The 113,202-nt window shown below is 72.9% G+C and carries 106 protein-coding genes, 1 tRNA gene and 9 pseudogenes (1 of these 116 only partly in view); 57 read left to right on the top strand and 59 right to left on the bottom strand.

Annotation, left to right across the window (positions count from 1 at the left end):
- Positions 1-34, bottom strand: the 5' portion of a protein-coding gene (locus ABD990_RS23605; protein ID WP_345382911.1) for a class I SAM-dependent methyltransferase. The gene continues 980 nt to the left of window position 1, outside the view; 34 of the gene's 1,014 nt are visible here — the first part of the coding sequence; it begins with the start codon at positions 32-34; its stop codon lies off the left edge, out of view.
- Positions 35-493: 459 nt separating this feature from the next.
- Here ABD990_RS23605 and ABD990_RS23600 point away from each other — a divergent pair, with 459 nt between their 5' ends.
- Positions 494-1,432, top strand: a complete 939-nt coding sequence (locus ABD990_RS23600; protein ID WP_345382910.1) for a cyclase family protein — start codon at positions 494-496, stop codon at positions 1,430-1,432.
- 52 nt (positions 1,433-1,484) lie between these two features.
- Here ABD990_RS23600 and ABD990_RS23595 read toward each other — a convergent pair whose 3' ends face one another.
- On the bottom strand, positions 1,485-6,047 hold the full coding sequence (locus ABD990_RS23595; protein ID WP_345382909.1) for an HAD-IC family P-type ATPase: 4,563 nt from the start codon (positions 6,045-6,047) through the stop codon (positions 1,485-1,487).
- 629 nt (positions 6,048-6,676) lie between these two features.
- On the opposite strand from ABD990_RS23595, the gene ABD990_RS23590 reads away from it, so the two are divergent.
- Both ABD990_RS23590 and ABD990_RS23585 read left to right on the top strand, forming a co-directional pair.
- Complete coding sequence (locus ABD990_RS23590) at positions 6,677-7,525, top strand: phosphoribosyltransferase family protein (protein WP_345382908.1); 849 nt, start codon at positions 6,677-6,679, stop codon at positions 7,523-7,525.
- Complete coding sequence (locus ABD990_RS23585; RefSeq protein ID WP_345382907.1) at positions 7,518-8,174, top strand: HAD family hydrolase; 657 nt, start codon at positions 7,518-7,520, stop codon at positions 8,172-8,174. Before ABD990_RS23590 ends, ABD990_RS23585 begins: the two co-directional genes overlap by 8 nt.
- Positions 8,175-8,265: 91 nt before the next feature.
- On the opposite strand, the gene ABD990_RS23580 is transcribed toward ABD990_RS23585, so the two are convergent.
- Together ABD990_RS23580 and ABD990_RS23575 are read right to left on the bottom strand one after the other, a co-directional pair.
- A complete protein-coding gene (locus ABD990_RS23580) occupies positions 8,266-8,544 on the bottom strand; it encodes a hypothetical protein (RefSeq protein ID WP_345382906.1) in 279 nt (92 codons plus the stop codon).
- Positions 8,545-8,648: 104 nt separating this feature from the next.
- Positions 8,649-9,707 (bottom strand): class I SAM-dependent methyltransferase, encoded by a 1,059-nt coding sequence (locus tag ABD990_RS23575; RefSeq protein ID WP_345382905.1) that lies wholly within the window; start codon positions 9,705-9,707, stop codon positions 8,649-8,651.
- A 63-nt stretch (positions 9,708-9,770) separates the two neighbouring features.
- Between ABD990_RS23575 and ABD990_RS23570 the strand changes: the two genes are divergently transcribed.
- The 5 genes from ABD990_RS23570 (at position 9,771) to ABD990_RS23550 (ending at position 16,410) form a co-directional block, all read left to right on the top strand.
- Entirely contained in the window at positions 9,771-13,298 is a 3,528-nt protein-coding gene (locus ABD990_RS23570) for an ATP-binding protein (protein WP_345382904.1), read from the top strand.
- 3 nt (positions 13,299-13,301) lie between these two features.
- Positions 13,302-13,739, top strand: coding sequence for an SRPBCC family protein (locus ABD990_RS23565; protein WP_345382903.1), 438 nt, complete (start codon positions 13,302-13,304; stop codon positions 13,737-13,739).
- Between the two features lie 472 nt (positions 13,740-14,211).
- Positions 14,212-14,934 carry a hypothetical protein gene (locus ABD990_RS23560; RefSeq protein WP_345382902.1) on the top strand — a complete coding sequence of 241 codons (723 nt, stop codon included), beginning with the start codon at positions 14,212-14,214 and terminating at the stop codon, positions 14,932-14,934.
- 504 nt (positions 14,935-15,438) lie between these two features.
- Positions 15,439-15,642: a cold-shock protein gene (locus ABD990_RS23555; RefSeq protein WP_345382901.1), complete on the top strand. Its 204-nt coding sequence runs from the start codon at positions 15,439-15,441 to the stop codon at positions 15,640-15,642.
- A 216-nt stretch (positions 15,643-15,858) separates the two neighbouring features.
- Positions 15,859-16,410 carry a DinB family protein gene (locus tag ABD990_RS23550; protein ID WP_345382900.1) on the top strand — a complete coding sequence of 184 codons (552 nt, stop codon included), beginning with the start codon at positions 15,859-15,861 and terminating at the stop codon, positions 16,408-16,410.
- Between the two features lie 55 nt (positions 16,411-16,465).
- Here ABD990_RS23550 and ABD990_RS23545 read toward each other — a convergent pair.
- A pseudogene (locus ABD990_RS23545) lies at positions 16,466-16,576 on the bottom strand (FAD-dependent oxidoreductase); the annotation flags it as partial.
- Positions 16,577-16,645: 69 nt separating this feature from the next.
- Positions 16,646-17,506 (bottom strand): helix-turn-helix domain-containing GNAT family N-acetyltransferase, encoded by an 861-nt coding sequence (locus ABD990_RS23540; protein ID WP_345382947.1) that lies wholly within the window; start codon positions 17,504-17,506, stop codon positions 16,646-16,648.
- A 175-nt stretch (positions 17,507-17,681) separates the two neighbouring features.
- On the opposite strand from ABD990_RS23540, the gene ABD990_RS23535 reads away from it, so the two are divergent.
- The 9 genes and pseudogenes from ABD990_RS23535 to ABD990_RS23500 all read left to right on the top strand — a co-directional run bounded on the left by ABD990_RS23535 (position 17,682) and on the right by ABD990_RS23500 (position 24,275).
- The gene (locus tag ABD990_RS23535) at positions 17,682-19,061 is read left to right on the top strand and encodes an NAD(P)-binding domain-containing protein (protein ID WP_345382899.1); all 1,380 of its coding nucleotides are present in this window, start codon (positions 17,682-17,684) and stop codon (positions 19,059-19,061) included.
- A gap of 101 nt (positions 19,062-19,162) precedes the next feature.
- Positions 19,163-20,464: an MFS transporter gene (locus tag ABD990_RS23530; RefSeq protein ID WP_345382898.1), complete on the top strand. Its 1,302-nt coding sequence runs from the start codon at positions 19,163-19,165 to the stop codon at positions 20,462-20,464.
- 219 nt (positions 20,465-20,683) lie between these two features.
- Positions 20,684-20,866: a hypothetical protein gene (locus ABD990_RS23525; protein ID WP_345382897.1), complete on the top strand. Its 183-nt coding sequence runs from the start codon at positions 20,684-20,686 to the stop codon at positions 20,864-20,866.
- Positions 20,867-20,967: 101 nt separating this feature from the next.
- The gene (locus ABD990_RS23520; RefSeq protein ID WP_425569646.1) at positions 20,968-21,351 is read left to right on the top strand and encodes an ArsR/SmtB family transcription factor; all 384 of its coding nucleotides are present in this window, start codon (positions 20,968-20,970) and stop codon (positions 21,349-21,351) included.
- Positions 21,348-22,454, top strand: coding sequence for an ACR3 family arsenite efflux transporter (gene arsB, locus ABD990_RS23515; protein WP_345382896.1), 1,107 nt, complete (start codon positions 21,348-21,350; stop codon positions 22,452-22,454). Before ABD990_RS23520 ends, arsB begins: the two co-directional genes overlap by 4 nt.
- Before the next feature lie 42 nt (positions 22,455-22,496).
- Positions 22,497-22,721: pseudogene (locus ABD990_RS34520) on the top strand (three-helix bundle dimerization domain-containing protein); the annotation flags it as partial.
- A gap of 30 nt (positions 22,722-22,751) precedes the next feature.
- Positions 22,752-23,168, top strand: a complete 417-nt coding sequence (locus tag ABD990_RS34515; protein WP_425569649.1) for an arsenate reductase ArsC — start codon at positions 22,752-22,754, stop codon at positions 23,166-23,168.
- A complete protein-coding gene (locus ABD990_RS23505) occupies positions 23,165-23,593 on the top strand; it encodes an arsenate-mycothiol transferase ArsC (RefSeq protein ID WP_345382894.1) in 429 nt (142 codons plus the stop codon). The genes ABD990_RS34515 and ABD990_RS23505 overlap by 4 nt, the downstream gene beginning before the upstream one ends.
- 76 nt (positions 23,594-23,669) lie before the next feature.
- The gene (locus tag ABD990_RS23500; RefSeq protein ID WP_345382893.1) at positions 23,670-24,275 is read left to right on the top strand and encodes a sigma-70 family RNA polymerase sigma factor; all 606 of its coding nucleotides are present in this window, start codon (positions 23,670-23,672) and stop codon (positions 24,273-24,275) included.
- A 51-nt stretch (positions 24,276-24,326) separates the two neighbouring features.
- Here ABD990_RS23500 and ABD990_RS23495 read toward each other — a convergent pair whose 3' ends face one another.
- Both ABD990_RS23495 and ABD990_RS23490 read right to left on the bottom strand, forming a co-directional pair.
- A complete protein-coding gene (locus ABD990_RS23495; protein WP_345382892.1) occupies positions 24,327-24,788 on the bottom strand; it encodes an ArsI/CadI family heavy metal resistance metalloenzyme in 462 nt (153 codons plus the stop codon).
- Between the two features lie 98 nt (positions 24,789-24,886).
- The gene (locus tag ABD990_RS23490; protein ID WP_345382891.1) at positions 24,887-26,089 is read right to left on the bottom strand and encodes an MFS transporter; all 1,203 of its coding nucleotides are present in this window, start codon (positions 26,087-26,089) and stop codon (positions 24,887-24,889) included.
- Positions 26,090-26,502: 413 nt separating this feature from the next.
- Between ABD990_RS23490 and ABD990_RS23485 the strand changes: the two genes are divergently transcribed.
- From ABD990_RS23485 to ABD990_RS23475, 3 genes are all read left to right on the top strand, one after another.
- The gene (locus ABD990_RS23485) at positions 26,503-27,243 is read left to right on the top strand and encodes a PIG-L deacetylase family protein (protein WP_345382890.1); all 741 of its coding nucleotides are present in this window, start codon (positions 26,503-26,505) and stop codon (positions 27,241-27,243) included.
- Positions 27,244-27,354: 111 nt separating this feature from the next.
- Positions 27,355-27,816, top strand: a complete 462-nt coding sequence (locus ABD990_RS23480) for a hypothetical protein (RefSeq protein ID WP_345382889.1) — start codon at positions 27,355-27,357, stop codon at positions 27,814-27,816.
- Positions 27,817-28,015: 199 nt separating this feature from the next.
- Positions 28,016-28,621 carry a sigma-70 family RNA polymerase sigma factor gene (locus ABD990_RS23475; RefSeq protein WP_345382888.1) on the top strand — a complete coding sequence of 202 codons (606 nt, stop codon included), beginning with the start codon at positions 28,016-28,018 and terminating at the stop codon, positions 28,619-28,621.
- A 918-nt stretch (positions 28,622-29,539) separates the two neighbouring features.
- Here ABD990_RS23475 and ABD990_RS23470 read toward each other — a convergent pair.
- The 4 genes from ABD990_RS23470 to ABD990_RS23455 form a co-directional block, all read right to left on the bottom strand.
- On the bottom strand, positions 29,540-30,637 hold the full coding sequence (locus ABD990_RS23470; protein WP_345382887.1) for a YeiH family protein: 1,098 nt from the start codon (positions 30,635-30,637) through the stop codon (positions 29,540-29,542).
- A 150-nt stretch (positions 30,638-30,787) separates the two neighbouring features.
- Positions 30,788-31,297: a flavin reductase family protein gene (locus ABD990_RS23465; RefSeq protein ID WP_345382886.1), complete on the bottom strand. Its 510-nt coding sequence runs from the start codon at positions 31,295-31,297 to the stop codon at positions 30,788-30,790.
- Positions 31,298-31,407: 110 nt separating this feature from the next.
- Positions 31,408-32,646: a bifunctional 3,4-dihydroxy-2-butanone-4-phosphate synthase/GTP cyclohydrolase II gene (locus ABD990_RS23460; RefSeq protein ID WP_345382885.1), complete on the bottom strand. Its 1,239-nt coding sequence runs from the start codon at positions 32,644-32,646 to the stop codon at positions 31,408-31,410.
- A gap of 47 nt (positions 32,647-32,693) precedes the next feature.
- Positions 32,694-33,776: an LLM class flavin-dependent oxidoreductase gene (locus ABD990_RS23455; RefSeq protein WP_345382884.1), complete on the bottom strand. Its 1,083-nt coding sequence runs from the start codon at positions 33,774-33,776 to the stop codon at positions 32,694-32,696.
- 204 nt (positions 33,777-33,980) lie between these two features.
- Here ABD990_RS23455 and ABD990_RS23450 point away from each other — a divergent pair, with 204 nt between their 5' ends.
- Both ABD990_RS23450 and ABD990_RS23445 read left to right on the top strand, forming a co-directional pair.
- A complete protein-coding gene (locus ABD990_RS23450) occupies positions 33,981-34,880 on the top strand; it encodes a LysR family transcriptional regulator (RefSeq protein WP_345382883.1) in 900 nt (299 codons plus the stop codon).
- A 180-nt stretch (positions 34,881-35,060) separates the two neighbouring features.
- Positions 35,061-36,404 (top strand): MFS transporter, encoded by a 1,344-nt coding sequence (locus tag ABD990_RS23445; RefSeq protein WP_345382882.1) that lies wholly within the window; start codon positions 35,061-35,063, stop codon positions 36,402-36,404.
- 891 nt (positions 36,405-37,295) lie between these two features.
- Here the strand turns inward: ABD990_RS23445 and ABD990_RS23440 are convergent.
- Both ABD990_RS23440 and ABD990_RS23435 read right to left on the bottom strand, forming a co-directional pair.
- Complete coding sequence (locus ABD990_RS23440) at positions 37,296-38,366, bottom strand: alpha/beta fold hydrolase (RefSeq protein ID WP_345382881.1); 1,071 nt, start codon at positions 38,364-38,366, stop codon at positions 37,296-37,298.
- A 33-nt stretch (positions 38,367-38,399) separates the two neighbouring features.
- Positions 38,400-38,759: a hypothetical protein gene (locus tag ABD990_RS23435; RefSeq protein WP_345382880.1), complete on the bottom strand. Its 360-nt coding sequence runs from the start codon at positions 38,757-38,759 to the stop codon at positions 38,400-38,402.
- An 835-nt stretch (positions 38,760-39,594) separates the two neighbouring features.
- Here ABD990_RS23435 and ABD990_RS23430 point away from each other — a divergent pair.
- Positions 39,595-41,220: a flavin-containing monooxygenase gene (locus ABD990_RS23430; RefSeq protein WP_345382879.1), complete on the top strand. Its 1,626-nt coding sequence runs from the start codon at positions 39,595-39,597 to the stop codon at positions 41,218-41,220.
- 412 nt (positions 41,221-41,632) lie between these two features.
- Here ABD990_RS23430 and ABD990_RS23425 read toward each other — a convergent pair.
- From ABD990_RS23425 to ABD990_RS23410, 4 genes and pseudogenes are all read right to left on the bottom strand, one after another.
- Positions 41,633-41,752, bottom strand: a pseudogene (locus tag ABD990_RS23425) (IS5/IS1182 family transposase); the annotation flags it as partial.
- A 79-nt stretch (positions 41,753-41,831) separates the two neighbouring features.
- The gene (locus ABD990_RS23420) at positions 41,832-42,794 is read right to left on the bottom strand and encodes an alpha/beta hydrolase (protein ID WP_345382878.1); all 963 of its coding nucleotides are present in this window, start codon (positions 42,792-42,794) and stop codon (positions 41,832-41,834) included.
- A gap of 35 nt (positions 42,795-42,829) precedes the next feature.
- Complete coding sequence (locus ABD990_RS23415; protein WP_345382877.1) at positions 42,830-44,470, bottom strand: flavin-containing monooxygenase; 1,641 nt, start codon at positions 44,468-44,470, stop codon at positions 42,830-42,832.
- 375 nt (positions 44,471-44,845) lie between these two features.
- Complete coding sequence (locus ABD990_RS23410; protein WP_345382876.1) at positions 44,846-45,061, bottom strand: hypothetical protein; 216 nt, start codon at positions 45,059-45,061, stop codon at positions 44,846-44,848.
- 68 nt (positions 45,062-45,129) lie between these two features.
- Here ABD990_RS23410 and ABD990_RS23405 point away from each other — a divergent pair.
- The 3 genes and pseudogenes from ABD990_RS23405 to ABD990_RS23395 all read left to right on the top strand — a co-directional run bounded on the left by ABD990_RS23405 (position 45,130) and on the right by ABD990_RS23395 (position 47,187).
- Positions 45,130-45,842: pseudogene (locus ABD990_RS23405) on the top strand (xanthine dehydrogenase family protein molybdopterin-binding subunit).
- Entirely contained in the window at positions 45,839-46,714 is an 876-nt protein-coding gene (locus ABD990_RS23400; protein ID WP_345382875.1) for an FAD binding domain-containing protein, read from the top strand. The pseudogene ABD990_RS23405 and the gene ABD990_RS23400 overlap by 4 nt, the downstream one beginning before the upstream one ends.
- Positions 46,711-47,187, top strand: coding sequence for a (2Fe-2S)-binding protein (locus ABD990_RS23395; protein WP_345382874.1), 477 nt, complete (start codon positions 46,711-46,713; stop codon positions 47,185-47,187). The genes ABD990_RS23400 and ABD990_RS23395 overlap by 4 nt, the downstream gene beginning before the upstream one ends.
- Before the next feature lie 242 nt (positions 47,188-47,429).
- On the opposite strand, the pseudogene ABD990_RS23390 reads toward ABD990_RS23395, so the two are convergent.
- Together ABD990_RS23390 and ABD990_RS23385 are read right to left on the bottom strand one after the other, a co-directional pair.
- Positions 47,430-47,651 (bottom strand): annotated as a pseudogene (locus tag ABD990_RS23390) (alpha/beta fold hydrolase); the annotation flags it as partial.
- Positions 47,652-47,829: 178 nt separating this feature from the next.
- Positions 47,830-48,039, bottom strand: a complete 210-nt coding sequence (locus tag ABD990_RS23385; protein WP_345382873.1) for a hypothetical protein — start codon at positions 48,037-48,039, stop codon at positions 47,830-47,832.
- Between the two features lie 196 nt (positions 48,040-48,235).
- Between ABD990_RS23385 and ABD990_RS23380 the strand changes: the two are divergent.
- Positions 48,236-48,475, top strand: a pseudogene (locus ABD990_RS23380) (transposase); the annotation flags it as partial.
- Between the two features lie 1,223 nt (positions 48,476-49,698).
- Here the strand turns inward: ABD990_RS23380 and ABD990_RS23375 are convergent.
- Positions 49,699-50,223 carry a hypothetical protein gene (locus ABD990_RS23375; protein WP_345382872.1) on the bottom strand — a complete coding sequence of 175 codons (525 nt, stop codon included), beginning with the start codon at positions 50,221-50,223 and terminating at the stop codon, positions 49,699-49,701.
- 746 nt (positions 50,224-50,969) lie between these two features.
- On the opposite strand from ABD990_RS23375, the pseudogene ABD990_RS23370 reads away from it, so the two are divergent.
- A pseudogene (locus tag ABD990_RS23370) lies at positions 50,970-51,485 on the top strand (transposase); the annotation flags it as partial.
- Between the two features lie 124 nt (positions 51,486-51,609).
- Here ABD990_RS23370 and ABD990_RS23365 read toward each other — a convergent pair.
- The gene (locus ABD990_RS23365; RefSeq protein WP_345382871.1) at positions 51,610-51,876 is read right to left on the bottom strand and encodes a hypothetical protein; all 267 of its coding nucleotides are present in this window, start codon (positions 51,874-51,876) and stop codon (positions 51,610-51,612) included.
- A 35-nt stretch (positions 51,877-51,911) separates the two neighbouring features.
- On the opposite strand from ABD990_RS23365, the gene ABD990_RS23360 reads away from it, so the two are divergent.
- From ABD990_RS23360 to ABD990_RS34505, 4 genes and pseudogenes are all read left to right on the top strand, one after another.
- Positions 51,912-52,496, top strand: a complete 585-nt coding sequence (locus ABD990_RS23360; protein ID WP_345382869.1) for a hypothetical protein — start codon at positions 51,912-51,914, stop codon at positions 52,494-52,496.
- Positions 52,493-53,698, top strand: a complete 1,206-nt coding sequence (locus ABD990_RS23355) for a serine/threonine-protein kinase (RefSeq protein WP_345382868.1) — start codon at positions 52,493-52,495, stop codon at positions 53,696-53,698. The genes ABD990_RS23360 and ABD990_RS23355 overlap by 4 nt, the downstream gene beginning before the upstream one ends.
- A gap of 112 nt (positions 53,699-53,810) precedes the next feature.
- A pseudogene (locus ABD990_RS34510) lies at positions 53,811-53,975 on the top strand (hypothetical protein); the annotation flags it as partial.
- A gap of 133 nt (positions 53,976-54,108) precedes the next feature.
- Positions 54,109-54,270 (top strand): annotated as a pseudogene (locus ABD990_RS34505) (transposase); the annotation flags it as partial.
- Between the two features lie 395 nt (positions 54,271-54,665).
- On the opposite strand, the gene ABD990_RS23345 reads toward ABD990_RS34505, so the two are convergent.
- Together ABD990_RS23345 and ABD990_RS23340 are read right to left on the bottom strand one after the other, a co-directional pair.
- Positions 54,666-54,738, bottom strand: a tRNA-Lys gene (locus ABD990_RS23345).
- A gap of 81 nt (positions 54,739-54,819) precedes the next feature.
- The gene (locus tag ABD990_RS23340) at positions 54,820-55,233 is read right to left on the bottom strand and encodes a hypothetical protein (protein ID WP_345382867.1); all 414 of its coding nucleotides are present in this window, start codon (positions 55,231-55,233) and stop codon (positions 54,820-54,822) included.
- A gap of 58 nt (positions 55,234-55,291) precedes the next feature.
- Here ABD990_RS23340 and dusB point away from each other — a divergent pair, with 58 nt between their 5' ends.
- The 6 genes from dusB (at position 55,292) to phoU (ABD990_RS23310) (ending at position 62,144) form a co-directional block, all read left to right on the top strand.
- Positions 55,292-56,452, top strand: a complete 1,161-nt coding sequence (gene dusB / locus ABD990_RS23335; RefSeq protein ID WP_345382866.1) for a tRNA dihydrouridine synthase DusB — start codon at positions 55,292-55,294, stop codon at positions 56,450-56,452.
- Between the two features lie 135 nt (positions 56,453-56,587).
- A complete protein-coding gene (locus ABD990_RS23330; RefSeq protein WP_345382865.1) occupies positions 56,588-57,433 on the top strand; it encodes a GGDEF domain-containing protein in 846 nt (281 codons plus the stop codon).
- Positions 57,434-58,524: 1,091 nt separating this feature from the next.
- Positions 58,525-60,318, top strand: a complete 1,794-nt coding sequence (locus tag ABD990_RS23325; protein ID WP_345382864.1) for an LCP family protein — start codon at positions 58,525-58,527, stop codon at positions 60,316-60,318.
- A gap of 74 nt (positions 60,319-60,392) precedes the next feature.
- Positions 60,393-61,049 carry a phosphate signaling complex protein PhoU gene (gene phoU / locus ABD990_RS23320; protein ID WP_345382863.1) on the top strand — a complete coding sequence of 219 codons (657 nt, stop codon included), beginning with the start codon at positions 60,393-60,395 and terminating at the stop codon, positions 61,047-61,049.
- 139 nt (positions 61,050-61,188) lie between these two features.
- Entirely contained in the window at positions 61,189-61,398 is a 210-nt protein-coding gene (locus ABD990_RS23315) for a dodecin (RefSeq protein WP_345382862.1), read from the top strand.
- A gap of 86 nt (positions 61,399-61,484) precedes the next feature.
- Positions 61,485-62,144: a phosphate signaling complex protein PhoU gene (gene phoU, locus ABD990_RS23310; RefSeq protein ID WP_345382861.1), complete on the top strand. Its 660-nt coding sequence runs from the start codon at positions 61,485-61,487 to the stop codon at positions 62,142-62,144.
- A 63-nt stretch (positions 62,145-62,207) separates the two neighbouring features.
- On the opposite strand, the gene pstB is transcribed toward phoU (ABD990_RS23310), so the two are convergent.
- The 6 genes from pstB to ABD990_RS23280 form a co-directional block, all read right to left on the bottom strand.
- Positions 62,208-62,987, bottom strand: a complete 780-nt coding sequence (gene pstB / locus ABD990_RS23305; protein WP_345382860.1) for a phosphate ABC transporter ATP-binding protein PstB — start codon at positions 62,985-62,987, stop codon at positions 62,208-62,210.
- 8 nt (positions 62,988-62,995) lie between these two features.
- Entirely contained in the window at positions 62,996-64,093 is a 1,098-nt protein-coding gene (gene pstA / locus ABD990_RS23300) for a phosphate ABC transporter permease PstA (RefSeq protein ID WP_345382859.1), read from the bottom strand.
- Positions 64,093-65,046, bottom strand: coding sequence for a phosphate ABC transporter permease subunit PstC (gene pstC / locus ABD990_RS23295; protein ID WP_345382858.1), 954 nt, complete (start codon positions 65,044-65,046; stop codon positions 64,093-64,095). Before pstC ends, pstA begins: the two co-directional genes overlap by 1 nt.
- A 98-nt stretch (positions 65,047-65,144) precedes the next feature.
- Entirely contained in the window at positions 65,145-66,260 is a 1,116-nt protein-coding gene (pstS, locus tag ABD990_RS23290) for a phosphate ABC transporter substrate-binding protein PstS (RefSeq protein WP_345382857.1), read from the bottom strand.
- A 241-nt stretch (positions 66,261-66,501) separates the two neighbouring features.
- Positions 66,502-67,392 (bottom strand): mycothiol synthase, encoded by an 891-nt coding sequence (gene mshD / locus ABD990_RS23285; protein WP_345382856.1) that lies wholly within the window; start codon positions 67,390-67,392, stop codon positions 66,502-66,504.
- A gap of 184 nt (positions 67,393-67,576) precedes the next feature.
- Entirely contained in the window at positions 67,577-68,347 is a 771-nt protein-coding gene (locus ABD990_RS23280; RefSeq protein WP_345382855.1) for a winged helix-turn-helix transcriptional regulator, read from the bottom strand.
- A gap of 378 nt (positions 68,348-68,725) precedes the next feature.
- Between ABD990_RS23280 and ABD990_RS23275 the strand changes: the two genes are divergently transcribed.
- From ABD990_RS23275 to ABD990_RS23255, 6 genes are read left to right on the top strand one after another with little or no spacing between them, the layout of a single operon-like run.
- Entirely contained in the window at positions 68,726-69,514 is a 789-nt protein-coding gene (locus ABD990_RS23275) for an LmeA family phospholipid-binding protein (protein ID WP_345382854.1), read from the top strand.
- Between the two features lie 40 nt (positions 69,515-69,554).
- Entirely contained in the window at positions 69,555-69,992 is a 438-nt protein-coding gene (locus ABD990_RS23270) for a thioredoxin family protein (protein WP_345382853.1), read from the top strand.
- On the top strand, positions 69,989-70,129 hold the full coding sequence (locus ABD990_RS34500) for a putative leader peptide (RefSeq protein ID WP_425569645.1): 141 nt from the start codon (positions 69,989-69,991) through the stop codon (positions 70,127-70,129). The genes ABD990_RS23270 and ABD990_RS34500 overlap by 4 nt, the downstream gene beginning before the upstream one ends.
- A 39-nt stretch (positions 70,130-70,168) precedes the next feature.
- Entirely contained in the window at positions 70,169-70,630 is a 462-nt protein-coding gene (locus ABD990_RS23265; RefSeq protein WP_345382852.1) for a DUF4395 domain-containing protein, read from the top strand.
- 47 nt (positions 70,631-70,677) lie between these two features.
- Complete coding sequence (locus ABD990_RS23260) at positions 70,678-71,514, top strand: sulfurtransferase (protein WP_345382851.1); 837 nt, start codon at positions 70,678-70,680, stop codon at positions 71,512-71,514.
- Between the two features lie 3 nt (positions 71,515-71,517).
- Positions 71,518-71,817, top strand: a complete 300-nt coding sequence (locus ABD990_RS23255) for a DUF1416 domain-containing protein (RefSeq protein WP_345382850.1) — start codon at positions 71,518-71,520, stop codon at positions 71,815-71,817.
- Positions 71,818-72,020: 203 nt separating this feature from the next.
- Here the strand turns inward: ABD990_RS23255 and ABD990_RS23250 are convergent, their stop codons facing one another.
- Both ABD990_RS23250 and ABD990_RS23245 read right to left on the bottom strand, forming a co-directional pair.
- A complete protein-coding gene (locus ABD990_RS23250) occupies positions 72,021-73,358 on the bottom strand; it encodes a chloride channel protein (protein ID WP_345382849.1) in 1,338 nt (445 codons plus the stop codon).
- A gap of 76 nt (positions 73,359-73,434) precedes the next feature.
- Entirely contained in the window at positions 73,435-73,887 is a 453-nt protein-coding gene (locus ABD990_RS23245) for a DUF1622 domain-containing protein (protein WP_345382848.1), read from the bottom strand.
- A 96-nt stretch (positions 73,888-73,983) separates the two neighbouring features.
- Between ABD990_RS23245 and ABD990_RS23240 the strand changes: the two genes are divergently transcribed.
- Together ABD990_RS23240 and ABD990_RS23235 are read left to right on the top strand one after the other, a co-directional pair.
- Positions 73,984-74,142, top strand: coding sequence for a hypothetical protein (locus ABD990_RS23240; RefSeq protein WP_156067801.1), 159 nt, complete (start codon positions 73,984-73,986; stop codon positions 74,140-74,142).
- Complete coding sequence (locus ABD990_RS23235; protein ID WP_345382847.1) at positions 74,139-74,768, top strand: heme-binding beta-barrel domain-containing protein; 630 nt, start codon at positions 74,139-74,141, stop codon at positions 74,766-74,768. The genes ABD990_RS23240 and ABD990_RS23235 overlap by 4 nt, the downstream gene beginning before the upstream one ends.
- Before the next feature lie 492 nt (positions 74,769-75,260).
- Here ABD990_RS23235 and ABD990_RS23230 read toward each other — a convergent pair whose 3' ends face one another.
- Together ABD990_RS23230 and ABD990_RS23225 are read right to left on the bottom strand one after the other, a co-directional pair.
- A complete protein-coding gene (locus ABD990_RS23230; protein WP_345382846.1) occupies positions 75,261-77,459 on the bottom strand; it encodes a hypothetical protein in 2,199 nt (732 codons plus the stop codon).
- A 44-nt stretch (positions 77,460-77,503) separates the two neighbouring features.
- Positions 77,504-78,913 carry a hypothetical protein gene (locus ABD990_RS23225; RefSeq protein WP_345382845.1) on the bottom strand — a complete coding sequence of 470 codons (1,410 nt, stop codon included), beginning with the start codon at positions 78,911-78,913 and terminating at the stop codon, positions 77,504-77,506.
- A 188-nt stretch (positions 78,914-79,101) separates the two neighbouring features.
- On the opposite strand from ABD990_RS23225, the gene ABD990_RS23220 reads away from it, so the two are divergent.
- A complete protein-coding gene (locus ABD990_RS23220; RefSeq protein ID WP_425569644.1) occupies positions 79,102-79,560 on the top strand; it encodes a Fur family transcriptional regulator in 459 nt (152 codons plus the stop codon).
- The gene (gene ygfZ, locus ABD990_RS23215; protein WP_345382844.1) at positions 79,557-80,642 is read left to right on the top strand and encodes a CAF17-like 4Fe-4S cluster assembly/insertion protein YgfZ; all 1,086 of its coding nucleotides are present in this window, start codon (positions 79,557-79,559) and stop codon (positions 80,640-80,642) included. Before ABD990_RS23220 ends, ygfZ begins: the two co-directional genes overlap by 4 nt.
- Here the strand turns inward: ygfZ and ABD990_RS23210 are convergent.
- Positions 80,639-81,475 carry a DUF8083 family protein gene (locus ABD990_RS23210; RefSeq protein WP_345382843.1) on the bottom strand — a complete coding sequence of 279 codons (837 nt, stop codon included), beginning with the start codon at positions 81,473-81,475 and terminating at the stop codon, positions 80,639-80,641. The two genes, ygfZ and ABD990_RS23210, sit on opposite strands and share 4 nt — an antisense overlap.
- 221 nt (positions 81,476-81,696) lie before the next feature.
- Here ABD990_RS23210 and ABD990_RS23205 point away from each other — a divergent pair, with 221 nt between their 5' ends.
- Both ABD990_RS23205 and ABD990_RS23200 read left to right on the top strand, forming a co-directional pair.
- The gene (locus tag ABD990_RS23205; protein ID WP_037049508.1) at positions 81,697-81,894 is read left to right on the top strand and encodes a DUF3073 domain-containing protein; all 198 of its coding nucleotides are present in this window, start codon (positions 81,697-81,699) and stop codon (positions 81,892-81,894) included.
- A gap of 337 nt (positions 81,895-82,231) precedes the next feature.
- On the top strand, positions 82,232-82,936 hold the full coding sequence (locus tag ABD990_RS23200; RefSeq protein WP_345382842.1) for an NUDIX hydrolase: 705 nt from the start codon (positions 82,232-82,234) through the stop codon (positions 82,934-82,936).
- A gap of 34 nt (positions 82,937-82,970) precedes the next feature.
- On the opposite strand, the gene purM is transcribed toward ABD990_RS23200, so the two are convergent.
- The 5 genes from purM to purL all read right to left on the bottom strand — a co-directional run bounded on the left by purM (position 82,971) and on the right by purL (position 90,866).
- Positions 82,971-84,074: a phosphoribosylformylglycinamidine cyclo-ligase gene (gene purM, locus ABD990_RS23195; RefSeq protein ID WP_345382841.1), complete on the bottom strand. Its 1,104-nt coding sequence runs from the start codon at positions 84,072-84,074 to the stop codon at positions 82,971-82,973.
- A 122-nt stretch (positions 84,075-84,196) separates the two neighbouring features.
- Positions 84,197-85,789 (bottom strand): amidophosphoribosyltransferase, encoded by a 1,593-nt coding sequence (purF, locus tag ABD990_RS23190; RefSeq protein WP_345382840.1) that lies wholly within the window; start codon positions 85,787-85,789, stop codon positions 84,197-84,199.
- Positions 85,790-85,823: 34 nt separating this feature from the next.
- Positions 85,824-88,037, bottom strand: coding sequence for a putative bifunctional diguanylate cyclase/phosphodiesterase (locus ABD990_RS23185; RefSeq protein ID WP_345382839.1), 2,214 nt, complete (start codon positions 88,035-88,037; stop codon positions 85,824-85,826).
- Between the two features lie 139 nt (positions 88,038-88,176).
- Positions 88,177-88,527, bottom strand: a complete 351-nt coding sequence (locus ABD990_RS23180) for a sterol carrier family protein (protein WP_345382838.1) — start codon at positions 88,525-88,527, stop codon at positions 88,177-88,179.
- Positions 88,524-90,866: a phosphoribosylformylglycinamidine synthase subunit PurL gene (purL, locus tag ABD990_RS23175; protein WP_425569643.1), complete on the bottom strand. Its 2,343-nt coding sequence runs from the start codon at positions 90,864-90,866 to the stop codon at positions 88,524-88,526. Before purL ends, ABD990_RS23180 begins: the two co-directional genes overlap by 4 nt.
- A gap of 173 nt (positions 90,867-91,039) precedes the next feature.
- Here purL and ABD990_RS23170 point away from each other — a divergent pair, with 173 nt between their 5' ends.
- Entirely contained in the window at positions 91,040-91,465 is a 426-nt protein-coding gene (locus ABD990_RS23170; protein WP_345382837.1) for a hypothetical protein, read from the top strand.
- 22 nt (positions 91,466-91,487) lie between these two features.
- Here the strand turns inward: ABD990_RS23170 and ABD990_RS23165 are convergent, their stop codons facing one another.
- Genes ABD990_RS23165 through purS form a run of 5 tightly spaced genes read right to left on the bottom strand, consistent with a single transcriptional unit; the run spans position 91,488 to position 95,733 of the window.
- Entirely contained in the window at positions 91,488-91,937 is a 450-nt protein-coding gene (locus ABD990_RS23165) for a response regulator (protein WP_345382836.1), read from the bottom strand.
- Entirely contained in the window at positions 91,934-93,586 is a 1,653-nt protein-coding gene (locus ABD990_RS23160; RefSeq protein ID WP_345382835.1) for a sensor histidine kinase, read from the bottom strand. Before ABD990_RS23160 ends, ABD990_RS23165 begins: the two co-directional genes overlap by 4 nt.
- Positions 93,583-94,764: a PP2C family protein-serine/threonine phosphatase gene (locus ABD990_RS23155; protein WP_345382834.1), complete on the bottom strand. Its 1,182-nt coding sequence runs from the start codon at positions 94,762-94,764 to the stop codon at positions 93,583-93,585. Before ABD990_RS23155 ends, ABD990_RS23160 begins: the two co-directional genes overlap by 4 nt.
- 55 nt (positions 94,765-94,819) lie before the next feature.
- The gene (gene purQ / locus ABD990_RS23150; RefSeq protein ID WP_345382833.1) at positions 94,820-95,506 is read right to left on the bottom strand and encodes a phosphoribosylformylglycinamidine synthase subunit PurQ; all 687 of its coding nucleotides are present in this window, start codon (positions 95,504-95,506) and stop codon (positions 94,820-94,822) included.
- Positions 95,503-95,733, bottom strand: coding sequence for a phosphoribosylformylglycinamidine synthase subunit PurS (gene purS, locus ABD990_RS23145; RefSeq protein WP_345382832.1), 231 nt, complete (start codon positions 95,731-95,733; stop codon positions 95,503-95,505). Before purS ends, purQ begins: the two co-directional genes overlap by 4 nt.
- A gap of 25 nt (positions 95,734-95,758) precedes the next feature.
- Here purS and ABD990_RS23140 point away from each other — a divergent pair, with 25 nt between their 5' ends.
- From ABD990_RS23140 to ABD990_RS23125, 4 genes are all read left to right on the top strand, one after another.
- Positions 95,759-96,766 carry an NAD-dependent epimerase/dehydratase family protein gene (locus tag ABD990_RS23140; RefSeq protein ID WP_345382831.1) on the top strand — a complete coding sequence of 336 codons (1,008 nt, stop codon included), beginning with the start codon at positions 95,759-95,761 and terminating at the stop codon, positions 96,764-96,766.
- Positions 96,767-96,832: 66 nt separating this feature from the next.
- Positions 96,833-97,474: an MBL fold metallo-hydrolase gene (locus ABD990_RS23135; protein ID WP_345382830.1), complete on the top strand. Its 642-nt coding sequence runs from the start codon at positions 96,833-96,835 to the stop codon at positions 97,472-97,474.
- The gene (locus ABD990_RS23130) at positions 97,471-97,932 is read left to right on the top strand and encodes a VOC family protein (protein WP_345382829.1); all 462 of its coding nucleotides are present in this window, start codon (positions 97,471-97,473) and stop codon (positions 97,930-97,932) included. Before ABD990_RS23135 ends, ABD990_RS23130 begins: the two co-directional genes overlap by 4 nt.
- A 77-nt stretch (positions 97,933-98,009) precedes the next feature.
- The gene (locus ABD990_RS23125; protein WP_345382828.1) at positions 98,010-98,972 is read left to right on the top strand and encodes a zinc-binding dehydrogenase; all 963 of its coding nucleotides are present in this window, start codon (positions 98,010-98,012) and stop codon (positions 98,970-98,972) included.
- 95 nt (positions 98,973-99,067) lie between these two features.
- Here the strand turns inward: ABD990_RS23125 and ABD990_RS23120 are convergent, their stop codons facing one another.
- From ABD990_RS23120 to ABD990_RS23090, 7 genes are all read right to left on the bottom strand, one after another.
- Entirely contained in the window at positions 99,068-99,355 is a 288-nt protein-coding gene (locus ABD990_RS23120; RefSeq protein WP_345382827.1) for a hypothetical protein, read from the bottom strand.
- Between the two features lie 80 nt (positions 99,356-99,435).
- A complete protein-coding gene (locus ABD990_RS23115) occupies positions 99,436-100,176 on the bottom strand; it encodes a DUF2334 domain-containing protein (protein ID WP_345382826.1) in 741 nt (246 codons plus the stop codon).
- 127 nt (positions 100,177-100,303) lie between these two features.
- The gene (locus tag ABD990_RS23110) at positions 100,304-101,137 is read right to left on the bottom strand and encodes a phosphoribosylaminoimidazolesuccinocarboxamide synthase (RefSeq protein WP_345382825.1); all 834 of its coding nucleotides are present in this window, start codon (positions 101,135-101,137) and stop codon (positions 100,304-100,306) included.
- Positions 101,134-102,564, bottom strand: a complete 1,431-nt coding sequence (gene purB, locus ABD990_RS23105; RefSeq protein WP_345382824.1) for an adenylosuccinate lyase — start codon at positions 102,562-102,564, stop codon at positions 101,134-101,136. Before purB ends, ABD990_RS23110 begins: the two co-directional genes overlap by 4 nt.
- Positions 102,565-102,583: 19 nt before the next feature.
- A complete protein-coding gene (locus ABD990_RS23100) occupies positions 102,584-103,141 on the bottom strand; it encodes a TetR/AcrR family transcriptional regulator (RefSeq protein ID WP_345382823.1) in 558 nt (185 codons plus the stop codon).
- Positions 103,142-103,169: 28 nt separating this feature from the next.
- Entirely contained in the window at positions 103,170-103,892 is a 723-nt protein-coding gene (locus ABD990_RS23095; RefSeq protein WP_345382822.1) for a hypothetical protein, read from the bottom strand.
- Between the two features lie 22 nt (positions 103,893-103,914).
- Positions 103,915-104,430, bottom strand: a complete 516-nt coding sequence (locus ABD990_RS23090; protein ID WP_345382821.1) for a SigE family RNA polymerase sigma factor — start codon at positions 104,428-104,430, stop codon at positions 103,915-103,917.
- A 287-nt stretch (positions 104,431-104,717) separates the two neighbouring features.
- Here ABD990_RS23090 and ABD990_RS23085 point away from each other — a divergent pair, with 287 nt between their 5' ends.
- Complete coding sequence (locus tag ABD990_RS23085) at positions 104,718-105,722, top strand: threonine aldolase family protein (RefSeq protein WP_345382943.1); 1,005 nt, start codon at positions 104,718-104,720, stop codon at positions 105,720-105,722.
- Here ABD990_RS23085 and ABD990_RS23080 read toward each other — a convergent pair.
- From ABD990_RS23080 to purD, 4 genes are all read right to left on the bottom strand, one after another.
- Positions 105,640-106,458, bottom strand: a complete 819-nt coding sequence (locus ABD990_RS23080; protein WP_345382820.1) for an ion channel — start codon at positions 106,456-106,458, stop codon at positions 105,640-105,642. The two genes, ABD990_RS23085 and ABD990_RS23080, sit on opposite strands and share 83 nt — an antisense overlap.
- A 7-nt stretch (positions 106,459-106,465) precedes the next feature.
- On the bottom strand, positions 106,466-107,587 hold the full coding sequence (locus ABD990_RS23075) for a pyridoxal phosphate-dependent aminotransferase (protein ID WP_345382942.1): 1,122 nt from the start codon (positions 107,585-107,587) through the stop codon (positions 106,466-106,468).
- Positions 107,588-107,848: 261 nt separating this feature from the next.
- Positions 107,849-108,115, bottom strand: a complete 267-nt coding sequence (locus ABD990_RS23070; RefSeq protein WP_345382819.1) for a hypothetical protein — start codon at positions 108,113-108,115, stop codon at positions 107,849-107,851.
- A 294-nt stretch (positions 108,116-108,409) separates the two neighbouring features.
- Entirely contained in the window at positions 108,410-109,672 is a 1,263-nt protein-coding gene (gene purD, locus ABD990_RS23065; protein WP_345382818.1) for a phosphoribosylamine--glycine ligase, read from the bottom strand.
- 207 nt (positions 109,673-109,879) lie between these two features.
- Between purD and ABD990_RS23060 the strand changes: the two genes are divergently transcribed.
- Positions 109,880-110,890 carry a glycerophosphodiester phosphodiesterase gene (locus ABD990_RS23060; protein ID WP_345382817.1) on the top strand — a complete coding sequence of 337 codons (1,011 nt, stop codon included), beginning with the start codon at positions 109,880-109,882 and terminating at the stop codon, positions 110,888-110,890.
- On the opposite strand, the gene ABD990_RS23055 is transcribed toward ABD990_RS23060, so the two are convergent.
- From ABD990_RS23055 to arfB, 3 genes are all read right to left on the bottom strand, one after another.
- Positions 110,880-111,815, bottom strand: coding sequence for an alpha/beta fold hydrolase (locus tag ABD990_RS23055; protein WP_345382816.1), 936 nt, complete (start codon positions 111,813-111,815; stop codon positions 110,880-110,882). The genes ABD990_RS23060 and ABD990_RS23055 overlap by 11 nt on opposite strands.
- Before the next feature lie 17 nt (positions 111,816-111,832).
- The gene (locus ABD990_RS23050; protein WP_345382815.1) at positions 111,833-112,336 is read right to left on the bottom strand and encodes a phage holin family protein; all 504 of its coding nucleotides are present in this window, start codon (positions 112,334-112,336) and stop codon (positions 111,833-111,835) included.
- 149 nt (positions 112,337-112,485) lie between these two features.
- Positions 112,486-112,929 (bottom strand): alternative ribosome rescue aminoacyl-tRNA hydrolase ArfB, encoded by a 444-nt coding sequence (arfB, locus tag ABD990_RS23045; protein WP_345382814.1) that lies wholly within the window; start codon positions 112,927-112,929, stop codon positions 112,486-112,488.
- Between the last annotated feature and the right edge of the window lie 273 nt (positions 112,930-113,202).

The raw sequence follows: 113,202 nt of genomic DNA, 5'->3' as shown, positions 1-113,202 counted from the left end.
AGAGGCCCAGCCGGTCGCCCACGTAGACGTGCATGATTTCCAGCGCGCCGATCGCCCCGAGGAAGAGCCGCTCGAGGACGGCCTCCCGGCGATCCGCACCAGGTGTTGTGGATGTGGTGCCCCCGGACATCCGGCTGCCCCCCTCGGCCCGGCCGGTGAAGGAGGCGACCCAGCGTCCTCGCCGCCCTGACGGCCGTCAAGACACCGTCGCCGCCGCAGTGTCGATGCTCCCCGGTTCCACGACACGCCGTGACTTGCCGTTGCAGTACTGACCGAGAGCTGCACGGCGCATTTACCGAGGGGGCACGACGCAGCCGGTATCCCTCGAACACCGGCGACGAGCAGTGTGCTCTGATCCAGCCGCTGCTGCCGGAGGTGAAAAGCCACCCGGACTGCCGGCCCCGTGATCTAGTGTCATGCCGGTTCAGCGGGCCTGGGTGCCTCGAACCGCGTGACCGGAGGAGTCGATGCCGGGATGACGGCAGGGCGACCGATGCCCACACAGGACGACGTGCTCGAGTACTTCACCGCGCTGTCGAACTGGGGACGGTGGGGCGACGACGACGAGCTCGGCACTCTGAACCACATCACCGACGACGTCCGGTTGGCGGCGGCGCGGGCCGTGCGCCACGGCCGGAGCGTGTCGTGCGCATGGGAGGTCGCCGTACCGGAAGACATGGAGCGGTCGACGACGACGTGCCCGTGCGCCGCCGACATGCCGGGTGCCGAGAACATGCCGGCGCCCGGCTTCCGCAACGACCGGCGCTGGGGCTTCTCGTCCGAGCGGCTCGGCATCACGTTCCACGGCAACACCCTCACCCACCTCGACTCGCCGTGCCACATCTTCTGGGACGGCACGATGTACAACGGGCGGTCGCACTCGTTGGTCGACGCCGCGACGGGATCGGCGTGGGCGGCCGTCACGGCGGCGGCGAACGGGATCATCACCCGTGGTGTCCTGCTGGACATCGCGAGGGTCCGCGATGTGCCGTGGTTGGAACCGGGGCAGGGTGTGTTTCCCGACGATCTCGAGGAGGCCGAGCGTCGCCAGGGTGTGCAGGTGCGATCCGGTGATGCGGTACTCCTGCGGACCGGCTACGGCCGCGTCCGGCACGAGACTGGTGAGGCCGGCGGTTTCACGCAGGCCGGCTGGCACGCGTCCTGCCTGCCGTGGCTGCACGAACGGGAGGTCGCGCTGATCGGCGCCGACACCCCCCAGGACGTGCAGCCGTCGGGGTACGACGACGTGTTGATGCCGGTTCACGCCGTGAGCCTCGTGGCGATGGGTCTGTGGCTGCTCGACAACTGCGACCTGGAGGGGTGCGCGACGACGGCTGCCGAGCTCGGCCAGTGGGACTTCCACCTCGCAGTCGCGCCGGTCCGCTTCGCCGGTACGTCCGGCAGCCCGGTCAACCCGATCGCCACGTTCTGACCGCGGGACTCGCGCCCGACGGTGTCGGCACCCGTCCCCGTCCGGGAGTCGATCAGCCTCGCGCCGGGCTGCGGGTCAGGCGATCCGCACCTGTTCGCGCGGGTTCGTCGGAGCCGATCTCCCTGTTCGTGCTGCCCGAACTCGTCAGCGGTGCGCCGACCGGCCGCGCGCCCCGCTCCCGCCACTGCCTCACCAGGCGCGGCACGAGCTCGGCGCCGACGGTGGCGACCGCGGCCCAGCCCAGGACGACCAGCCAGGCCAGGGGGTCCAGGGGCGTGCAGCCGAAGAACCGGCTCACTCCCGGCGTCTGCACGACCGCCGCGAGCACGACCAGGGAACCGGCGGCCGTCGCCAGCACCAGCGGGCTCCGCCGCCCGGCCCAGGCCGTCTGGCCGAGCTGGCTGGCGATCAGCGCGGCCAGCCCCATCGTGCTCGCCCTGCCCCGGAACCCGGTGAGCGAGCCCACCGCCCACGCGCCCGCGGCCCCGGCCGCGGTCGCGGCGCCGCGCACCAGCACCATCTGGCGCACCGATCGCGTGAAGCCGCGGTGCGGGCCGGCCAGCAGCACGTCCTGGAGCGGGTGCGCGGCCAGCGGCCCGCCGTCACCGTCGCCGCCGGTGCGGCGCGGCGACGCCACCGCGATGGCCAACGCCGGGAACATGTCGGTGAGCATGTTGACCAGCAGCAGCTGCCGGGTCCCCAGGGGCGACCGGCCGCCGAACGCAGTGCCGAGGACGGTGAAGGCGACCTCCCCGGCGTTGCCGCCCACGAGGACGGACACCGCGTCGCGCACCCTCGACCACATGGCCCGGCCCTCGGCGACCGCATCGACCAGCCGGGTCAGGTCGGCGTCGGTGAGCACCACGTCCGCGGACCTGCGCGCTGCCGGCGACTCGGTGCCCGTCACCGCGATCCCCACGTCGGCCAGGCGGATCGCGGCGGCGTCGTTGATCCCGTCACCGGTCATCGCGAGAGTGGCGCCGGCCCGCCGCAGTGCCGACACCAACGTCACCTTCTGTTCCGGGGACAGCCGGGCGAAGACGGCCGCCTCGCGCACGAGCGCGGTCCGCTCGGCTTCGGACGCCCGGGCGAGCTGCGCGCCGGTCACGACGCGGTCGGCGTCCGGGACACCGGCCCGTGCCGCGATCGCGCTCGCCGTCTCCGGGTGGTCGCCGGTCGCGACGACGACCCGGACCCCGGCGGCGCGCAGCTGCTCCACCGCCGTGGCCGTCGACCCTCGGACCGTGTCGGCGAGGGCGACGAACCCGCGCAGCGTCAGCTCCCGCGCCGTCTCGTCGAGGTCGTCCGGGCAGCCGTCGACCTGCCGGTCGGCCACGGCCAGGACGCGTAGCCCCTCGGCCGCGAGTGCGTGCGCGCGCTCCCGTGCGGCCCCCGCGCCGGTGCAGCGCCCCAGCACGACCTCGGGGGCGCCCTTCACGACGACCCGCCCGTCGCGCAGGGCGGCGGAGAACGCGCGCCCGGTGGCGAACGGCAGGCTCGTGTCCGGCTCCTGCGCGGCGGCCACGCCCCGCTCGGCGGCGGCGTCCAGGACCGCGCGGTCCGTCTCGTGAGCCTGACCGTCCCCGTTGCCCACGGCGGACGCGGCGAGCTGCAGCAGCTCGTCCTCGCCGATCCCATCGGCACCGTCCACCGGCACGAGCCGCACCACCCGCAACGTGTTCTCGGTCAGGGTTCCGGTCTTGTCGAAGCAGACGGTGTCGACCCGGCCGAGCGCCTCCAGCACCCGCGCGCTGCGCACGACCGTCCCGCGCCGGGAGAGCCGACGGGCGGCCGCCAGCTGTGCCACGGTCGCGACCAGGGGCAACCCCTCCGGGACCGCCGCGACCGCCACCGCGACGCCCGCCCGGACGGCCTCCCGCAGCGGGCGCCGCCAGAGCACCCCGAGCCCGGCGACCACGGCGCCGCCGGCCAGGGTCATCGGCAGGACCGCGCGGGTGAGTTCGCCGAGCCGGGCCTGCACCCCGACCGTGGGTGGCGCGGTTCCGGCCGCGGTGGCGGCCCGACCCGCCTGGGTCGCGTCACCGGTCGCCACGACCACCGCCCGCCCGCGGCCGGCCACCACGATCGTGCCGTCGAAGAGCATGCAGGTCCGGTCGGCGACGTCCGCCCCGGGGGTCGCCGTGGGCGACTTCGCGACTGCGAGCGACTCGCCGGTGAGGCTGGACTCGTCGACCTCCAGATCGCAGGCCTCGAGCAGGCGGAGGTCCGCCGGCACCACGTCCCCGGCCTCGACGAGCAGGACGTCCCCGAGACGCAGGGCGTCGGCCGGCACGTCCTCGCGGCCGCCGTCGACCTCGCGATGTGCGACCACCTCCTGCTGCATCAGCAGTGACTCGAGGGCCGTCTCCGCGCGCATCCGCTGGAAGCCGCTGATCACCGCGTTGACCACGGTGACCGCGCCGACGAGCACAGCGTCGGTGACCTCGCCGAGGATGGCGGTGGCCACCGCCCCGGTGCCCAGGACGGGCGTGAGCGGGTCCGACAGCTCGGCCACGACCGTGCGGGCGAAGCGCGCGGGCCGGCGGGTCCCGGGCCGTTCGGCTCGAGGCCGTCGGGGGTGCTCCTCGCCGCCCTGCGCGGATTGATCGGCCAGCCGGCGCAGGACCTGCTCGGGCTCGAGGGCGTGCCAGGGTGTCTGCACGGTCGGCGGGGGCGCCGGCTCGGCGTCGAGCCGCAGCGCGGCCCACGCCCCCCGCACCATCATCACCCCGGTCGCCGTCTTGCCGGGTGTCGTCGCCTTCCGCTGCCCGCGCCGCGGGTCGCCGACGGCGGCGAGCAGGGTTCCGAGCACGTTGCCGATGACCGCGCCGCCGACGGCCTGCGCGCTCACCTCCCGGGCCCGGCGGGTCGCGGCGACGACCCGGCAGGCGTCGGCCAGCCCGGGCCCGGTCACCAGGTCCGCACCCCACGCGGGAGCGCACCCGGGGCGGACCGGGGCGACGGCGACGTCCGCCGCCTGCAGCGCGGTACCGTCCACCGCGGACACGACGAGCACGCCGCGCCCCTGCTCCTGGAGCCGTCGCACGGTCTGGGCCAGCGGTTCGCCCGCGGGCGCGATCTCGTCCGCGAGGCCGGCGAGCTCGCGCGTCCCGGCGTGCTCGGTGAGCACCAACCGGTGACCGGCCGCGGCCACCGCCTTGAGCAGCGCCTCGGCGTGGCGGTCGAGCTCCGCCGCGACGGTCACCGTCCCGACCCGCAGGTCGCCGTCGAGCATTGACCGGACCACTCCACCGGGCCGGTCCGGTGACTCCTCGGGCGGGCCCAGCCACGCACCGGCCTTCCCGTCGGGGTCGGCGAGCAGGCGCGCCGCCGTCGCCCAGATCGCCCGCTCGTCCCAGTCGTCGGCCTCGGCGGTGGCCTGGAGCACGACCGGCGGACCGGTGCACAGCGCGTCCGAGTCCAGGACGACGGTGTCCACGCGGTCCAGCCTCCGATACGCGGAGCCGTCCATGGGCAGCACCCCGCGCCGACACATCAGCAGGTCGAGCAGGGTGGCGAACGCCTCCCGGCCCATGGTCGCCGTCCGGGGCGTCAGGGCCTTGAGCAGGTCCGCCGAGCGTCCGGGTTCGCGGGTCAGCCCGAGCAGGCCCAGGGCCGCCGGCAGCGAGGCGGGGTTCAGCCGGGACCGGTAGGACTCGATCGGCCCCGGCGGCAGCGGAACCGGTCGCTCCCCCGGTGGCGCGAGCGGCTCGCCCGGCCCCTCCGCCTCGTCGCGGCGGCACAACTCCGGCTCCCGCAGGCGCCAGACCTGCCGGCGCGCGTAGACCTCGAGCGCGCGCTCGACGGCGGCAACCGCGTTCAGCGCGGGAATGGCGGGGCTCTGTGTCAGGGCGTGCAGCAGCGCGCTCGTGCCACTGAACACCAGGTCGGTGCCGATCCGACCGATGCGCCGGGACAGTCGCTCGGTGATCCAGCCCTGCGAGTCGAGCAGGGCGAGCGCGAGCGTTGCGTGCCGGGGCAACGCGGGAATCGGGAGCAACTTCCCGGCCACGGCCACCCCGATCCCCGCCGTGTCGACGGCCGCCATGACGAGCGCGGCCAGCAGGGGTTCGAGATCGGCGGGGTGCTCGTCGTGACGGGGGAAGACCTGCCGTCCGCCGCGGGCCCGCTCGATCGCGGTCACCGCCGCGACGACGTCCTCGACCCCGACGCGCCGCTGGTCGAATGCGACGAGGACCCGGCCGGCGACGTCGTTCACCGTCGCCCACTCCACGCCCTCCAGACGCTCGAGCTGCCGGCGCAGGGCGCGCCGGCGCTCCGCACTGCCCTCGACGGCCGGCTCGGCGAGCTCGACGTGCGCGTGACCCCCGGAGACCCAGACACGGCGGTGGTGCCGCTCGTCCGCCGGCTCGAACATGCTCCGGGCTGCGTCCGCGGCCCGCGCCAATCGCCCGTCGGTGAACGGGTCGGACCCCGTCACCTCGGTGGCGACCCGCCTGACACCGGCTTCTGCGACGCTCCGCGCGAGCCCCAACGAGCCGCCGGCAACGGTGGCGGTGGCACCGGCGACCGCGCGGGTGGCCTTGGCCCCCACCGCCGCGGACCCCACGACCAGACCCGCGGTCAACCCGACCCCGGTCGCGGAGGCGGTCAAGGCCGCTCCTGCCGTCACGCGAGCGGCAGCAGCGAGGCGGGACAGCACCACCGGCCCTCCTTACCCGCGACGACGCACACAGGCCGATTACCCGCCCACACGGCCGACACTCTGGTCTCGACCCGACAAAGTCCCCCGGCACCCCCCATAACGCGCCCGATCGTCGACGACCGACCCCGCCACTCCGCCCCGCCGCGCGTCCCCGCGCACGGCTGCTCGGACACCCGCCCGACACCGAGCTCGACGCCAGGGCCGCGGCGGCTGCAGAAGTGGTGCGCCTGAACGAATTCGAACCCCCCGTTTTCGGTGAGTAGCCGGGCCGCGTCGGGCAGTGTCGCTCGCGCCTGTTGCTCACGAGCGAGGGCCGGAGGCTTCCCGTCGCGCGGGCTCGGCCGACCGGTCCGATTACCTCCGGGGCGTAGCGGGAAGACTCCTCCTAAAGCGCCAGTTCAAGGCGCGGTTTCTCGGCCGTCCGCAGGCCGCCCCCGACAGGGCAGCCGTAGGCATGCCCGCATTTCGGTGTCGGACACGCGAGGGAAGGAACTCGTTGTCGGGGCGATCCTGTGATCCCATTCGAAGCCGCGTCCGAGCCGGACCGTGAGCGATTCGCTGGATGTGGGAGGTGGGACATGCGGTTGTCGCTGCACCGGGTGAAGCCCGTCGACGACAGGCTGGTCACCGAGACGGGGGCCGATTTCGACGAACTGAGCTACAGCCGGTTCAAGCACGGCGGCGGCACGCAGGCCGAGCGCTATGGCCGGCAACTCGCCAGTGTCCTCCTTGCCACGCCCGCGGGAATCGCCGGGCGCGGCGAGCCGATCGTCATCGCGTCCGCCCCGTACAAGTACCTGCCGACCGCGTCGCACGAGTTGGCGCTCCAGATTCTCCGGGTCCTGAACACCGTCTCGGTCGAGTCGGGGCACCCGCCGGCCGAGATCGGAAAGCTGAGCATGTCGCGGGTGGACCGTGACAACTACGCCGAGCACGGCGTGTCCCGCCGCCGCGAACTGCTGGGGAAGGCCGGCCTCACCGCGGACGCCGTCGCCTTCGCCGGGCGCCACGTCCTGCTCGTCGACGACGCCCGCATCACCGGGCTGGCGGAGGAGACGGCCACCGACCTGCTCATGGCGGCCGGGGCGCGTACGGTCACTGCCCTCTACGTCCTCGAGATCGCCGACGGATGGGGTGCACGCCGCCCGGATCTGGAACACCGTGTCAACCACGCCTTCGTCCGCAACCTCACGTCGCTGCTCGAGGTCTACCGCTCGGAACGGTTCGTGCTCAACATCCGCACCTTGAAGTACGTGCTCGGCTGGCCGGATCACGGGGAGCTGACTGCCTTCTTCGGCCGCCTCACCCACGCCGAGCTGAACGCGATCCACGAGGCGGCGCTGCACACCGGCCCGCAATTCCGGCGCCACTACACGGAAGGGCTCAAACGGTTGCGGGCGGCGCTGGAGCAGGCCGCGCATGCCTGAAACGGCCGCTCTTCGCTGGCTACTACTGGACCTCGACGACACGTTGGTCGACACCCGAGGAGCGTGCCGGCGCGCCGGCATCGCAGCGGCGCAGGAACTCGGCCTTGTGGTCCCCACCGAGCGCGAGTTCCACGCCGTCTACGGGCGACGGCACTTCCCCGATTGCGTGGCGGCCTGGCACGGCCCCGGCCACTTCTCCCAATTCAACCGAATTTATCTGCGCGAGGTCCGCTACGCGCCGATCGGGGACGTGAGCGGCCTCCTCCGGCTGGCCAGGCGCCAGGGCTTGCGTACCGGGCTCATCACGAACAGCTCGACGGAGGAGGCCGGCCGCAAGCTGCGCGACGCCGCCGTCCCCGTTGCCGGCCTGGAGTTCATCTCCACCCCCGCGGACCAACCCGCCCGCAAGCCGGACAGCGTCGCCTTCAGCGCTGTGATGGAGCGGCACCGGATCGACCCCGCGGAGGCGCTCTACGTCAGCGACGATCCCGCCGACGGGCAGGGTGCCCGGGGTGCCGGCATGGCGTTCCGGGCCGTACTCACCGGAATCGCCACGGCGGCGGACTTCCGCTCCGCCGGCACGGCCGGACACGACGTGTTCGGCGACGTCCACCATGCCGTCGGTCCGCTGCTCGACGGGCGAAGGTGATCCGGGCCGCTGGACCGGTGCTACCCATGGCTGTCATGTGAGGCGTTTCTCGGACGGCGCTGCGTACAGATGCAGCCAGTCGCCGCTGCGGCTAAGAACTCGTTGAGGTGCCGTGGCCGGCATTGTTCCCAGGACGAGAGGAGTCGTGCAGTACGACGGCGGCGAGGCGCGGAATCAATCCATCGGTGCTGAAGCGGTACCCGAAGTCGGCGTACGCGGTCAGCTCCCGGTGAGCCAGCTCGCCGATCGGGCCGGGGAAGAGACGTCGGGCTAGCCGAGCCGCCGCACGATACCGGGATTTCTCGGGGAACGGGAGCTCGCTCGCATCGCCGGTGATCTCCGGTGGTGCGAGGAACAGCTTCATCGTCATCGTGCTCAACTCCTCGTCATGATGTCCTCGCCCGCAAGGCGACCCGCCCGGTGCGGAGGGGGCCGGGGGTGGCTCGGCGGCGCGATGGTTCTGCTGGGGACGACTCACGGTCGGGCCTCGAGGACCACATTGAACGGCGTGACAGCGACTTCCCGAACGGCCGTGAACCCGGCCGTCCGGATGACCTCCTCGAGGCGTGCACGTCCGGCTTGCGCGCCGAGCGCCGTTCCGCCGTCCTGCGCGAGCGCTGCGGGAGTGCAGATCATGGTGGAGGCGGCGTAGTAGAGGCGGCCGACGGGATGGAGGTTGTCCTCGATCCGGTCGCCCGCGCGCGGTTCGACGATCATCCACGCGCCGTCCGGCGCGAGGCTCTCGAGCACGTGTCGGGCCGCGGCGACCGGGTCGCCCATGTCGTGCAGGCAGTCGAAGCACGCCACGAGGTCGTACGTCCCGGCGTAGTCGACCGCGCTGGCGACCTCGAAGCGGACCCGGTCCGACACGTGGGCCTCGGCGGCCCGTCGTCGCGCGGCCTCGACGGAAGCGGGGTGGTAGTCGACGCCGACGAACGTCGAGTTCGGGTAGGCCGCGGCCATGATGATCGTGGAGGCGCCGTACCCGCAGCCGACGTCCGCGACCTGCGCGCCGGCCCGCAGTTTCGCCTCGATGCCGTCGAGGGCGGGGATCCAGGCCGGGACGAGGTTTGCCCGGTATCCGGCGCGGAAGAACCGCTCGGTTCCCTCGAACAGTCCTCGGCCGTGCTCGTGCCAGCCGACGCCCTTCCCGGTGCGGAACCCGTCGGCGATGCGCGGCGCGATCGCGAACACCGCCTTCGCGGCTTGGAACAGTCCGGGCAGGTAGACGGGGCTCGTTCGATCGGCGAGGACGTGCGCCTGCTCGGGCGGCAGCTCGAAGGTCTGTGCCGTCGTGTCGTACCTGACGAATCCGCTCGCGGCCTGCGCGCTGAGCCATTCCCTGATGTAGCGCTCGGCCGTGCCGGTCCGGCAGGCCAGCTCCTGCGGGGTCAGCGGCCCGGCGGCCAGCGCGTCGTAGAGCCCGAGCTCGTCGCCGATCGCGGTGAGGACGGCGTTGTACGCCGCCCCGACCTCCTGGACCACGAGACCCAGGAACTCCTCGAGCCGCGCTCCGTCGATCGTCCGTTCCATCGTCATCTCCTCGGCGTGGGGCGACAGTGCGCCAACCGGCCCGAGAGACGGTAGGGACGGCCCGTGCGCGGAGCGTCAAGCGAGCGTCAAGGCGGGTTCCCAGCCGCAAAGTGTGCGAGGACGATGTCGTGCATGCTCCGGGCCGGCCTGTTCGGGCCCCTGACGGTCGAGGTCGACGGCCACCCGGTGCCCCGGATCGCCGGGCTGAAGCCGCGCGCGCTGCTCGCGTGGCTGCTCCTCCACCCCGGCCCACACGCCCGCGGACGAGTGGCTGCCCAGTTCTGGCCGGATGTGCTGGACACCAGCGCACGTGCCTCGCTGCGCAGCGCGCTCTGGGTCGTTCGCGCCGCGTTGGAGGCGGCCGGCGGGTCGAACTACCTCGAGGCTGACCGAACAGGCGTCGGCATCACTGGTCACCTGCCCCGAACGGTGGATGCCGAGGCCTTCGACCGGCTCGGCCGCAGCGACAACCCGGCCGAGCTCGAGGAGGCCTACGTCCTCGCCCGAGAACCCCTGCTCGCCGACCTCGCGGACGACTGGGTGCTCGACGCTCGCGACGACTACCGGGAGCAGCTCGCCGGAGTGGCGCTCCGGCTGGCCGACGCCAAGGAGCAACGAGCCGAGCTGGGGGCGGCCGTGCACTGGACGCGGCGGGCGCTCGTTCACGTGCCGCTGCGGGAGTCGGTGCACCGAACCCTGATGCGGCGGCTCGCCGAGTCCGGAGAGCGTGCGGAGGCGCTGGCCGTTTACGAACGCTGCCGCGCCGTACTCGCGGCGGAGCTCGACACGCCGCCGTCCGCCGAGACGGAGCACCTCGCAGGTCTGCTTCGGAATGCTGCGCGAGCCGACGGCGCGCCACCGGTCGGCCCCCCGACGGGGAAGGGTGCCGGCCTGGCGATGGAGCAGCCTCACCCGCGCAGGCGAGTGACAGCTGGCGCCCTGCGTCAGACCGCTGCGGCCGGGTTCCCGCCACCCCCCGATCCCGGCGCCCATGCGGCGCTGTCCGTGCGGCCACCACGGGCAGGGCTCCCGCTCGCCGGCCGGGATCAGGAGCTCGACACGCTCGTCGCCTCCTGGGACGAGGCACGCCGAGGCAGGGGAGGTGTCGTGCTCATCAGCGGTGCTGCTGGGCTGGGAAAGACCCGACTGGCCACCGAACTCGCCACGCGTGCGGTTGCCGACGGGGCGCGGGTCGGAGCAGGGGCGGCGTACGAGCTGGCCGGAGCACCGCCGTTCGCCCTGTGGTCCGAGGCGCTACACGAGCTGATCGCACACGCCCCGGTCCCTCCGCCCGACGCCGCCTGGCCGTCCGACCTGGCACGCCTCTGTCGCGCCGTCGAACGGCAGTGGGGCCGACCCGCATCGCCCTCGGCGCCCGATCCGGAGCAGGAGCGGACCTGGCTGTTCGAGTCGGTCGCAGAGGCGTTCACCTGGTGCGCACGGGACCGGCCTCTGCTCGTCGTCCTCGACGATCTCCACCTCGCCGACCGGGCGAGCACCGCGCTGCTCGCCTACGTGGGTCGACGGCTGGCCCGCCGTCGCGCACTGCTCGTCATCACACGCCGACCCGCCACGACCGGTCAGCACCTCACTCTCGCGCTCGACGCGCTCGCCCGGGGTGCGGCACTCACCGTCGACCTCGCACTCGTCCCGCTCCGCTCGGCGGAGACGGCGCTCGTCGTCGACGCCGCCGCACCGGCGCTGCCCGTCGAGGTTCGGCGGCGAGTCGTCACCGCCGCCGAGGGCAATCCGCTGCTCGCACACGAGGCGGCTCGGGCCGCGGCGGCCGGACACGACCCGGCTTCCGGGTTGCGCGCTTGGGTGCGGGCGCCGCTGACCAGGCTTCCCGGATCGGCACGGCTGCTGGTCGACATCGCCGCCGCGGCCGGACGGCCCCTGGAGCCCGGGGCGGCGGGCGCCCTCGTGGGCGCCGAGCATCTCGCCGTGGCGTTGGACGCCGCCTGTCGGGAGGATCTGCTGGACGCCAGTGACGGCCGTGTTCGCTTCACCCACACGTTGATCCGCGATGCCTGCTACGCCGAGCTGACGCCCGCCCGGCGGGTGTGGCTCCACGGCCGGCTTGCCGACGTCCTCCAGGCCCGGCCGATGCGGGCCGTCGCGGAGGTCGCCCGTCACCTCGTCCTCGCCGAGCGCCCGGACGAGGCCCGCAGCTACCTCGTCGCCGCCGCCACGCAGGCGCGTGCGCTGGGCGCTCTCGACGAGGCCGCCGGCTTCCTCCGCGAGGCCGTGTCGATCGCCCCGGAGGCACCGGCCTCGGCCGCCGAGTTGTGGCTGGCGCTCGCCGAGACGGAGGCATGGCGTGGCAGCCGCGACGAGCACGACGCCGCGTTCGACCGGGCGGTGTCCGAGCTCGACGGGTCCCGCGAGCCGGCAGCGCTCGTCGGCGCGTACGTGAGCCGGGGGCGGTGCCTGCGGACCACCCTCTGCTACCCCCGCGACGCGCGCGCGGCCTACACCCGTGCCCTCGATCTGATCGAGACCGGCGAACTCGATCTGCCGGAACTACGGGCGCTCGCCCTCGCCGGCACGGCCTGGGTGGAGTCCGCGAGCGGCGACGTGACGCGCGGCCAGCAGCTGATCGCGACCGCGGAGACGCTGCCCGAGGTCGCCACCGACCCCACGCTGCGCGCGGAGCTCGTCCTCGCCCGCGGCATGGCGCTGCTGCGCTCCCGCCGATACGCCGAGGCCGAGCGCGAGAGCGAGAAAGCCGCGCAGCTCGCGAGCACCACCGGACGCGCCGACCTCGCCGATACCGCACTGATCCAAGCCGCCGTCGCCGCCGCGGCACGCGGGTCCGCGTCTCGTTCCCTCGAGCTCGCCGGCCGGGCAGTGCGCGGTCGGCGGAGCACGACGCTGGCCGCCACGGGACTAGCGATTCGCGCCTTCGTGCTGTCTCGGGCGGGGCGCCACGCGGAGGCCGGCCGGGCGGCCCGCGAGGAGGTCACCCTCCTGAAAGGCCTCGGCGACGCGACTCACGAGGCCACCGGCCAGTACGACATGGGCTGCGTCGCGCTGGCTGCCGGACACCACGACGAGGCGGTGGAGCGACTCTCCGCAGCGCTGCGGACCACCCCGAGCCGGTTCCCCCGCGCGCTCGCCCGACTCCGCCTCGCGGAGGCTCGCCTGCATACGGGCGACCCGGACGGGGCGGACGCCGAGCTCGCCCGGGTCCCGCTCGAGCCAGTCAGCCCAGCGGATCTCCCCGAGACCCTCGTCCCCCAGCTCGAGCGCCTCGAAGGGCTCGTCGCGGCCGCACGGGGTCGGCTCGGCCTGGCACTGCACCGACTGTCCTCGGCGGAAAGGGGTTGGCGGCGTCTGTTCACCGCGGCCGCACCCGACGACCCGTTCGCGACCAGCCTCGTCGCGCTCGGCCCCTCGAGGCTCGAGGTCCCCGTCGAGCCGGGCGTCGAACTGGGCCGTGTCCTCGCCGACCGGGCCCGAGTCCTCGTCGAGCGCGGACGATCTGGGGAGGCACGTGCCGCCGTCGACGAGGCATCCGCGCTCGCCGCTCGACTCGCCTACGACGGTTATCGCGACAGCTTGCAGCGAGTCGCGGAGATGGAGGTGTGAGCAGTGCAGATCATCGAGGAGCGCAGGCAATGCCGCGCACCAGCGGTCGAGGTGTGGAAACTGCTGCACGACCCGCTGCGCTTCACCGAGTGGTGGGCGGGTATCACCGGCGTCGAGGCGACCTCAGACGGAGCGATCCTCTACGCAGAGGCGCTGATGCCCGGAGTGGCCATTCCGGTTCGGGTGACCGCCGGACTCGATGGTGAACAGATGAGATTCGGCTGCATGATCACGGACGACGTGTACATCTGGACCCTGGAGCCACTTCCGGACGGCTGCAGCGTCAGCGTGCACGTGGATGTGGCGAGCGACGAGGACGAACGGGTGCATGCTCGGCGGGCCGAGATCGCCGCGTCATTGCCACGCCTCGTCGCCGCTGCCGAACACGCGGCGGAACGGGCGACCCGCTGCAACGACGACATGGACAACGTCACCACATAGGTGATCGCATGTCCCACCAGCTGGCGGGCAGCAGCAGGGAATGAGGTCCCGCTCGTACCGGCTGGGCCTTGGTCCAGCCCCAGGCCGTTCAGCTACTGCAAGTCACTGTCCCGGGCTCCGCTCGTGCACCCCGACGCGCAGCCCGAGGTCGTCCTGACGGGGTCCCCCGTGGGCCACGGCCTATGACGGTCATCCTCTGCGGGACGTGCGACAACTGGCTGGCCTCCGACTACGGACCCGTCAACTATGCCGATCAGCACGGAGCGACCCGGCTGGTCTGCGGCCAGTGCCCGTCGGTGAACGACCCTGCTCGGGCCGCGCAGGTGAGCAATGGCGGGTTCAGCAGGGGTTCCTGAGCGCGAGAACAGAGAGACGACGACGGTCGCCCAGGCCTCCACGCACCGCCAGCGTCATCGTCGGGTTACCGTGGTCGAGCCTGGTTCTCCGAAGTCGTCGGAGAGGAGCTGTCACCATGGGCGGAGCGGACGAGCTGCGGGATCCGCGACGGGCGGCGGACCGGCGCGACGCCGCGGCGACGGCTCGCGACGAGGCCGCCGAGCAGCGGGACACAGCCTCGCTGACCCGCGACGTTGAAGCCGGGGCCCGTGATCGGAACGCCCGGAGGCGGGACTCCGAGACCGCCTTCCGGCTGCACGACCTGGTCGAGCGGCTACGGCTGCTCCGCGGGGAGATTCTCGATCGACTCGACCGGCTCGACGCGGCTCCGCCTGGACGGGCGCCGCAAGAGCCGCACTCGGGCTTCCCGACGACGAGCGACGACGCGATGAACAGCGTCGAGGACCGGGCAGCGCTGGAAGCGCTGTTGGACGAGGTCGTCGCCGTGGTCAACCGGGAGGCGGCGGTCCAGGGTGCGGCGGCCGGGGACCGACGCAGGTCCGCTCGCGATCGACAGGCGGCGGCAGAGGACCGGCGGGCCTCGGCGGCAGACCGGGACCGGTCGGGCGCGGACCGCGAGGAGGCGGCCATCGACCGTGAGCAGGTCGACTACCGCACGAAACTCGGGCTTACCCAACGCGACCTGCACGCCAGCCGGGCGGGTGCCGCGCAAGCCGCCGAGGCCGTCGAACGTCTGCTGGCAGAGACCCGCGAACGCGTCGTGAAGAGCAAACGCCTTCTCACGCGCCTACCGGATCCGCCGTCAAGCCCGAAACGACGCGACGACCAGACCGGATGAGCCGGCGCGAGCGCCACTCGCGTCCGCAGACGCTCAGGCTCGCGTCAGCGCCGCCGCTACCGCCTCGCCATACCCGGCTCCGCGCGCCCCAGCTGCGACGTACTCATCGGGCGACGGGGCGACACGCCTCGAAAGGCTGTTCACCTGACACTACGCGCACCACCCGACGGTGCGGTCCTCCCCGCGAAGCGTGGTGACCGGGTCAGCGCGCCCGGCCGTCACCAGCGCCGAGACCGAGCATGTCGAGCAGCTCGCGACAGTCGACTGCGTCCGTGGCCCCGTCGGCGAGTTCCGGAGCAGATCGGACGGATCGGGAACACACGGGCCGGGTGCGCCGTTGAGCAGAGAGGTCGTTCGGTTTTCGAGGTTCGTGTCCTGCACGCTCGCGAGAACAAGCGGTGGATCGGTGGGACGACGTCACGAGGACGTCGTCGACCCCGTTCACCAGGGTCGGCCGGGCCCCCGCACCGTGCGGAAGGACCCAGGACCTGCGAGGAGCAGCACATGGCACAGGGAACCGTGAAGTGGTTCAACGGCGAGAAGGGCTTCGGCTTCATCCAGCAGGACGGCGGGGGAGCCGACGTCTTCGTCCACTACTCTGCGATCGAGGCCAGCGGCTTCCGCAGCCTCGACGAGGGTGCACGCGTGGAGTTCGAGGTCGGCCAGGGTCAGAAGGGCCCCCAGGCCACCGGCGTGCGCGTGCTCTGACGCACGAGCACGTCCCCGTCTTCGGCAGGAGCCCGCGTCCCGTCTGGGAGGCGGGCTCTCGTCGTCTCCACAGCCCCTGGCAGGAGCCTTCTGGTGTGGCGTCCCAGTCGGCCGGAGCTGTCCGCTGCGCATCGGAGCGTGCAGCAAACCTGCTCACGGTTGGCCACGGATCGTTCGCCCCTGGCCGGCAACGGCGTTGGCGCGCATGTTCGGGGTGTGGAGCGGCAGACCCTGCACGACGAGATGGAGGCAGCGCGGCTCACCTTCGTCCGGCTGGCAGCCGGCGCGGGACACGCGGAGCTTCGTCGACGTTCGTCAGGCACGCGGTGGACGAACCGGCAACTGCTGTTCCACATGGTGCTCGGCTACCTGATCATCCGAGCGCTCGGCAATCTGGTCCGGCTGTTCAGCCGGCTCCCTCGCAGCGCAAGTCGCCGATTCGCAGCCGTGCTGAACGCCGCGACCCCGCTGTTCGACCAGATCAACTACGTGGGCTCGTGGGCGGGTGGTCAGGCGCTGACGCCAGCTCGAATGTGTCGCCTGCTCGATCGGACCGTGGCGGCACTGCACCGACGGCTCGACGTCGAGTCGGAGAGGGACCTCGCTCGTGGAATGCACTACCCGACGCGCTGGGACCCGTTCTTCCACGACTTCATGACCCTCGCCGAGGTCTACCACTTCCCCACCCAGCACTTCGACTTCCACCGGCGCCAGCTCACGCTTGGTGTGGCCTCTGCTCCCGAACAGGGGCCAGAGTCAGGATCGTGAGGCGGTCGGGGTCGGCTGCCGCTCGCAGCATCGGGCGGCGCGCAGGACCCCGGTCGCGCAGTAGAGCGGTGACGACATAGCTCGCGTCGCGCCCGACCCCGCGCAGGGTCGCGGAGGCGAGGCTGCGCTGCCACTCGAGACCGACGTAACCGAGCCCGGGATGTGTGGGTGCGGCGGGCAGGGGTCAGCGGCCCGGCGGCCTGGCGGCGGCGGGCTCGGTTGCGGCAGTGGTTGGTCAGGCGGGGTCGGTGGCGCGGCGGCGCTCGAGGAAGACGGTGTCGCGCCACACGCCGTGGTGTCGGCCGATGCGTTCGCGTAGGCCGAGGGTGCGGTAACCGGCGGACTGATGCAGGGCGATCGAGGCACGGTTCTCGGGGAAGATCGCGGTCTGCAGGGTCCACAGCCCGGCGGCGTCGGCGGCGGTGACCTGCTTGTGGATCAGCGCCGTGCCGACGCCGCGCCCGCGCATGCCCTCGGCGACGTAGATCGAGCTCTCGGCGACCCCGGCGTAGACCGGGCGGGCGGAGACCGGAGCGAGGGCGGTCCAGCCGACGACCTGGCCGTCGAGTTCGGCGACCCAGCGGTGCTCGGGCAGCCACCTGCGGTCGAGCTCGCGCCGCTCGGGGACCTCGGTCTCGAAGGTGGCGTCGCCGGTGGCGATGCCCTCGGCGTAGATGCGCCGTACCGCGGACCAGTCCCCGGCCTGCATCGGGCGGACGGTGACGTCGACGGGGAGGTCGGTGGGGCAGCACGGGCGCGGTCCGAGCATGCCCATCACCGCGTCCGCGGCGTGCGGCAGGCCCGTGCAGCAGGCCGGGTTGACCGAGACCAGGGTGGCGGTCTTCTCCTTGCGCAGGGCCACGAATCCGACGTCGGCGAGCTTGCGCAGGTGGTGGGAGCAGGTGGACTGGGAGATCCCGAGCTGCTCGGTCAGCTCCCCCACCGTGACCTCCCGCCCGGCCACGGCGATCGCGTGCAGCAGCCGCACCCGGGTCGGCTCGGCGAGGCAGGCGAACCAGTCGGCATAGGTCGCCGCGTCGTGTGGAGACAGCTGCGTCGCGGCCGGGTTCGAGACGTCCGACAGCGGCAGCACCATGCCCGGGGTCGCCGGGGCCGTGGAGGACACGCTCGCACTCATGGCACCAGATTATCGACCCACATCGATGGTTGCGTCAATCGAGCGTCGTCGATACAGTCCTGGCCGACGCATCGACAGCCGTCGATGAAACAGCCGTCGAGGGACGACGCTGGAGCTGCTGTGGGAGGTCGTGATGAGCGAGAACACGCTGCCGGTAGTGGTAGTGGGGGCCGGGCCGGTCGGGCTCGCGGCCGCCGCGCATCTGCTCGACCGGGGACTGGAGCCGCTGGTCCTGGAGGCCGGGGAACAGGCCGGGGCGCATGTGCGGGAGTGGCACAGCGTGCGGCTGTTCTCCCGCTGGGGTGAAGTGGTCGACCCGGTGGCGGAGAAGCTGCTCGCGCCAACCGGCTGGACGCACCCGAACCCGGACAGTTATCCGACCGGGCAGGAGTGGGCGCAGCAGTATCTGCAGCCGCTGGCCGAGGTCCTCGGGGAGCGGGTGCGGTTCGGCGCCCGGGTGGTCGGGGTGGCCCGGCGCGGGCGGGACCGGGTGGTCGACGCCGGGCGTGAGTCCGAGCCGCTGTCCGTGCACGTGCAGACCACGGCGGGAGAAGAGCGGATCCTCGCCCGCGCGGTGGTGGACGCGTCCGGGACCTGGGCGTCGCCGAACCCGCTGGGCGCGGACGGGCTCCCGGCGCTCGGGGAGCGTGCCGCGGCCGCCCGGATCGCCTACCAGGTGCCGGACCTGGCCGACCCGGACGTGCGGGCCCGCTACGCCGGCAAGCGGGTCGCGGTGGCCGGCAGCGGGCACTCCGCGCTGACCGCGCTGGTCGCCTTCGCCGAGCTGGCCGAGGCCGTGCCGGGCACCCACGTGGACTGGCTGCTGCGCCGCGGCGAGGTCGGGAACACCTTCGGCGGCGGTGACGCCGACCAGCTGCCCGCCCGCGGAGCCCTCGGCCGGCGCGCCGCCACGGCGGTCGAGGCCGGGCACATCACCACCGTGACCGGGTTCCGCACCACCGCGGTCGAGCAGACCGACGCCGGGCTGGTGCTCGAGTCCCTCGACGGGCGCCGGCTCGCCCCCGTCGACGAGGTCGTGGTGCTGACCGGGTTCCGGCCGGACCTGTCCTGGCTGTCCGAGGTCCGCCTGGACCTGGACCCGACGCTGCAGGCCGCCCGCGCGCTTGCCCCGTTGATCGACCCGAACGTGCACTCCTGCGGCACCGTCTACCCGCACGGCGCCCGCGAGCTCGCCCAACCCGAGCCCGGGGTGTTCCTGGTCGGGATGAAGTCCTACGGCCGCGCCCCGACGTTCCTGGCGATGACCGGCTACGAGCAGGTCCGCTCCGTCGCCGCCGCGATCGCCGGCGACCACGAGGCCGCCGAGCGGGTCGAGCTCGTCCTGCCCGAGACCGGGGTGTGCGGCGGGGCGGGGCTGTTCGACGACCCCGGGGCCGCCACCGCGACCGCCACCGCGACGACCGCCACCGCGGCCTCGGAGGGCGGGTGCTGCGGGCCGGCCGAGCCGGTCGGGGTGACGATCAGCCCGACCCAGGTCACCCTGAACGACTGACCGCTGTCCGTCCCGGCGCGGCCACAGCCACACCTCGCCCGTCATCCCTCGCCAGTCAGCGGGCGATCTGGCCGCGCCGGGCCTGCCGAAAGGCCACCGCGATGCCGACCGAGGAGACCACCACCGCACCCACCTCGTTGAGCACGGGCGGGCTGCGCCGGGTGCTGGTCGTGCTGTGCGTGACCGAGATCGTCAGCTGGGGCGTGCTCTACTACGCCTTCCCCGTGCTGGCCCCGTCCATCTCCGCCGACACCGGCTGGTCGGTCTCCACGATCACCGCCGGGTTCTCCACCGGGCTGGTCGTCTCGGCGCTGGTCGGGATCCCGGCCGGGCGCTGGCTGGACCGGATCGGGCCTCGCCCGCTCATGACCGTCGGCTCGATCCTGGGCGTGCCCGCGGTGGTGGGGATCGCGCTGGCGCCGAACCTGCCGTTGTTCTTCGCCGCCTGGGTGCTGGCCGGGGTCGCGATGGCCGGCACCCTCTACCCGCCCGCGTTCGCCGCGCTGACCCGCTGGTGGGGACCCCGGCGAGTCCGGGCGCTCACCGCCCTGACCCTGCTCGCCGGGCTGGCCAGCACGATCTTCGCGCCGCTGACCGCGGCCCTGCTCGGCGGCCTGGGCTGGCGGCACACCTACCTCGCCCTCGCGGTCATCCTCGCCGCGATCACGATCCCCGCGCACCTGTTCGGGCTGCGCGGCCCGTGGCCCGCCCCCGACCACACCGAGCACCACGGCACCGAGCACGCCCCGCGCGACGTGGTGCGCAGCCGGGCATTCCTGCTGCTGGTGCCGGCGATCGCGCTGGGCACGTTCGCCGCGTTCGCGGTCGTGGTCAACCAGGTCCCGCTGCTGATCGAGCGCGGCCTGTCGACCTCCGACGCCGCCTGGGCGCTCGGGCTCGGCGGGCTCGGCCAGGTCCTCGGCCGACTCGGCTACGGCCGGCTCACCACCGCGCTGTCGGTGCGGGCCCGGGCCGTGGTCATCCTCGCCCTGTCCGCCGCGGCGACCCTGCTGCTCGGGCTGCTGCCCGGCCCCGAGGTGCTGCTCATCGCCGCGGCGATGCTCGCCGGCGCCGCCCGCGGGGTGTTCACCCTGCTACAGGCCACCGCGGTCAGCGACCGCTGGGGCGCCGCCCACTACGGCCGGCTCAACGGGCTGGTTTCAGCCCCCTCGATGATCGCCACCGCCCTCGCCCCCTGGGCGGGTGCCGCGATCGCCGTCGCCCTCGGCGGCTACCCCGGCGTGTTCGTCCTGCTCGCCGGGATCGCCGGCCTGGCCGCGCTTCTCGCCGTCGGCACCGTCCCCCGCCGCAGGGGCTCCGACCCATCCGTGCCCCGACACCTCGACGTCTCGTCCACGAGGCCGCACTCTGCGGCCGGCCCGGACGAGGTGGATCAACGCTGATCCGACCAGGAGGTGCAGCCATGTTCCAGAACACCACCACACCCAGTGGCACGCCGGGCGTCGCAACCGACCCGGCCCTCCGTGCCCGCGTCCGCACTCCCGATGCGGCCCGATGAACACCCGGCCGCCGGTCCCGGCCTTCAGCACGGCCGGGCTTCCGGAGCCTGAAGACGTCGGAGCCCCGGTCACGACCCTGGGGACTGTGCCGCCTGCTGCATCGTGCGGTTCCTCGGGCCCCTGGTCCTGCTCACCGCGGCCGCCGGCGTCGCCGCCACGACCGGGCTGCTCGTCCTGACCGCGATCCTGTCGGCAGCCGCGGCGGTGCTCTGGCTGGTCTTGAACTGGCGCACCCGGCACGATGCCCCGCACCGCTGCACCGGCCGGGCCTGCTTCTGCGACTGACCGAAGCGGGTTGAGCTAGCCTCGGACCGCGAGTTCGACGAGCGTCGAAGTTCACACGCTGTTCGCTTGGCCACCGATTCGACGCTCGTGAAGATAGACGGGTGTCGAAACCGCTCCCGCTGCTGGTGTCCTCCCCGGCCAGCAACCAGGCACTCAACGCCGAGGAGGCCGTCGAGCTGGCGGCCGCGTTCAAGGCCCTCGGCGACCCGGTCCGGCTGCGCCTGCTCTCGCTGATCGCCGCCCACGAGGGCGGGGAAGCCTGCGTGTGCGACATCAGCGGCGCGTTCGAGCTGACCGGGCCGACGATCAGCCACCACCTCAAGGTGCTGCGCACCGCCGGCCTGGTGACCAGTGAACGCCGCGGTACCTGGGTCTACTACCGCGCCCGCCCCGAGGTCATCGGCCAACTCGCCGACGTCCTGGTCCCCCTCGGCACGCCCCTGGCCAGCACCTGCGCCCCCGACGAAAGTGAACTCCCCGCATGAGCGCCACCCCCGACACCGAGACCGGGCAGCCCGGTCCGGCCGACCAGCCGGTCGTCAAGAAGCTCTCCACCCTCGACCGGTTCCTGGCCGTCTGGATCCTCGCCGCGATGGCCGTCGGCCTGCTCGCCGGCCGGCTCATTCCCGGACTCGGCGAGGCACTGAACGCCATCGCCGTCGACGGGATCTCCCTGCCGATCGCCCTCGGCCTGCTGATCATGATGTACCCGGTGCTGGCGAAGGTCCGCTACGACCGCCTCGACACCGTCACCGGCGACCGCCGCCTGCTGACCACCTCGCTGATCCTGAACTGGGTCCTCGGGCCCGCGCTGATGTTCGCCCTGGCCTGGCTGCTGCTGCCGGACCTGCCCGAGTACCGCACCGGACTGATCATCGTCGGGCTCGCCCGCTGCATCGCCATGGTCATCATCTGGAACGACCTGGCCTGCGGCGACCGCGAAGCCGGCGCCGTCCTGGTCGCGATCAACTCGATCTTCCAGGTCGTCGCCTTCGCCGGGCTCGGCTGGTTCTACCTGTCCGTGCTGCCCGGCTGGCTCGGCCTGCCGCAGGCCGACCTGAACATCTCCGCCTGGCAGATCGCCAAGTCCGTGCTGATCTTCCTCGGGATCCCGCTGGTCGCCGGCTACCTCACCCGTCGCTTCGGGGAGAAGGCCAAGGGCCGCGCCTGGTACGAGGAGAAGCTCATCCCGCGGATCGGGCCGTTCGCGCTCTACGGGCTGCTGTTCACCATCGTCGTCCTGTTCGCGCTGCAGGGCGACGCAATCACCTCGCAGCCGCTGGACGTCGCCCGGATCGCGCTGCCGCTGCTGGCCTACTTCGCGATCATGTGGCTGGGTTCCCTGGCCCTGGGCAGGGCCGTCGGGCTGGGCTACGAGCGCTCGGCGACCCTGGCGTTCACCGCGGCCGGCAACAACTTCGAGCTCGCCATCGCCGTGGCCATCGCGACGTTCGGGGTCACCTCCGGGCAGGCCCTCGCCGGCGTGGTCGGCCCGCTGATCGAGGTCCCCGTGCTCGTGGCGCTGGTCTACGTCTCCCTCGCCCTGCGCAAGCGCTGGTGGGGCGCCCGCGCGGCCGCAGACCACTGACCGCCCTGGTGCTACGGACACCGTCCTGATCAGAGCCTGCCGATGACGCCACTCGAGGTCCGTCGCCACGACCGTCGGCCACCCCTGCTGTCCGACGTCGCCGTCTTGGAACGGATGGCGACGGACCTCGCCGCAAGGTTCTCCGGCTACTTCTCGGAGCAGACCATCTACCGCTACGTCTTCGAGTCCTACACCGCGTTGCGTCGCACGGCGAAGGTCACCACGCACCTGGTGTCGCTGACCCACCATTTCGCCACCGACCGACTCACCGCGCTCGCCCAGTCCGAAGGAGTCCTCATGTCCGACGTCCCCGAGGTTCTGTTCGTCTGCGTGCACAACGCCGGCCGCTCCCAGATGGCCGCCGCGCTGCTCGACCACCACGCCCAGGGCCGCGTCCACGTCCGCTCCGCCGGGTCGACCCCGGCCGACGAGGTCAACCCCGCCGTCCGCGAGGTCATGGCCGAGATCGGGCTCGACCTGTCCAAGGAGTTCCCCAAGCCGCTGACCGACGACGTGGTGCGTGCCGCCGACGTCGTGATCAGCATGGGCTGCGGCGACGCCTGCCCGGTCTACCCCGGCAAGCGCTACCTCGACTGGGACCTCACCGACCCGGCCGGCAAGAGCCCCGAGGAGATCCGCCCCATCCGCGACGACATCGACAACCGGGTCCGCGCGCTGCTCACCGAGCTGACCGCGCCCACAGCAACCCGATGACCAGCCCACGCCCGTCGGTGCTGTTCGTCTGCGTCCGCAACGGCGGCAAGTCCCAGATGGCCGCCGGGCTCATGCGCAAGGCCGCCGGAGACCAGGTCGAGGTCCACTCGGCCGGCACCAACCCCGGCGAGAAGATCAACACCTTGTCCGCCGAGTCGCTCGCCGAGGTCGGGGCGGACATGTCGGGAGAGAACCCCAAGCCCATCGACCCTGACCTGCTCGCCCGCGTCGACCTGGTCGTCACCCTCGGGCGCGAGGCCACCGTCGACGCGCCCGACGGGGTCGAGGTGCGCAACTGGGACACCGACGAGCCCTCCGAACGCGGTATCGACGGCCCCGAGCGCATGCGGCTGATCCGCGACGACATCGACCGCCGCGTCCGCGGCCTGCTCGACGAGCTCCTTCCGGTCGACGCGGAAGTCTGAGAAGCTGCGTCCTCGCCGCGCTGTCGTCGTCGGTTCCGGCAGGGGGCGCGGTACAGGCGCCAGGAGCGGCGGAGACATGACCACGACCAGCGGTGCGCGGAGGGCCGAACCCGTCACCGAGCAGCAGTGGCGCGAGGTCATCGCGCAACTGCGTGCGTTCGTCGGGCGGCGGATCGCGAACCCGGACCGGGCCGAGGACCTCGTCGGCGAGATCCTGCTGCGGATCCATCAGAACCTGGGGTCGGTCGACGACCGGGAGCGGCTGGCGCACTGGGTGTCGGGAGTCGCGCGCAACGCGGTCATCGACGAGTACCGGCGCGCCGGTCGGGCCCGTGAGCAGCTCGTGGCGGCGGCCGAGGACGGCGTCGTCGAGGAGCCCGACGACCCCGCGGGCGTGCTCGATGAGCTCGCCCCCTGCCTGCGGCCGCTGCTCGACGGGCTCCCGGGCGAGCAGCGCCGAGCCGTGATGATGATCGACCTCGACGGTGTGGGACAGGCCGAGGCCGCCCGCCGCGAGGGGGTGTCGCTGTCGGGGATGAAGTCGCGCGTGCAGCGCGGCCGGCGCCGGCTCGCCGAGCTGCTCGGGCAGTGCTGCACGCTGACGCTCGACGCCCGGGGCGTCCCGATGGACTACGAGCCTGCGCCGGGCCCGGATCGCGGCTGCGGCTGCGGTTGCCGCTGAGCGTGCCGCGGGGCCGGCGCCGGCTCGTGCCCACCGGCCTCACGCCTGGGGTCAGCCGCAGCAGCTGGCCTGCTCGTCGGCGTTCCCCGTGCAGCTCAGCTCGCAGACCGAGGTGGACGCACCGTCGGGGTTGACCGGGTTGTCGTCGGTGACGGCGTAGAACTCCCAGAAGCCCAGCGGCACGTCCGGCGCAGTGACGAACACCTTGTGCTGCTCGGCGTGGCAGCACACATCCTGCTCGGCGACCCGCGTCTGCAGCCCGGCCTCGACGAACCGCGCCAGCGCCGCGTCGACCTGCGCGGAGGTCTGCGCCTCGACGCCGAGGTGGTTGAGCCCGCCGCCGGCGCCGGGCTTCTCGATCAGCACCAGCTTGAGCGGCGGCTCGGCGATCACGAAGTTGGTGTAACCGTCGCGCCGCTTGTGCGGGTCGACCCCGAACAGCTGGGTGTAGAACGCCGTCGCCTCGTCGATGTCGTCGACGTTGAGGGCGAGTTGGAGCCGCGTGCTGGCCATCGTGACTTCCTCCCGTGAAGGGCCTGGTGTGTCGCCCTCTCTGACGTCGGCCCTGACGAACGGACGCAGCACGGTGCATCCGAGCCCACTGCGTCCGGTCACGTGGACCCGCCGCGATGCCGGTGAGGCCGCGCGTTTCGGGCGACGGCCACGACGAGGACGAGCACCGGCAGCGTCAGGACCGCCACGGTGCCGCCGAGCGCGGCGTAGGAGGTCACGGTGAGGATCAGCCCGGCGGCGACGCCTCCCGCAGCGCCGCTGAGGCTCATGATCGCGTCGACGACGCCCTGCACGGCCGGCCGCTGCTCCGGCGGGGCCGCCTCGGTGACCAACGACGAGCCGGCCACCAGCGCGGCCGACCAGCCCAGGCCGAGCAGTGCCAGAGCCCCTGCCAGCGGGACACTCGTACCGTGAGCTGCAGCGGTCGCCGTGCCGCCGGCGACGGCGATCAGCAACAGCCCGGCCGCGAGAACCAGTAGCGGGCCGGTCCGGTCGGCGAGCCAGCCGAAGGCGGGGGCCATCGCGAACATCCCCGCCATGTGCACGCTGACGACCAGGCCGATCAGCGTGAACGACGCCCCGTCGTGGTGCAGATGGACCGGCGTCATCGACATCAACCCGACCATCAGCAGCTGGGCAAGCGCGAGTCCGATCATGCCGACGCGAGCGCGCGGCGTGGTCCACAGCATCCGCCAGGACGGCGACCGTCGGACGGCCGCGACGACGCCTGCCCCGGGAAGCTGCTTGCGGGCGAGCAGCAGGGGGTCGGGCCGAAGGCCCGCGCCGACGACCAGCGCGGCGAGCCCGAACGTGACCGCGCCGAGCAGGAGCACGCCGGCCGCCGGCGCCCACGGCGATCCGTGTGCGGCCGGAACGGCAAGGGCCGGTCCGGCTACCGCTCCCAAGGTCGTCGCCCACATGACGACGCCGACCGCGTGGGCCCTCCGGTGAGGCGCGGCGAGGTCGGTCGCGGCGAACCGTGCTGCGAGGCCGGCGGCGTTGCCGGCGCCGAAGGCGAGGAAAGCGAACAGCATCAGGGGCCAGCTCCCCGTCGCGTTGCCGATCGCCGCGAGGCCGGCTCCGGCCGCCCCCGTGAGATAGCCCAGCATCAGGGCCGGGCGCCGGCCCGCCCGGTCCGCGATCCGGGCGATCACGAGCGCGGACGCGGCGGTGCCGAGTACCAGCGATGTGGTCGAGGCACCGCCGAGCGCGGCGGACCCGGACACGGCCGCCACCGCCACGGGCCCGACCGCGGCGGCAGTCGCGACAGCGATGCCCGCGACCCCCTGCGCGATGGTCAAGACCAGCAGCACACGCCGTTGGACATTCGGTGCGGTGTCGAGCCACGTGCTGCCCGCCGACCCGGCCGCATCCGGATGCGGGCCGCTGGCTCGGGGCGGAGGAGTCGTCCTCATCTCAGAGTGCTCCCTCTCAACGTCAGGACAGGGCGGACGCAGATGCAGACGCGAGCGGGAAGGCCTGGACGCACCGCACTGAGGCGGCGAGGTCGGCCAAGGCGCCTGTATGGTGATCACCCCTCGCCTCACGGGCTGGGCAGGGGGCCTCGCATGGCAGCGCTGGGTGCGGGAACCGGCGCACGCGAGCGCGGGTAGCAGCCTCGACGCCCCTTGCGCGCAGACACGGCGCGGCGGCCCCTTTCCCGCACCGACGCGTCCGGCTGCGTCCTTCGCCGTGGATCGCCGTACGTACGGGCATGACACGACAGTTGGAGATCCTGCCCGAGGACTTCGGCCGCGCACTGGCCGTCGTCGCCCACCCCGACGACCTGGAGTACGGCGCGGCGAGCGCGATCGCCCGCTGGACCCGCAACGGCACCTCCGTCGGCTACACCATGGTCACGGACGGCGAGGCCGGCATCGACGGTCTCGACCCTGCCGAGGCGGGGCCGCTGCGGCAGAAGGAACAGATCGCGAGCGCGGCGATCGTCGGGGTGGACGACGTGACCTTCCTCGGCCACCGCGACGGCGTCGTCGAGACCGGGCTGGACCTGCGCCGCGACATCGCCCGCCAGATCCGCCGCTACCGGCCCGAGGTGCTGGTGACGGCAACCTACGAGCCGACCTACGACATGGCCGGGAAGCGGATCATCAACCAGGCCGACCACCGCGCGGTCGGCGTCGCCGTGCTCGACGCCGCCCGCGACGCCGGCAACCGGTGGATCTTCCCCGAGCTCCTCGACGAGGGCCACGAGCCGTGGGCCGGCGTGCGTCACGTCTACGTCATGGGCGCCAACCCGCCCACACATGCCGTCGACGTGATCGATCACCTCGACGCCGGGGTCGCCTCGCTGCGAGCGCACGAGGCCTACCTGCGCGGGCTCGGCCGGGACTTCGACCCGGAGACCTTCGTCCACGCCGTGACCGCCATGGCCGGCCCGACCATCGGCGTGCGCCACGCCGTCGCCTTCGGGCAGATCCACCTGCAGGGCGTGTGAACCGAACCACGCCCGCACCCCGGAACTACAGCGTCCGGCGGAACGGCCCGCGCAGACCCAAGCAACAGAGAACGAGATCGTCCGAGGAGCCTGTCGAAGGAGAGGGACGTCATGACCAGCACGATCGACCAGGCCGCTGACCAGCAGCTCACGGCACGGCATCGTGCCCTGTGGGCCCCCGGCGACCACCCGGCCGTGGCCGCCGAGGAGATCCCGACGCACCGAGCGACACTCGTCGAGGCGGCCGGGGTTCGAGCCGGCCAGCGCGCCCTGGACGTGGACGCCGGGGCCGGCCGCACGGCGATCCCGAGCGACACCGGAGCCGGCACCCTGACCGGATCGGCGCTCAGCGGTCGGGACCGGGCGATCCTGCGAGCCGTCGGGAGCGGGACCGCGGAGGTCGTCGTCGGCGCCGAGCTCGACCTGTACCTCGAAGGACGCTGGTGCGCCGACCAGTTCGCCGCACACCGCCTCGCACACGCGGGGCTGATCGCGCAACAGGCGCCGGGCGCGATCGGCCAGCGCGTCCCCGCTCGTCTCACCGCTGCCGGTCATGCGCGGCTCGCGGCGTGATCGGGAGACAGACCACGAGAAGAGCAGTGGCGAACCCTGGCAGCTACACGCGCGTGGCCGGGCCGCGAACCCGCGTCAGCAGCCGGACGCTGACTCTTCCCAGAAGAACTCGTCTTCCTTGACGGTTCGGCTGCGTCCTTCCGCCGGGTCCGTCGTCAGTCGGAGTAGCCATGCGCCGACCTCCGACCAGGGGACCGAGATGACCGCGACCGCGATCGACACCCGCTCCAGCACCGGCGACGCCACGACCGAGCAGGTCTGGCGGGAGTTCGGCACTACGCTGCAGGCGTTCGTCAGGCGCCGCATCGACGACCCGGATCGCGCGGAGGACGTCCTCGGGGAGATCATGCTGCGGATCCACCGCAACCTCGACCGGGTCGAGGATCGCGAACACCTCACCCGCTGGGTCTACCGGATCACCCGCAACGCCGTCGTCGACGAGTACCGCCGCGCCGAGCGCGACCGTGCGCGCCGGGGCGTCCCGCTCGAGGACGCGCCCGGGGCCGCCGTCAGCATCGAGGACGAGCCACCGTCCGCGCTCGACGAACTGGCTGTCTGTATGCGTCCGCTGCTCGATCGCCTGCCGCCCGAGCAGCGCCGGGCCCTGGAGCTGTCCGATCTCGACGGGCTGACCCAGACCGATGCGGCCCGGCGCGAGGGTGTGTCGGTGTCCGGGATGAAGTCGCGGGTGCAGCGCGGCCGCCGTCGGCTCGCTGAGCTGCTCAACCAGTGCTGCCAGCTCACCCTCGACGCGCGCGGCGTGCCGATGGACTACGACCAGCCGGCGGACTGTCGCTGCGCCTGACGCGAACCGGGAGTCGGGTCACCGCCCACCCGGCGCCCCTATCCGACGTCGAGCCGGCCGCCATACGGCTCTCCACACCTTCCTGCTTCGCCACGCGACCAGACTCTGCTCGATCACGCTCTCGTCGTAGAGCGAGCCCAGCGGGAACCGGTGTTCTTCGGGAGTAGCGGCACCAGCCTGGGTGCAACACGCTTGTCCACTCACTCCGGTCGCGCTGCGTGTCACCCCTGCACGTCGAACATCAGAAGTGCGGCGCGAGCCGGAGGTCTCGCGCCGCACCACCACCGAGGCGGTCAGCTGCAGGCGGACGCGCCCCCACGAGGCAACGCCCGTCCGCCGCTCGTCGTGCTCACTGGCAGCCGCAGCCACCACCAGCGGTGGCCTCACTACCGCAGCAGGCGGACTTCTGACTGCTGTCGCAACAGGTGGTCTGCTTCTGCACGCTGCAACAGCCGACCGCCTCGGTCGCCGAGACTGTGGCACTCGTGCTCTGCGAACCCGCGGAACGGAACTCCTCGTTGGACATCTGAACTCCTTGCTCGGTGACTCGGACACCACCACAGACGCGAAAGGCAGCGAAAGGACGCACTTCGCCGCGCGGCTCGACGGGCAGTCCGAAACCGCGATCGCTGAGCCGCAGACCGCCCCGGGGCGTCGTGCTCCCGACGCTGTGAAGTTCGGTGTGCCATCCAACGCCAGCGAACTCGGCCCTCGACTTCGTCCCGCTCACCTGGGAGCACTCGGACGTAGCCCCGCGTCCGCCCTCGGCTCCAGCTCAGCCGTTGATCCTGGTCCTCCGCGACGCCGAGGTCGCCAGGCCGTCACCGCACTCGGCGGCGACGACCTCACCGACACCGGCCAGGTCATCGACGCCGACCATCTTCGGGACCGGCCTAGCGAACCAATGAGATGTTCGGGTCACAACAGGCCAAACACGGCCTGCATGCCGAGCCCTGTGGCGGCCACTGCGACCCAAAGCAGCCCTCCGAATAGCAGCGGGCGGACTCCTGCGGCGCGCATCTCAGAGAATCGTAGATTGAGTCCGATTCCGGCTAGGGCGGTGGTGAGGAGGAAGGTGCCGATCAGGGACAGGGGTTCATGCCAGCCCGAAGGGATCAGACCGAGGCTCTGCATCGCGGCGGCGGCGAGGAATCCCAGCAGGAACAGAGGAACCACCTTCCTCCAGGGGATACTGCGCAGTCCTTGTCCTTCGATCCGTCGCCGGGCCTTCAGGGCACCGAGCGCTATCACGATTGGAATCAGTGTAAGCGTGCGGGTGAGCTTCACTACGATGCCGTGTTGTCCTGCCTCGTTGCCGTAGGCGACCGACGCAGCGACTACGGACGAGGTGTCGTTGATAGCCGTTCCGGCCCAGAGCCCGAAAGCCTGCTGGTCCAGACCGAGCAGGTGGCCGAGAGGAGGGAAGAGCAGAACGGCGACGATATTGAATGTGAAGATGACACCGACGGAGTAGGCGATGTCTGCGCGCTTCGGTTGGATGACTGCCGAGGTAGCGGCGATTGCCGAGGCCCCGCATATCCCAGTGCCGACGGCGATGAGGGTCTGGCCGTCGCCGCGCACACCAAGGAGCCGCCCGATCAACCAGCCACCGCCCAGGGCCACGGCCAGCGTGCTGAGCATGACCGGTAGCGAGCCCAGTCCGACGTCGGCGACTTGGGCCAACGAGAGCCCGGTGCCATAGACGACGATCGACAGCTGGAGGACGGGGCGGGAGGCGACGGCCAGGCCCGGGTCGAGCCGGGCGCCGGGTTTCACGAGCGCGCCCACAGCGGCACCGAGGACGATCGCGACGACTGGTCCTCCGACAAGGGGAACCGCGCGGCCGACGAGCGTAGCCACGCCGGCCACGGCCATGGCCAGGAGCAGCCCGGGGCCGAGACGGCGCAGGATCGAACCGGCCCGTCTCGCAAGGACGGCGGAAACCGCGTGCTGTCTGGGACCGAGCTCGGGTCGCGTGTAGCGGATGCCGCCTGCTGACTCAGCGGGCACGATCATCGGGGCTCCACAAGGCAACGAGGGTGGCGAGGCGAGCGGTAACGGTGGGCGGCAGCGCACACCGCCCCCAGGACCGCTCACGCGGCAACTGCTTGGCCACATGCACGTCCAGGGGGCAGCAGGCATCGGTAGCGCTGGTCGTTGGGACGGTCAGGCCGACAGCAACCCGGAGTGGGTGCCAAAAGTCCGCCGGCTGTACACCAGCGGCCTCCGCCCGGCCGTGTCGACGGCGGTGACGAGGCAGAACAAGACCACGTGATCTCCGCCGTCGACGAAGTCCACCACCTCGCCGGCGATCCAGCCGGCGTTCCCGTCAAGCCGTGGCAGGCCGGCATCGAGGGCCCACGCCGTTCCGGCGAACTTGTCATCGCCCTTGCTGGCGAATCGCATCGCCAGGGCGTCATGGCCCTCGGCGAGCAGATTGATCCCGACGCGGCGGGTGTCGTGCACCGCCGCCAGCAGTCGGGATCCGCGGTCGAGGGCCACGCAGACCATCGGCGGGTCCAAGGACAGTGAGCAGAACGCGGTCACTGTTGTTCCGTGCGGACCGGCCTCGGTCGTGGTGGTCACCACGGCGACCTGTGCGCACACCTCGCCCATGATCGACCTGAACCGTTCCCCGGACACGGGAACAGCGGCTTCGTTGGTGGTGATGGTCATCGGGCCTCCTCTGCGGTGGTAGTGGTGGGAAGAGACGGGGGCGGTCGCGCAGACAGCACGCCTGCTGCTGCGGTCAGTCCCGAGGTCCAGCGGCCGGGGACCGGCACCGGTCAGCCTGCGCTCTCCTCGAGTGGCAGCGCGTGCCCCATTCGCTCTCGCTTGGTGCGGAGGTAGCGGAGATTGTGCGTGGTGGGCGCGGTCGGCAGGGCGACGCGCGCGACGATCTCGATATCGTGGCCACCGAGCCCGGCGTACTTGGCGGGGTTTCCGGTGATCAGCCGGACGCGCGGCACGCCGAGATCACCGAGGATCTGGGCTCCGGCGTCGTAGGAGCGGGAGTCGACGGGTAGGCCTTGCGCGATGTTGGCGTCGACGGTGTCGAGGCCGCGCTCCTGCAGCGCGTAAGCGCGGATCTTGTGCGCGAGACCGATCCCGCGGCCCTCCTGCCCGCGCAGGTACACGACTACGCCGGCGCCCTCGGCCACGATCGCCTCCAGTGAGCGCTCCAGCTGGGCACCGCAGTCGCAGCGCAAGGAGCCGACGATGTCGCCGGTGAGGCACTCGCTGTGTACCCGGACGAGGGCGCCTCGGGCGCTGCGGCCTGCTGCGGCCGCATCCCCATACACGAGAGCGAGGTGCTCGGTGCCGTCCACGCAGGAGCGGTAGGCCTCAGCTCGGAACTCGCCGAACACCGTCGGCATGGCCGCGCTCGCGACGTGCTCGACAAGACGCTCGGTTCCGCGTCGGTGACGGACCAGATCGGCGATGGCAAGCATCGGGATGCCATGCTCGGTGGCCAGAGCGCGCAGGTCCGCGCCGCGGGCCATCGACCCGTCGGGGGCGACGATCTCGCCGATCACACCGACGGGTTCACGGCCGGCCAGCCGTAGCAGGTCCACCGCAGCCTCGGTGTGCCCGGCCCGGGCCAGCACGCCGCCCTCACGGGCACGCAGGGGGAAGACGTGACCGGGCCGGCGCAGCTCGGCGGGGGTCGTCGCCGGATGGGCCAGAGCTCGTAGCGTCGTGGCGCGATCGGCAGCGGACACCCCGGTTCCGGCACTGACGTGGTCCACGGTCACGGTGAAGGCTGTCCCGTGGGTGTCCTCGTTGTTCAGGACCATCGGAGGTAGCCGCAGCGCGTCGGCTCGGACGCCGGGCATGGGGGCGCACAGAATTCCGGTGGTGTGCCGAACCAGGAACGCGACCTGCTCAGGTGTGGCGGTGGCGGCGGGCAGGACGAGGTCGCCCTCGTCCTCCCGGTCGGGATCGTCGGTGACGATCACCATGCCGCCCGCGGCCAGCGTCGAGACCGCGCGCTGCACGGCTCCGGTGGCCGGCAGCGCGGCCACCGGTCGCGGGTTGGTGCTGATGTGCCTCATCGCGGTCGCTCCTGGGTCTAGACGTACTCGAGCTCACGCTGCCCGGGGAGGCGCTCCTCCGCGAACAGGGGCATGACGAGCTGCCCGAACCGCTCCGCCTCGCGGGCGTGCGGGTAGCCGCTCAGGCAGAAGCTGGTGCAGCCGGCGTCGATGAACCGGCGCAGGGTCGCTGCGACCTGCTGCGGGTCACCGACCACCGCGACGCCCGCGCCCTCGCGGACGGTGGCGATCCCGCTCCACAGGTGATCGTCGATCATGTGGTTCTCTGCGCGGGCCAGTTCTTTCATCCGGTCGTTGGCCCGGGACTGGTCCCCGGAGGCCTGGCGCGCCGCGCGCAGCTCGGGCGTGGCGTCGGCAATGAGTTCGTGCGCCGCCGCCCACGCCTCCTCCTCCGTCTCGCGGACGATCACTTGCAGGCGCATGCCGTAACGAAGGGTCCGGCCCTGCGCGGCTGCACGGCTGTCCATCTCCTGCACCCGCTCGGCGATCGCATCCGGGGTGTCGCCCCAGAACAGCTGCACGTCGGCGTGCGCGGCGCAGAGCTGCTTCGCCGCTTCCGACAGGCCGCCCAGGTAGAGGGGCGGGTAGGGCTTCTGCAGCGGCTTGGGCTTGACGAGGATCCCGTTGGCGCGGAAGAACTTCCCCGCGAAGTCGAAGGGCTCGTCCTCGGTCCAGGCGCGCTTCATGACGTCCAGGGCCTCGCCGAACAACTCGTAGCGCTCGTCATGGCCATAGAAGGAGCCGTCGGCCTCCAGCTCGGAGGAGGTGCCGCCGGCGATCAGATTGACCCGGACGCGGCCCCCGGAGAGCTGGTCGAAGGTCGACAACATCTTCGCCATCACCGTCGGGGCGATGAACCCGGGGCGGGCGGCGACGAGCGGCGCGATCCGCGTGGTCCGAGCGGCGATCATCGCGCAGGTGATGTAGGCGTCCCAGCAGTTGGTCTGCACGGGTACGAGGAGGTACTCGAACCCGGCGTCCTCAGCCTTCTGCGCGACGTCGGCGAACAGCTCCATGCCGGGCTCGATCTCGGCGCCGGGGCGCCCGAACGCCGTCGTGTCGCCCCAAGTCGGAATGAACCAGCCGAATTCGATGGTCACGTCCACCCTCCGCGGTGTGCACCGGTGCTCACGTCGCCGACGACGACGGATCGGACTGGCAGCGCCGCACCCCGGGTCCGGGGCCGCTCCGCCCTCGGGATCGACGCTAACTACGGGTCGGCAGACGGGTCCAAGCCGAGCTACTTGTGCGGGGCATACGGACGGCTTATCGTCACGAACGCGGACGTCGGAACGGGGGCGGACGTGGAGGTCCGGCAGGCGCGGCACTTCCTGGCCGTCGTCGACCATGGGACGACCGGGCGGGCGGCGGCGGAGCTGCACATGACGCAGCCCGCCCTGTCGCAGTCGATCGTGGCGCTGGAGCGCGAACTGCGGGTACGGCTGTTCCTGCGCTCGACCCGGGGGATGGCGCTCACGCCAGCGGGGGAGGCGCTCATCGGGCCGGCGCGTCGGCTCGTCGAGTCGTCCGTGCGGGCTGTCGCGGCGGTCGAGCAGAGCATTGACGTCCCGCACGGGACGCTCAACGTGTCGGTCATGCCGGCGCTCGCGGCGACTCCCGTGTCGACCTGGATCGCGTGGTTCCGCGACGCCTACCCGCAGGTCTCCGTCCGCCTCTCGCCCTACTTCGGTGACGAGACCGTGACCAGGGTCTTCGACCGCGACCATGCTGAGGTCCTGGTGTCGTTCGTCGGCGAACCCGGACCCGGCCGGGTCCAGCGAGTGGAGGTCGGCTCCCAGGAGATGGTCGTCGCCCTGCCGCCCGGGACCCCGGTGCCCGACGGGCCGACGGTGCAGCTGGAGGACATCGCACACCTGCCGTTCGTCGTCGCGCCACCCCACACTTCGATGCAGCGGATCTTGCAGGATGCCTTCGACAAGATCGGCTCCACGCTGTCGGTGGCCGTCGAAACGCCCTTCATGGACACCATGCCGGCGCTGGTCGCCGCCGGGGCGGGATGCGCCATCTTCCCGGCACGCGGAGCGGAGACGCTGCGCGCGCTCGGGGCGGTCGTCAAGCACCCCGAGCCCCCGATCGACCGGCCCTACTACCTGTTCTACGCGGCCCACCGGCTGTCCTACGCCGCCCAGGCCTTCATCCGGACGGCGACGTCCGAAGGCTGGCCCTGGCGGCCGTCTTCATAAGCGTGGCCTATAGGGGCCGTACGGACGTCGCATTGGAACTACGGCCACGGCGCAACGCAGGATGTACTCGCTTCCGGCCCACCGCTTGGCCGGGGTTCGCTGCGGGCACCCGGCGAGCAACGCCGGACGACGCCGCCGCGACGGGCCGAGTACGTCCGAACCGACAAAGGGAGCGTCAGCGTGGACGCCAACACCGAGCAGGTCCAACCAGAGCAGCGGGACCAGGACCCGGAACAGGCCGCGCCGCCCGGGCGACGGATCCGCAGCGTCGTCGCCGCGAGCACGGTCGGCACGGCGATCGAGTACTACGACTACTTCATCTTCGGGACAGCTGCCGCGACCGTCTTTCCGCCACTGTTCTTTCCCGACTTCAGCCCGGCGGCGGGAACACTCGCCGCGTTCGGCGCCTTCGGAGCCGGGTTCCTCGCGCGGCCGCTCGGCGCCGCGGTCGCCGGGCACTTCGGTGACCGCATCGGCCGAAAGGCGATGCTGGTGGCGACACTGCTGGTCATGGGCGTGTCAACGTTCTGCATCGGCCTGCTCCCGCCGTATGCGACCATCGGGATCTGGGCTCCGATCCTGCTCGTCCTGATGCGGCTGGCGCAGGGCTTCGGGGTTGGTGGCGAACTTCCCGGCGCCCAGCTGATGTGCGTGGAGCATGCGGGCCCGCGGCGTCGCGGTTTCTACGGCAGCTGGCCGCAGAGCGCCTCACCAATCGGCCTCGCGCTGTCGACCGGCGCGTTCGTCGTGATCGGCGGGCTGATCAGCGACGAGCAGTTCGCCCAATGGGGCTGGCGAATCCCCTTCCTGTTCAGCGGTGTCCTCGTGCTGGTCGGGATTTTCGTGCGCCTCAAGACTCACGAGAGCCCGGAGTTCGAGCGAGCTCGCCAGCGCCAGAAGAACGAGGTCGCACCACTACGCGAGTTCGTGAAGCACAACCGACCTGCTGCTCTGCGCGGCATCGGCATGTACCTGGGCGTGACGGTGATCTACTACCTCGTCACGACCTTCATGATCTCCTACGCGACGGGCACCCTCGGCATGCCGCGCTCCACGGTCCTCAACGTCGTGCTCTGCTGCCAGCCGATCTTCTTCGCTCTCTGCCTCACGGGCGGCGCGGTCTCGGACCGCATCGGCCGGCGCGCGGTGTACGTGATCGGCACGCTCGGAGCCGGGGTGGCGGCCTTCCCGGCCTTCGCCCTGATTGACCAGGCCACGACGACGGGCCTGCTGCTGGGCACCCTGCTGCTCGGCGGATTCCTCTTCTTCTACGTCGGCGCCCAAGGCGCCTTCTTCGCCGAGATGTTCGATGTGCGGGTCCGCTACACAGGTACATCCCTCTCGATCGCGCTCGCGACGCTGGCCGGAGGGGCCTTCACCCCGGCCGCCGGCACACTGCTCGTGCAGTGGTTCCACGGAGGCAGCACTGGTGTAGCCCTCTTCGTGATCGCCATCGCGGTCATCGCGGCGGCCTCCGCAGCAGCGGGGCGCGAGACTCTCCCGACCAGGAGGGTGGCGGCCTGAGGGCGGTTGTGGCTGCGTTTCGACAAGAGAAATCGGAACCACAGAACACCCGCTGAGCTCAACACCCACGGCGGCGCTCCACCCGGATCATCCGGTGGACCGCCGCCGTGGTGTTGTCGGCGATTATGCCGGACGTTCGGGAACAAGATCGGCGGCCGCGACGCACGAGGGTGGCTCGTCCGGCCGAGCGCAACTCAAGCCGACGATCGGCAATGGGCACCGCCGATGCGCTCGCGGCCGCACTCCGGGCGTCAGCGCCCCACTCAGCCCGCGAAGGACGAAACCAGAGCAGCAATATGCACCCGGACACACCTAGCCGGCCGAGACACAACATCGGACGAGCTGCGGAGATCTTCAGCGGCCTCTCGAACTCGCAGTAATTACCGGATTGCACCGTGTCGCCGGTTCCACGTAGCCGCAGTCAGGTAGGGTGGCCCCCGGGGATCGAACCCTGAACCCGCGGATTGAAAGAGCGTGGCGTAGCGCCCCTCACCTGGATCCTGCAGGTCAACGCAGCGTCGTGCGGTCGGTGCTGTACTCGTTGGCATGTCTTCGGGAACTTTCGCAGTCATCGCCGCAATCATGCCGATGATCTTCAAGTCCAAACGGGCGATCATGCTGGCACCTCTACCTGTCCCAGGCAGGTGGGCGGCCTCGCCCTCGTGCAACCATTCTCGGCTCGTGTCGAGAGCCAGGATTACCTCGCCGCGGCACCTCCCACTTCGCGTCGGGTAGGTCGGCAAGTAGCTCGCCGAACGCCTTGCGCGCACCGTCCTTACCACGCCGCACGCCATGGGTAGGGATGAAGACCGCGTCGTCGGTGAGATCAGCCACGATCTCGTCGACTGCGTCGACATGAACGACGTGGGCCGACGCAAAGGGGATCCAGGTTCAGGCCTTGGAGCTCAGCAACTCGGTGAGGTTGTCGTCGACCTCCTGCAGGTAGGACTGCTCGAACCCGAAGAGACCGAAGTGGCCGGCGATCGAGTGCAACACCCGGAGTTCGCTGTTCGGCACCAAGGCTTGCTCCGACCTGCAGTCGCGAACCGGGAAGAACATGTCCTCGTCGATCGGCATGACAAACATCTTGGCCGTTATCCGGCCGAGTGCGGCTGCGAGATCCCCATCGGTGTTGCGGGAGACATCGCCGCGCTGCCATTTCCAGCCCTGCACGAGTAGCGAATTGGGGTCCATGGCGGCGAAGACAGCGCGGATGAACCGGTCCTTGAACTCGATGGCGCTGTTCCAGGTAACGTCGGGGAGCTCGATGTTGCGCCAGAACTCGGTCCGCCAGAACTCGGTGGACAGGCCCATGACCGCCCAGATGTCGGCATGCCGAGCCAGGCCACGGCCGACGTCGGTGTTCGACGTGTATTCGCCACCATTCCAGCCCGGGTCGTCGGTGATCGCATCAAGGAGAGTCTGCGTGAACAGGAAGTCGTGCGGGGTGTTCTTCGCGGTGCCGGCGATCGCGGCCGCTCGCAGCACTTTGTCCGGGAAGCGGACGACCCATTCCCAGGTCTGCTGGGCGCCCATCGAGCCGCCGACCACAGCGTGCAGCCGCTCGATCCCGAACCGCTGTCCGAGCAACTGCTCCTGAGCCCGAACATCGTCACCTATGCGCACCTTCGGAAAATTCGACATCGCAATATCACCCTCGGTGTTGTGCGGCGATGTCGAGAGCCCGTTCCCAATCTGGTTGATGACGACGATGAAGTACTTGTCGGGGTCCAGCGCTCGTCCCGGCCCGATGTAGACCTGTTCCCACGTCAGGTGCGTCCCGGAGAACCACGTCGGGATACAGATGGCGTTGCCTTTATCCTCGTCGAGGGCCCCGAACGTGGCGACGGCTAATTGTAGGTCGGGAATGACCCCGCCGTCCTCGAGTTCGAACTCCCCCAGGCTGTACAACTCGTACGGCCCCTGCATCTCAGGGGTGTAGAAGGGGTTCGCCAAAGCCATCGCCGACCTCCCTGTTCGTGCTGTCCGAATTCGTCAGCAGTGCGCCGACCGGCGCTCCGCACTGCCCTCGACGGCCGGCTCGGCGAGCTCGACGTGCGCGTGACCCCCGGAGACCCAGACACGGCGGTGGTGCCGCTCGTCCGCCGGCTCGAACATGCTCCGGGCTGCATCCGCGGCCCGCGCCAACCGCCCGTCGGTGAACGGGTCGGACCCCGTCACCTCGGTGGCGACCCGCCTGACACCGGCTTCTGCGACACTCCGCGCGAGCCCCAACGAGCCGCCGGCAACGGTGGCGGTGGCACCGGCGACCGCGCGGGTGGCCTTGGCCCCCACCGCCGCGGACCCCACGACCAGACCCGCGGTCAACCCGACCCCGGTCGCGGAGGCGGTCAAGGCCGCTCCTGCCGTCACGCGAGCGGCAGCAGCGAGGCGGGACAGCACCACCGGCCCTCCTTACCCGCGACGACGCACACAGGCCGATTACCCGCCCACACGGCCGACACTCTGGTCTCGACCCGACAAAGTCCCCCGGCACCCCCCATAACGCGCCCGATCGTCGACGACCGACCCCGCCACTCCGCCCCGCCGCGCGTCCCCGCGCACGGCTGCTCGGACACCCGCCCGACACCGAGCTCGACGCCAGGGCCGCGGCGGCAATGGCGCTGTCGGCGCTGGTGATCGGCCAGGACGCCGAGCGGCGAGGCCACGGACGGCACCGACGGCGGTGGCGGATCGCGCGACAGCGGCGCCGGGGCCGGGTGCTGCACTGGCGATCCACATCTGGCCTGGAGTCGCCGATGAGCTTTGCTGCTCCTTCGCCTGGCAGGTCCGTCCTGTCTTGCTCGAGTCGGAACGATCTCGTCCGTCCCGACGGCGCGCAGGGCAGGTGGCGCTGCAGCGGCCGGCAGTCCCTACGGGTCCTTGACTACTCGGTAGGGCGGGGCGACTGTTGTGATGTGGGTCACCACATGCGCAGGAGGCAAGGATGCCGCTGGATCCACAGGCTCAGGCGGCGCTCGGGCATAGGCGCGAGGCCGGCAGGTGACCCTTCCAGCACCTGACGGTCCAGGAGGCTCGCCAGACTGCATGGGCGTTCGTCGACCTGCAGGGCTCGCCGGTGTCGGCTGGATCAGGGCAGTCGGCTCGACGAGCCGAGATCGCGACGGAATCCCGTGCGCGACGTCCGTTTCCGGTCAATAAACACCTTGCGTGGTGAAGGAGCAAGACCATGAGCACGACAACTGATGTTGTCGAGGAATTCGACGTTCTCGTGATCGGAGCCGGTTTCGCCGGCATCTACCAACTCGACCGACTGCGCGGCCTTGGTCACTCCGTGAAGATCCTCGAGGCCGGCCCTGAACTCGGCGGGATCTGGTACTGGAACTGCTACCCCGGTGCCCGGGTCGACACCGAGGGCCCGATCTACCAGTTCTCCCGCGACGACCTGTGGAGGGACTGGGAGTTCACGGAGCTCTACCCCGGCTGGAACGAGGTTCGCGACTACTTCGCCTACCTCGACCGCAAGCTCGACATCAGCAAGGACGTCCGGTTCAACACCCGGGTCACGGCGGCGCACTTCCACAGCGGCCACAACCAATGGGTGGTGCGCGCGTCGGACGGCACGACCATGCGCTGCACCTACCTCGTGGCCTGCCTCGGGTTCGCCTCCAAGCCGTACATCCCGCAGATCCCCGGCCTGGCTCAGGACACTTTCGAGGGACGTTGGCATCACACAGCCCTGTGGCCGCAGGAGGGGCTGGACTTCACCGGCAGGCGGGTCGCCGTCATCGGGACAGGGGCGAGCGGCGTCCAGGTCGTCCAGGAGACCGCCGGCGAAGCCGTGCAGCTGACCCTCTTCCAGCGCACGCCGAACCTGGCGCTCCCGATGGGTCAGCGCAAGCTCGGCCCCACCGATCAGGCGGCCATCAAGGCCACGCTCCCCGAGCGGTTCGAGTCTCGCGGTCAGACGTTCGCGGGCTTCGATTTCGACTTCGAGCCCCGGAATGCGGTCGACCTGAGCCAGGAGGAGCGCACCGCGGAGTACGAGCGTCTCTGGCAGGCCGGTGGCTTCCGCTTCTGGCTCGCGACATTCCAGGACACGCTGTTCGACCCGAAGTCCAACGAGTACGCCTACGCATTCTGGCGGGACAAGGTGCGCGCACGGATCAACGACCCAGCGCTGCAGGAGAAGCTCGCGCCGACCACGCCACCGCACCCGTTCGGGGTCAAGCGCCCCTCGCTCGAGCAGCACTACTACGAGGCGTTCAACCAGGACAACGTGGCGCTCGTCGACCTCAACGACACGCCGATCCAGTCGGTCACCGAGCGCGGCATCCTGACCGCGGACGGGGTCGAGCACGAGTTCGACATCATCGTGCTCGCCACCGGGTTCGACGCCGTCAGCGGCGGGCTCACCGCGATCGACATCCGGGGCGCCGACGGGTCGCTGCTGCGCGACAAGTGGGCCTCCGGGGTGCGCACCCACCTCGGCATGGCCACGGCAGGATTCCCGAACCTGCTGTTCGCCTATGGCCCACAGAGCCCCTCGGGCTTCTGCAACGGCCCGACCTGTGCGGAGATCCAAGGCGAGATGATCGTCGAGACCCTCGAGCACTTGCTGAGCAACGGCCACCGGCGCATCGAAGCGACCCCGGCGGCCGAGGAGGAGTGGACCCACCACGTGGCCGAGTTGGTCGCGCCCACGCTCTTCCTCCATGCCAGGTCCTGGTACGTGGGCGCGAACATCCCCGGTAAGCCGGTCCAGATGCTCAACTACCCGGGCGGTCTCCCGCTGTACCGGGCGAAGTACGCAGAGTCGAAGGCGAACGACTACGCCGGATTCCAGGTCTCCTGAGCAGCGGGTGACGGGGCGCGCCCGCGGCGGCCGTCCCCGGACCACCTCTGCGCGCGCCGGGGCGCGCCGAAGACGCGGACGCGCCCCGCACGGGCTTCCAGGACACGCCCTGATCTGGGCTGGAGCCGCGTCGTCGCCGCCGAGGCCCTCACCCACCTCTCGACCCGAGTTCGCTACCGCCGCTCGAGTTGATCATCCCGCGGGTGATGACCACCGCGCCACCCCGTCCCGGCCGCGTCACCGGCGCCGACCGCAACGTCGTCAAGCCCTCTTTGTCCACCTCGAACAGCTAAGCGACCTGGCGACCCGATACGCCGAGCGAACTTCCTGCTTCGGAGCCGAGATCACCATGCCGCGGCGATCCTTGACTCTGCTGGCCTCACAAGACGGGCCCTACCCGAGCCCTTCCTCGGCGACATCGTTCCGCAGCTGGCCGACGGCGGGCTCCGGGCAGCGGCGGGGAGATCCACACCAACCGGCCGATCGGGTCCGCGATGACCTCCACGTTGAGCCCGTGGGCTCGCACGGGGCCTTCTTCGGTGCTGCCACAGGGACCCCTCCACGGCCAGGCGGCCGTGATCGTCAGTCTCTGAGCAAGCGCAACCTTACTGTTACAGCCAGACCCGTGGTTGCCAGCCCAACCGCAACGCCTGGCGTAGTTTCCGGGCTCCGTCCTCGATCGACTGGCGCCCGTTGTCCATGACCCCGGCCAGGTTTGCGGTGAAGGCGTGGATCTGGCCCTCGTAGCGCTGGACGGTCGCCTGCAGACCCGCCTCCTGCAGTCGGGCGGCATAGGCCTCGCCCTCGTCACGCAGCACATCGAACTCGGCGGTGATGACGTGTGCTGGCGGAAGCCCGGATAGGTCGGTTGCCCGCAGTGGCGACGCCCGCCAGTCCTCGGCCTGGTCCTCGCTGGGCAGGTAGTGCCGGTGGAACCACTTCATCAGGTCGGTGGTGAGGAAGTAGTCCTGCCCGTTCGCCGCGTATGACGCCGTGTCGTAGCGGACGTCGGTCGCAGGGTAGATCAACAGCTGGTATGTCAGGGACGGGTAGCCTTGATCGCGCGCCATCAGCGCGACCACGGCCGCGAGGGTGCCCCCGGCGCTGTCGCCCGCGACGGCGATCCGCTCCACGTCCCCGTTGAGTAGTGCGGCGTTGTCCGCGACCCACCTCGTCGCGGCGTAGCAGTCCTCGACCGCGGCCGGGAACGGGTGCTCGGGCGCGAGCCGATAGTCGACGGAAACGACGACGGCGTGTGCCCGGTTCGCGATGACGGTGCACGGCCCGTGCACCACCTCCAGACTGCCGAGGACCCAGCCCCCGCCGTGGAAGTAGACCACGATGGGGAACAAGCCGTGGCCATCAGGGGTGTAGATGCGGACCGGCATGTCCCCGGCCGGGCCGGGAATGGTCTTGTCGACGATGTCGGCGACCGGCTCGGGCTGGAGCCCGCAGTCGGCGACCACGGCCTCGTAGGTCGCCCGCGCCTGGTCCACGGGCATCTCGTTGAGCGGTGGCAGTCCGGAGTCGGCGAGCCCCTTGAGCCAGGTCTCGGCCTGGGCGTCCAGCACCATGATCTTCCTCGTCTCGGGTCGTGATGGGAGGGTGCTCAGCTCGCGTGCAGCTCGAAGCCGTCGTAGCGCTCGGCCGCGTCATCGCAGAGCTGGCGGTAGGCGGGGAACCCGCCGCACCACGACAGCAGCATGCGCGGCTTGCCCTCGATATTCGTGCCGGTCCACCAGGACTCGGTCTCGGGGATGAGCGTGGCGTTCGCCGTGTCCTGGTGGAGCTGGACGAACGCGTCCTCGGCGTCCTGGCGGGGCTCGATGTAGTCATATCCCTGCTCGCGCATGTGCTGCAGGCAGGCGGCGACCCACTCACCCTGCTGCTCGATGAGCGTCGGAGCATTGGTCAGGATCGCCGGATTGAAGGGCCCGCAATAGAGCATGAACATGTTCGGGAACCCGTGGACCATCAGAGCCAGATAGTCCCGCGGGCCGTCGGCCCACTTCTCCCGCAGGCCCAGGCCTCCCCGGCCCTGAATGTCCAGGTCGAGCATCGAGCCGGTGAACGCGTCGAAACCGGTAGCCAAGATGATCACATCCACCTCGTACTCCGCGTCGGCGGTCCGGATGCCGGTGGGTGTGATCTCGGCGATGGGCGAGTTCTTCATATTGACCAGGCTGATGTTGCCCCGGTTGAAGGCGGAGTAGTAGCCGTGCTCGAGCGGTGGCCGCTTGGTGCAGAACGGGTCGCTCGGGGTCAACTGCTCGGCCACTTGCGGGTCGCGGACCAAGGTGCTGATCTTGGAGCGGAGGAAGTCCATGAACTGGTCGTTGGTGTCGCGGTTGGCCAGGACGTCGGCGAAGGTGGAGAAGGCTAGTGGGAACCCGCCCTTGCGCCAGCCCTCCTCGAAGATCTGCTGGCGCTCGTCGTCGGTGAAGTCGCTGCCCATGCCCTTGAAGTCCGCATAGGGGAACCCGCCGAAGTTGTCCCTGGCCTTGGCCCAGATCTCCTTGTGGTGGGCGTGGATCTCCGACCAGTCCTCGGCGTCGAGGCGGTGGTTGCGCGCCGGCAGGCTGTGGTACGGGTTGCGAGTGAAGGCGTAGACGTGTTCCGCCTGCTGGGCGATCACCGGGACCACCTGGACCGCGGTCGCACCGTTGCCGATCACCGCGACGCGTTTGCCCTGCACGTCCACGCCCTCGCGCGGGGTCTGCGCTGTGTGGAACCACTGCCCTTCGAAGCGATCCAGCCCGGGGAACTTCGGGATGTTGGGCTTGGACAGCAGCCCCACCGCCGGGATGAAATAGCATGCCGAGACGGTCTCCCCGCCGTCGGTGGTGATGTCCCAGCGATTGCGCGCCTCGTCGTATCGCGCCGCCGTCACCCGAGCTTGGAATGTGATGTTCCCGCGCAGGTCCTGCTTTTCCGACACCCACTGCAGGTAGCGCAGGATCTCCGGCTGCGCGGGGTAGCGCTCGGTCCACTCCCACTCGGCCAGCATCTTTTCGTCGAACCGGTCGGAGAAGCAGTAGACGTGGCTGTCGGAGTCGCTGCGCGCCCCGGGGTAGCGGTTCCAGTACCAGGTCCCGCCGACATCGCTCCCGGCTTCGAACGCTCGTGCCGACAGCCCCAGATCGCGTAGTCGGCGGAGCATGTACAGCCCCGAGAAGCCGGCTCCCACAACGACCGCGTCCACCTCGGTCCCCGGGCCCGTCCTGGTCTCGCTGACCTGTGCCTGCGTCATCGCGTCCTCACCACCCGCAGTCGCGCCTGAGCATGTGTCGTGCATCACAGCCTGCCGCTGGTGTCGAGAAGTGTGGCCACCCCATCCGGGTGGTCATCGCGCCATTTGGATAGTCATGTCGCCCGGGGACGGGCCGTTCGCCTCGTTGCTGCCTGCCGAAATCGCCGGGTGCAGCGGGAGCGCGAGCACAGCGTCCGCGCAGCGCTCGCCCCGCCGCGTGCACCACTCGCGCTCGCGGCCCGGCGACCTGCCCCGCCGACCACACGTCCACCCAAGCCGCCACGCGTGCAGAACATCCGCGACTTCGGCCCAAGGAGCCCCCGACGCCGCGTACCGACCGTCTGCCCGAGGCCGCTGCGCCGCGGTCAGCCCGGCCTACTTCCTCGCCTCCAGCGTGTAACGCACAGTCTGCGCGCGGATCCCTTCATCGGTGAAGACGAACGTGCCGATACCGTCGTTCATCTGCGCCGACTCCGAGACCGCCTTCCACTCGATGAAGAGACATCTGCGTCGGAACGTCCCATTCCGCATCCGGTAGGTCGGCTGTCCGCGCAGCATCTCGCCCGTCGAGTGACGCACCATGAACGCCACCTGCTCCGCGGTGATGGTCGCGGCGGCCGCGACCAGACAGCCGGGCGACCGCGCTCGGTGGCGCCGCGATCCTCCGGGCAGGCGAGCGGCTGCGCGCCAAGATCCTCCGGGTCGCCGGGCAACTCCTCGAGGCGTCGCCGGACGACTTGGACATCTCGGACGGCACCATCTCCGTTCGGGGCACCACGGGGCCCACGGTGAGGACGCGGGACGTCGGGGACGCCGCCTACCGACGGCTGCGTGACCGGCTCCCCGAGGACGAGATGCCGACCCTCGAGGAGGTCGACGTCTTCGACCCGGTCAACATGGCGACCTCGTTCGGCTGCGCCGCGCTGCTCGCCGAGGTCGACCCGGAGACCGGGACGGTGACCCTGCTCGACTGCCTGCAGGCCACGACTGCGGCACGGTGGTCAACCCGATGCTGGTGGACGGTCAGCTGGCCGGGGGCCTGGCGCAGGCGATGGGCGGTGCGCTGCTCGAGGAGCTCGTCTACGACGAGGACGGCCGGCTGCACACCGGCAGCTTCCGGGACTACCTGCTGCCCACGGCCAGCGACATCCCGCCGTTCCGCTTCTTCCACCAGGAGACGCCCGCCCCGGACATCCCGGGTGGGATGAAGGGGGTCGGGGAGGCGGGCACGATCGCCGGGGTGTCGCTCGTCGCGAGTGCCATCGACGACGCGCTGCGTGACCACGGCGTGACCGTGACACGCTTCCCCGTCACACCACCGCGACTGCTCGCGCAGATCCGCGAGGCCGCCGGGAAGGGAGGGGCACGGTGAAGCCGCCCGCTGTGGGATACGCCCGGGCCGGGGACGTCCAGGAGGTCGTCGCCATGCTCGTCGAGCACGGCACGGATGCCAAGGTGCTCGCCGGCGGGCAGAGCCTGGTGCCGATGCTGTCCTTCCGGCAGATCCGGCCGTCGTTCCTGGTCGACATCAACCGCGTCGAGGCGCTGGACTTCGTCCGCGACGAAGGGGAGAGCCTGCTGCTCGGCGCGACGACCCGGCAGCGCGACGTCGAGACGAGCCCCGTCGCCGCCGCCGCGGTCCCGCTGCTGCCCGAGCTCCTCGGTCACGTCGGGCACGTGACCAACCGCAACCGCGGCACGGTCGGTGGCAGCCTGGCGCACGCCGATCCGGCGGCCGAGCTGCCGACCCTGGTCACCGCACTGGGCGGTGAGCTGCTGGTGGAGGGCCCGCGCGGTCCCCGTACCGTCGCGGCCGACGACTTCTTCGTCGCGCCGCACCGGACCTCGATGGGGTTCGACGAGGTGCTCACCGCCGTCCGGCTGCCCCGATTGCCCGCAGGCACCGGGGTGGCGATCCAGCAGATCGCCCGTCGCCACGGCGACCTCGCCGTCGTCGGCGTCCTCGCGGCGGTCCGACTCGGCCCGGACGGTGCGATCAACCTGGTCCGGCTTGCCGCGAGCGGAGTCGGCCCGGTCCCGGTCCGGCTCCACGCCGTGGAGGCCGCTCTGACCGGGGTGGTGCCCACGACCGAGGTCCTCGACGCCGCGGCCGAGGCGGTGTCCGCCGCCGTCCGGCCGCCCGACGACATCCACGCCCCCGCGTCCTACCGGCGCGACATGGCCTGCCTGCTGCTGAAGCGGGCGGTCGGGGCGGCCCTCCGACGCAGCGAGGTGAGCGCATGATCAACAAGCAGACCGTGTCGATGACCATCAACGGGCACGTCTACACCGGCGAGGTCGAGCCCCGGCTCACCCTCGCGGACTTCATCCGCCGCCGCTGCGGGCTCACCGGCACCCACCTGGGTTGCGAGCACGGTGTCTGCGGGGCGTGCACGATCATGGTGGACCGCCGGACCGCACGGGCGTGCCTGATGCTCGCGGTGCAGGCCGACGGCTGCACCCTCACCACGGTCGAGGGCCTGGCCGAGGGGGAGCGGCTGACCCCGCTGCAGGAGGCCTTCTGGAACAACCACGGCCTCCAGTGCGGCTTCTGCACCCCGGGCATGCTGATGTGCGCGACCGAGCTGCTGCAGACCGACCCCGACCCCACGGCCGAGAAGGTGCGGACATGTCTGTCGGGCAACCTCTGCCGCTGCACGGGATACGACTCCATCGTCACCTCCGTCCTCAGCGCAGCGGAGCGGCTACGGAGCTGACGGCGCGCTTGATCCGCGGATGTGCCCGTCGTTCGGAGCCACCACGCCGACGGTCCCGGTCCGACGGATCGGAGCGAAGCTGGTGGATCGTGGCTGAGAGAGAACGGCTCCGCGGACAACATTGCCGGTTCGGACGACAGGACCCGACGTCGCCGTCGAGCTCGGCGGCGACGTCGGCGGGCAGCTCGGCGTGGTCGAGCAGCGGGCTGTGGCTGGTGGCCACGAGGGCGAGGGTCTTGTGATCACGACTCCCCGGTGATGCGAGCGAGCAGGAAGTCGAGGCGGATCTGGTTGAAGGTCTCGGTGTCCTCGTACTGCGGCCAGTGCCCGCACTCCTCCATCACGGCGAGGCGGCCGTTCGGGATCAGCGAGGCGATGCGCTCGCCCTCGTCGACCGGGCCGGAGGGGTCGTTGGTGGTCCAGATGACCAGCGCTTCGGCCTGGATCGCGCGCAGTCGTCGTCGCTGATCATGTTGCGCTTGCGGGCCTGTCTCTGCTGGTCACGACGGTCCTGGGGCTCGCGATCATCGTCGCCTGGCGCATCCCGGTCCCCGTCGGGGAGCTCATCCTCGGGGTGACCCCGGGATCCTCTGCCCGCCGGGGTGCGGCCCGGCGGGCACCGCCAGGCCGGGCGAGATCCGCCTACTCGTCGGTGAGCGTGCCCAGCGTGCGGAAGTTCAGGTAGTCGCCGAGGGTCAGCCCGACGTCGCCGAACGTCAAAACATCGCCCTCGGCCATCGAGAACTGCTCCATGGCGGCGAGCTGGAAGGTGCCGTCCTCGGCAGGGACGGTCTCGAAGAAGAGCTTGCGGACCCCGGACGGTGTGAGCAGGTGCGCGATGCGCTCGGACATCCGCGGAACGTACCCGCGCCGCTCGACGGCACTCCGCGACGCGGGTCACTCCGTCTCGTGGTGTCCACCAAGGTGGGGTGTGCGACCGGCCCGGTGACGGGCGGGGCGTAAAGGTGTACGGCGGCCACCGCGTGATCTTCTGGAGACCTCTCACAGTGCTTCAGAAGGACGACCACGCGATGCCGCTCCCTCCAGTATCGACCCGACCCAGTTCCTGCACGAACAGCTGTCCCAGGCCAGCCCTGACCTGCTGCGGCAGATGTTGACCACCTTCATCAACACGTTGATGTCGGCCGAGGCCGACGCGCTGTGCGGCGCCGGCTATGGCGAGCGCTCCGACGCTCGCACGAACACCCGCAACGGGCATCGGCACCGCAACTTCGACACCCGCGCCGGAACCCTGGATGTGGCGATCCCGAAGCTGCGCAACGCCTCGACGTCGCATGAATCCGTGCAATGACATTCTCGAACAAGACCGGTGAGGCGAAGTCGTTGACAAGCGGCAGCTGACGTGCCCCGACAACTGAAACACCATTTCACGAAGGCGTTGAGCCGCGGCAATCAGCGCACGGAGCGCACAGCTTGAAGGCTCTGAAGTGCAGTTGTGCTCGAGCTGCCTTCGTGCTCGCGGGAAACTGCCGGCTGCGCCACCACCAGCACGGACCTGAGGGAACCGGAAGATCACGCGTCAGCTCGAGCTGTCACGCACCACGCTGGCGCTCGACGGCTGAACCGGCAGCCCCATCGTCCGCTCGACCGGGATGCGCTTCCCGAGCGCCCGATACCCACTCCGCCCATGTACGACGAACCAGGCTCACCGAGATGCGGTCCCACCACACTCAGCAAGCCAAGACACAGCATCGGACGATGTCGTCGGCGACATACCGCGGCCACTCGAACTCGCAGTCATCTCCGAGTTGCGCCCTGTCTCTGACCCCGATTCTTTGCAGCTCAGATAGGGTGGGCCCCCAGGGGATCGAACCCTGAACCCGCGGATTAAAAGTGCCGAGCCCCGTATCCCATCGACTGGAGTTTGCTGGTCAGGCTGACCAACTCCGTCGCATCGCTGTCTGCTGTGGCGTGGATAGTGCCAAGTTCGCAGTCATCGTCGCAGCCATGCAGTTGATCTTCGCTAGGCCGTGCGGGCCGACAAGCTCGACCGACCAGCTCCCACGGTTGCATCGCCGTCTGCGACGGGCCCGTCCACGGCCACACCGACGGCGACGTAGAAGGGCCGGCTGCATGAGCGCTCCGCGACGCGACGCGATTCCCGTCCAGCCGCCACTGCCGCCGTCGCGCTCGGCCGGGTCGTAACCGTCATAGGTGTTGGTCTGTGGGGTCGGCGTTTCTCGAGGCAGAGCAGGTCGAGCCGGCCGTAACGGGCGACGACTCGGGACAGGATTCGTTCGGCGGATCCGTCGGGACCGGCGGGTAGAGGGCATGTCCATCCGCGAGCTCGCGAGCCGCACGGGACCTCGATCTCGCCTGCAGCCGTGGTTGCGCTCGGCAGCCCCGGCGGGATCACTCGGTCTGCTCCCAGTAGCGCCGGGAGGCGTAGAGCTGCGCGCGACCAAGACCGACCTCTACGACACCAACATCAACGCCTGGCCCGACAAGTCCGGCTGGCGGTTTCTGCTCCGCGGGCTCCGCGACGCCTATTCAGACGTCGACGAGGAGCGCAGGGTTGTGGCGGCGGAGCTTTGCGACCAGCTCGTCGACGTCGGTCCGTGTGTGGATCAGGCGTACCGACCAGTTCGCCGTCCTGATCACGATCGGTGTGTGGTGGCCGGAGGTGAGCGCGGAACGCCGCACGCTCAACACACCGGTCGCGTGCACCTGCCGGGCACGAAACAGCAGGCGGGCCCTCAGCTCGCCGCCGGCGTCGACGGTGACGACGAGCGCTGTGGTCGCCAGCTGCCAGCCGATCACCAGGATAATCGCGAGCAGCACGAGCCCGGGCAGCAGCGGAAACCAGCGCGCCGGTCCGCTGGATCGCCACGCGAGGACGGCCAGACCCAGCACCGGCAGGAACAGCACGACGCTGATCAACCAGGAGATCCAGTACCAGGCGCGCCAGAACCCCCGCAGCGGCCACCGCCGGACATCGCGATCGGACATCGCTCTCAACTCCCCTCCCCCGGGCCGGATGCCACCGGTCCCGTTCGGGGCGATCCGCATCGTCACCCGCGTCATCCCGTGGCGGAGACCGGCCTACCCGGCGAAGCCATGCCCGCTGGGCCCACGAGAAGCGGCCGAGGGCGTGGGCGCTCCGCTCCCCACCGGAAACTGCAAGGTTGACACTTGGGCGTCGCCCTGTCCGCACGCCTCGCGTCGTTGCAGGTACTGCGACCGCCGGGGGCTCGGGTTCACGCTCGGCCTGGATCCGGGCGCACGCCCGCCGACCGCGCCCGCGTCGTGGGGCCGGCGGCGAGCAGGCCGAGGTGGTGGCGGGCCGCCTCGCTGAGGATCCCGTCGAGCAGGGCTGCCGCAGACACGATACGGAGCGCCCGGTCACCGAGCTGCTCGACCGGCTCGGGAGCCCGGCACCCTCGTCGCGCCGATCCAGAGATGCTCCGGCTGCTCACGACGTGCCCTGGAACCCGGGCGGCACTCCGGATAGACCCATCTGCAGCAGGGCGCCGAGACCGAGGGCATCCGGACAGCTAGCCCCATCGATCCAGTAGCAGAGCCAGAGCGTGCCCTCCCGGCCCGGCCCCGACGATCACCACCCGCATGGCGACCACCTCCGCATCAAGCGCCCGCAACTGAGCGTAGGAGCCCGCAGTATGGCGGGACACCGTCTTGCAGACCGTCCCTGCGACGGCCAGAAAGTTGTGTCCCGTGGCGTGGTGTACGTCCTCGGCCGGGACGGCGTGGGTGACCTCGGGGTAGGGGGCCATCGTGCGACGGTCAGCGAGACCGGCTCAAAGGTGGAGGCGTTGATCGAGGCCGAGCTGACCTCGGTGATCGGGCGCCGGCCCGCACGAACGCAGCGACGCGCGCACCGCGCAGCGCACGGTCACCGCCCGCGCATCTTGACCAGCACGGTCGGGGATCTGTAGCTGCACATTCCCAAGCTGCGCACCGGCTCGTTCTTCACGTCGCTGTTGGATCGGCGCCGCCGGATCGACCAGGCCCTGTTCGCGGTGGTGATGGAGGCCTACCTGCACGGTGTGTCGACCCGCAAGGTCGACGACCTGGTGCGCGCACTCGGGGCGGACACCGGGATCTCCAAGAGAGAGGTCTCGCGGATCTGCGCCGATCTCGACGAGGAAGTCGGGGCGTTCCGGGACCGCTCCCTGGCCGGCCAGCCGTTCCCGTATGTGTTCCTGGATGCCACCTACTGCAAGGCCCGGGTTAACCGCCGCGTGGTGCCCCAGGCGGTGGTGGTCGGCACCGGGGTGGCCGCCGACGGGCGCCGTGAGGCGATCGCCGCCGGCCTCGGGAAGCGCGGCCAGGTCGCTCTGTTGTGCACTGAGCGGCCCCACTGACGTCGTCGGTGTCGGGCCGGGTGCCGATCTCCTCAGTGGGGTGTCAGCATGACGGCGCTGTTGGCCTGTTGCAGGGCGCTCAGGGGCGCACGCGAATGACGGTCTTGCCATTGCGCCGCTCGGTCGGGTTGAGCGCGGGGATGGCCTCGTCGGGGGTCGCGACGGTTCCGACGTGCGCGCGAAGGCGCCCGTCCCGTACCCGGTCGACGATCTCCACCACACCAAGCCAGCTCATCGGCCGACCGCGCGCATCCTGCGCATGAGACTGGCCGCAGGACGGGTCCATTCGGCCGTACTGATGGTTGTTCGGCAGCGCGCCGCGGGGCGGGACCGCATGCTGTTCCACACACGTGACGAGGGCCGGAAGGTGGGTGGTGCGCGGTGTCCCCAGAGGTGCTGTTCTGGGTCGTGGTCGCCGTCGTCGTGCTGATCGTCCTCGGAACGTTGTTGCTGATCGGTGGCCGGGTGCGTGGACGGCGCCGCACCGCGGCGCTGCGACGGCATTTCGGCCCGGAGTACGACCGCGTCGTGCACGCCTGGGGCGGGCAGGCCCGCGGTGAGGCCGAGCTGCGGCGCCGGCTGCTTCGCCGCCGCGAACTCGACGTCCGTGACCTTGACGCCGACGAACGGGAGCGGTTCACCGGGCAGTGGGCCCAGGCGCAGAACTCGTTCGTGGAGACCCCGCACACCGGGCTGCGCGCCGCCGATCTGGTGATCCAGCAGGTGATGCGGACGCGCGGCTACCCCGTCGAACACTTCACCGAACGGGAGGAGATGATCTCGGTCGACCACCCGGACCTGGTCGAGCACTACCGCGCCGCGCACGAGTCCGCGGTCGCCGACACGCGCGACGAGGCGGACACCGAGCAGCTTCGGCAGGCGATGGTGGACTATCGCTACCTGTTCGAGGAAATGATCGGTGCCGGGCACCCGGAGAGCACCCAGCGAAACCTGCCGCAGCCATGACCGGCTCGGACCCCGACACCGCTGCCACCGCTGCCACCACCGATCATCTCCCCGTTCCCGCGCCGCGCGCCGCGGAGGACGATGTCGGGGAGGGCGCCCTGCTCGCCGGCCGCTACGAACTGCGCCGGCTGCTCGGCGAAGGTGGGATGTCGCGGGTGTTCCTTGCCTACGACCGCGACCTGGCGCGGCCGGTGGCGGTGAAGCTGCTGGCGCACGCGGGCAGCGCGGATGACCTGGGCCGGCTGCGCGACGAGGCGCGCGCCGCGGCCGCGATCGACCATCCCGGCGTGGTGACGGTGCACGACGTCGGCACCAGCCCGGTCGGCGTGCACGTAGTCATGTCCTACCTGGAGGGTGAGACGCTGGCCCAGCGCCTGGAGCGGGACGGGCCGTTGCCCCCGGAGGAGGTCGCTGCGGTCGGGCGCGCGGTGTGCGGCGCGCTCGCCGCGGCCCACCGCGCCGGCGTGGTCCACCGCGACATCAGCCCCGGCAACATCATGCTCGGCCCGGACGGAGCCGTCACCGTCACCGACTTCGGCATCGCCCGCCTCGGCGACGGCGCCGGCCGCACGAAGACCGGCTACATCGTGGGCACCCCCTCCTGCATCGCCCCAGAACAGGTCCGCGGCACCGGGCGGCTGGACGGGCGTGTCGACCTCTACGCGCTGGCATGTTGCCTGTTCACCGCGCTGACCGGGCGGCCCCCGTTCACCGACCCGGACCCGTTCACGGTGGTGCTGGCCCACCTGCGTGAATCCCCACCCCGCCCCTCGTCGCTGGTCGAGGAGGTGCCGCCCGCGCTGGAGGCCGTGCTGCTGCGGGCCCTGTCCAAGGACCCGAGCCGGCGTTACCAAGACGCGGCCGCAATGGCCGACGCCTTGACCGCAGCCGTGCCCGCCTCACTGCCTGCCTCACTGCCCGCAGCCTCCGGGCCAGGCACGCCCACCCGAGCTCGGACCCGGCAGCTGGAGACCGCCAGCGTGGCCGACCCGGACCCGGACTCCGGGGCTCAGCCTGGCCCGAAGCCGTCGCCGGTACCGACTGCCGGCGCCGGCGTCTGGGCACTGGACAGCGTCCTCTCCGAGGTCGACCACGACGACGGCACCGCCGCGGACCGCGGCCGCCGCTGGGGCGTCGTCCTGATCATGCTCGCTGTGCTGCTGGCGGTTGGTGCCGCGCTGGTGGCCGTCGTACTGGCCTAACCGGGCTCGCCTAAAGAGCTCGTTTCAGAATGATCTCGGCGTGTCTGCCGTAGACGGGTGATGAAGTTGGCCAGGCTGCGGTCGTGGTGGAGGATCTTGTTCCGGACGCGCCGTGGGAGCGGGTCGCGCCGCTGCTACCCACGCGGGCGCCGCGGCGACGCCGGTTCACCGGACGGCTGCCGATGGACGACGGGTCGCGCTGGCCGGGATCGTCTACGTGCTGCGGACCGGGATCACCTGGAACCAGCTGCCGGCCGCGATGCTCGGCTGCTCTGGGGTGATCTGCTGGCGGCGGGTGCGGGACTGGACCGAGGCCGGGGTGTGGCCGGCTCTGCACGAGCTGCTGCTCGTCGAGCTGCGCGCGGCCGGGCAGCTGGACCTGGAACCGGAAGGCGGTCGACACCTCGCACGTGCACGCGCTCAAAGGGGGACAACGTGGGGCCGTCCCCGATCAACCGTGGCCACCCGGCTCCAAGCACCACCTGAGCGTCGACGGTCACAGGCTCCCGCTCGCCGTCGCCCTGACCGGCGGCAACCGCCACGACATCACCCAGCCGCTGCCCCTTCTCGACGCGATTCCACTGATCCGCGGAACCCGAGGCCGCCCGCGGCAGGCTTGCCCGACGACTCCGACAGCCTCGCCGCCGGCCTCACCCGGCAGAGCCTGCGCTACTTCTACCGGGTTCTGGTCTTTACGCCGAGGCCCGCCCCAACTCGACGTACTTCCCGTTCAGACACCGAAGACGCCGAGGGCTACGGCCTCGACCAGCTCCTCCGCGAGCTCGTGCTCACGGAGCCCAGCCCGCGTAGGACCGATCAGGGCCATCGATATGCAGCGACAGCCCACTCAACCAGCCAAAACACAACATCGGACGAGCTGCGAAGACCTACAGCGGCCGCTCGAACTCGCAGTCATTACTGGATTGCACCGTGTCGCCGATCCCACATATTCGCAGCTCAGATGGGGTGGGCCCCCAGGGGATCGAACCCTGAACCCGCGGATTAAAAGTCCGCTGCTCTGCCGATTGAGCTAGAGGCCCCGATCGAGGCCGGGCTGGTGCCCGGTGCGACCACGATCGAGCCTACTGGACGCGCGGGTCCTGGCCGGGGGCGAAGGCTAGTCACACACAGAGCGGTTGCGGGCCGACGAGCGGGCGGTAGTCGACGACCGTGTCGCCGGTCTCGAAGCGGGCGAGGGCGTCGGCCACCAGGGTCATCACGCCCGGCACGTAGCCGAGCGAGCCGCCGGCGTCGAAGGGGTTTCGGCCGGCGTCCCAGGACCGCGAGTCGAAGCTCGTGTACCGGCCGCCGCAGTGCGCGAACACGCTGAACTCGTACGTCACCCCGAGCTCGGCGTCGTCGACGCGGCCGGGCAGGACGGTCCGGTGGCCGGGGTGTTCGAACACCTGCGAGGGCACCGGCACCACCGTCCGGGAGGCGGCGGGCGGGGGCGGGGCGGGCGGCGCGGGGGAGGCCGAGCAGGCGGTCAGGGCCGCCAGACCGAGGCCGACGGCCGTCACCAGGAGCGCCCTCATGCGCACATCACACACCGTCGCCGACGAGCGGCGACGCGCGCGTGGACAATGGGGTCCCGTGACACTGCTGGACATCCCCGAGAGCACCGCCCGCCCGGTGCTGCCGCCGCTGCGCATCGGCCGCCACGAGGTGGCGACGCCGGTGGTGCTGGCGCCCATGGCGGGCATCACGAACCCGGGGTTCCGGCGGCTGTGCCGCGAGCAGGGCGCGGGCTTCTACGTCTGCGAGATGATCACGAGCCGCGGGCTCGTCGAGAAGAACCCCCTGACCTTCCGGATGATCGCGTTCGACCCGGACGAGCAGCCGCGCTCCATGCAGCTCTACGGCGTGGACCCGGCGGCGATGGGCCAGGCCGTGCGGATGATCGTCGAGCGGGACCTCGCCGACCACATCGACATGAACTTCGGCTGCCCGGTCCCCAAGGTGACGCGCCGGGGCGGCGGGGCCGCGCTACCGTTCAAACGGCGGCTGTTCGAGCGGATCGTGAAGGCGGCCGTCGACAACGCCGGCGACCTGCCCGTGACCGTCAAGATGCGGATCGGCATCGACGACGAGCACCACACCTACCTCGGGGCCGGCCGGATCGCGGCCGAGGCCGGGGTCGCGGCCGTCGCCTTGCACGCGCGCACGGCGGCGCAGCGGTACTCGGGCCACGCCGACTGGTCCGCGATCGCCCGCCTGCGCGACCACCTGCCCGCCGGCCTGCCGGTGCTGGGCAACGGCGACATCTTCTCCGCGGACGACGCCCTCGCCATGGTCCGCGAGACCGGCTGCGACGGCGTGGTCGTCGGGCGGGGATGCCTCGGCCGGCCCTGGCTGTTCGGGGACCTCGAAGCCGCCTTCGCCGGGCGCCCGCTGCCCACCGCGCCGAACCTGCGCCAGGTCGCGGCCACGCTGCGCCGGCACGCCGTGCTGCTGTGCGAGCACATGGGCGACTACAAGGGCATCCGGGACGTCCGCAAGCACATCGCCTGGTACCTGAAGGGATTCGCGGTCGGCAGCGAGCTGCGGCGCAGCCTCGGCATGGTCGAGAGCATCGACCAGCTCGACGAGCTCCTGGCCCAGCTGGACCTCGACCAGGAGTTCCCGGCCGACGCCGAGGGCCCGCGCGGACGGCAGGGCTCACCGGGCAAGGTCGTCCTCCCGGAGCGCTGGCTCGACGACGCCGACGACCCCTCGGTGCCGTTCGGCGCCGAGTTGGAGCACTCCGGCGGGTGACGTAGGGACCGACGGCCCGTGGATCCCGGCTCGCTCGGTCGGGTGGAGTGGGACGCGAACGGGTAGGAACGCCTCGTCCGTCTCAAGAACCACACGCGTCACGACGACGATAGGGGCAGCAGGGGGGTGATCGCGATGGACGCCAGGGCCACGGTACGGACGTTGGTGCACGACGTTCCGGCGCTCACGGACACCATTCCGGACGCCCCGCCGGCCTCCCCGCGCAACCGCGCGGCCCTGCACACCGCCGCCGCCGAACGCCTGGCCGCCGAGGGGGCCTGGGAGCAGGCCTACGGCCACCTGCACGCCGCGCTGCAGCTCCTGCACGGCGACGAACCCCTGCCCGACGCGCACGACGAGCTCGACCGCCTCCGTCGCGAGCACGCCGAGGCCCGCGAGCAGAGCCGCCGCGACAGCCTCACCGCCAGCTACAACCGCCGCTACCTCGACGAGCGGCTCGGCGCCCTGCTGGCCGACCTCGACGGCACGCCCTTCCGCACCACCGGCGTGTGCCTGGCGCTGGTCGACATCGACCACTTCAAGCTCGTCAACGACACCTACGGACACCTGTTCGGCGACCGCGTCCTGCAACGCATGGTGACCGAACTCCATGCCGCACTGCCCGAGGCGGGCTTCTGCGCGCGGTACGGCGGGGAGGAGTTCGCACTCGTCCTCCCCGGCCGCGACCTGGCCCAGGCGGTGGAGATCAGCGAGCAGGCGCGGGACCGGATCGCCCGGCACGACTGGTCGGACCTGCACCCGGACCTGCGGGTCACGGTGAGCATCGGGGTGGCGCACGCCGCGGGCCGGATCGCCGAGGTCGAGCGCCTGATCGGCGAGGCCGACATGCTGCTCTACACGGCAAAGGAGGCGGGGCGCAACGCCGTCGCCTACCGGACCTCGCGCGGCGGCCGGGTCCGCCTCGCGGGAGCCGCCGGCGCCCGCCGGTCCATCCCGCAGCCCGCTCGCACGACCGGCTGACCCTCCGCCGGTCGGAGCATTGCCGCTCCGTAAACTCGGCGACGGGGCGGACACGGCCGGTGACGGTCACTCCGCCCTTCCCGCTGTCGTGGGCCGGAGGTGACGTGCAGGACGAGGACGACCGGCGGTCGCTGCGTTCCCGCGCGAGCCGGCGCGCCCGGGGTGAAGGCCCTCCCCCGGCCGACGACGTCCTCGCCCGGCTCGGCATCCGCGCCCCGGCCGAGCCCGAGCCCGGTCCGCGGGTGGAGCAGGAGGACGAGCGTGGGGCTCCCCGGGGAGCCGCCGGGTACGAGCCGCGAGCCACGAACGGCCACGCCCCGCCCCGGAACGGCGCTACCCCGGGCGGTGCGCGCCCCGCGCCTCCGGTAGCGTCCCCGTCCTCTGTGCCGCCCGTGCACCCTGCTCCGCCCGGGCCCCCTGCTCCGCCCACGCCCTCGGCTCCGCCCACGCCCTCGGCTCCGCCCACGCCCTCGGCTCCGTCCACGTCCCCTGCTCGGCCCGCGCACCCTGCTCCGGCGCCCCCTGTTCCGGCCGCGCCCGACCGGCAGCCCGGTACCCGACCCGTCGGACCGGGAGCCCCGTCCGGTGGAGGCCGTGGCACCAGGCGGCCGGACGGCCCGAACCGGACCGCGGCGCCGCAGCCGACCGGTGACCCGCGCGGGCGGCCCGCGCGCCGGCCCGAGGAGTCCGACGGCGCCCGGACCACCGCGATCCGCCCGGCCGGCGCCGGTCGGCCACCGCAGGGCCCGCCGCGCCCGGCCGATCCCGCGGCGGGCACTGTCGGGCTCCCGACCGGCCTCCCGACGACGCGGATCTCGCACGGGGCGGGCCCGGTCGACGGCCGTGGGGAACCTCGACCGGCCTCCGCGCCGAACGGCCCTCCTCGACGCCTCGCCGCGCAGGGCCCGGCACAGAACGGTGCGCCCGAGGCGCCGCGCACCGGCACCGCTCCCGGGGTCCGGGCCGCCGGACCGAACGGTGTCGCCCGACCCCCGGCTCCCCCGTCACACGACGAGCGCGCGAACGGCCGCCCCGCCGACGCCGCGCCGCGAGGCACCGGGCCCACCGCCGACCGCGCGCCGCAGGGCACCGTGCCTCCCGCCGACCGTGCGCCGCGGGGCACCGGACCCGCCGCCGACCACGCCCGACCGGGCACGACACCGCGAAACGAGCCGTCGACCGCCTCGCCCACCACCCGCCTGCGCACGCGGCCGGGCTCGCCGGACACCCCGAGCCGCCCCCTGCGCACGCCCCGCGGCGACGACACCGCCCTCGTCCCGCCCGTCGACGACGGGCCCGACGGCCCCGACGGCGCCGACGCCCTCGCCGAACGCACCCGCGCGATCGACGCCAGCCTCACCCGGCTGACCGCCGCGCACGCCGGCGTCAGCCTCCGCCGCGACGAGGACGACGACACCGAGGACCCCGACGGCCTCGAGAACCTCGACGGCGCCGAGGACGGACCTCCCACCCGTCGCGCCGCCCGCCGGACCACCACGGGCACCCCGCCGACGCCACCCACCCGACTCGCCCTGGCCTGCCGGATCACCGCCGCCGCGCTGGCGGTCCTGACCTTCCTCGGCGTCGCGCTGAGCTGGGGCGCCACCCGCTGGATGGACTCCACGATCCGCACGGTCGCCGCGCTCGACCCCGAGGCCGGGGTGATCGACGCCGAGGGCCAGGCCGGGGACGACAACGTGCTCGTCCTCGGCACCGCCTCCGGCAGCTCGGGCACCCCCTCGACCACGGACGAGCGGACGGACACGCTCATGCTCGCGCACGTCGCGGCCGGCGGGGACCGGGTCGTCGGCGTCTCCTTCCCGATGGACCTGGAGATCAACCGGCCGCCCTGCCCGCGCTGGGACGCCGCGGCCGCGACCTACCTCGACGAGACCGTCCCCGCGGAGACGCGCACCGCGCTGTCCTCGGCCTATGCGGTCGGCGGCCCACGCTGCCTCGTGCGCACGGTGCAGCAGCTCAGCGGGATGTCCGTGACCCGGTTCCTCGCGCTGGACCTGCCCGGCATCGCCGGCATGGTCGACGCGATCGGCGGCGTCGACGTCTGCGTGGAGCGGCCCGTCGAGGACCGCACCCTGGGCGCGGTGATCCCGCGGGCCGGCACCTCCCGGCTCGACGGGACGCAGGCCGTGCGGTTCGCCGAGGCGGCCGCCGTGGCGTCCGACCCCTCCCCGGCCCTGGGTCAGCTACAGCGACAGCAGCGGCTGCTCGCGGCGACCTTCCGCGAGGCCCTGTCCGCCTCCACCCTGCTCTCCCCCACCACGACCCGGGACTTCGCCGCCGCGCTCGGCCGCAGCATGCTGGCCGACGACGTCGGCGTGCACGAGATGGTCCGGCTGACCTCGGCGCTGGACCGACCGAGCGCGGACGGCGTGACCTTCCTGCCGCTGCCCGTCTCGGCCGTGCCGAACACCCGCGGCAACCTGGAGCTGCGCGACACCGAGTCCTCCCGGCTCTTCTCCGCGCTGCGCAAGGGCCAGCCGCTGCCCACGACCACGACGCCGGTCGCCTCGGCGGAGGGCCCGGAGCCCGGCGACGTCACGGTCGGTGTGGTCAACGCCGCCGGCCGGGACGGGCTCGGCCGCCAGGTCGGCGACTCGCTGCGCTCGCTCGGCTTCGGGGTGGGCGAGGTCGGCAACGCCGCGCAGCCCTCCGCGGAGACCGTGCTGCGCTTCTCCCCCGACCGGGCGGACGCCGCCGAGCTGCTCGGCGAGGTCGTCCCCGGCGCCCGGCTGGTCCAGGACCCGGGCAGCACCGGCACCCTGCAACTGGTGCTGGGCAGCTCCTTCGACGGCACCGTGCGGGCCCCGGTGACGGACGCCGCCGCCCCGCCCGCGCAGACCGCCCCCGCCGCCTCCTGCGGCTGACCGGAACCCGAGCGTTCATCGCCGGTTCACGTCCTGCTGCTGTGCGCCGGGTCGCACCCCTTTACCCTCGGAACATGCGCGACGCCTACACCGACCAGCTCGACGAGCTCGGCGACGCCCTCGCCAGGATGTGCGAGGACGTCGCGGAGGCCATGGCGAAGGCGACCCGCGCGCTCCTCGACGCGGACCTGCGGCTCGCCGAGCAGGTGATCGACGAGGACATCCGGATCGACGAGATCCGGCACTCCGCCGAGGAGAAGGCCTTCGCCCTCCTGGTCCTGCAGGCGCCGGTCGCGACCGACCTGCGGATCGTCGTCTCCGCGATCCACGGCGCCGGCGACATCGAGCGGATGGGCGACCTCGCGCTGCACGTCGCCCAGGCCGCGCGGCGCCGGCACCCGCAGCCGGTGCTGCCGGACGAGATCGTCCCGTACTTCGCCGAGATGGGCCGGGTCGGGGTGGCGCTGGCCCGGAAGGCCGGCGCCGTGATCCGCAGCCGTGACCTCGCGGCGGCCGCCGAGCTCGAGTCGGACGACGACGCGATGGACGACCTGCACAAGCACATGTTCACGGTGCTGATGGACCGCAACTGGAACCACGGCGTGGAGGCGGCGGTCGACGTCACGCTGCTCGCGCGGTTCTACGAGCGCTACGCCGACCACGCGGTCGCCGTCGCACGGCGGATCGTCTACGTCGTCACCGGGCAGATGCCGGGCCCGCTCGCCGTCTGAGCGGCGCTGGAGCGGCTCTGAGCGGCCCCGGGCGGTTCTGAGCGGTCGTGAGGGGCGCCGAGCGGCCCTGCCCAGCCCTCTGACCAGGGCGGACAGGCCCGGCGTTTGGCCGACCCGGGCGACGGGGGACTCCGGGTGCATGTCCGACCACGTGTACCGCGTCACCGAGATCGTCGGCACCTCGCCGGAGAGTGTCGACGCGGCGATCCGCAACGGTGTCCGCCGCGCCAGCGAGACCCTCCGGCAGCTCGACTGGTTCGAGGTCACCCAGATCCGCGGGAACCTGGTGGAGGGCCACGTGGAGTACTTCCAGGTCGGCCTCAAGGTCGGTTTCCGACTCGACCCGTAGGGCCGACGTCACCGAACGCCCGTCGTTCATCGATCGTTCATGCGGACCCGACCATGACCGCCTGCCCGGTTTCCTAGGCTGACCCGGTGGCACGGGAGACCCTGGACGGCAACACCGCGCAGCTGCAGACGCTGCTCGGCGAGATGGGTGATGCCGTCGTGGTCGCGTTCCGCGCGGCCTGCACCGCGCTGCTCGACCGGCACCCCCGCCTCGCCGAGCGCGTGATCGCCGGCGACCCGGCGATCGACGAGCTGCGGGCGCGCGTCGAGCGCCTCGCCACCGAGACGATCACGATCTTCGCGCCGGTGGGGCCGGACATGCGGGTGGTCGTGGCCGCGATCCAGTCCGCGCACGAGCTGGAGCGCGTCGGCGACCTGGCCAAGCACATCGCGGAGGCCGCGCACCGGCGCGACCCGGACCCGTGCGTCCCGGACGTCGCCCGGGACCTGCTGGTGGAGCTCAGCACGCAGGTCGCGGCGATGCTCGTCAAGTCCGTGACCGTGCTGCGGACCCGCAACGTGATCCTCGCGCTGGAGCTCGAGTCGGACGACGACCGGGTCGACGCGTTGCACCGCGACCTGTTCACCCTGATGTTCGGGGAGCGCTGGACCTGCGGGATCCCCGCCGCCGTGGACCTGACGCTGCTCGCCCGCTTCTACGAGCGCATCGCCGATCACGCCGTGGCCCTGGCCGAGCGCACCGTCTACGTCGTCACCGGGCGCCACCCCGAGGCCCTGCAGCTGTAGAGAACGAAGGACGCCGGCGGTGTCGCGCATCGCCGGCGTGCGTTCCCGCAGGTCCCCGCCGGCTCAGCCGAACCGGCCGGAGACGTAGTCCTCGGTCGCCTTCTGCTTCGGCTGCGAGAAGATCGTCTTGGTCTCGTCCATCTCGACGAGCTTGCCGGGCTTGCCGGTGCCCTCGATGTTGAAGAAGCCGGTGAAGTCGCTGACCCGCGCCGCCTGCTGCATGTTGTGGGTCACGATGACGATCGTGTAGTCCGTCTTCAGCTCGTTGATCAGGTCCTCGATCGCGAGCGTGGAGATCGGGTCGAGCGCCGAGCAGGGCTCGTCCATGAGCAGGACGTCCGGCTGCACCGCGATCGCGCGGGCGATGCAGAGCCGCTGCTGCTGGCCGCCGGAGAGGCTGGAGCCGGGCTTGTCGAGGCGGTCCTTGACCTCGTTCCACAGGTTGGCACCGCGCAGCGAGCGCTCGACGGTGTCGTCCAGGTCCGCCTTCTTGGACTTCTTGTTGTTCAGCCGCATCCCGGCGATCACGTTGTCGTAGATCGACATCGTGGGGAACGGGTTGGGGCGCTGGAAGACCATGCCGATCTGCCGGCGCACGCCCACCGGGTCCACGCCGGGCCCGTAGAGGTCCTGGCCGTCGAGCTCGAGCCGGCCCTCGACGTGGGCGCCCGGAATGACCTCGTGCATGCGGTTGATGGACCGGAGGAAGGTCGACTTGCCGCAGCCGGACGGACCGATCAGGGCCGTGACCGTCTGCTTCCTGATCGAGATGTTCACGCCCTCGACCGCGCGGAACGACCCGTAGTAGATGCTCAGGTCCTTGGCGTCGATGTTCTTGCTCATGACGTGTCCTATCGGGTCTTCGGGGCGAACGCGCGGGAGATGATCCGGGCGACGACGTTCAGCAGCATCACGATGATCATGAGGACCAGTGCCGCCGTCCATGCCCGGTCGAGGAAGGGCTCGCGCGGGATGCCCGGCGCGACGTACGAGTAGTACGAGAAGACCGGGAGCGTGGCCATCCGGTCGTCGAAGGGGTTGAGGTTCACGCCCGTCGTGATGCCGACCGCGACCAGCAGTGGCGCCGTCTCGCCGATGACGCGGGCGATGGCGAGCGTGATGCCGGTGGCGATGCCGCCCGCCGTCGTGGGGATGACGACCTTGAGGATCGTCCGCCACTTCGGGACGCCCAGTGCGTACGACGCCTCCCGCAGCTCGTTCGGGACGATCTTGAGCATCTCCTCGGTGGAGCGCACCACGATCGGGATCATGAGCACGGTCAGCGCGACGGCGCCGGCGAAGCCCATCCGGACCCCCGGGCCCAGGATCAACGCGAACAGGGCGTAGGCGAACAGGCCGGCGACGATCGACGGGATGCCCGTCATGACGTCGACGAAGAAGGTGATCGCGCGGGACAGCCGGCCCCGGCCGTACTCGACGAGGAAGATGGCCGTGAGCACGCCGATCGGGATCGACATGACGGCGGCGAGGCCGGTGATGATCAGGGTGCCGACGATGGCGTGGTAGGCACCGCCGCCCTCGCCGACGACACCGCGCATCGAGTTGGTGAAGAAGGCGACGTCGAAGCGGGCGATGCCGTTGCTGACCACGGTCCAGATGACGGAGATCAGCGGGATCATCGCGACCAGGAAGGCCGCGGACACGATCACGGTGACGAGCCGGTCGGTGGCCCGGCGGGCGCCCTCGACCATGCGCGAGATCACGTAGGTGGCGAGGGCGAACAGCACGGCCGTCAGGAAGACCCAGAGGCCGACGCTGAAGCCGGTGACGGCGAGGATCGCGCCGACGACGACGGCCGCGCCCGCGAGGAGGCCCCACGGCGCCCACCGCGGGAGCGTGCCCTGCACCCGGGGGACGTCCGGGGTGCTGGTGGCGGGGGCCTCGAGCGAGGTCGTGTCGATGTCGGTGCGCTCGGTTCCGGTGGACATCAGTTCGCTCCGGAGAACTCGCGGCGGCGGTTGACGATGTAGCGGGCCAGCATGTTCACCGCCAAGGTGACGACGAACAGCACCAGGCCGGAGGCGATCAGCGTGTTCACCGCGAGGCCGGAGGACTCGGGGAACTGCAGGGCGATGTTCGCCGCGATCGTGGACGGGTTGCCCGAGCTGATCAGGTTGAAGGTCACGGCACCGGACACCGAGAGCACGATGGCGACGGCCATGGTCTCGCCGAGCGCGCGGCCGAGGCCGAGCATCGCGCCGGAGATGACGCCGGAGCGGCCGAACGGGATGACCGCCATGCGGATCATCTCCCAGCGGGTGGCACCCAGCGCGAGGGCGGCCTCCTCGTGGAGCTTCGGCGTCTGCAGGAAGACCTCGCGGGCGACCGCGGTGATGATCGGCAGGATCATCACGGCGAGGACCAGGCCGGCGACGAGCATCGTGCGGCCGGTCGTGGAGACCGGGCCCGCGAACAGCGGGATCCAGCCCAGGTAGTCGTTGAGCCAGGTGGTCAGCCCGACCGAGGCGGGCGCGAGCGTCCATGCCCCCCAGAGGCCGTAGACGATCGACGGGACCGCGGCGAGCAGGTCGACGAGGTAGCCGAGGCCCTGGGCGAGCCGCCGCGGGGCGTAGTGGCTGATGAACAGCGCGACGCAGACGGCCAGCGGCGTGGCGATGACCAGCGCGAGGAACGCGCTGAGCAGCGTGCCGAACAGCAGCGGCCAGATGTAGACCATCAGGCCTTGGTCGCCCGGCAGCTCGTCCGCCGGCGCGACGATGGCCGGGAGCGCCTCGCTCAGCAGGAACGCGGCGACCCCGGCCAGGACGACGAGGATCAGGATCCCGGCGCCCTTCGCCGATCCGGCGAAGATCCGGTCACCCAGCTGCGTGACCGGCTTGGCGGTCGTCGGCGGCGTGGGCGTGACTTGGGTTGTGGTCACGGCATTTCCTCAATGAGCGAGGTGGGACGGGGGCACGGGCGAGGGGCCCCGGCCACGCGGTGCGCGCGGACCGGGGTCCCCGACAGCACAGGTGCAGATCAGCCCGAGGCCTTGATGCCGTCGATCACCGGGGTGATCTGCTGGCGCAGGGTGTCGGACAGCGGTGCCGAGCCGGCGGCCTGCGCGGCGGCCTGCTGGCCGTCGGCGCTGACCACGTAGCCCATGAACGCCTTGACCAGGTTGGCCTGGGCGACGTCGGAGTACTGCGGGCACGCGATCAGGTACGAGACGAGGACGATCGGGTAGGTCCCGGCCTCGGTCGTGGTGCGGTTGAGCTCGAAGGCGAACGAGGTGTCGCCCTGGCCCTCGACCCGCTGCGACTCCTCGAGGATCTTCGCCGCGGCCTCCGGGGTCGGGCCGACGTAGTCGTTGCCGACCTTGACGTTGACCTTGCCGAGCTGCCCGGCCTGGCTGGCGTCGGCGTAGCCGATCGTGCCGTTGCCGCCGCTCACGGCGCCGATCACGCCCGAGGTGCCCTGCGCGGCCTCGCCGCCCTGGACCGGCCAGTTGCCGTCCGGCTCGTGCGGCCACGCCTGCGGCGCAGCGGCGCTCAGGTACTCGGTGAAGTTCTCCGTGGTGCCCGACTCGTCCGACCGGTTGACCGGGGTGATCGGCGTGTTCGGCAGGGTGACGCCGGGGTTGTCGGCGGCGATCTCCGGCGCGTTCCAGGTGGTGATCTTGCGGTCGAAGATGCCCGCGATCGTGGCCGGCGCGAGGTTCAGGTTGCTGACGCCGTCGAGCTTGTAGACCACGGCGATCGGCGAGACGTAGTTGGGGACCTCGATGACCGAGCCGCCGCAGCGGGTGCGGGCCTGCTCGAGCTGCTGGTCCTTGAGGTAGGCGTCCGAGCCGGCGAAGGCGGTGCCGCCCTCGACGAACTGGGTGCGACCGCCACCCGAGCCCACCGGGTCGTAGTTCACCGTGGCGTCGGGGTTGGCCCCGGTGAAACCGGCGATCCAGGCCTGCATCGCGGCCTGCTGCGAGCTGGCGCCCGCGCCGGAGATCGTGCCGGACACGTTCGCGGACGGGGCGCTCGACGCGCCACCCGCCGACGAGCCCTCGTTGGCCGCACCGCAGCCGGCGAGCACGATGGCCCCACTCGCTGCGAGGCCGACGGCGGCGATCCGCGCGCGCTTCGGGCGCTTGGTCTTCACTGCTGGTTCCTCCGTGTATCGGGGAGCCGGTCGGAACCGGCCGCACACGCGACCCACACCGAGCCGCTCGGCGTCGAACGCTAAGCGCGCCCGGTTGACGGTCGGCCCACGGCGAATGAACGGAGGGTGAACAGGTACTCCGAACGGCGCGGGCTTCATCACCTGACCGACGGGGCGTGATCGACCCGTGACCTGTGCCGTGACGCGCCACACGGACCGGTGACCGCGGGCGAGCGCGGCATCACGAGGAGTACATGACGTCCGAGGTGTGGACGGCGAAGCCGAGCTTCTCGTACACGCGCACGGCGGGCGCGTTGTCCGCCTCGACGTAGAGCAGCACGGTGTCCAGCCCGCGGCCGGCGAGGTGGTGCAGCCCGGCCAGGGTGAGCACGCGACCCAGTCCGCGGCCGTGCGCCGCCGGGTCGACGCCGAGCACGTAGACCTCGCCCATCGAGGGCTCGGTCGCCGTCGGCGGGTGCACCTTCGTCCAGTGGTAGCCGAGCAGCGTGCCGCCGGCATCGCCGGCGTCGACGGCGAGCAGGAATCCCTCGGGGTCGAACCAGTCCTCGGCCTCGCGCTCGCGGACCTGCTCGACGCCCCAGCCGCCCTGCTCGGGGTGCCAGTCGAAGGCGGCGTTGTTGACGCGCAGGAACTCGGCCTCGTCCTCGCCCACGACGAAGGGCCGGATCGTGACGCCCTCGGGCACGGTCAGCGCGGGCAGCGCGCCGGCCTCCGGGGTGCGGCGCATCTGCCAGAGCACGCGGGCGCGGGTGAGGCCGCGCGAGGCGGCCAGGGCGGCGGCGGCCGGGAGGTCGCCGTGCGCCCAGACGTCGAGCGTCGGGGCGAGGGCGGTCAGCTCGGCGAGCAGGGCGGCGCCGAGGCCGCGGCGCCGGTGGTCGGGGTGGACGGCCAGCTCGGCGGAGGTGCCGTCGAGCTGCGCGTAGCCGGCGACGGCGCCGTCGGCCTCGACCACGAGGTGCGTGACGCCCTCGCGGGCGCCGCCGCGGAGGTTGAGCAGGAACTGCTCGGAGAAGGGCTCCCGCGCGTCGGCCCGCTCGGCGGCCTCGGCCAGGGCGCGGACGCCGGCCGTGGCGGCGGGGTCGATCTCGGACAGGACCCGGACGGCGCTCACCGGGACGACCCTACCCGCGGGCCGCCCCGGCGTGCCGTGATCATCGGGTCGGGACACCCCCGGCGGCGCGACGCCGGTCCGGTGCCGGTCCGCGCCGGTCCGGTGCTGCCGGTCCGTGCCGGTCACAGCAGCCGGTCCGTGCGGGTCAGGGCGGCCGCCGGTCGGTGCCGGTCGGCGCTGCCGGTCAGTGCATCGGGTGGAGGCCCCGGAGGGCGCCTCGGTCGCCGTCGTCGTCCGCGTCCGTGTCGCTCTCCTCCGGCAGGCCGCCGGCCGGCACGCCCAGCCCGGCGCGTCCCGGGCGGACGAACTTGTAGCCGACGTTGCGCACGGTGCCGATCATCTGCTCGTGCTCGGGGCCGAGCTTCGCGCGCAGCCGCCGGACGTGGACGTCGACCGTGCGCGTGCCACCGAAGAAGTCGTACCCCCAGACCTCCTGCAGCAGCTGGGCGCGGGTGAAGACCCGGCCCGCGTGCTGCGCGAGGTACTTGAGCAGCTCGAACTCCTTGTACGTGAGCTCCAGCAGGCGGCCGCGCAGCCGCGCCGCGTAGGTCGCCTCGTCGATCACCAGCTCGCCCAGCACCAGCGCGCCGCCCGCGCTCGCGGAGTCGGCGCCGGGACGCGACTTGAGCAGGCGCAGCCGCGCGTCGACCTCCGCGGGGCCCGCGGAGGGCAGCAGGATCTCGTCGACCACCCACTCACCGGAGACGGCCACGAGTCCGCCTTCGTTGAGCACGGCGATGACGGGCACGTCCGTGCCGGTGCTGCCGAGCAGCCGGCACAGGCTCCGGGCGGCGACCAGGTCGGACCGTGCGTCGACGAGGACCGCGTCGTGGGGGCCGGCGTCGAGCAGCGCGGCCACCTCGGGTGCCGCGGTCCGCACGCCGTGCGGGAGCAGGGTCAGCGCGGGGAGCACCGAACCGGGATCGGTGTCCGCTGTCAGCAGTAGCAGTTCCACCGCTGCCTCCTCTCCACCGGAGGAATCGACGGCGGACACCACGCCCGGCGTCCGTCGTTCTGGTCACGGTGGGCGACGCCGACCTCCGTTCCGCACCGCGTGACCCGGCGGGTCCGTCACGCGGATCGGTCAAGAATAGACAAGCGTGCGCCGCGGGCACGAGTTCCGCGAGGCAGCTCACCCCGTTCGACGTGCCCGTGCGCTGCAGAAATACCGGTGCGTGGCGGGTTCCCCCATCCGGAGGCCGACGCGGTTTCGCGCGCGTTACACGCCCGTCAAAGCACGGTTACGGTTCGCCCGTCCCGGGCCCGGCGCACGGGCCGCCGGCGGGGGTCTCTAGGTTGGGCCCGCGCGACGCGTGGGAGCCGGAGGTCGAGAGTGAAACGCCTGATCGTCGCGGTGCTGGTGCTCGCCGGGGTACTGGTCGCCGCGGACTACGCCGTGGCCGCGGCCGCGGAGTCCGTCGTGTCCCGCCAGCTACGGGAGCGCCTCGGCCTGGCCGACGACCCCTCGGTACGGATCAACGGCTTCCCCTTCCTGACCCAGGCGATCTCGGGCGACTACCGCTCGGTCGAGGTCCGCGCGGACCGCCTCGAGGTCGGCGACCTGCACAACGTGCAGCTGCGCGCGGACCTGCGGGACGTCGAGGCGCCGCTCTCCGGCCTGCTCGGCTCCGGCACGCCCGGCCTGCGCGTCACCACCGCCGAGGGCGCGGTCCGGGTCGGCGCCGACGACCTGCATCGGATGCTCCCCGGCGTCGAGCGGTTCAGCGTCGGCAACGTCGACGCCAACGCCATCGCGAACGTCGTCGACGAGGGTGGCGACCCCACGATGCGCCAGCTCGACCCGGAGTCCGTCGCGCGGCTCTCCGGCACGGTGACGATCGCGGGCCAGGAGTACCAGCCGGTCGTGCTCTGCGAGCTGCAGGTGGCCGACGGGGTGATGCGGGTGGTGCCGCGGGACGTCCGTAACAGCGACGGCGACCCGCTGCCCGACGCGATCACCGAGCTCGTGCGGCAGACCTTCGCGCTGCGCATCGACCCGGGCGGCCTGCCCTTCGGCGTCGTGCCGACGAAGCTGCAGGCGCGGGACGGGACCCTGGAGATCTCCGGCGAGGCCCGGGACGTCGTCATCGGCTCGCTCCCCGGATCGGGTGTCGCGGGCTGACCCGGGAACATCGCCGCGACCGGCCGGGTTGGCCCGGGACGTGAGCGGCACCGGACTCCTGGTCCTGATCGCGGCGCTGGTCGTGGCGACTGCGCTCGGCCTGGTGCTGCGCGCCCGTGCCGGCCGGGTGCGGACCGGTGTCGCCACGGGCTCGCCGGACGGCTGGGCGCTCACCGGATCGGTCCCCGAGGGCGCGGAGCAGGTGCTGCTGCTGCAGCTCTCGTCGCCGGTGTGCACCCCCTGCCGACAGACCGCCGGCGTGCTCGCCGAGCTGGCCTCGGAGGAGCCCGGGGTGCGGCACGTCGAGATCGACGTGGCCGAGCGGCCGGAGGTCGCCCGGGCGTTGTCCGTGCTGCGCACGCCCACCACGATCGGCTTCGACCGCACCGGCCGTGAACTGCTGCGGGTGTCCGGGGTGCCCCGCCGGGCCGAGCTGGCGGCCGCCCTCGCCCCCGAGCTGCGGGGACGCCCGGCGTGACGGGCGTCCATCTTCCGGGACGCCGCTCCCCCCGACCGGACGTTTCGGTTACCCTCGCTGCCGTGAACTGGCCGCTGACCCGACGCCGCGCAGTCGACCTGTGCCGCGTCGCCGGCTGCCTCTGTCGGGCCTCCTGACCCCCGACCACTCTCGTCGAAGATCTCAGGAGTCCCCCCATGTCCGCACCGGACGGGTCCGGCGCGCCCGCGCGCCCGGTCGACCCGCCCCTGGACCCGCGCGGCGTGCGGTTCGCCGCCGGACTGACCAGCGTCGTCCTGGCGTTGGTCCTGCTCGGCGGCAGCGGCTGGCTCGCCGCCGCGCAGGCGCTGGTGTTCGCGCTGGGCGCGTTCGCCGGCATGCGGTTCGCGCCCTACGGCGTGCTCTACCGGCTGGCGCTGGCCCCTCGCCTGGGCCCGCCCGCCGAGCGCGAGGAGGCGGCGCCGGTCCGCTTCTCCCAGACCGTCGGCTTCGTCCTCACCGCCGTCGGCGCGCTCGGCTACTTCTCCGGGCTGACCGTGCTCGGGCTCGTCGCCACCGCGTTCGCGCTGGTGGCGGCGTTCCTCAACGCGGCCTTCGGCTTCTGCCTGGGCTGCGCGATGTACGGCCTGCTCGCCCGGGCGCGCACCGCACGCGCCTGACACCCGAACGTTCACCACCGATACCGACACACAGGAGTGACATCAGCATGAGCCGCGAGGACGTCCTGGTCGACGCCGACTGGGCGGAGAAGAACCTGGGCACCGAGGGCGTCGTGTTCCTCGAGGTCGACGAGGACACCACCGCCTACGACGGCGGCCACCTCCCGGGTGCCGTCAAGATCAACTGGACCAGCGAGCTGCAGGACCCGGTCCGCCGCGACATCGTGTCGCAGGAGCAGTTCGCCGAGCTGCTGTCGAGCAAGGGCGTCTCGAACGACGACCTGGTGATCCTGTACGGCGGCAACAACAACTGGTTCGCGGCCTACGCGTACTGGGAGTTCAAGCTCTACGGGCACGAGAACGTCAAGCTGCTCGACGGCGGCCGCAAGAAGTGGGAGCTCGACGGCCGCACGCTGACCACGGACATCCCGGAGCGCCCCGCCACCTCCTACACCGCCAAGCCGGCCGACACCTCCATCCGCGCCCTGCGCGACGAGGTCGTGGACGCGATCGGGACCAAGAACCTGGTCGACGTCCGCTCGCCCGACGAGTTCTCCGGCAAGATCCTCGCGCCGGCGCACCTGCCCCAGGAGCAGTCGCAGCGGCCGGGCCACATCCCGTCGGCCATCAACATCCCGTGGTCCAAGGCGGCCAACGAGGACGGCACCTTCAAGTCGGACGACGAGCTCACCGCCCTCTACGGCGAGGCGGGCTTCGACGCCGGCAAGTCGACCATCGCCTACTGCCGCATCGGCGAGCGCTCGAGCCACACCTGGTTCGTGCTGCGCGAGCTGCTGGGGCACTCGGACGTGAAGAACTACGACGGCAGCTGGACCGAGTACGGCTCGCTCATCGGCGTGCCGATCGAGCTGGGGAGCAAGTGACACATGTGTGGAGCACCTGACCAGGCGGCGCTGCTGCCCGCCGGTACCGACCTGACCAAGGAGACCGTCCTGGCCGGACGCGTCGTGGCCGGCGACAAGCCGGTCGGCGGCGCGTTCGTCCGGCTGCTCGACGGCACCGGCGAGTTCACGGCCGAGGTCGTGTCGTCGGCGTCGGGCGACTTCCGGTTCTTCGCCGCGCCGGGCACCTGGACCGTCCGCGCGCTGTCCCGCAGCGGCAACGGCGAGGCCACGCTCTCGCCGGAGGCGCCGGGCCTGCACCGCACGGAGATCGCCGTCGCCTGACGACGAGTACGCCGACACCGCCCCGGTCGCCCTCGTGGTGGCCGGGGCGCTGTCGTTCCCGCGAGTCGGGCTCTGGGCTTCCGCGAGTCGCGCTCCGGGCTTCCGCGAGTCGCGCTCCGGGCTTCCGCGAGTCGCGCTCCGGGCTTCCGCGAGTCGGGGCCAGGGCTTCCGCGAGTCGGGGCCAGGGCTTCCGCGAGTCGGGGTCAGACGGCCGGGGGTGCCGGCGCCAGCCGAGCCGCCGTCACGTGCGCGACGACGACAGCGACGATCACCAACGGCATCACGGCCAGTCCGTCGGCGCCGAGCAGCAGCGTCGCCAGCAGCACCGAGGTGAGCGGCAGGCGCAGCATCACGACCGCCATCGCGCCGATGCCGATGGCCGCCCCGGCCACCAGCGGCAGCCCGGGCAGGTGCGAGAGCAGCACACCGCCCGCCGCCCCGATGAAGAGCGCGGGAAAGATCGGGCCGCCGCGGAAGGCCGCGAGGCACAGCGCGTAGGCCACCGCCTTGGCGACGAGCACGACCATCAGCGCCGGCACCGTCCAGCCGGTGCTGTCGAGCAGCAGCGGGCCCAGGGCCTCCTGCCCCGAGAACAGCACGAAGGACACGTCGTGCCCGCTCAGGACGGCCGCCAGCACCGCCAGCCCGGCCACGACGACGCCGATCACCGGCCCCGCCACGAGGATGCGGGGCTCGGCGTGCCGTCGCACCACCGCGGTCAGCCGGCGGATCAGCATTCCGACCAGCGCCGCGAGCAGACCCGCCACTACCGCCCACCCGAACTGGGCGACGCTCGTCCGTCCGAAGGGCGGCAGGCCGGGCAGGGTCAGCGACGCCGTCCCGAGGCCGGTGAGCGCGTCCAGCCCGAGGAAGATCAGCGAGCCGATCCCCGCCGCGAGGAGACCGGGCAGCAGGACCACGCCGAGCGCCGCGCCCGCGGCCAACGACGCCTCCATCAGGAGGAACGCGCCGAGGATCGGCGAGCCCAGGAGGGCGCTGATCGCGGCGAAGCTCCCGGTCGCGGCGAGGACCGCGGCCGTGCGGCCGTCGGCGCCGCGACGGGCCGCGTAGAGCGCGAGCACACCCAGGCCGCCGCCCAGGGCGATCAGCGGCGCCTCCGGCCCCAGCACGACCCCGAGGCCCAGCCCGAGGAGCGCGGCGAGCAGGATCCCGGGCAGATCCTGCGGGACGGGCACGTGGCCGGTCCGGAAGCCGTCGGCGGGCGAGTGGCCGCCCTGCCCGGGCAGGTAGCGGATGACGGCCGCGACGCCCAACCCCGCGACGGCGAGGACCGGGAACGGCCACCACACGGGTGCGGCGGCGAACCCCAGCGCCCGCGGCAGATCGGTGTAGGTCCAGTCCTGGAGCCCGGCCACCAGCTGGAGGAAGAAGTACGCGGCGGCCGAGATCGGCGCGCCGACGATCGCGGCGAGGAGCAGCAGCCGGGTGTACCCGGGCGAGCGGAGGACGGCCTCGGGAGAGGGTGATGCCGCCGCGCCGGTCGTCGTCGCGGTCCTCGCGGCCTCGTCCGCCTGGGCCATCTCCGGTCTCCCGTCGTCGCGCCGGTCGTCACCCTCGCGTCCGGGCGCACGGGCGGCACCGCCCGGAGCGGGTGACTCAGCCGTGCCGGCCGCGCGGCGACGCGTCGGCCCGGTCCCGGGCCCGCACGGCCGCGGCGGCCACCCGCTCGGGGCCGCTCGTCAGGGCACGCCGCCACGGCGGGACCCCGTCGATCTCGATCTCGAGGGAGAAGCTGAGGAAGGTGCGGATCACGACGATGAGGCCGAGGATCGCGACGTTCTGCAGGGTCGGCTCCACCGCGATCGTCCGGAGCAGGTCCGCGGCGACCAGGACCTCGATCGCAAGCAGCAGCGTGCCGCCGAAGGTCTCACGCAACGTCTGGTAACCGTCGCGGCCGCGCCGGGTCACGAGCCACACCCGGGCCGACAGCACCACCGACCACACCAGGCCGATCACCAGCACCGCGGCTCCGAGGACCTCGAAGACCACGGCTGCGCCGTCCATCAACCAGACGACCGTCGTTCCCGACCCGGCCGCGTGCTCGTCCATGTCGCCCCTCCGCCCGGCAGCCTGGTCCGGACGGAGGCGCGCCGCCCTCACCCGGGTCGGGCGAACGGCGGGTCGGCGGGACTATGCTCGCCCGCCGTGCACTGGTTCTTCACCGTGCTGCTGATCGCGGCGAGCGCCGGTACGGTCGCCTTCACCGGCTTCCTGCTGCGGCGGCTCTTCACGACGGCGCCCGACGCCGCCGCCGCGCTCGCGGCCCGGCCGACCGAGGAAGTCCCGGAGGAGCCCTCCGCATGACGCAGCCCGACGGCAACGACGTCCCCACCACGATCACCGGCCCCGTCAACGCCGCGCCGGACTCGCCGCAGCGCAACCGGCCGCAGTGGGACGACCTGCCGATCCCCGACGACACCGCCAACCTCCGGCAGGGCCCGGAACTGCACGAGCAGTGCCTGGGCCTGCTCCCGCTGATCGGCGTGTGGCGCGGCACCGGCGAGGTCGTCTACCCCACGATCGACGGGCCCTTCCACTTCGGCCAGCAGCTCGTGTTCGCGCACGACGGTCGACCGTTCGTCTCCTATGAGGCCCGGGCCTGGCTGCTCGACGAGGACGGCAAGGTCATCCGGCCCGCCGCCCGGGAGACCGGCTTCTGGCGCCCGCAGCCGGACGGCTCGCTCGAGGTCCTCATCGCCCACGCCACCGGCATCATCGAGGCCTGGTTCGGCGAGAAGGGCGACCTGCGCTCCTGGCAGATCGAGACGGACGCGGTGGTGCGCACGCCGTCGGCCAAGGACGTCGTCGCGGCGAAGCGGCTCTACGGCCTGGTGAACCAGGGCGACCTCGCCTACGTCGACGAGCGGGCGATGGAGGGCCAGCCGATGCAGCCGCACATGTCGGCGCTGTTGCACCGGGTGGCGGGCTGAGGGCCCGCCGGGCCGGTCGCACTCCCGCCGGCTCCGACGACCGTTTCGGCGGTGACGGGGTCGTCGACGCCGCTGCGCTGACGTCGCACTCGCAGCGATCACGCGGCGCATGATCATTGCGACGGACACCGGAGTGCTGCGGCCGGAGCGCTCCCGTATCGCTCGGAGCGCTCAAGGCGGTTCGGTCAACCAGTCGGTCAGTGACGGCGGGTGGGGTCCACCATCCGCTCGACCTCGGCCCGGTCGCGCTCCCCCGACCTCGGTGATCGTTCCGGCGGTGACGAGCCTGAGCTCGCCCTCGCCCGGGTCGGTCGCGCTCCGCCGCCTCCGGTGATCGTTCCGACGGCGACGGGGTCGTCGACACCGCTGCGCTGAGGTCACCCTCGCAGCGATCAGGCGGCGCATGATCATTGCGACGGACACCGGAGTGCTGCGGCCGGAGCGCTCCCGTATCGCTCGGAGCACTCACCGCGGTCCGGTCACCGCCGTCGGTCAGTGACGGCGGGTCGGGTCCAGCATCCGCTCGACCTCGGCCCGGTCCAGACCCGCGAGCTTCGCGACCTGGTCCGGGGCGAGGCCGGCGGCGGCCAGCCGGCGGACGACGGCGCCGAGCTCGTCGCGCCGGGAGCGCATCTCCTCCGCGAGCCTGCTCAGCTCCTCCTGCTGGCTCTGCAGCTCGACCGTCGCGCCGACCGCGCGGACCGGGTCGTCGAGCAGCACCGCCAGGAGCCGGTCGCGGGCGTCGCCGCGGCGGGGGTCCACGACGCCGTTCGGGCCCTGGGCCACCCGGGCGCGGGCGGCGAGCGCCTGTTGCACCGCGGTCGCCACGGTGCGGCTGGAGCCGGCCTCCTCCGGCGCGGGCCGGTCGGTCTGCTCGGGTCCGGACCGGTCGATCCCGTCCGTCCCTGTCCCGGTCCGGTCGGTGGCGGCGAGGCCTGCGGCCCGAGGGTCGGCGCCCCCTTGCTCCGCACCGGCCTGCTCGGTGCCCGCCTGCTCCGCACCGGCCTGCTCGGTGCCCGCCTGCTCCGCACTGGGGTGCTCGGTGCCCGGCTGCTCCGCACTGGCCTGCTCGGCCCTCCCCCGCTCGGCGCCCGCCTGCTCGGCGCTCGCCTGCTCGGCCCCCGCCTGCCCGAAGCTCAACTGCTCGAAGCTCGACTGCTCAGCGCTCACCTGCTCGGCGACCGTCGCGTCCGCGTTCACCTCGGACTTGACCGGGTCGGTCCGGACCGGTGCCGCCTCGGCGTGGCGCTGCAGCGGCTTCGCGGTCGGGTCGCTGTCGCCGGTTCCCGGTCCGTCCACGTGCCGAGCCGGTTCGGCGGCCGCGGCCTCCGCCGCGGCACGCCCGTCGTCGGTCGGCGGCGGCGCCACGGCCGTCGAGCCGGTGGCGTCGTGGCCGCCTGCTTCAGCGGTCAGGCCCCCGCCCGTGCCCGTCTTCGTGTCGTCGCCCGTGGCTTCGTCCGCGTCCCCGTGCCGACGACGGAGGGCCGCGGCGCCGAGGCCGACCGCCGGGAGCGCGGCGAGCTGGGCCGCGCTGGGCCGCTCGTCGGCGGGGGCGACGGCGTCGGCCTCGCCGATCTCCCGGCCGCTCCCCTGCTCCGCCACTCGGGCCCGGGCGTGAGGCGTCGGAGCACCCTTGGCGGCCTCGGTCAGCCGGGCGGCGCGGGCCGCCGGGGTCAGCTCGGGCTCCGGGGCCGCGGTCGCGCTGTCCTCCGCCGCCGCCTCGGCCTCGACCTCGGCCACACCGCCGTCCGCGGGCGAGACGAACGCGGCTCGCGGAGCGGGCGACGCGGCCACGGACGACACGGCCGCCGATCCAGCGGACGTCGGCCCAGCGAGCGGCGACCCAGCGAGCGGCGACCCAGCGAGCGGCGACCCAGCGAGCGGCGACCCGGTGAGCGGCGACTCGTCCGCACCCGTGGTCCCGGCGGTGGCGCCGGCGCCCGGCCCGGTCGCGCTCGCGGTGCTGGCGTCGGCATCGACGGCCCTGGACCGGACTGCCGAGGAACCAGGGGCGGCCGCCGCCGAGCCGACCCGATCGTCGCCCGCCGCCGCGGCGACCCGATCGTCGCCCGCCGCCGCGGCGGTCCGATCGTCGGCGGCCGGCGCAGGCGGTGCACCGGCGGAGGTCGCGCGGCCGCCGATGCCCGCCGCGCCGGCCGCGGGCGCCGTACCCAGGTCCCGAAGGGTCGACTCCTCCCGCGCGTCGGGAATGTCGCCCGATCCGGAAGGGCCCGCCCCCGAGGCCGCACGGCTGGCCTCCGCCTGGATCGCGGCGGCGTGCTCGGCCGCCGCGCGGTGGGCGCGGGCCCGGGCCAGCAGGACGTCCGACTGCACGGGCAGCGGCGCGGTGTCGGCCTCGCGGACGGCCACGGCTTCGGCCACCGTCTGCCGGCGCGGGTGCTCCGCGGCAGGCGCCTCGGGGACATCGGACGCCTGCGCCTCCATCGCGGCCGGGACGGCCTCCGGCGCCGGACGGGGAGCAGGCATCTCGCCGACGGACTCGCCGGTCCAGTCCGCATGGGTCGGCTCCGGCACGGGCTGCGCGTCCGGGGCCGTGCGGGCCTGCTGCGCCTTCCGGGCCTTCGCCCTGCCGCGCACCGCCCGCACGGCGACGATCACGAGGGCGATCACCAGTGCCGCAGCCCCCACGCCGAGCGGCACGAGGACGTCAGCCGAGAAGGCCTGCTCCATGACCGGGCACCGTACGCCGATCTACGTCACGGTGCGCAACGGTTCTATCCGGAGCGTGACCCCGAGGTCGAGCGGTCCGCACGGGCCGCGTCCTCGCTCGCCGACGACCGACCGGAGCCGGACGACGACCCGCCGGATCCGGTCCGCTCGCCCTTCGATGCGCCGCCGCGCGGCTCGTCGGACGGACCTGACCTGCCGTTTCGTGCCTTCGCGGCACCGTCTGTCGGGGTCGGCTTCGGCCGGACCGCACCGACCTTGACGGTTTCGGACACCTCGTCGGTCGCGGCGGCGGCCGCGGGCTCGCCCTTTGCCGCGGGCGTGTCACCCGGCGTGTCCGACCCCGGCGCGCCGGTGGTGGCGGCCGACTTTTCAGCCGATCCGGTGTCCCCGGATCGCTTCACCGGGGACAGCGCCGAGACGGCGGAGACCGCGACCGTGCGGTCCGGTTCCACCTGGCGCGCAGCCGGTTCGGGCTTCTTCGCGTCCTCTTCGGACGACGCGACCGGCACCATCGCGGTGGTCGGCTCGACCTCCTCCGGCGGCTCCGGGCGGCTCTCGCCGCGGGCCTCGGACGCGGGCCGGAACAGGTCGCCGGGCGCAGAGCCCGACGCAGAGCCCGACGCGGAGCCCGACCCGGATCTGGCGCCCGCGTCGGACGCAGAGCCCGGCACAGTGCCCGACCCCAAGCCCGATCCGGAGCCCGTCTCCGGCCGGCGCACCGCCGTGGTCTCCTCGGCCTGTGAGGGCGCGGCACCCGGCAGCGGCTGGGCGGCGGCCCCGGAGGCCGGGACCTCGGCGGGGGCGGCGGGCGCGGGTTTGGGACGCGGGCTGGGCCGCACGGGCCGCTCGCTGCGCGCCTGCTCGGCCGTCCCGACCGGCGGGCCGGCCGACGCGGCGGGCGGGGTCACGGCGAACCGGGCGGTCGGGGCGCCGAGCAGGCCCTCGAGCTGGCCGCGCAGGCGCGTGAGCTCGGCGACGACCGCGTCCCGCTGCCGGCTCAGCTCCGCGAGCTCGGCCCGCGCGCTCTCCTGCTCCTTGCGCACGGCCTCGGTCTCGGCCTTGGCCTCGCGGCGGGCGGCGGTGCGGATCTCCTCGGCCTCCTCCTCGGCGGCCTGCAGGATGCTCTGCATCCGGTCGGTGAAGGAGCCGATCATGTCGGGCGACTCGGGTCCGCCGGGGCGCGGTCGCGGCGTGGGACGCGGGCGGGCGCCCGGGGGCGGGCCCGGCTGCATCGGCGCCATCGGACCCATCGGGCGCGGACCCGGGCCCATCCCGGGCTGCGGTCCCACGACGGGGAACGGATGGCTGCGTGCGGCGTCGAGGTCCGCGCGCATGCGGGCCAGGACCCGCTGCAACCGCGCCACGTGCTCGTCGACCTGCCTGCGGTCGTAGCCGCGGAGCACGACGTCGAACCGCGGGGCACCGAGCGAGCGCTCACCCCCGTCAGCCGTCATGTCCCGACCCTTTCCGTCGCCGCCCCACCACGCACCTCGCCGAGGGTAGGGAGATCCGTACTCGCGTTCAGAAGCGTTCACCCTAACGGAGCACGACACCACCCGGCCAGTCGACTTGCAACAGCAGCCCGTGGAGCACTCAGCCTCGCCACCGTCCCACGCCCGCCGACGCGCCTACCATCGGGGCCGTGGACACCTCGCTCAAGTCGACGCTGCACCGGCGCGGCCTGCGGATGACGCCCCAGCGCCAGCTGGTCCTCGACGCGGTCCGCGAGCTGGGCCACGCGACCCCCGAGCAGATCTGCCAGCAGGTGCAGCGCGCGGCGCCGGCGGTGAACATCACCACCGTCTACCGCACGCTCGACCTGCTCGAGGAGCTGCGGCTCGTCCGGCACACCCACCTGGGCCACGGCGCGCCCACCTACTCCGAGCGCGAGCACGAGCACGTCCACCTCGTGTGCCACCACTGCGGCGTCGTGACCGAGGCGCCCACCGCGCTGATGGAGGCGCTGGCCGACCGGCTGCGCGAGCAGGAGGACTTCGAGCTCGACGTCACGCACGTGGCGCTCTCGGGCCGGTGCGCCGCCTGCCGAGAGGCCGACCGCAAGGTGGCCGTGGAGCTCGAGGAGAAGGAGACGCAGGCGTGAGCGAGGCACCCGAGGACACGGCCGGCCGGCCGGACCCGGACGTCGCCGTCCCCGCGCACCGCGGCGACCCGCTCGCCGAGCAGCGCGCGATGGCCCGCTCCGCCGCCGTCGTCGACCGGTCGCACCGCGGCGTGATCGCGGTGCCCGGCGAGGAGCGGCTGAGCTGGCTGCACCTGCTGCTGAGCCAGCACGTCAGCGAGCTGCCCGCGGGCGCCGGCACCGAGGCGCTGATCCTCGACGCGCAGGGCCGGGTGCTGCACCACGCCCTGGTGTCGCACGCCGGGGACACCGTCTGGCTCGACACCGAGCAGGCCGACCTGGCCGAGCTGCTGGCGTACCTGCAGAAGATGGTCTTCTGGTCGAAGGTCGAGCCGCGCGACGCGACCGGCGAGCTGGCCGTGCTGTCGCTGGTGGGCCCGGACACGGCGGCGGTGCTCGCGGCCGCCGGCCTACCGGTGCCCGAGGGCGGCTACGCGAGCGTCGCACTGCCCGAGGGCGACGGGTTCGTCCGCCGCATGCCGTGGCCCGGGCCCGACGCGGCCGACGTCCTCGTCCCGCGTGCCGACCGCGAGGCCTGGTGGGCGCGGCTCACGGCCGCCGGGGCGCGCCCGGCCGGGACGATGGCGTTCGAGGCCATGCGGGTCGAGTCGCGGCGGCCCCGCGTGCACCTCGACACGGACGACCGGACCATCCCGCACGAGGTCGACTGGATCCCGTCGGCCGTGCACCTCACCAAGGGCTGCTACCGCGGTCAGGAGACGGTCGCGCGGGTCGCCAACCTCGGCCGGCCACCGCGCCGGCTGGTGCTGCTGCATCTCGACGCCGGCGACGAGGAGCTGCCCGTGACCGGCGACCCGGTCCTCCGGGACGGTCGCATTGTGGGCCGTGTGGGAAGCGTCACACAGCACCACGAGCTGGGGTCGGTCGCGCTCGCGCTGCTGAAGCGCTCGGTGCCGGCCGACGCCGAACTGGTCGCGGGGACCGAGGAGCGGGCGTCGCCCGCGGCGATCGACCCGGACTCCTACGCCGCGGACGAGGGCGCGCCGCCGCCCGGACGCGCGGCCCAGATGCGCATCCGCTAGCCGTCCCGCTGGCGGAGGGCGACCCCGCCCCAGAACTCGCGCAGCCGCGCGTAGCACTCGGCGGCCTCGTCGAGGTCCCCCGCGCGCAGCAGCCGCAGCGCGCGTTGGACCTCGCCCGCCGAGTCGTCGGCGCGCAGGGCGGCGTCGTCGAGGAGGTCGACGAGGCCGCCGTAGTCCAGCTCGACGATCGAGGTCCGGTCGAACCGCTCGAGCCAGCCGCGGGTCTCGGCGAGCACCTCCGCGGGCCCCTCGTCGCCGACCGCCCCGCGCACCACGCGCTCGGCGTGCCCGGCCCGACCGAGGGCCTTGGCGATCGGTACACGCCACCAGACGCGGCGCTGCGCATCCAGCCTGACCTGCCGTTCCTCGGGATCGACCAGGGCGAACCAGGGCAATGGGACGGTCCACGCCGCCGTCACGACGTGGGCTGCGGAGTCGCCGAGCTCGGCCACCGCCCGCTCCGCCCGGCGACGCGCCGCGGGTTCCGGGACGACGAGCCCCGCGGACCGCAGCACCGGACCCTCCTCGGCGAGGAAGCTCAGCACGGCCGCCGCCGCCCGCGGCCGCGTGTCGAGCGGACAGACGAGCGGCTCGCCGCCCTCCCCGCCCAGGACCAGGACGTCGACCGGTGTGCCCGCCCCGGCGCCGGCGTCGCCCGGCAGGAGCCGTCCGCGCAGCATCGCCCGCAGGCACAGCTCGCGCTCCCGGCGGCCCGCCCGATCCGGCCGGACGGCACCCCGGGCGAGCCCCGCCCGCACCGCGGCGCCGGACGCGCCGTCGAAGGCGCGCAGCGGCTCGTAGACCCGCAGGTAGGAGAGGAACGGCGAGGGCACGGTCCGAGATCCTTCCGCACTCGCCCGCGCCGCGGACACGCCCTCCGCACCTCGGTCGCGGGCGGTGTCCGGGAGGACACACACGGAACTCGGTCACACCATCGATGCCACGTCGCACGCTCGCGGTGTCGCACGGTACTGTGGAGCCCAGGACAGTGATGACACAGACGGGGCCGCCGAGACATCCGGCCGCCCCTTCCCTGTTGTAAGGGGGACCAGCCATGGGGCGCGGACGAGCCAAGGCCAAGCAGACGAAGGTGGCCCGAGCGCTCAAGTACAGCTCCCCCACGATGGATCTCGATGCGTTGCAGCGAGAGATCGGCAGTGGGACGGCGGTAACCGACGACGACGAGTCGTACGACGAGTACGCCGAGCGCTACGGGTCGTACGCCGACGACGAGGACGACGAGCGCCGCTAGGTCGGCCCCGACCGCCCACCGCCGGGGCGGGCTGTTCGAGCACCACCGCACGTCACCGACGCACCCTCCCACCCGTCTCCGGACGGGTGGGAGCCGTGCGTCAGGGCCGGTGTCGCCTTCTCCCGCGTCCTCACGGACGTGAGCCTTCCCACGTCGTCCGACCGCGCCCGAACGGTGGACGTCCGCGGACTCCCGCCACGCTCCGGCGTCGGCGCGTTCCGCCGCAGGTCGGACCGTGGTTCCCGGATTGCGCCGACACGGCGAACCGCCGTGCCGCCCAACGGGCGCGCACCGATCTTCACCCGATAGCCTCACGCCGACGAGAAGGCGGTGAGTGATGCGCGGGAACCTGTTCGCGGTGGCGGTCGACCTGGTGGTGCTGACCGTGCGCCACGACCAGCTCCACGTGCTGCTCGTCCGGCGCGGCGAGCGGCCCTACGAGAGTCACTGGGCGCTGCCGGGCGGCTTCGTCCGGGCGGACGAGGACCTCGGGGACACGGCGGCCCGCGAGCTGGCCGCGCAGACCGGCACCGCGACCCAGGGCGCGGTGCAGGGTCACCTCGAGCAGCTCGGCGGGTACGCGGCACCGGGCCGGGACCCCCGCGGCCGCGTGCTGAGCATGGGTTACCTGGCGCTGCTGCCGGACATCCCGGACCCCGAGACCACCAACGGCCCCACGGCGGCGTTCCTGCCCGTCGAGGACGTCTACGGGCTGGCCTTCGACCACGACGTCATCCTCGCGGACGGCGTGGAGCGGGCGCGGGCGAAGCTGGAGTACACGACCCTGGCCGCGGCCTTCTGCCCGCCGGAGTTCACGGTCACCGACCTGCGCCGGGTGTACGAGGCCGTGTGGCGCACCGAGATCGACCCGCGCAACTTCCAGCGGAAGGTCACCTCGACGCCGGGCTTCCTGATCCCGACGGCGACCCGGGTCACGGGCGGGCGGGGCCGGCCGCCGCAGCTCTTCCGCCGGGGCCCGGCCACCGCGCTGCACCCGCCGATGCTCCGCGAGCCCGTCTCGATGGCCCACGCGACCACCTGAACCAGCAGCTCAGGACGGGTCGTGAGCGCACGGGTCAGAAGCGGGGGTGCTCGCCCACCAACTGCACCCGGGCGCCGGCCGTACCGGAGGCCTCGCCCTCGGCGCGCCGGACGTCGCCGAGCACCCAGGCCGGCACGTGCCGGGCGGTGAGGACGGCGAGGGCGCGGTCGACGTCGTCCGGCGGCAGGACCGCCACCATGCCGACGCCCATGTTGAAGGTCTTCTCCATCTCCGCGCGCTCGACCCGGCCGCGGCCCTGGATCAGCTTGAACACCTGGTCCGGGGTCCAGGACCCGCGGTCGGCGACCGCGACGAGGCCGTCCGGCAGCACCCGCTCGAGGTTGCGGGCGAGCCCACCGCCGGTGATGTGTGCGAAGGTCCGCACGCCGGTCTCGGCGGCCAGCGCGAGGCAGTCCCGGGCGTAGATGCGGGTCGGCGTGAGCAGCTCCTCGCCGAGGGTGTGGCCGAACTCCTCCACGTGCCCGTCGAGCGGCATGCGGGCGATGTCCAGCAGCACGTGCCGGGCCAGGGAGTATCCGTTGGAGTGCAGGCCCGAGGACTCCATCGCGACGAGCACGTCCCCCGGGCGGACCCGCTCGGGCCGCAGCATCGTCTCGGCCTCGACGATCCCGACGCCGGTGGCCGACAGGTCGTACCCGCCGGCCTCCATCAGCCCCGGGTGCTCGGCCGTCTCGCCGCCGAGCAGTGCGCACCCCGCCTGCTGGCAGCCCTCGGCGATGCCCTTGACGATCGTGGCGACCTGCGTGGGCACCAGCTTGCCGACGGCGATGTAGTCCTGCAGGAACAGCGGCTCCGCACCGCAGACCACCAGGTCGTCGACCACCATCGCGACCAGGTCGAGGCCGATGGTGTCGTGCTTGTCCATCGCCTGCGCGATCGCGACCTTCGTACCCACCCCGTCCGTCGAGGCGGCCAGCACGGGCTCGGTGTACTTGCCGAGCTTCGGCGCGAACAGCCCGGCGAACCCGCCGATCCCGCCCAGCACCTCCGGGCGCGTGGCCTTCTCGGCGTAGGGCCGGAGCTGCTCGACGGCCTCCTCACCCGCCTCGATGTCCACGCCCGCGGTGGCGTAGCTGGTGTGCGGGTCCTGCTCGGGGGTCGACGGAGGGGTCGGCATGGGTCGGACTCTCGTTCCTTCAGGGAGGTCTCGGACGCGGGGGCACCCGGGTCCGCCGGGTCGGCGGGCGTGCGCCGCCCCGGCCGCCCGGCTCGCGGTGGCGGGCCCGGCCGGCTCAGGCCTCAGGGCCTGTTCAGGGCTTCCGCAGCACCGTAGCCGACGGACAGCGGCGCCGGGGCGTCCCGGCCGTTCTCCCGCACCGGCCCGGGGTCGCCGGAGGCCGCGCCCGCGGCGTCGAGCGCCGGGGCCTCGAGGAGGTGCTTGCCCAGCCGGGCCTCCTCGGGCAGCGGGATCGGGTACTCGCCGTCGAAGCAGGCGCAGCACAGCCGGCTGCGGGGCTGCTCGCTCGCGGCCACCATGTTGTCCACCGACACGTACGCGAGGGTGTCCGCCCCGATGGAGCGCCGGACGCCCTCGGTGTCCAGCCCGCTCGCGACCAGCTCGGCGCGGCTGGCGAAGTCGATGCCGTAGAAGCAGGGCCAGCGCACCGGCGGCGAGGCGATCCGGACGTGCACCTCGAGCGCCCCGGCCTCGCGCAGCATCCGGACGAGCGCGCGCTGGGTGTTGCCGCGGACGATCGAGTCGTCCACCACGACCAGCCGCTTGCCGCGGATGACGTCCCGGAGCGGGTTGAGCTTGAGCCGGATGCCGAGCTGGCGGATCGTCTGTGACGGCTGGATGAAGGTCCGGCCGACGTAGGCGTTCTTGACCAGGCCCTGGCCGTAGGGGATGCCGGAGCCCTGCGCGTAGCCGATCGCGGCGGGCGTGCCGGACTCCGGGACCGGGATCACCAGGTCCGCCTCGACCGGGTCCTCCTGGGCGAGCCGGCGCCCGATCTCGACCCGCGCGGCGTGCACCGACCGGCCGGAGATCGAGGTGTCCGGACGGGCCAGGTAGACGTACTCGAAGACGCAGCCCTTGGGCTCCGGCGCGGCGAAGTGCGCGCTGCGCATGCCGTCCGCGTCGATCGCGAGCAGCTCGCCCGGCTCGACCTCGCGGACCATCGACGCACCGACGATGTCCAGCGCGGCCGTCTCGCTCGCGACGACCCAGCCCCGCTCCAGCCGGCCCAGGACCAGCGGGCGGACGCCGTGCGGGTCACGGGCGGCGTAGAGGGTGTTCTCGTCGGCGAAGACGAAGGAGAAGGCGCCGCGCACGCGCGGCAGCAGCCGCATCGCGGCCTCCTCGACGCCGGTGTCGGCGGCGGTGGCGGCGAGCAGCTCGGCGACCAGGTCCGAGTCCGTGGTGGCCTGCAGGGAGTCGCGGCCCTTGTCCTGGAGCTTCCCGACCTCGTCGCGCAGCTCCGCGGTGTTCACGAGGTTGCCGTTGTGGCCGAGGGCCAGGCCGCTGCCGGTGGCGGTGGTGCGGAAGACCGGCTGCGCGTTCTCCCAGGTCGTGGACCCGGTGGTGGAGTAGCGGCAGTGGCCGACGGCCAGGTGGCCGCGCAGCGACGAGAGCGTCTGCTCGTCGAAGACCTGGCTGACCAGGCCAAGGTCCTTGAAGACGACCATCCGCCGGCCGTCCGAGACGGCGATGCCGGCGGCCTCCTGCCCGCGGTGCTGCAGGGCGTAGAGGCCGTAGTACGTCAGCTTGGCGACGTCCTCCCCGGGAGCCCAGACGCCGAAGACGCCGCACTCCTCCTTGGGGGAGTCGTCGAGCTGACGAGGGGTGGGTTCGTCGGAGTGGACGGGGGTCTCGTTCCGGCTGGAACTCAACGCACTCGCTCCTCGGGGCACTCGGTGTCGCAGGCTACTCGATCGTACGCCGCCGCAGGCCCGGAACCCATCCGGCGGGACCGGCGTCACCGAACCACCGTCCCTGACCCAGGTCACACCCGAGCCGCCGCAGCCGCTCCGCCTGCAGGTCCGTCTCCACCCACTCGGCGGTGACCTCGAGGCCGAGCGCGTGCGCCATCGTCACCAGCGAGCCGACGATGCTCTCGTCCACCGGGTCCGGCCGCTCGTGCCGGAGCCCGTCGATGAACGAGCCGTCGATCTTCAGCGCGTGCACCGGCAGCCGGCGCAGCCAGGCCAGGCTGGAGTAGCCGGTGCCGAAGTCGTCGAGCGCGAGCCGCACGCCCGCGGCGCGCAGCGCGGACAGGGCGTCCATCGACGCGGGCTCGTCCCCGAGCACGGCCTGCTCGGTGATCTCGAGCTGCAGCCGGTCCGGGGCGAGCCCGGTCTCCGCGAGCAGGCTCACGACGTCCTCGACGAAACCCTGCTCCGGCAGCTGCACCGGGGAGACGTTCACGCTCACGTACGGCGCGTCGATCCCCAGCTCCTCCTGCCAGGACGCCGCCTCCCGGCACGCCTCGCCCAGCACCCACCGGCCGAGCGGCACGATCGCACCGCTGCGCTCGGCGAGCTCGATGAACCGGCCCGGGCCGAGCAGCCCGTGCTCCGGGTGCTCCCAGCGGACCAGCGCCTCGACGCCGCGCACCGAGCGGTCCGACAGCCGCACCAGAGGCTGGTAGGCCAGCCGGAACTGGTCCCGCTCGACCGCCCCGCGCAGGCCCGCGAGCAGCGCGAACCGGGCCGCCTCGCCGGCGTCCCGCTCGGGGTCGAACACCGCCCTGGTGCCGCCGCCCTGCGCCTTGGCCCAGGACAGGGCCACGCCGGCCGCGCGCTCCAGCTCGGACGGGCACTCGGCCGCCGTGCCGCCCTCGGCGATCCCGATGCTCGCCGTGACCCCGATCCACCGGCCGGCCACGTGGAACGGCGCGGCGAGCGCCTCCAGCAGCCGATCCGCGACCGCGCACACCTCCGCCACGCCCTCGGGGTCGGTGATCAGCACGGCGAACTCGTCCCCGCCGGTTCGGGTGACCAGGTGCGGGCCCGCGGCGGTGCGCAGCCGGTCGGCCAGCGCGGCCAGCAGCTCGTCCCCCGCGGCGTGCCCGTGGATCTCGTTGACCCGGCGGAAGTCGTCGACGTCGATCGCGCACAGCCCCACCCGGGTGGCCGAGCCGGCGAACGCCTGTCGCACGGCCTCCTCGGTGATGTCCCGGTTCGGCAGCCGGGTGAGCCGGTCCCGCGACGAGGCCTCGACCAGCCGGGTACGCAGCCGGTACCGCTCCGAGACGTCCTCGATCACGCCGATCAGGTGGCTGGGCCGCCCGGTGTCGTCCCGGATCAGCGAGCCGGTGACGTGCCCCCAGACGTACATCCCGGTCGGCCCGGCGAACCGGACGTCGATGCTCACCGTCCCCGGTGTGCCGGAGACCAGGCGGCGGTAGGCGGCGTCGAAGGCCTCGTAGTCGTCCGGATGGACGAAGTCGGCGACGGGCCGTGGCAGGACCGGGCGCTCCAGCATGCCCATCATCCGGCAGGCGGCCGGGTTCAGGTCGACGACCTCGCCCTCGAGCGTCGCGATGGCGATGCCGACCGGGCCCTGGGTGTAGATCGTGCGGTAGTGCGCCTCGCTCTCCGCGAGCGCCTTCTCGACGTCCCGGCGGGCCCGCAGCGTTGCCCGCATCAGGTCCTCCTGCGCCTGGTGCGCGCGGAACCGCAGGGCACCGGCGAACCCGGCGGCCAGCTCGTCGAGCGCGAGGGACAGCCGCTGCCGGTCCACCGGCGAGGTCAGGCCCAGCGCCCCCGGCCCGGCCTCGCGCAGCAGCCGCACGGTGCCGGGCAGGACGTCCTCCGGCGCGGCCCCGACCAGGCCCGCACGGTCCCCGCAGAAGCCCGACGCGGCCAGGTCGGCCCCGATCCCGCGAACGGCCAGCGGCCAGAACGGTTCGGCCCGCAGCGCCGAGCCCAGCCGGAGGAGCAACGCCGCGAGCACGCCGGCGTCCTCGATCCCGGCGTTCGGCAGGAGCTCGGCCCAGCGCTCCGCGAGCGACCGGAGCTCGGGGCCGGGCTGATGGCCGAGGATCCCGCCGAGCCCGCCGACCGCCCCGGCGGCGGCCGTGCGCAACAGTCCGGACGGGAGATCGTCGGGGCCCGGGAGGTTACCCGCTGCCACCACGCAGCCACCTCCAGTCGCCCGTCGGGTCCGTCCGTGTGCCGATCGGGGCAATCTTCGACCTCGCGACGCGGTTTCGCCACCAGTACGGCGCAGGCATCGCCCGTTCCGGGGACCCGACCTCGGCCACGGACGGCGGTCCTCAGCGCAGCGGGAGCAGCGCCCCGACCTCCGGGGCGCGCGACCCCGACGAACTCACCGTGCCCGATCCGACCGCATCCGTCCAGTTCAGACGGCCCGTGGCGAGGGCGAGCCAGGTCCGGGCGTCCGTCTCGACGATGTTCGGCGGGGTGCCCCGGGTGTGCCGCGGCCCCTCGATGCACTGGACGGCCGCGTAGGGCGGGATGCGCACCTCGACACTCCGTCCGGGTGCCCGCTCGGCGAGGGCCGCGAGGGACTCCTTGACGGCCTCCTTGATGACGCTGCGTGGCGGGGCGGCGCCGCCGGCCAGCCATGCGTCGAGCAGGTCCGCCTCGCTCACGGGATCGGTCACAGGGTCTCGGCGCCCGCCCGGGCCCGGAAGTCCGCCTCGAACAGCGCGGGCAGGGTGCCCTCCCAGGCCTCGCGGAGTTCGGCGAGCGGCAGCACGGCGACGCCGTCGATCGCCAGCTCGGCGCCCGCGGACTCGGCGGCACCGACGAGGCCGAGCCGCTCGGCCGGCACGCCCGCCTCGGCCGCGGCGGCCAGCAGGGCGTCGGCCGCCTGGGGCGCGACCGTGACCAGCACCCGCCCGGTGCTCTCGGAGAACAGCGCGACGAACGGGTCCACCGCCAGGGCCGCCGGCAGCGCGACGGACGCGCCGTGCCCGCCGACCAGGGCGGCCTCGACCAGGGCCTGCGCCAGGCCGCCGTCGGACAGGTCGTGGCTCCCGGTCAACACGCCGGCCTGCGCCACCAGCAGCTCCGCGAGCCGCTGCTCGTGCGCGAGGTCGACGGCCGGGGGCTCGCCGCCCAGGTGCCCGTGCGCGACGTGCGCCCACTCGCTGCCGCCCAGCTCGTCGGCCGTCGACCCGAGCAGGACGACGGCGTCGCCCTCCCGGCGGAAGCCGGACGGGATGCGGGCGGCCACGTCGTCGATCACGCCGAGCACGCCGACGACCGGCGTCGGCAGGATCGCCTGCGTGCCGGTCTGGTTGTAGAAGCTGACGTTGCCGCCGGTCACCGGGATGCCGAGCTGCGCGCACCCGTCGGCCAGCCCGCGGACGGCCTCGGAGAACTGCCACATGACGTGCGGGTCCTCGGGCGAGCCGAAGTTCAGGCAGTTGGTCACCGCGAGCGGCACGGCGCCGGAGGTGGCGACGTTGCGGTAGGCCTCCGCCAGCGCGAGCTGCGCGCCCGCGTACGGGTCCAGCGCGGCGAACCGGGCGTTGCAGTCGGTGGCGACGGAGATACCGCGGCCGGTGGACTCGTCGACGCGGACCACGCCGGCGTCGGCGGGCTGCGCGGCGGCGGTGTTGCCGCGGACGTAGCGGTCGTACTGGTCGGTGACCCAGGCGCGGCTGCACAGGTTCGGCGAGGCCGCCATGCGGAGGATCTCGGCGCGCAGCTCGGACGGCGCCGACGGCCGGGGCAGCGCCGCCGGCGAGTTGGCGACGAGCTCGTCCTGACCCTTCCCGCGCAGGACCGGCCGCTCGTAGACCGGGCCGTCGTGCGCGACGGTCCGTGGCGGCACGTCGACCACGGTCTCGCCGCGGAAGTCGATGACCAGCCGGTCCCCGTCGCTGACCTCGCCGATCACGGTGGCGAGCGTGTCCCACTTGCGGCACACGGCCATGAACGCCTCGACGTTCTCCGGCGCGACGACCGCGCACATCCGCTCCTGGGACTCGCTGGAGAGGATCTCCGCTGCGGTCATGCCGGCGGCGCGCAGCGGGACGGCGTCGAGGTCGATGTGCATGCCGCCGTCGCCGGCGCTGGCCAGCTCGGAGGTGGCGCAGGAGAGCCCGGCCCCGCCGAGGTCCTGGATGCCGACGACCAGGCCGGCGTGGAACAGCTCCAGACAGCACTCGATGAGGACCTTCTCGGTGAACGGGTCGCCCACCTGCACGCTCGGCAGCTTCTTGCGGCCGGTGCCCTCGCCGAAGGTCTCGCTGGCCAGCACGGAGACGCCGCCGATGCCGTCGAGCCCGGTGCGCGCGCCGAACAGGATGATCTTGTTGCCGGTGCCCGAGGCGAACGCCAGGTGCAGGTCCTCGGTCCGCATCGCGCCCACGCACAGGGCGTTGACCAGTGGGTTGCCGGCGTAGCTGGCGTCGAACACGACCTCGCCCCCGACGTTGGGCAGGCCCAGGCAGTTGCCGTAGCCGCCGACGCCGGCGACCACGCCGGGCAGCACCCGCGCGGTGTCCGGCGCGTCGGCCGGCCCGAAGCGCAGGGGGTCGCCGACCGCGATCGGTCGCGCGCCCATCGCCATGATGTCCCGGACGATCCCGCCCACGCCGGTCGCCGCGCCCTGGTAGGGCTCCACGTACGACGGGTGGTTGTGCGACTCGACCTTGAACGTGACGGCCCAGCCGTCCCCGATGTCCACCACGCCGGCGTTCTCACCGATGCCGGCGAGCATCCGCTCGCGCATGGCCTCGGTCGTGGTCTCGCCGAAGTACCGCAGGTGGACCTTCGAGGACTTGTAGGAGCAGTGCTCGCTCCACATCACCGAGTACATCGCGAGCTCGGCGTCCGTGGGCCGGCGGCCCAGGATCTCCCGGATGCGGGCGTACTCGTCCTCCTTGAGGCCGAGCTCGCGGAAGGGCTGCGGCTGGTCCGGCGTGGCCGCGGCGGCCGTGACGGTGTCGATCGGGATGTCGGTGACGGTGCGGGCGTCGAGCTCGGTCACGGGTACCAGCGTAAACGCCGCGGGAGACCACTTCCGCGAGCCGTCCGTCACCCGGCGCGGTAACGCGGTTCGTCCGCTTCGCGACTGGTCCACGGCACCGGCCGTTCGGCCCGGTCCCCGGGGGCCCGGATCCCGGTACCGTCGGCTCACGGGGGGTGCGGGAGGAGGCCGTCGTGTCGAAGGTCGTGCTGCGGGTCGCGCAGATCGTCGGGGTGCTGGTGCTGGCGGGGATCGCGATCAGCGTGGCCGTCGGGCTGGTGCAGTGGCTGTTGGGGATCGCGCTGATCGTCGCGATCCCGGTGGGGGCGTACTGGATCTACAAGCAGGTCAAGGCGCGCAGGCAGCCGCCGGCGCTGGCCGCGGGGGCGCCCGTGACGCTCGGCCGCGGCACCGGGGGCACCGGGAGCACCGGAAGCACCGGGAGCACCGGGAGCACCGGGAGCAGGGCGGACCGGCGCGCGGAGCTGGAGGGTCGCGCGGTGCTGGACGCCGCCGGCCGCTGCGGCTGGTGCGGCTCGGCGACGCTGCACAAGGACGAGTTCGGCTTCCCGACCACGCCGCTGAAGTACCACCGCGCCGAGATCGACGCGATGCTCTGAGGACCGCTCCCGCGCCCTGCGCTCAGCCGCCGGGCAGCTTGACCACGCTGACGAAGAAGTGGTCGATCTGCTTGATGGCCTCGATGAAGCCGTCGAAGTCCACGGGCTTGGTCACGTAGGCGTTGGCGTGCAGCTGGTAGCTGCGCAACACGTCCTCCTCGGCCTGCGAGGTGGTCAGCACGATCACCGGGATCGAGCGCAGCTGCTCGTCCGCCTTGACCTCGGCGAGCACCTCGCGGCCGTCCCGGCGCGGGAGGTTGAGGTCGAGCAGGATCAGGTCCGGCCGCGGGCTGTCCTCGTACGGCGGCTCGTTGCGCAGGTAGGCCAGGGCCGCGGCGCCGTCCGTGACGACGTCGAGCCGGTTGTGCAGGTGCTCCTCGAAGGCCTCGCGGGTCATGAGGACGTCGCCCGGGTCGTCCTCGACCAGCAGGACGTTGACGATGCGGGCGGGGTCGGTGAGGGCTTCGCTCACGAGGGCGACTCCTTGCTCGGGACCGCACCGGCGAGGGCCGGGTCGGCGGGGGGCGGTTCGGCCGGGGACACCGGCAGGGTCAGGCGGATGGTGGTGCCGGGCTCGTCGGCCGCGCCGTGGTCGACCCAGATGCGACCACCGTGGAACTCGACGATCTTCTTGGCCAGGGCCAGGCCGATGCCGGTACCGGCGTAGACCTCCCGGCCGTGCAGCCGCTGGAAGATCACGAAGATCTTGTCCGCGAACTCGGGCTCGATGCCGATGCCGTTGTCCGACACCGCCACCTCCCACTCGTCGCCGCGCTGCTCGGCCCCGATGCGGACGACCGGCGGCACGCCCTCGCGATGGAACTTCAGCCCGTTGCCGATCAGGTTCATCAGCAGCTGTTGGACGAGCGAGGGGTCGCCGGGCATCGTCGGCAGCCCCTCGTCGATCACGACCTCGCCGCCGGTCTCCTCCACCGCGGAGGCCAGCTGGGCCGTGGCGGCCCGCGCGGCCTTGCCGAGGTCGACGGGCTCGAAGCCGGTCGTCGTGCGGCCGACGCGGGAGAAGGCGAGCAGGTCGTTGATCAGCCGCTGCATGCGCTGCGCGCCGTCGACGGCGAACTCGATGTACTGGTCGGCGCGCTCGTCGAGCTTGCCGCCGTAGCGCCGTTGCAGCAGCTGGCAGAAGCTGGAGACCTTGCGCAGCGGCTCCTGCAGGTCGTGGCTGGCGACGTAGGCGAACTGCTCCAGGTCCCGGTTGGAGCGCTCGAGGTCGCGGGTGCGGTCGTCGAGCTTGGCGTTGGCCTCCTGCAGCTCGTCGACCTCGCGCTGGATGTGCGCGCGCATGGCCTCCACGTCCGCGCCGAGCTCCACCAGCTCGCGGGGGCCGCTGCCGAGGACCTGCGTGCTCACCCGGCCCTCGACGACGCGGCGGGTCTGGTCGGCCAGCCGGCGGATCGGCTTGAGGATGACCTTGCGCAGCCCGATCGAGGCCAGCAGCAGGAACACGGCCGCCACCACGGCGATGGTGAGCCCGACGACGGCCAGGAACGTGATCGCGCCGTCCAACCGCTGCCGGGCGGCCTGCCGCTCGACCTGCAGGTCCTCGACCAGGTCGGCCGAGGCGGCCCGGACCCGGTCGAACAGCAGCCGGCCCTGCTGGGCGTCCGGGGTGGGTGCACCGGCGCGCGCGGCCGCGATCGTGGGCTCGGCGTAGTCCCGGCGCCACGTGTCGGCGGCGGCCTCGATCTCCTGCAGCCCGGCGGCGAGCCCCGCGGCGGGCAGGGCCCGGTCCAGCGGCTGCAGCTCCGCGATCGCGGATGCCTCGGCAGCGCGGCCGTCGACGTACGGGGCGAGGAACTCGTCAGCGGCCAGGATCGTGAACCCGCGGACGCCGGTCTCCTGGTCCACCAACGCCGACGACAGCTCCTGGCTCGCCGTGACGGCGGGGGCGACCTGGTCGTACAGCGCGGTGCGGGCGTCGGCGATCCGGACGACGGCCCAGGCCCCGAGCGCGAGGGCGACCAGCGACAGCAGGCCGAGGACCGTCGCGCCCACCGTGAACCAGCGGCGCAGGGACCAGCGCTGCGCGGCCTCCTCGAGGGCGGCGGGGTCCAGGTTCAACCGCGTCGAGCCCCGGCGGCGGGGCGGGGCGGGGGCGCTCACGCCTCGGCCGCGTGGTCGGACAGCAGCAACATGGCGACGTCGTCGGCGAGCGGACCGCCGTTGATCCGCTCGACGTGCTCGACGAGCCTCCCCGGAAGCTCGGACACCGGTGTGTCCCGCTCCTTCCCGAGCACCTCGATCAGACCCTCCTGCCAGAGCAGCTCGTCCGGGCGGACGCCCCGGCCCTCGATCAGTCCGTCCGTGAACAGCAGCAACGCCCACCCCGGGGGCAGCTCGAGGACCTCCGGCTCCCACTTCGCGTCCCGCAGCACCCCGAGCGGGACGCCGACCCGGGGGCGCAGCGACACCGGGTCCGGCCGCAGCGAGACGGGCGGCGGGTGCCCCGCGGCCCGGATCAGCATCCGGTCGAGGCCCTCCGGCGTCCGGTCGATCGTCAGGGTGCAGACCGTGGTGAACAGGGTCCGCTCGTGCCGCTCGCTGACCAGCACCTCCTGAAGGTTCGGCAGGACCTGCGGCTCGTCGACCCCGGCCAGCACCAGTGCGCGCCAGGACACCCGGAGCAGGGCGCCGAGCGCGGCCTCGTCCGGCCCGTGGCCGGAGACGTCCCCGATGATCGCGTGCACCGTGCCGGACGGCCCGCGCACCGCGTCGAAGAAGTCCCCGCCGATCACGGCCCTGGTGCGCCCCGAGCGGTAGAAGGAGCGGCCGCGCACGGTGCTGCCGTCGAGCAGCAGCGAGGGCAACAGGCCGCGCTCCAGGCGCACCGACTCGGCCGCGACGAGCTGCTCCTCGCGCAGCCGGACCATGCTGGCCTCGGCTCGCCGGCGCTCGACGGCGTAGCGGATCGCCCGGATGAGCACCGCGCCGTCCGCCTTGTTCTTGACCAGGTAGTCCTGCGCCCCGACGCCGACCGCGGCGATGCCGAGGTGCTCGTCGTCGAGCCCCGTGAGCACGCAGACCGCCGCCGACGGGTCCGCCTGCAGCACCTCACGGAGCCCGTCGAGCCCGGTGACCCCCGGCAGGTTCAGGTCCAGCAGCACGCAGTCCGCGGCCGGCAGCAGGTTCCGCTCGACGACGGCGCGCACCGACTCGGCCACGGTGACCCGTACGGACGGGTCGACCTCGGCGAGCAGTTCCTGCACGAGGAAGACGTCTCCCGGGTCGTCCTCGACCAGCAGGACCCGGTGGCCGGCGGCACCGGGCAGGGGTCGGGTCACGGACGGCCTCTCGGTCGGTGGAGCGGACCGCCAGCCTAATGGGCCCGGAACGATCTCAGGCTGCGGGAGCACCCGCGAGCGTGCCCAGAACCGACGTGAACAAACCCAGCCCCTGCTCGGAGGGCCCGGTGAGCAGGTCGATCGCGTGCTCGGGGTGCGGCATGAGCCCGACGACCCGGCCGCTCTCGGAGGCCACCCCCGCGATGTCGGCGACGGAGCCGTTGGGGTTGCCGCCGACGTAGCGGAACACCACGCGGCCCTCGGCCTCCAGCGCCTTCAGCGTGTCCGGCGCCGCGACGAACCGGCCCTCGGCGTTCTTCACCGGGACGAGGATCTCCTCGCCCGGGACGAAGCCGCTGGTCCAGGCGGTGTCGGCGTTCTCGACGCGGAGCTTCTGGTCCCGGCAGACGAAGTGCAGCTTCTCGTTGCGGGTCAGCGCGCCGGGCAGCAGGCCGGCCTCGCAGAGGATCTGGAAGCCGTTGCAGATGCCGAGCACGGGCAGGCCCTTGGCCGCGCCCTCGACGACCTCGCGCATGATCGGCGCCAGGCTCGCGATCGCCCCGGCGCGCAGGTAGTCGCCGTAGGAGAAGCCGCCGGGCACCACGACCGCGTCGACCCCGCGCAGGTCGTGGTCGCCGTGCCAGAGGGCGACCGGCTCGGCGCCGGCGTAGCGGACCGCACGCGAGGCGTCGACGTCGTCGAGCGTGCCGGGGAACGTGATGACCCCGATCCGCGTGCTCATACCCTCGTCACCGTCCAGTCCTCGATCACCGGGTTGGCCAGCAGGTCCGCGGCGATGCGGTGCAGGGTCTCGTCGTCGACCGAGTCGTCGACCTCGAGCTCGAAGTGCTTGCCCTGCCGCACCTCGATCCCGGCCACGCCGATCCGGGTGAGGGCCCGCGAGACAGCCTGGCCCTGCACGTCCAGGATCTCGGGCTTGGGCATCACGTCCACGACCACTCTCGCCACGCCGTCAAGCCTACGGTGAACAGGGATGACGACGCCGCCCCGCCCGGGTGAGGCTGGTGACATGCGGCTGCTGGTGCTCGGCGGGACGGTGTTCCTCTCACGCGCGGTCGCGGAGGCCGCGGTCGCCGCCGGGCACGAGGTGGTGTGCGCGGCACGCGGGCGCTCCGGGAGCGTGCCGGCGGGGGCACGGCTCGTCGAGGTGGACCGCGACGTGTCCCTCGACCCCCTGCGGGGCAGCCGCTTCGACGCCGTCGTCGACGTCGCCACGATGTCGCTGCCGTGGGTGCGCGAGGCGCTCGCCGCGATCGACGCCGGGCACTGGACCTTCGTCTCCTCGATCAACGCCTACGCCGACACGGCGACCCGCGGGCAGACCGCCGCCGCTCCCCTGCTGGCGCCGCGCACCGACGCGTCCTCCACCACGCCCGACGACCCGCAGCTCTACGGCGCGGTCAAGGTCGCGTGCGAGCAGGCGGTCCGGGCGGCGCACGACGGGCGCGCCCTGGTCGTCCGGGGCGGGCTGATGTGCGGACCGGGCGACGTCATGGACCGGTTCGGGTACTGGGCGGCCCGGTTCGCCCGCGGCGGGCGCGCCGTGGTGCCGGACGTGCCGGGACACCCCGCGCAGGTCGTCGACGTGCGCGACCTGGCGGAGTGGATCGTGCGGTCCGCCGGGCAGGGCGTGAGCGGGACCTTCGACGGCACCGCGCCCGGCACCACCCTCGCCACCCTGCTCGACGAGGTCGCCGCGGCGGTCGGGGCACCGGACCTGGAGCTCGTCGGGCGCCCGGCGGAGGAGCTGGCCGCGGCCGGGGTGGGAATCTGGGCCGGGCCGCGGTCGCTGCCGCTGTGGCTGCCGGAGTCGCACTGGGGGATGGTCGACCGGGACGTCTCCGCGACGCTCGCGGCCGGGTTCACCGCCCGCCCGCTCGCGGAGACCGCGCGGGCGGCGCTGGGGTGGGAACGCGAGCTCGGCACGGACCGGCCCCGGGTCGCGGGTCTCACCCCGGCCGAGGAGGCCGCCCTGCTGTGACCGAGCCGCAGCCGACGGGAGCGCCCCGCGCGTGACGGTCGTCGCGGACGGGAGCAGGGTGGGGGTATGCAGCTCACGCACTACGGCCACGCCTGTGTGCTGGTCGACACCGGCTCCGCGCGCCTGCTGTTCGACCCGGGCGCCTTCTCCACCGGCTTCGAGTCGCTGACCAGCCTGGACGCGATCCTGGTGACCCACCAGCACTTCGACCATCTCGACACCGACCGGCTCACCGCGCTGCTGCGGGCCAACCCGGACGCCCGGCTGATCGTCGACGCCGGCACCGCCGAGCAGCTCGACGGCCCGGCCCACGAGACCACGGCCCCGGGCGCGGTGCTCGAGGTCGCCGGCGCGCGGGTCGAGGTCGTCGGGAACGGCGACCACGCGGTGATCCACCCCGACATCCCGGTCATCCGCAACAACGGCTACCTGGTCGACGACACCCTGCTGCACCCCGGCGACGCCTACGTCCCGCTGCCCGAGGGCCGCGACCCCGTCGACACCCTGCTGCTGCCGACGGGCGCGCCGTGGCTCAAGGCCGGGGACGCCGTGGACTACCTGCGCGCCATGACCCCGCGCACCGCCGTCCCGATCCACGAGGCCGTGCTCGCCAACCCGGCGATGCACTACGGCCTGTTCACCAACCTCGCCCCCGCGCGGACCCGGGTCGCGGTCCTCGACCGCGAGAAGGCGACGTCCGTCGGATGAGCCGCCACATCCAGGTCACGTTCGACGCCCACGACCCGCGCACGCTGTCCACCTTCTGGCGGGAGGTCCTGGGCTACGTGCACCCCGGCCCGCCCGGGGTCGAGCTGCCCGAGGGTGCCGATCCGTTGGCCGCGTGGGACGACTTCCTCGCACGGATCGGCGTCCCGGAGGAGGAGCGCAACTCGCGGTCGGCGATCGAGGACCCGGACGGGCACGGCCCCCGGGTGTTCTTCCAGCAGGTGCCGGAGGACAAGGTCGCCAAGAACCGCGTGCACCTCGACGTCCGGGCGGCTCCGGGGCTGCAGGGCGACGAGCGGATGGCGGCGCTGGAGGCCGAGTGCGACCGGCTGGTGGCACTGGGGGCGGCCCGGATCAGCCGCTCCGAGCCCGCCCCGCCGATGAGCGCGGGGTTCATCGTGATGGCCGACCCCGAGGGCAACGAGTTCTGCCTCGACTGACCCGGCCGGTCCGCCCCCTTGACCTCGACCCGACTTCAGCTCCGAGGGTGGGCACGTCGACGGTCGGAGGAGGAGACGTGCTGGTCATCGAGGTGGACGAGTTCGGCGGGCCCGAGGTGCTGCGGCCGGTGGAGGTGCCGGATCCGGTCGCGGCGCCGGGCGGGGTCGTGGTCGGGACGGAGGCCGTGGGGGTGCTCACCCTCGACACGATCATCCGGCGCGGCGAGGGCGGCCCGCGGTTCGCCACCACGCTCCCCTACGTGCCCGGACGCGGGGCCGCGGGCCGGGTGCGGGCGGTGGGCGAGGGCGTGGACCCGGCCTGGCTCGGGCGGCGGGTGCTGGCCGACGTCGAGGGCGGCGCGTACGCCGAACAGCTCGCCGCGCCGCTGGCCTCCGTCCTCCCGGTCCCCGACGGGCTCGGCCCGGCCGAGGCGATGGTCATGCTGCACGACGGCGGCACCGCGCTCGCGCTCTTCGGCGACCTCGGTGTCCGGCCCGGCGAGCTCGTGCTGGTCCTGCCGGCCGCGGGCGGCGTGGGCAGCCTGCTCGTGCAGCTCGCGCGGTCCACGGGCGCGCGGGTGCTCGCGGCCGCGCGGGGCGCGGAGAAGCTCGCGCTGGCCCGCTCGCTGGGCGCCGATCTCGCCGTCGACTACGGCGAGCCCGGCTGGGCCGACGCCGTGCGCCGTCGGGTCGGGCAGGTCGACGTCGTGGTGGACGGGGTCGGCGGCGAGCTCGGCCGGACCGCGTTCGAGCTGGTCGGCGAGGGTGGCCGCTACTCCAACTACGGCGTCGCGGGCGGCCCGCCGACCGAGGTGGACCCGGAGGAGGCGCGGTCCCGGGGCGTCGACGTGCGGGGGCTGGAGCAGCTCGCCGGGTTCGGGGGCGGCCGGCGGGCCCGGCAGGAGCGGATGCTGCGCGAGGCGGTGCGGGGACGGATCCGGCCGGTCGTCGGCCGGCGCTTCCCGCTCGCGAAGGCCGCGGATGCACACACCGCGCTGCAGGACCGCGAGGTCCTCGGCAAGGCCGTGCTGGTCCCCTGACCCGCGAATCGGCACTCCCGGTACACCGAACCGCACATCCGGGACGACGGGGATGTGGGGTTCGGGCACCCGGAAGTGCCGACTCGCGCCCGGAACTACTGCTGGCCGATGTCCAGCCAGGCGTACTCGCCGATGTAGCGCTCCAGCGGCGTGGCGTCGATGTTGTCCTTCGCCCACCGGGCGGCGACCTTGTCGGCGGCCTCGGCCTCCGCCTGCGACGCCCAGGCGCTCATCGAGACGATCTTCCCCTCCTGGACGATCACCCCGTAGGCGAGGTAGCCGGGCTGAGCCTGCATGAGCGGCAGGACGCCGGCCTTCGCCTTGTCGATCATCTCCTGCTCGTCACCGGCGAACGAGTAGATGACGCAGCGGCCGTGCGGCATGGCCCTCTCCCTTCTCGCGGTCGTGCGGGAAGCCGGACAGGGTCCTCCGACGATCGTGGAAGCGCCAGGGCCTCGGGGCCTCAGGCGGTGCGGGCGGCCGGGGCGGTCGCGGACAGTGCGGCGTAGGTGGTGGGCCAGGCCCCCTCGGCGAGCACCGCGTCGACCGCCCCCAGCACCGTGCGGACCCGATCGGGCCGGCGGAGGTCCTTCGCACGCACCCCGATCCGCACGACCCCCGCCCGGCGGGCGATCCGCACGGCCTCGGCGTGCAGCAGCCGGCAGCGCCACGCCTCGGCCCGCCTGCGCTCCTCGCCGGACACCACCGCCTCCAGCCGGAAGCCGAGCGCGCGGGCCCGCAGGAGCACGTCGTCGTCGAACAGGTGCACGCCGCCCTCGTCGAGGCACATCCGGAAGCCCTGCGCGCGCACCGCCTCGACGGTGCCGGGCGAGGCGAGCCAGCGCGGCGCGGCGAACACGGCGGCGGCAAGGCCGAGCCCGGTCAACGCGCGGCGGGCGGCGGTGAGCCGAAGCCCGGCCTCGTGCCGGGGCAGGGCGGCGAACTCCCCCTTGCGCCCGACGCCGCCGCGGCGGGCCGGGTCGGGGGTGTGGTCGTAGCCGTGCAGGGCGATCGCGTCGCCCCGCTCGCCGATCCAGTCGACGAGCTCGCCGGACGGTCGGCCGTCCGGTGAGGCGGGCTGCACGAGATGGGTCAGCGGGACGCCGCGGGAGTCGAGCTCGGCGGCGAGATCACGGGCCGTGGCGAGGGCGTCGGACCGGGCGTCGGTGAGCCCGGACAGGGAGACCACCAGTCGAGCGGGCATGCCCCGAAGGGAACGCTCCGGACGTGAACGGCCGACGACCGCGGTGTGAGAACCGCGTGATGGTTCCACGACGCCCGGAGATCGGGTTCGTAGCAGCGTTATGGAACCGTACTGCGCGAGAACCCGATCATCGCCAGGGCGTGCCGGTGATCCGCTCGTAGACCTCGACGTAGCGAGCCCGGACGGCCGCGACGACCTCCGGCGGGACCTCGGGCCCCGGCTCGGTCTTGTCCCAGCCCGTGGAGAGCGCCCACTCCCGCGCGTACTGCTTGTCGAAGCTGTACTGCGGCCGGCCGGGCTCCCACTGGTCGGCCGGCCAGAACCGGGACGAGTCCGGGGTCAGCACCTCGTCGCCCAGCACGATCTCGCCGGAGGCGTCCCGGCCGAACTCGAGCTTGGTGTCGGCGAGCAGGATCCCGTTCTTCCCGGTCACCTCCGCGCCCATCCGGTAGACCTCGAGGGTGAGGTCACGGATCCGGGCCGCGGTCTCGGCGCCGACCAGGTCGACGACGTCCGCGAACGTGATCGCCTCGTCGTGCTGCCCCTGCGGCGCCTTGGACGACGGCGTGAAGATCGGCTCGGGCAGCCGGGACCCGTCCTCCAGGCCCGGCGGGAGCGCAACCCCCGAGACGGCCCCGGTGCGCCGGTAGTCCGTGAGCCCCGACCCGGTGAGATACCCGCGCGCGACGCACTCGACCGGCAGCATCTCCAGCCGCCGGCACCGCACGGCCCGCCCCGCGAACTCCTCGGGCACGTCCGTGGAGCTCAGCACGTGGTGCGGCACCAGGTCGGCGACCTTGTCGAACCACCACAGCGACAGCGCGGTGAGGATCTTCCCCTTGTCCGGGACCGGCGTCGGGAGGATGACGTCGAACACCGACAGCCGGTCCGACGCGACCAGGACGATGTCGCCCCGGTCCTCGTAGATGTCCCGGACCTTGCCCGAGTGCAGCAGCTTCACAGGATCGCTCCGGGCGTGTAGGCGGCAGCCGCGGGGTGCGCGTCGGTGATCTCCGCGATCTGCGCCACGACCGCGGCGACCTGCGCCGTCGCGGCGCCGGTGAAGGACAGCGGGTCCTTGAGCAGCCCGTCGAGCAGGCCGGTCGGCAGGCCCAGCCGCGGGTCGGTCTGCAGGCGCGCCAGCAGGTCGTTCTCCTGCTGGCCCTGCTCCCGCATCGCGAGCGCCACGCCCACCGCGTGTTCCTTGATCACCTCGTGTGCCGTCTCCCGGCCCACCCCGGCCCGCACCGCCGCCATCAGGACCTTCGTGGTGGCGAGGAAGGGCAGGTAGCGGTCCAGCTCGCGGGCGATCACCGCCGGGTAGGCGCCGAACTCGTCGAGCACGGTCAACGAGGTCTCGTACAGGCCGTCGAGGGCGAAGAAGGCGTCGGGCAGCGCGACCCGGCGGACGACGGAGCAGAACACGTCGCCCTCGTTCCACTGCGCGCCGGCCAGCTCGGCGGCCATCGACGCGGTGCCGCGCAGCACCACCTGCAGCCCGTTGATCCGCTCCGCGGACCGGGTGTTCATCTTGTGCGGCATGGCGCTCGACCCGACCTGGCCGGGCTTGAAGCCCTCGGTCGCCAGCTCCTGGCCGGCCATCAGCCGGATCGTCGTCGCGAGCGACGACGGCGCCGCGCCGAGCTGCACGAGCAGCGAGCACACGTCGTGGTCCAGCGAGCGCGGGTACACCTGCCCGACGCTGGTGAACACGCCCGCGAAGCCGAGGTGCGCGGCGACCCGCCGCTCGAGCTCCGCCAGCTTGGCCGCGTCCCCGTCGAGCAGGTCGAGCATGTCCTGTGCGGTGCCGACCGGACCCTTGATGCCGCGCAGCGGGTAGCGCGCCCGCAGCTCCTCCAGCCGCCGGTACGCGACCAGCAGCTCGTCGGCCGCCGAGGCGAAACGCTTGCCGAGCGTGGTGGCCTGCGCGGCGACGTTGTGGCTGCGGCCGGCCATGACCAGCTCGGCGTACTCCGACGCCCGGCGGGCCAGACGCGCCAGCACCGCGACCGTGCGGTCCCGGACCAGCTCCAGCGACAGCCGCATCTGCAGCTGCTCGACGTTCTCGGTCAGGTCGCGACTGGTCAGGCCCTTGTGCACCTGCTCGTGGCCGGCGAGGGCGTTGAACTCCTCGATCCGGGCCTTCACGTCGTGCCGGGTCACGCGCTCGCGCTCGGCGATCGACGCCAGGTCGACCTGCTCGACGACGCGCTCGTAGTCGGCGATCGCCTGCTCCGGCACGTCGACACCCAGATCGCCCTGCGCCTTGAGCACCGCGATCCACAGTCGGCGCTCCAGCACGATCTTGTACTCGGGCGACCAGATCTCGACCAGCTCGGGGCTCGCGTACCGAGCGGCCAGGACATTGGGAACAGCGCCGGGGATCACGTCTGACCAGGGTACGTGGCTACAGAACGCGCAGGAGCGCCGCCCGCGCGGTGGCCCTCGGATCCGGGTCGGCCTCGATCAGCGCAGACAGCACGGCCCCGTCCACGACCTCGACCACGCGCCGCAGCCCGGCGGCGTCGAGCCGGTGTCCGGCGCGGGCCAGCGCCTCGGTCAGCAGTCCGTCGAGCTCGACGCGCAGGGTGCGCATCAGCGGGGCGAGGTAGGGCCGCCGCCCGGCCCCGACGAGCTGCTCGTAGCGCAGCAGCACCGCGTCCAGCCCGCCCTTGCGGGAGTCCCGGCCCAGCAGCTGGTCGAGCACCAGCTCGAGCGGGTCGGGCTCGGCGCCGGCCTCGAGCTCGGCGCGGCCGGCCGCGAGCTCCTGCCGGCTCGTGAGCTCGACCGCGGCCGTGACCAGCTCCTCCAGCGAGTCGAAGTAGTACGTCGTGGAGGCCAGCGGGAGCCCGGCCCGCTCGGCGACCGCCCGGTGCCGGACGGCGTCGAAACCGCCCTCGCGCAGCAGATCGCCCGCGGCGGCGGCGAGCGCCTGCCTGCGGCGCTCGCCCTTCTCCGTGGTCACGCCGCCAGTCTGCCCTGCCCCGTGCGGCTCACAGCCGCGGCCCGAGCGCGTCGGCCAGCGACCGGACGCGGTCGGCGAAGGGGACGCCGCCGGAGTCCGCGGCGCCGCGGGAGGTCACCACCACGGTCCCGCCCGACGCGGTCGGCGCCTCGGCGGTGACCCAGCCGACGGCCGTGGCCGTCTGCGCGGGCGGCTCGCCGGGCGGGGTGTAGACGACGGTGAACAGGCCGGTCCGCGACCCGTCGGTCACCTCGAGGTTGACCTCGCGGCCGCCACCCGGCCGGCAGATCATCGGGGTCGGCGCCGGTGTCGCGGCGGCGAGCTCGGGCAGCGCCGCGTCGACCAGCGCCCGCAGCTGCGGATCCTGCGGGTCCACGCAGTCCGCCGTGGCCGGGCCCAGTGGCGTACCCGGCGGGGCCGACGCGGCCCGCGGTGCCGCCGCGTCCGCCGCCGACCCGGGCCCGGCCTGCTCCGGCACCGGGGCCTGCGGGGCCGGGGGCGCCGCCTCCGGGGCCGCCGCCGACGTCGCCGTCCCCTCGTCCCGGGTCAGCACGACCCCGGTCGTCACCCCGCCGGCCAGCAGGATCGCCGCGGCGGCGACGCCCCCGACGACCAGCGTCCGGCGGCGCCGCGCGAGCCGGCGCGACCCCGCCAGCACGTCCGCGTGGTCGAAGCCGGCCTCGGGCGCGTCCTGCACGGCGGCCCGGAAGGCGGCCGACAGCCGCTCGTCCTCGTTCTCCGAGCTCTCCATCCGGGTCACCTCCTCCTCCCGCTCACCCGGCGGCCCGCAGGTCGTCGAGCGCGTCGCCCAGGATCGTCCGCAGCGCCGCCAGCCCGTGCGCGGTCTGGCTCTTCACCGTGCCCGTCGAGCAGCCCAGCGCCTCCGCCGTGGCCGCGACGTCCAGCCCCTCCAGGTACCGGAGCACCAGGACCGCGCGCTGCCGCGCCGGGACCGCCCGCAGGGCGCCGACCAGCGCGGTCCGCGTCGCGACGCCGTCGGCCGTGGTGCCTCCCGCGGGCCGGTCGGGCGTGACGTCGACCGGCCGCTCCCGGCGCCAGGGCCGGCGCGACTCGTCCACGACCGCCCGGACCAGCGTCCGCCGCACCCAGGCGTCGAGCGCCTGTGGGTCGCGGATCCGGTGCCAGTGCCGGTGCAGCGCCACGAAGGCGGACTGCGCGTGGTCGTCGGCGCGGTGCCAGTCCCCGCACAGCAGTAAGGCCGTGCGGCGCACGGCGTCCCGGCGCGCGCGGAAGTACTCCGCGAACGCGCGCTCGGCGGCGTCGTCCACCGCTGCCCTCCCTCCGTCACGCTCAGGACGGTCCCGGTGACGACCACGGTTGCACCCCGGCGTGGACATCACCCGTCCGGCCCAGTGTCGTGACCTTTTCGTGACCCGACGGGACGGTACGTGGCCGGGACTGACAGAATCCCGATCCGATGAGGACCCCGACGCGATCCCGGCGCCCGGCGGCGAAGGCCGTCCCCTCGGCCTCCGCCCGGAGGGAGGCGGGCCGGCCCGAGCCGGACGCGCCGATCGACCTCCGCTCGGACACCGTCACCCGCCCGACGCGCGAGATGCGGGCGGCGATGGCCGACGCCGAGGTCGGGGACGACGTCCTCGACGGCGACCCGACGATGCGTGCGCTGGAGGAGCGGGTCGCCGGGATCCTCGGCGCGTCCGCCGCGCTGTGGACGCCGAGCGGCTCGATGGGCAACCTCATCGCGCTCATGGCCCACCTGCAGCGCGGCGACTCGTTCCTCGCGCCGCGGGGGGCCCACGTCCTCGACGCCGAGCTGGGTACCGCCGCCTGGCTGGCCGGCGGCATGCCGCAGCCGCTGGAGCACGACGCCGGCCCCGGCAAGGTCTCCGCCGGCGCGGTCCGGCGCGCCGCCGGCACCGCCGGGCCCTACTACACCCTGCGCACCCGGCTGCTCTGTCTGGAGAACACGCACAACGCCGCGGGCGGCACCGTCACCCGGCCCGAGGAGCACGCCACGGTCGCCGGCGCCGCGAAGGCCGCCGGGCTCGCCGTGCACCTCGACGGCGCGCGCCTGTGGCACGCCGCGGTCGCGCTCGGGGTGCCGCCGGGCGCGCTGACCGTCGGGTCCGACACCGTGCAGGTGTGCCTGTCGAAGGGCCTGGGGGCGCCGGTCGGGTCGGTCGTCGCCGGCTCGGTCGAGTTCGTCGAGGAGGCCCGGCGGCTGCGGAAGATGCTCGGCGGCGGGGTGCGCCAGGGCGGGGTGCTGGCCGCCGCGGGGCTGGTCGCGCTGGACCGGATCGACCGGCTGGCCGAGGACCACGCCCGCGCCGCCACGCTCGCCGCCGGCCTGCGCGAGCGCGGCTGGCGGGTGCTGGAGCCGGAGACCAACATCGTGCTGGTCACGGTGGCCGACCTGCCCGGCACGCTCGCCCGGTTCGCCGAGGCCGGGGTGCGGGCCAGCGCCATGTCCGGGAAGGTCCGGCTGATGACCCACGCCGACCTCACCGACGCGGACGTCAGCGCGGCGTTGGATCGGATCGGCCCGCTGGAGCGGGCCGTTCGGCAGCCGGCCGCTCCAACGCATCGAGCCGCGCGCTGAGCCGGCGCACCTCCTCGAGCAGCAGGTCGATCTTCCGCTCGGACTCGGCGAGCTCGCTCTCGGTGCGCTCGGCCGACGACTCGGCGGTGCGCCGCAGGTTCTCCACGAACCAGCTGGCGATGGACGCCGTGACCACGCCGAGCAGCGCGATCCCGGCCACCATCAGCGTCGCGGCGATGATCCGGCCCTCGACCGTGACGGGGTAGCGGTCGCCGTAGCCGACCGTCGAGATGGTGGTGATCGTCCACCACACCGCCTCGCCGAAGGTCGTGATCGACGCGTCGGGGGCGGTCCGCTCGGCGTCGTACACCGCGAGCGCCGCGACGAACCCGACGAGCGCGACGGTGCCGGTCACGTACACCGCCACCCGGCCGCGGAAGTCGTCCCGCAGCTGCCGGTTGAGCACGCTGATCACGGTGACCAGCCGCAGCACGCGCAGCTGGCGGAACATCGGCAGCAGCAGGATCGCCAGGTCGAGCAGGTGCGTCCCGACGAACCGCAGGCGCCGCCGGGCCAGCGCGAGCCGGATCAGGTAGTCCACACCGAACACCACCCACACCGCGGTGAGCCCGGCGTCGACGGCCGCACGGGTGCCCGGCGACAGCGAGGTGTCCAGCACCGTCCACGCGTAGCAGGCCAGGAACGCGACCGCGAGGACGGTCAGCGGCCAGTCCAGCCACCGGTTCCAGGCCGCGATGCGCGGCTCCTCGCGCTCCTCCACGTGCGCCCGGGTCATGCGGCCACTATGACCGCTTCGCCACGAAGGGCCGCAACCGCTCGAGGGCCTCGACGATGGGTTCGGTCGCGCCGGCGAAGGACAGCCGCACGTACCGGTGCCCGTCCACGGGATCGAAGTCGACGCCCGGGGCGACCGCGATCCCGGTCTCGTCGAGCAGCTCGTAGGTCAGCCGCATCGAGTCGTCCGTGAGGTGCCCGACGTCCGCGTAGACGTAGAAGGCTCCGTCGGCGGGCGCGAGCCGTTCGATGCCGAGTTCGGGCAGGCCGCGCAGCAGCAGGTCGCGGTTCACCGCGTAGCGCTGCACGTGCGAATCCGCCTCGGCGTAGGACTCCGGGGTGAAGGCGGAGACCGCGGCGTACTGCGGGAGCGCGGGCGGGCAGACGGTGAGGTTGCCCGCGAGCCGGTCCACCGCGCGGCGCAGCCGCTCGGGCACCAGCAGCCAGCCCAGCCGCCAGCCCGTCATCGAGAAGTACTTCGAGAAGGAGTTGACCACGATCGCCTCGCGCGAGGTCTCCCAGGCGCAGGCCGTCGCGGGCGAGCCGGCATAACCGATGCCGTGGTAGATCTCGTCGCTCACGAACTGGATCCCGCGCTCCTCGCAGTACCGCGCGAGCCCGGCCAGCTCCGCCGGGTCGAGCACGGTGCCCGTCGGGTTCGCCGGGCTGGCCACGATCAGGCCCTTCACCGGCTCGTCGAGCTCCTCGAGCATCGCGACCGTCGGCTGGAACCGGGTCTCCGGCCCGCACGGCAGCTCGACGACCTCGCAGCCCAGCGCCGTGAGGATGTTGCGGTAGCAGGGGTAGCCGGGACGGGCCATCGCGACGCGGTCGCCGGCGTCGAACGCGGCGAGGAAGGCGAGGAGGAAGCCGCCGGACCCGGCGGTGGTGACGACGACGTCGTCGGGCTCCACGACCAGGCCGTAGGCGTGCCCGTGGTGGCCGGCGATGCCGGCCCGCAGCTCCGGGATGCCGAGGGCGACGGTGTAGCCGAGTACCTCGGTCTCCAGCGCCGCCGCGGCGGCGGCCCGGACGGGTGCGGGCGCCGGGGTGGAGGGCTGCCCGGCCGAGAGGTTGATCAGGTCCCCGCGGGTGCGCTGCCGCTCGCCGGCGGCCGCCCAGACGTCCATGACGTGGAACGGGGCGATACCGGACCGGGCCGAGGGGCCCGCGATCCCGGGGTTCACGGAGGTCACGTCCGCGAGCCTACGAAACGGGCCCGGGACGGCGCGGTGCCGCGTGGGCACCGGACCGCGGCACGTCCGGCCGTGCCCCTGTGCCGGACGCGCGGGCGGCGCGGCGCCGGGCGGGTCTTCGGGGAACCCGCCCGGGCACCGCGGCGACCGGGCACCGGACGACGGTCAGGAGAGGGCCCGCCGCCCGGCGGCGAATCAGCTCTCGAACTGGCCCGTCAGCACCCCGACGACGTCGAAGACCTGCTTGTCGGTCGCGGCGACGGTCTCGTCGACGTACTCGAGGGCCGGCTCCAGCGGCGGGGTGCCGTAGGTGACGTTCTCGTCGAGGTAGGCGCCGACCGGGGCCAGCTCGGCCGCGGAGGCCGGGCCGGCGACCGCGAGCATCGCGGCCGGGGCGGCGACGGCCGCGAAGCCCAGCTTCGCCAGCGTCGGGTGGGTGGTGCGGGGAGCGTGCGAACCCATGGGATCTCGCTTTCGGGGATCGGATTCCTTCGGTTCGCCGGGCACGACGGTGGGCGCGGCGACGGGGGAACCCTGGCCGCCGGCCGTTCCCGTGATCAACCTGCACGAAGCGCGTTTACACGCTGTTTTCACCTCGTCAACCAGGTCCGTACGGCCCTGTTGCCTGCTCCGACCGGGCCAGTGCTGGTCACCGGACGTTCGGCAGGATTGCCGGATTCGGGACCTCGCAGATCCTCGGCCGCAACCACAGCGCAACACCACCGAAACCTCCGCCACGGAGGCGTGAAACCAAGATCACCGCGTCGGGACCGAGATCTCGCCCTTCTCCGCCCGCAGCGCGATGTCGGTGCGATGGTGCGAGCCCGCGAGGTGGATGCCCTCCACGCGCCGGTAGGCGTCGGCGCGGGCGGCCGCGAGGTCCGGCCCGGTGCCCACCACGGACAGCACGCGCCCGCCCGCCGAGACCACCGCACCGTCGTCGCGCCGCCGGGTGCCGGCGTGCAGCACGCCCTCGGCCTCCGCCCCGCTGATGACGTCGCCGAGCCGCGGCGTGCCGGGGTACCCCTCGGCGGCCACGACGACCGTGACGGCGGCGCCGTCGCTCCACTCCAGGGGAGCGTGGTCGGCGAGCGTGCCGGCCGCGACGGCGTGCAGCACGCCGGCCAGCGGGGTACGCAGCAGCGCGAGCACGACCTGGGTCTCGGGGTCGCCGAAGCGGCAGTTGAACTCGATGACCGCGGGGCCGTTCGAGGTCAGCGCCAGCCCCGCGTAGAGCAGCCCGCTGAAGGGCGTGCCGCGCTGCACCAGCTCGTCCGCGACCGGCTGGACCACGCGCTCGACCAGCTCGTCGACCAGGCCCTCGCCCGCCCACGGCAGCGGCGCGTAGGCGCCCATCCCGCCGGTGTTCGGGCCCGAGTCGCCGTCGCCTACCCGCTTGAAGTCCTGCGCGGGGACGAGCGGCACCACCGTCGTGCCGTCGACCAGGCAGAACAGGGAGGCCTCCGGACCGTCCAGGTAGGCCTCGAGCAGGACCGGGTGGCCCTCGTCGAGCAGGTGCATGGCGTGCGCCCGCGCGAGTTCCAGGTCCTCGCTGACCACGACGCCCTTGCCGGCCGCCAGCCCGTCGTCCTTCACCACGTAGGGCGGGGCGAAACCGGCCAGGGCGGCATCGAGCTTGGCGGGGTTGTCCACCACGACCGACGCGGCCGTCGGCACGCCCGCGGCGGCCATCACGTCCTTGGCGAACTGCTTGGAGCCCTCGATCCGGGCGGCCGCGGCGCCCGGGCCGAACACCGCGATGCCCGCCTCGCGCACCGCGTCGGCGACCCCGGCGACGAGCGGCACCTCCGGCCCGATCACCACGAGGTCGGCTCCCCACTCGCGGGCGAGCGCCACGACGGCGGCGCCGTCGCGCGCGTCGAGCCCGTGCTGCTCGGCCACCGCGGCGGTACCCGCGTTGCCGGGGGCACAGGCCAGCGCCGTCACCTGGGGGTCCTGCGCCAGGGCGAGGACGAGGGCGTGTTCTCGGGCTCCGCTCCCGACGACCAGTACGCGCACGGGTCACGAGCCTAGACGCCGCGCCGGACGGTCCCGCCCCGCGGCATGATCCCTCTCACTTGTCCGGGGTGGGGCGCGTCCGAGCGCCGGTAGCCTCGCGGACCGCCGCCCCTCGTTCACGTGATCGACACCCGGCGGACGAGCCCCCGACTTCCCGTTTGCGCAGGCTGGGACACGAGCGTTTCCCGGCGAAAGGACACCCTCCCCGTGCCCACCGCGCTGCTCACCGCCCCCGCGACGCACGCCCCCCTCGTCATCGCCCACCGCGGCGCCTCCGGCTACCGGCCCGAGCACACGCTCGCGGGCTACGAGCTGGCCGCGCGGATGGGCGCCGACTTCATCGAGCCCGACCTGGTCAGCACGGCCGACGGGGTGCTCGTCGCCCGGCACGAGCCGATGATCGGCGCCACCACGGACGTCGCCGCGCACCCGGAGTTCGCCGACCGCCGCACCGTCCGCACCGTCGACGGGTTCACCGTCGAGGACTGGTTCACGGACGACTTCACCCTCGCCGAGCTGCGCACCCTGCGGGCGGTCGAGCGGCTGCCGCTGCTGCGCCAGGAGAACACCGTCTACGACGGACTGTTCCCCGTCCCGACCCTGGACGAGATCCTCGTGCTGCGCGCCCGGCTCTCCGCCGAGCTCGGCCGCGAGATCGGCGTCTACCCGGAGACCAAGAGCCCGACCTACTTCGCCGGGCGCGGGCTGCCCTGCGAGCCCGCGCTCGTCGCGGCGCTGCGGGCGCACGGGCTCGACCGGGCGGACTCGCCGGTGTTCGTGCAGTCCTTCGAGACCGCCAACCTGCGGGCCCTGCACGAGCAGCTCCCGGTGCGGCTCATCCAGCTGCTCGACGACGTCGGCGCCCCCACCGACCTCGCCGCCGCCGGCGACCCGCGCACGTTCGCCGACCTCACCCGGCCCGCCGAGCTGGCCGCCATCGCCGAGTACGCCGCCGGCATCGGGCCCGCCAAGGAGCTCGTGATCCCGCCGGACGGCGAGCCGACCTCGCTGGTGGACGACGCGCACGCCGCCGGGCTGCTGGTGCACGCGTTCACGTTCCGCAACGAGAACTCGTTCCTGCCCAGCGGGATGCGCCGCACCGGGCGCGAGGCCGACCACGGCGACGTGTTCGCCGAGTACCGCGCCTTCCTCGACGCGGGCGTCGACGGCGTCTTCTCGGACTACCCCGACACCGCGGTGGCCGCGTTCAGCCTCTGAGGTGCTGCAGGATCGCCCCGGTGGTCGCCGCGGGCCGTTCCTGGTGGGGGAAGTGCCCGGTGCCGGGCAGCACGTGGTGCACGAAGGGCCCGGTGACCCAGCGGGGTGAGCGCTGCGCCGTGCGCTCCAGCAGGCAGGGATCGTCCGCGCCGTGGACCTGCAGCACGGGCACCTCGGCGGGACGGGCGACGGCGGCGGCGAATCGGCGGCCCTCCGCGCGGAACTGCGAGCGCAGCGCCCAGCGGTAGTACTCCAGGCAGCAGTGCGCCACCGTCGAGATCCGCATCGCCTCGCGGTTGCGCCGCGCGGCCTCGGCGAAGTCGGCGGTGTCCGCCCACTCTTGACCCGACCAGGCCCGCATGATCCGCTCGACCCGGGCACCGTCGTCGGTGCGCAGGGAGCGCTCGGGCCACCGCGGCAGCTGGAAGCCCAGGGCGTAGCCCGCCGTCGCCCGCAGCTGGCCGCGCGGGTCGCGCACGGCCGCGGCCCGGACCGCGAGCGGGTGCGGGGCGTCGACCACCGTGAGGGTGCGGACGAGCCGCGGGTGCAGGGCGGTGAGCGTCCAGGCGATGAGCCCGCCCCAGTCGTGCCCCACGACGTGCGCCTTCGGCTCGCCCAGCGCCCGGATCAGCCCGGCGACGTCGCCGGCGAGCGTCCACAGGTCGTAGCCGCGGGGCGGCTTGTCCGAGTCGCCGTAGCCGCGCAGGTCCACCGCCACCGCGCGGAAGCCCTCGGCCGCCAGCGACACCAGCTGGTGCCGCCAGGACCACCAGAACTCCGGGAAGCCGTGCAGCAGCACGACGAGCGGGCCCTCGCCGGCCTCGACGGTGTGCAGCCGGATCCCGTTGGCCGACACCGACCCGTGCCGCCAGGGACCCGGGACCCGGACACACGACGGCTCGGGCCGCGGACCCGCCGGACCCATCCGGTTCAGCGTCCGGCTCAGCGGGCGGTGCCGTCCAGCTGGGGTGTCCCGTTCGACTGGGCCCTGCCCCGGTGCTGCAGCACCTCGGCCGTCTCCTTGAGCGAGGAGATGGTCCGCTCGGGCTTGCGGATCTTCTTCACCCGCAGGTACCCGATCAGCGCCGCCACGCCCGCGGTGACGATCATGATGCCGAAGACGATGCCGAAGGCCGCGGCGCGGTTGAGCCAGATCGACAGCAGCTCGCCGATCGCGAAGAAGAAGAAGAACAGGCTGAACAGGGCGATGACCAGCGCGACGATGAAGAAGACGCTGCCCTGGACACCCTTCTTGACCTCGGTCGTCACCTCGGCCTTGGCCAGCTCCACCTCGGAGCGGATCAGCGTCGAGACGTGGGTGGTCACGTCGCGGACGAGGGCGCCGATCGACTGCTCGCCGGAGCCGGGTGCGGGCTCCTTCGACAGCGGGATCGAGGGCAGCACGGGCGGAACGTCCGTGCCGCTGGAGCTGGTCGGGGTGGCCACCGCGGTCCCTCCTGCGTTGTCGAGCGGGTCCGCCGCACCGGCGCGAGCCGGTCGGCGAGTGGTCATCGTGCCACGGCGACCGGCGCCGTGCCTGGGCGGATGCGCGGTCCACGGTGGTCTTCCCCGGATCGTGGACGCCGAACGGGCGATCACTCGTCGGGGCGGCCGCGCAGCCGCTTGACGGCGCCGCGGCGGGCCTTCGCGTCGAGCCGGCGCCGCTGCGAGCCCTTCGTCGGCCGCGTCGGACGGCGGGCGGGCGGATCGGGCGCGGTCGCCGCCCGCAACGCCTGGGCGAGCCGCTCCCTGGCCGCCTCCCGGTTGCGCAGCTGGCTGCGGTGCTCGCTCGCGACCACCGTCAACACCCCGTCGACCAGCCGCCCGCCGAGCCGGGTCAGGGCCCGTTCGCGCAGGTCGTCGGGCAGGCTGGGCGAGCCCGCGACGTCGAACGACAGCTCGGCCCGCGAGTCCGTGGTGTTCACGCCCTGCCCGCCGGGGCCGGAGGAGCGGGAGAACCGCCAGCGCAGCTCGCGCGCGGGCAGGACGACCCCGCGGCGCACGAGCACGCCGTCGTCGAGGTCCTCGCTCCCGTTCACGGGGTGAGCATGCCCGCTCCGCCCGCCGCACGAACGGCACTTTCGCTCACACCTGCCGAGCGAGCGGCGCTCTCGCTCACACCTACCGAGCGAACGGCGCTCTCGCTCACACCTACCGAGCGAACGGCACTCTCGCTCACACCTACTGAGCCTTTCCCACTGAGGGCTCGGGGGGACACGCCGGGCGCGGCGAGATGACCGGGAAAGACGCAGGACCTCGGTAGAAGAGCGGTCCGACCAAAGATCGCTTCCACACCGAGGTCCTGCGTGTCT

Source organism: Pseudonocardia yuanmonensis (assembly GCF_039542425.1).
GTDB lineage: Bacteria > Actinomycetota > Actinomycetes > Mycobacteriales > Pseudonocardiaceae > Pseudonocardia > Pseudonocardia yuanmonensis.
The sequence above is the reverse complement of the archived record's forward strand: the minus strand, read 5'-3'. Positions and strand labels throughout refer to the sequence as shown.

Bases quoted from the DNA above. Each gene is read 5' to 3' on its own strand.
- ABD990_RS23095 (WP_345382822.1), bottom strand. From the start codon at position 103,892: ATGGAGAGCTCGGAGAACGAGGACGAGCGGCTGTCGGCCGCCTTCCGG.
- ABD990_RS23430 (WP_345382879.1), top strand. From the start codon at position 39,595: ATGAGCACGACAACTGATGTTGTCGAGGAATTCGACGTTCTCGTGATC.
- ABD990_RS23330 (WP_345382865.1), top strand. From the start codon at position 56,588: ATGGACGCCAGGGCCACGGTACGGACGTTGGTGCACGACGTTCCGGCG.
- ABD990_RS23590 (WP_345382908.1), top strand. From the start codon at position 6,677: ATGCGGTTGTCGCTGCACCGGGTGAAGCCCGTCGACGACAGGCTGGTC.
- ABD990_RS23200 (WP_345382842.1), top strand. From the start codon at position 82,232: ATGCGCGGGAACCTGTTCGCGGTGGCGGTCGACCTGGTGGTGCTGACC.
- ABD990_RS23120 (WP_345382827.1), bottom strand. From the start codon at position 99,355: ATGCCGCACGGCCGCTGCGTCATCTACTCGTTCGCCGGTGACGAGCAG.
- ABD990_RS23500 (WP_345382893.1), top strand. From the start codon at position 23,670: ATGACCACGACCAGCGGTGCGCGGAGGGCCGAACCCGTCACCGAGCAG.
- ABD990_RS34515 (WP_425569649.1), top strand. From the start codon at position 22,752: ATGTCCGACGTCCCCGAGGTTCTGTTCGTCTGCGTGCACAACGCCGGC.
- ABD990_RS23140 (WP_345382831.1), top strand. From the start codon at position 95,759: ATGACGACGCCGCCCCGCCCGGGTGAGGCTGGTGACATGCGGCTGCTG.
- ABD990_RS23495 (WP_345382892.1), bottom strand. From the start codon at position 24,788: ATGGCCAGCACGCGGCTCCAACTCGCCCTCAACGTCGACGACATCGAC.
- ABD990_RS23560 (WP_345382902.1), top strand. From the start codon at position 14,212: ATGGGCGGAGCGGACGAGCTGCGGGATCCGCGACGGGCGGCGGACCGG.
- ABD990_RS23580 (WP_345382906.1), bottom strand. From the start codon at position 8,544: ATGACGATGAAGCTGTTCCTCGCACCACCGGAGATCACCGGCGATGCG.
- ABD990_RS23530 (WP_345382898.1), top strand. From the start codon at position 19,163: ATGCCGACCGAGGAGACCACCACCGCACCCACCTCGTTGAGCACGGGC.
- ABD990_RS23245 (WP_345382848.1), bottom strand. From the start codon at position 73,887: ATGGACGAGCACGCGGCCGGGTCGGGAACGACGGTCGTCTGGTTGATG.
- ABD990_RS23085 (WP_345382943.1), top strand. From the start codon at position 104,718: ATGCGGGCGGCGATGGCCGACGCCGAGGTCGGGGACGACGTCCTCGAC.
- ABD990_RS23575 (WP_345382905.1), bottom strand. From the start codon at position 9,707: ATGGAACGGACGATCGACGGAGCGCGGCTCGAGGAGTTCCTGGGTCTC.
- pstB (WP_345382860.1), bottom strand. From the start codon at position 62,987: ATGAGCAAGAACATCGACGCCAAGGACCTGAGCATCTACTACGGGTCG.
- ABD990_RS23485 (WP_345382890.1), top strand. From the start codon at position 26,503: ATGACACGACAGTTGGAGATCCTGCCCGAGGACTTCGGCCGCGCACTG.
- ABD990_RS23235 (WP_345382847.1), top strand. From the start codon at position 74,139: ATGACGCAGCCCGACGGCAACGACGTCCCCACCACGATCACCGGCCCC.
- ABD990_RS23540 (WP_345382947.1), bottom strand. From the start codon at position 17,506: ATGGTGCTGCCGCTGTCGGACGTCTCGAACCCGGCCGCGACGCAGCTG.
- phoU (WP_345382863.1), top strand. From the start codon at position 60,393: ATGCGCGACGCCTACACCGACCAGCTCGACGAGCTCGGCGACGCCCTC.
- ABD990_RS23315 (WP_345382862.1), top strand. From the start codon at position 61,189: ATGTCCGACCACGTGTACCGCGTCACCGAGATCGTCGGCACCTCGCCG.
- purM (WP_345382841.1), bottom strand. From the start codon at position 84,074: ATGCCGACCCCTCCGTCGACCCCCGAGCAGGACCCGCACACCAGCTAC.
- ABD990_RS23260 (WP_345382851.1), top strand. From the start codon at position 70,678: ATGAGCCGCGAGGACGTCCTGGTCGACGCCGACTGGGCGGAGAAGAAC.
- ABD990_RS23395 (WP_345382874.1), top strand. From the start codon at position 46,711: ATGATCAACAAGCAGACCGTGTCGATGACCATCAACGGGCACGTCTAC.
- ABD990_RS23205 (WP_037049508.1), top strand. From the start codon at position 81,697: ATGGGGCGCGGACGAGCCAAGGCCAAGCAGACGAAGGTGGCCCGAGCG.
- purQ (WP_345382833.1), bottom strand. From the start codon at position 95,506: ATGAGCACGCGGATCGGGGTCATCACGTTCCCCGGCACGCTCGACGAC.
- ABD990_RS23475 (WP_345382888.1), top strand. From the start codon at position 28,016: ATGACCGCGACCGCGATCGACACCCGCTCCAGCACCGGCGACGCCACG.
- ABD990_RS23465 (WP_345382886.1), bottom strand. From the start codon at position 31,297: ATGACCATCACCACCAACGAAGCCGCTGTTCCCGTGTCCGGGGAACGG.
- ABD990_RS23250 (WP_345382849.1), bottom strand. From the start codon at position 73,358: ATGGCCCAGGCGGACGAGGCCGCGAGGACCGCGACGACGACCGGCGCG.
- ABD990_RS23340 (WP_345382867.1), bottom strand. From the start codon at position 55,233: ATGAGGGCGCTCCTGGTGACGGCCGTCGGCCTCGGTCTGGCGGCCCTG.
- ABD990_RS23505 (WP_345382894.1), top strand. From the start codon at position 23,165: ATGACCAGCCCACGCCCGTCGGTGCTGTTCGTCTGCGTCCGCAACGGC.
- ABD990_RS23135 (WP_345382830.1), top strand. From the start codon at position 96,833: ATGCAGCTCACGCACTACGGCCACGCCTGTGTGCTGGTCGACACCGGC.
- ABD990_RS23230 (WP_345382846.1), bottom strand. From the start codon at position 77,459: ATGGAGCAGGCCTTCTCGGCTGACGTCCTCGTGCCGCTCGGCGTGGGG.
- ABD990_RS23355 (WP_345382868.1), top strand. From the start codon at position 52,493: ATGACCGGCTCGGACCCCGACACCGCTGCCACCGCTGCCACCACCGAT.
- ABD990_RS23470 (WP_345382887.1), bottom strand. From the start codon at position 30,637: ATGATCGTGCCCGCTGAGTCAGCAGGCGGCATCCGCTACACGCGACCC.
- ABD990_RS23265 (WP_345382852.1), top strand. From the start codon at position 70,169: ATGTCCGCACCGGACGGGTCCGGCGCGCCCGCGCGCCCGGTCGACCCG.
- ABD990_RS23075 (WP_345382942.1), bottom strand. From the start codon at position 107,587: ATGGACGTCTGGGCGGCCGCCGGCGAGCGGCAGCGCACCCGCGGGGAC.
- ABD990_RS23585 (WP_345382907.1), top strand. From the start codon at position 7,518: ATGCCTGAAACGGCCGCTCTTCGCTGGCTACTACTGGACCTCGACGAC.
- ABD990_RS23420 (WP_345382878.1), bottom strand. From the start codon at position 42,794: ATGGTGCTGGACGCCCAGGCCGAGACCTGGCTCAAGGGGCTCGCCGAC.
- ABD990_RS23440 (WP_345382881.1), bottom strand. From the start codon at position 38,366: ATGGCTTTGGCGAACCCCTTCTACACCCCTGAGATGCAGGGGCCGTAC.
- arsB (WP_345382896.1), top strand. From the start codon at position 21,348: ATGAGCGCCACCCCCGACACCGAGACCGGGCAGCCCGGTCCGGCCGAC.
- ABD990_RS23255 (WP_345382850.1), top strand. From the start codon at position 71,518: ATGTGTGGAGCACCTGACCAGGCGGCGCTGCTGCCCGCCGGTACCGAC.
- ABD990_RS23130 (WP_345382829.1), top strand. From the start codon at position 97,471: ATGAGCCGCCACATCCAGGTCACGTTCGACGCCCACGACCCGCGCACG.
- ABD990_RS23385 (WP_345382873.1), bottom strand. From the start codon at position 48,039: ATGTCCGAGCGCATCGCGCACCTGCTCACACCGTCCGGGGTCCGCAAG.
- ABD990_RS23480 (WP_345382889.1), top strand. From the start codon at position 27,355: ATGACCAGCACGATCGACCAGGCCGCTGACCAGCAGCTCACGGCACGG.
- pstA (WP_345382859.1), bottom strand. From the start codon at position 64,093: ATGTCCACCGGAACCGAGCGCACCGACATCGACACGACCTCGCTCGAG.
- ABD990_RS23555 (WP_345382901.1), top strand. From the start codon at position 15,439: ATGGCACAGGGAACCGTGAAGTGGTTCAACGGCGAGAAGGGCTTCGGC.
- ABD990_RS23115 (WP_345382826.1), bottom strand. From the start codon at position 100,176: ATGCCCGCTCGACTGGTGGTCTCCCTGTCCGGGCTCACCGACGCCCGG.
- ABD990_RS23225 (WP_345382845.1), bottom strand. From the start codon at position 78,913: ATGACGGCTGACGGGGGTGAGCGCTCGCTCGGTGCCCCGCGGTTCGAC.
- ABD990_RS23415 (WP_345382877.1), bottom strand. From the start codon at position 44,470: ATGACGCAGGCACAGGTCAGCGAGACCAGGACGGGCCCGGGGACCGAG.
- ABD990_RS23070 (WP_345382819.1), bottom strand. From the start codon at position 108,115: ATGGGTTCGCACGCTCCCCGCACCACCCACCCGACGCTGGCGAAGCTG.
- ABD990_RS23080 (WP_345382820.1), bottom strand. From the start codon at position 106,458: ATGACCCGGGCGCACGTGGAGGAGCGCGAGGAGCCGCGCATCGCGGCC.
- ABD990_RS23535 (WP_345382899.1), top strand. From the start codon at position 17,682: ATGAGCGAGAACACGCTGCCGGTAGTGGTAGTGGGGGCCGGGCCGGTC.
- ABD990_RS23600 (WP_345382910.1), top strand. From the start codon at position 494: ATGCCCACACAGGACGACGTGCTCGAGTACTTCACCGCGCTGTCGAAC.
- ABD990_RS23055 (WP_345382816.1), bottom strand. From the start codon at position 111,815: ATGGGTCCGGCGGGTCCGCGGCCCGAGCCGTCGTGTGTCCGGGTCCCG.